This is a genomic window from Paenibacillus sp. 1SOY10 (assembly GCF_056836745.1).
The window spans coordinates 975,865-1,064,112 of sequence record NZ_JBXENK010000002.1 but is presented as its reverse complement, the minus strand read 5'-3'; the positions used below and the strand labels follow the sequence as shown (position 1 = coordinate 1,064,112).

82 protein-coding genes and 1 pseudogene are annotated in these 88,248 nt (G+C 48.3%); 25 read left to right on the top strand and 58 right to left on the bottom strand.

Annotated features, from left to right (window positions below):
* Positions 1–324: 324 nt before the first annotated feature.
* The 7 genes from AC1VOR_RS10855 to AC1VOR_RS10825 all read right to left on the bottom strand — a co-directional run bounded on the left by AC1VOR_RS10855 (position 325) and on the right by AC1VOR_RS10825 (position 7,988).
* Positions 325–1,746, bottom strand: a complete 1,422-nt coding sequence (locus AC1VOR_RS10855; RefSeq protein WP_482617637.1) for a putative amidoligase domain-containing protein — start codon at positions 1,744–1,746, stop codon at positions 325–327.
* A gap of 147 nt (positions 1,747–1,893) precedes the next feature.
* Positions 1,894–2,439 (bottom strand): outer spore coat protein CotE, encoded by a 546-nt coding sequence (gene cotE, locus AC1VOR_RS10850; RefSeq protein ID WP_018752871.1) that lies wholly within the window; start codon positions 2,437–2,439, stop codon positions 1,894–1,896.
* An 81-nt stretch (positions 2,440–2,520) separates the two neighbouring features.
* Positions 2,521–3,498 carry an aromatic acid exporter family protein gene (locus tag AC1VOR_RS10845; protein WP_482617636.1) on the bottom strand — a complete coding sequence of 326 codons (978 nt, stop codon included), beginning with the start codon at positions 3,496–3,498 and terminating at the stop codon, positions 2,521–2,523.
* A gap of 99 nt (positions 3,499–3,597) precedes the next feature.
* The gene (locus AC1VOR_RS10840) at positions 3,598–4,398 is read right to left on the bottom strand and encodes an ABC transporter permease (protein WP_482617634.1); all 801 of its coding nucleotides are present in this window, start codon (positions 4,396–4,398) and stop codon (positions 3,598–3,600) included.
* Between the two features lie 2 nt (positions 4,399–4,400).
* Positions 4,401–5,180, bottom strand: coding sequence for an ABC transporter ATP-binding protein (locus tag AC1VOR_RS10835; RefSeq protein WP_482617719.1), 780 nt, complete (start codon positions 5,178–5,180; stop codon positions 4,401–4,403).
* 56 nt (positions 5,181–5,236) lie between these two features.
* The gene (locus tag AC1VOR_RS10830) at positions 5,237–6,241 is read right to left on the bottom strand and encodes an ABC transporter substrate-binding protein (protein ID WP_482617633.1); all 1,005 of its coding nucleotides are present in this window, start codon (positions 6,239–6,241) and stop codon (positions 5,237–5,239) included.
* 229 nt (positions 6,242–6,470) lie between these two features.
* A complete protein-coding gene (locus AC1VOR_RS10825; RefSeq protein WP_482617631.1) occupies positions 6,471–7,988 on the bottom strand; it encodes a carboxypeptidase M32 in 1,518 nt (505 codons plus the stop codon).
* A 118-nt stretch (positions 7,989–8,106) separates the two neighbouring features.
* Here AC1VOR_RS10825 and AC1VOR_RS10820 point away from each other — a divergent pair, with 118 nt between their 5' ends.
* From AC1VOR_RS10820 to AC1VOR_RS10810, 3 genes are all read left to right on the top strand, one after another.
* Positions 8,107–8,682: a beta-class carbonic anhydrase gene (locus tag AC1VOR_RS10820; RefSeq protein WP_482617628.1), complete on the top strand. Its 576-nt coding sequence runs from the start codon at positions 8,107–8,109 to the stop codon at positions 8,680–8,682.
* 33 nt (positions 8,683–8,715) lie between these two features.
* Complete coding sequence (locus AC1VOR_RS10815; RefSeq protein WP_482617625.1) at positions 8,716–9,885, top strand: MalY/PatB family protein; 1,170 nt, start codon at positions 8,716–8,718, stop codon at positions 9,883–9,885.
* A gap of 95 nt (positions 9,886–9,980) precedes the next feature.
* A complete protein-coding gene (locus AC1VOR_RS10810) occupies positions 9,981–10,403 on the top strand; it encodes a hypothetical protein (RefSeq protein ID WP_059052920.1) in 423 nt (140 codons plus the stop codon).
* Positions 10,404–10,532: 129 nt separating this feature from the next.
* Here the strand turns inward: AC1VOR_RS10810 and AC1VOR_RS10805 are convergent, their stop codons facing one another.
* Positions 10,533–11,288, bottom strand: a complete 756-nt coding sequence (locus AC1VOR_RS10805) for a class I SAM-dependent methyltransferase (protein ID WP_482617624.1) — start codon at positions 11,286–11,288, stop codon at positions 10,533–10,535.
* Between the two features lie 41 nt (positions 11,289–11,329).
* Positions 11,330–12,019, bottom strand: a complete 690-nt coding sequence (locus tag AC1VOR_RS10800; RefSeq protein ID WP_482617623.1) for a glycosyltransferase — start codon at positions 12,017–12,019, stop codon at positions 11,330–11,332.
* Positions 12,020–12,226: 207 nt separating this feature from the next.
* Between AC1VOR_RS10800 and AC1VOR_RS10795 the strand changes: the two genes are divergently transcribed.
* Positions 12,227–12,937 (top strand): GT-D fold domain-containing glycosyltransferase, encoded by a 711-nt coding sequence (locus tag AC1VOR_RS10795; RefSeq protein WP_482617622.1) that lies wholly within the window; start codon positions 12,227–12,229, stop codon positions 12,935–12,937.
* Positions 12,938–13,027: 90 nt separating this feature from the next.
* Here the strand turns inward: AC1VOR_RS10795 and AC1VOR_RS10790 are convergent, their stop codons facing one another.
* The 15 genes from AC1VOR_RS10790 to AC1VOR_RS10720 all read right to left on the bottom strand — a co-directional run bounded on the left by AC1VOR_RS10790 (position 13,028) and on the right by AC1VOR_RS10720 (position 33,288).
* Complete coding sequence (locus tag AC1VOR_RS10790) at positions 13,028–14,296, bottom strand: MFS transporter (protein WP_482617621.1); 1,269 nt, start codon at positions 14,294–14,296, stop codon at positions 13,028–13,030.
* A gap of 76 nt (positions 14,297–14,372) precedes the next feature.
* On the bottom strand, positions 14,373–15,095 hold the full coding sequence (locus tag AC1VOR_RS10785) for a glycerophosphodiester phosphodiesterase (protein WP_482617620.1): 723 nt from the start codon (positions 15,093–15,095) through the stop codon (positions 14,373–14,375).
* Positions 15,096–15,312: 217 nt separating this feature from the next.
* Positions 15,313–19,122 (bottom strand): DUF5695 domain-containing protein, encoded by a 3,810-nt coding sequence (locus tag AC1VOR_RS10780; RefSeq protein WP_482617618.1) that lies wholly within the window; start codon positions 19,120–19,122, stop codon positions 15,313–15,315.
* Between the two features lie 156 nt (positions 19,123–19,278).
* Positions 19,279–21,117: a histidine kinase gene (locus tag AC1VOR_RS10775; RefSeq protein WP_482617617.1), complete on the bottom strand. Its 1,839-nt coding sequence runs from the start codon at positions 21,115–21,117 to the stop codon at positions 19,279–19,281.
* Between the two features lie 9 nt (positions 21,118–21,126).
* Complete coding sequence (locus AC1VOR_RS10770; protein WP_482617616.1) at positions 21,127–22,689, bottom strand: response regulator; 1,563 nt, start codon at positions 22,687–22,689, stop codon at positions 21,127–21,129.
* A gap of 68 nt (positions 22,690–22,757) precedes the next feature.
* Positions 22,758–23,591, bottom strand: a complete 834-nt coding sequence (locus tag AC1VOR_RS10765; protein WP_482617615.1) for a carbohydrate ABC transporter permease — start codon at positions 23,589–23,591, stop codon at positions 22,758–22,760.
* Positions 23,588–24,544, bottom strand: coding sequence for a carbohydrate ABC transporter permease (locus AC1VOR_RS10760; protein WP_482617614.1), 957 nt, complete (start codon positions 24,542–24,544; stop codon positions 23,588–23,590). The genes AC1VOR_RS10765 and AC1VOR_RS10760 overlap by 4 nt, the downstream gene beginning before the upstream one ends.
* Before the next feature lie 92 nt (positions 24,545–24,636).
* Positions 24,637–26,070, bottom strand: a complete 1,434-nt coding sequence (locus tag AC1VOR_RS10755) for an ABC transporter substrate-binding protein (RefSeq protein ID WP_482617613.1) — start codon at positions 26,068–26,070, stop codon at positions 24,637–24,639.
* 212 nt (positions 26,071–26,282) lie between these two features.
* Positions 26,283–26,501, bottom strand: a complete 219-nt coding sequence (locus AC1VOR_RS10750) for a hypothetical protein (protein ID WP_482617612.1) — start codon at positions 26,499–26,501, stop codon at positions 26,283–26,285.
* A 170-nt stretch (positions 26,502–26,671) separates the two neighbouring features.
* The gene (hxlB, locus tag AC1VOR_RS10745) at positions 26,672–27,220 is read right to left on the bottom strand and encodes a 6-phospho-3-hexuloisomerase (protein WP_482617611.1); all 549 of its coding nucleotides are present in this window, start codon (positions 27,218–27,220) and stop codon (positions 26,672–26,674) included.
* Between the two features lie 7 nt (positions 27,221–27,227).
* Positions 27,228–27,854, bottom strand: a complete 627-nt coding sequence (gene hxlA / locus AC1VOR_RS10740) for a 3-hexulose-6-phosphate synthase (protein WP_482617609.1) — start codon at positions 27,852–27,854, stop codon at positions 27,228–27,230.
* A gap of 76 nt (positions 27,855–27,930) precedes the next feature.
* The gene (locus tag AC1VOR_RS10735; RefSeq protein WP_482617608.1) at positions 27,931–28,938 is read right to left on the bottom strand and encodes a LacI family DNA-binding transcriptional regulator; all 1,008 of its coding nucleotides are present in this window, start codon (positions 28,936–28,938) and stop codon (positions 27,931–27,933) included.
* A gap of 317 nt (positions 28,939–29,255) precedes the next feature.
* A complete protein-coding gene (locus AC1VOR_RS10730; protein WP_482617606.1) occupies positions 29,256–30,896 on the bottom strand; it encodes a glycoside hydrolase family protein in 1,641 nt (546 codons plus the stop codon).
* 59 nt (positions 30,897–30,955) lie between these two features.
* Complete coding sequence (locus AC1VOR_RS10725; RefSeq protein ID WP_059052896.1) at positions 30,956–32,314, bottom strand: PTS transporter subunit EIIC; 1,359 nt, start codon at positions 32,312–32,314, stop codon at positions 30,956–30,958.
* A 14-nt stretch (positions 32,315–32,328) separates the two neighbouring features.
* Entirely contained in the window at positions 32,329–33,288 is a 960-nt protein-coding gene (locus AC1VOR_RS10720) for a sugar kinase (protein WP_482617604.1), read from the bottom strand.
* A gap of 314 nt (positions 33,289–33,602) precedes the next feature.
* Between AC1VOR_RS10720 and AC1VOR_RS10715 the strand changes: the two genes are divergently transcribed.
* From AC1VOR_RS10715 to AC1VOR_RS10705, 3 genes are all read left to right on the top strand, one after another.
* The gene (locus AC1VOR_RS10715; RefSeq protein WP_482617602.1) at positions 33,603–34,082 is read left to right on the top strand and encodes an RNA polymerase sigma factor; all 480 of its coding nucleotides are present in this window, start codon (positions 33,603–33,605) and stop codon (positions 34,080–34,082) included.
* On the top strand, positions 34,082–34,690 hold the full coding sequence (locus tag AC1VOR_RS10710; RefSeq protein WP_482617601.1) for a zf-HC2 domain-containing protein: 609 nt from the start codon (positions 34,082–34,084) through the stop codon (positions 34,688–34,690). The genes AC1VOR_RS10715 and AC1VOR_RS10710 overlap by 1 nt, the downstream gene beginning before the upstream one ends.
* Positions 34,691–34,977: 287 nt before the next feature.
* The gene (locus AC1VOR_RS10705; protein WP_482617599.1) at positions 34,978–36,018 is read left to right on the top strand and encodes a phosphotransferase; all 1,041 of its coding nucleotides are present in this window, start codon (positions 34,978–34,980) and stop codon (positions 36,016–36,018) included.
* A gap of 16 nt (positions 36,019–36,034) precedes the next feature.
* On the opposite strand, the gene AC1VOR_RS10700 is transcribed toward AC1VOR_RS10705, so the two are convergent.
* From AC1VOR_RS10700 to AC1VOR_RS10685, 4 genes are all read right to left on the bottom strand, one after another.
* Positions 36,035–36,607: a nitroreductase family protein gene (locus tag AC1VOR_RS10700; protein WP_482617597.1), complete on the bottom strand. Its 573-nt coding sequence runs from the start codon at positions 36,605–36,607 to the stop codon at positions 36,035–36,037.
* Positions 36,608–36,612: 5 nt separating this feature from the next.
* On the bottom strand, positions 36,613–37,644 hold the full coding sequence (locus AC1VOR_RS10695) for an ABC transporter substrate-binding protein (protein ID WP_482617595.1): 1,032 nt from the start codon (positions 37,642–37,644) through the stop codon (positions 36,613–36,615).
* Between the two features lie 103 nt (positions 37,645–37,747).
* Positions 37,748–38,860, bottom strand: coding sequence for a helix-turn-helix domain-containing protein (locus tag AC1VOR_RS10690; protein ID WP_482617593.1), 1,113 nt, complete (start codon positions 38,858–38,860; stop codon positions 37,748–37,750).
* A 231-nt stretch (positions 38,861–39,091) separates the two neighbouring features.
* The gene (locus AC1VOR_RS10685) at positions 39,092–40,018 is read right to left on the bottom strand and encodes a LysR family transcriptional regulator (RefSeq protein ID WP_482617591.1); all 927 of its coding nucleotides are present in this window, start codon (positions 40,016–40,018) and stop codon (positions 39,092–39,094) included.
* A 137-nt stretch (positions 40,019–40,155) separates the two neighbouring features.
* Here AC1VOR_RS10685 and AC1VOR_RS10680 point away from each other — a divergent pair, with 137 nt between their 5' ends.
* Entirely contained in the window at positions 40,156–41,607 is a 1,452-nt protein-coding gene (locus tag AC1VOR_RS10680; RefSeq protein WP_482617589.1) for a pyridoxal phosphate-dependent decarboxylase family protein, read from the top strand.
* A gap of 145 nt (positions 41,608–41,752) precedes the next feature.
* On the opposite strand, the gene AC1VOR_RS10675 is transcribed toward AC1VOR_RS10680, so the two are convergent.
* The 3 genes from AC1VOR_RS10675 to AC1VOR_RS10665 all read right to left on the bottom strand — a co-directional run bounded on the left by AC1VOR_RS10675 (position 41,753) and on the right by AC1VOR_RS10665 (position 45,371).
* On the bottom strand, positions 41,753–43,333 hold the full coding sequence (locus tag AC1VOR_RS10675; protein ID WP_482617588.1) for an ATP-binding cassette domain-containing protein: 1,581 nt from the start codon (positions 43,331–43,333) through the stop codon (positions 41,753–41,755).
* The gene (locus AC1VOR_RS10670; protein WP_482617717.1) at positions 43,326–44,957 is read right to left on the bottom strand and encodes an ATP-binding cassette domain-containing protein; all 1,632 of its coding nucleotides are present in this window, start codon (positions 44,955–44,957) and stop codon (positions 43,326–43,328) included. The genes AC1VOR_RS10675 and AC1VOR_RS10670 overlap by 8 nt, the downstream gene beginning before the upstream one ends.
* A 126-nt stretch (positions 44,958–45,083) precedes the next feature.
* Positions 45,084–45,371, bottom strand: a complete 288-nt coding sequence (locus tag AC1VOR_RS10665; protein ID WP_482617587.1) for a hypothetical protein — start codon at positions 45,369–45,371, stop codon at positions 45,084–45,086.
* A gap of 72 nt (positions 45,372–45,443) precedes the next feature.
* On the opposite strand from AC1VOR_RS10665, the gene AC1VOR_RS10660 reads away from it, so the two are divergent.
* From AC1VOR_RS10660 to AC1VOR_RS10625, 8 genes are all read left to right on the top strand, one after another.
* The gene (locus AC1VOR_RS10660; RefSeq protein WP_482617586.1) at positions 45,444–46,295 is read left to right on the top strand and encodes an ABC transporter ATP-binding protein; all 852 of its coding nucleotides are present in this window, start codon (positions 45,444–45,446) and stop codon (positions 46,293–46,295) included.
* Positions 46,292–47,263, top strand: coding sequence for an ABC transporter permease (locus tag AC1VOR_RS10655; protein ID WP_482617585.1), 972 nt, complete (start codon positions 46,292–46,294; stop codon positions 47,261–47,263). Before AC1VOR_RS10660 ends, AC1VOR_RS10655 begins: the two co-directional genes overlap by 4 nt.
* Before the next feature lie 18 nt (positions 47,264–47,281).
* Positions 47,282–48,253 carry an ABC transporter permease gene (locus tag AC1VOR_RS10650; RefSeq protein ID WP_482617583.1) on the top strand — a complete coding sequence of 324 codons (972 nt, stop codon included), beginning with the start codon at positions 47,282–47,284 and terminating at the stop codon, positions 48,251–48,253.
* Positions 48,254–48,289: 36 nt separating this feature from the next.
* Positions 48,290–48,913, top strand: coding sequence for a TetR/AcrR family transcriptional regulator (locus tag AC1VOR_RS10645; protein ID WP_482617715.1), 624 nt, complete (start codon positions 48,290–48,292; stop codon positions 48,911–48,913).
* A gap of 83 nt (positions 48,914–48,996) precedes the next feature.
* Positions 48,997–49,590 (top strand): TetR/AcrR family transcriptional regulator, encoded by a 594-nt coding sequence (locus tag AC1VOR_RS10640; protein WP_482617581.1) that lies wholly within the window; start codon positions 48,997–48,999, stop codon positions 49,588–49,590.
* The gene (locus AC1VOR_RS10635; protein WP_482617580.1) at positions 49,587–50,441 is read left to right on the top strand and encodes an ABC transporter ATP-binding protein; all 855 of its coding nucleotides are present in this window, start codon (positions 49,587–49,589) and stop codon (positions 50,439–50,441) included. Before AC1VOR_RS10640 ends, AC1VOR_RS10635 begins: the two co-directional genes overlap by 4 nt.
* A complete protein-coding gene (locus tag AC1VOR_RS10630) occupies positions 50,438–51,148 on the top strand; it encodes a fluoroquinolone export ABC transporter permease subunit (protein WP_482617579.1) in 711 nt (236 codons plus the stop codon). Before AC1VOR_RS10635 ends, AC1VOR_RS10630 begins: the two co-directional genes overlap by 4 nt.
* The gene (locus AC1VOR_RS10625) at positions 51,132–51,839 is read left to right on the top strand and encodes a hypothetical protein (protein WP_482617578.1); all 708 of its coding nucleotides are present in this window, start codon (positions 51,132–51,134) and stop codon (positions 51,837–51,839) included. Before AC1VOR_RS10630 ends, AC1VOR_RS10625 begins: the two co-directional genes overlap by 17 nt.
* Positions 51,840–51,990: 151 nt before the next feature.
* Here the strand turns inward: AC1VOR_RS10625 and AC1VOR_RS10620 are convergent, their stop codons facing one another.
* From AC1VOR_RS10620 to AC1VOR_RS10600, 5 genes are all read right to left on the bottom strand, one after another.
* On the bottom strand, positions 51,991–52,743 hold the full coding sequence (locus AC1VOR_RS10620) for an ABC transporter permease (RefSeq protein ID WP_482617577.1): 753 nt from the start codon (positions 52,741–52,743) through the stop codon (positions 51,991–51,993).
* Positions 52,737–53,441 (bottom strand): ABC transporter ATP-binding protein, encoded by a 705-nt coding sequence (locus tag AC1VOR_RS10615; protein ID WP_482617576.1) that lies wholly within the window; start codon positions 53,439–53,441, stop codon positions 52,737–52,739. The genes AC1VOR_RS10620 and AC1VOR_RS10615 overlap by 7 nt, the downstream gene beginning before the upstream one ends.
* A 52-nt stretch (positions 53,442–53,493) precedes the next feature.
* Positions 53,494–54,510 carry an ABC transporter substrate-binding protein gene (locus AC1VOR_RS10610; RefSeq protein ID WP_482617575.1) on the bottom strand — a complete coding sequence of 339 codons (1,017 nt, stop codon included), beginning with the start codon at positions 54,508–54,510 and terminating at the stop codon, positions 53,494–53,496.
* 277 nt (positions 54,511–54,787) lie between these two features.
* Positions 54,788–56,530, bottom strand: a complete 1,743-nt coding sequence (locus AC1VOR_RS10605) for an ABC transporter ATP-binding protein (protein WP_482617714.1) — start codon at positions 56,528–56,530, stop codon at positions 54,788–54,790.
* Positions 56,530–58,281 carry an ABC transporter ATP-binding protein gene (locus AC1VOR_RS10600; RefSeq protein WP_482617574.1) on the bottom strand — a complete coding sequence of 584 codons (1,752 nt, stop codon included), beginning with the start codon at positions 58,279–58,281 and terminating at the stop codon, positions 56,530–56,532. The genes AC1VOR_RS10605 and AC1VOR_RS10600 overlap by 1 nt, the downstream gene beginning before the upstream one ends.
* Before the next feature lie 138 nt (positions 58,282–58,419).
* On the opposite strand from AC1VOR_RS10600, the gene AC1VOR_RS10595 reads away from it, so the two are divergent.
* Positions 58,420–59,289: a LysR family transcriptional regulator gene (locus tag AC1VOR_RS10595; RefSeq protein ID WP_482617573.1), complete on the top strand. Its 870-nt coding sequence runs from the start codon at positions 58,420–58,422 to the stop codon at positions 59,287–59,289.
* A 121-nt stretch (positions 59,290–59,410) separates the two neighbouring features.
* Here the strand turns inward: AC1VOR_RS10595 and AC1VOR_RS10590 are convergent, their stop codons facing one another.
* The 3 genes and pseudogenes from AC1VOR_RS10590 to AC1VOR_RS10580 all read right to left on the bottom strand — a co-directional run bounded on the left by AC1VOR_RS10590 (position 59,411) and on the right by AC1VOR_RS10580 (position 61,036).
* A complete protein-coding gene (locus tag AC1VOR_RS10590; RefSeq protein WP_482617572.1) occupies positions 59,411–59,596 on the bottom strand; it encodes a hypothetical protein in 186 nt (61 codons plus the stop codon).
* Positions 59,597–59,688: 92 nt separating this feature from the next.
* Positions 59,689–60,246: pseudogene (locus tag AC1VOR_RS10585) on the bottom strand (DEAD/DEAH box helicase family protein).
* 130 nt (positions 60,247–60,376) lie between these two features.
* Entirely contained in the window at positions 60,377–61,036 is a 660-nt protein-coding gene (locus tag AC1VOR_RS10580; RefSeq protein ID WP_482617571.1) for a DUF2625 family protein, read from the bottom strand.
* A gap of 171 nt (positions 61,037–61,207) precedes the next feature.
* Here AC1VOR_RS10580 and AC1VOR_RS10575 point away from each other — a divergent pair, with 171 nt between their 5' ends.
* On the top strand, positions 61,208–61,771 hold the full coding sequence (locus AC1VOR_RS10575) for a tyrosine-type recombinase/integrase (RefSeq protein WP_482617570.1): 564 nt from the start codon (positions 61,208–61,210) through the stop codon (positions 61,769–61,771).
* A 91-nt stretch (positions 61,772–61,862) separates the two neighbouring features.
* On the opposite strand, the gene AC1VOR_RS10570 is transcribed toward AC1VOR_RS10575, so the two are convergent.
* Positions 61,863–62,546, bottom strand: a complete 684-nt coding sequence (locus AC1VOR_RS10570) for a universal stress protein (protein ID WP_482617569.1) — start codon at positions 62,544–62,546, stop codon at positions 61,863–61,865.
* Positions 62,547–62,669: 123 nt separating this feature from the next.
* Here AC1VOR_RS10570 and AC1VOR_RS10565 point away from each other — a divergent pair, with 123 nt between their 5' ends.
* The 7 genes from AC1VOR_RS10565 to mnhG are packed head-to-tail and all read left to right on the top strand — an operon-like array spanning position 62,670 to position 68,493.
* Entirely contained in the window at positions 62,670–65,081 is a 2,412-nt protein-coding gene (locus AC1VOR_RS10565; protein WP_482617568.1) for a Na+/H+ antiporter subunit A, read from the top strand.
* Complete coding sequence (locus AC1VOR_RS10560) at positions 65,068–65,490, top strand: Na(+)/H(+) antiporter subunit B (RefSeq protein ID WP_482617567.1); 423 nt, start codon at positions 65,068–65,070, stop codon at positions 65,488–65,490. The genes AC1VOR_RS10565 and AC1VOR_RS10560 overlap by 14 nt, the downstream gene beginning before the upstream one ends.
* A gap of 1 nt (position 65,491) precedes the next feature.
* Complete coding sequence (locus AC1VOR_RS10555; protein ID WP_482617566.1) at positions 65,492–65,830, top strand: Na(+)/H(+) antiporter subunit C; 339 nt, start codon at positions 65,492–65,494, stop codon at positions 65,828–65,830.
* A complete protein-coding gene (locus AC1VOR_RS10550; RefSeq protein ID WP_482617565.1) occupies positions 65,823–67,298 on the top strand; it encodes a Na+/H+ antiporter subunit D in 1,476 nt (491 codons plus the stop codon). Before AC1VOR_RS10555 ends, AC1VOR_RS10550 begins: the two co-directional genes overlap by 8 nt.
* A 13-nt stretch (positions 67,299–67,311) precedes the next feature.
* A complete protein-coding gene (locus tag AC1VOR_RS10545; protein WP_482617564.1) occupies positions 67,312–67,791 on the top strand; it encodes a Na+/H+ antiporter subunit E in 480 nt (159 codons plus the stop codon).
* A complete protein-coding gene (locus AC1VOR_RS10540) occupies positions 67,788–68,069 on the top strand; it encodes a Na(+)/H(+) antiporter subunit F1 (RefSeq protein ID WP_482617563.1) in 282 nt (93 codons plus the stop codon). Before AC1VOR_RS10545 ends, AC1VOR_RS10540 begins: the two co-directional genes overlap by 4 nt.
* A complete protein-coding gene (gene mnhG, locus AC1VOR_RS10535; protein ID WP_482617562.1) occupies positions 68,044–68,493 on the top strand; it encodes a monovalent cation/H(+) antiporter subunit G in 450 nt (149 codons plus the stop codon). Before AC1VOR_RS10540 ends, mnhG begins: the two co-directional genes overlap by 26 nt.
* Positions 68,494–68,625: 132 nt before the next feature.
* Here mnhG and AC1VOR_RS10530 read toward each other — a convergent pair whose 3' ends face one another.
* From AC1VOR_RS10530 to AC1VOR_RS10445, 18 genes are all read right to left on the bottom strand, one after another.
* Positions 68,626–69,156: a hypothetical protein gene (locus AC1VOR_RS10530; protein ID WP_482617561.1), complete on the bottom strand. Its 531-nt coding sequence runs from the start codon at positions 69,154–69,156 to the stop codon at positions 68,626–68,628.
* A 116-nt stretch (positions 69,157–69,272) separates the two neighbouring features.
* Positions 69,273–69,767, bottom strand: coding sequence for a DinB family protein (locus AC1VOR_RS10525; protein ID WP_482617560.1), 495 nt, complete (start codon positions 69,765–69,767; stop codon positions 69,273–69,275).
* A gap of 180 nt (positions 69,768–69,947) precedes the next feature.
* Positions 69,948–70,874 (bottom strand): carbohydrate ABC transporter permease, encoded by a 927-nt coding sequence (locus AC1VOR_RS10520; RefSeq protein WP_482617712.1) that lies wholly within the window; start codon positions 70,872–70,874, stop codon positions 69,948–69,950.
* Between the two features lie 153 nt (positions 70,875–71,027).
* A complete protein-coding gene (locus AC1VOR_RS10515) occupies positions 71,028–71,930 on the bottom strand; it encodes a carbohydrate ABC transporter permease (protein ID WP_482617559.1) in 903 nt (300 codons plus the stop codon).
* Positions 71,927–74,527 (bottom strand): DUF5696 domain-containing protein, encoded by a 2,601-nt coding sequence (locus AC1VOR_RS10510; protein ID WP_482617558.1) that lies wholly within the window; start codon positions 74,525–74,527, stop codon positions 71,927–71,929. The genes AC1VOR_RS10515 and AC1VOR_RS10510 overlap by 4 nt, the downstream gene beginning before the upstream one ends.
* A 15-nt stretch (positions 74,528–74,542) precedes the next feature.
* A complete protein-coding gene (locus tag AC1VOR_RS10505) occupies positions 74,543–75,163 on the bottom strand; it encodes a Yip1 family protein (RefSeq protein WP_482617557.1) in 621 nt (206 codons plus the stop codon).
* Complete coding sequence (locus AC1VOR_RS10500; RefSeq protein WP_482617556.1) at positions 75,160–76,620, bottom strand: gluconolactonase; 1,461 nt, start codon at positions 76,618–76,620, stop codon at positions 75,160–75,162. Before AC1VOR_RS10500 ends, AC1VOR_RS10505 begins: the two co-directional genes overlap by 4 nt.
* A gap of 14 nt (positions 76,621–76,634) precedes the next feature.
* The gene (locus tag AC1VOR_RS10495) at positions 76,635–77,513 is read right to left on the bottom strand and encodes a carbohydrate ABC transporter permease (protein WP_482617555.1); all 879 of its coding nucleotides are present in this window, start codon (positions 77,511–77,513) and stop codon (positions 76,635–76,637) included.
* A 1-nt stretch (position 77,514) separates the two neighbouring features.
* Positions 77,515–78,417 carry a carbohydrate ABC transporter permease gene (locus AC1VOR_RS10490; protein WP_482617710.1) on the bottom strand — a complete coding sequence of 301 codons (903 nt, stop codon included), beginning with the start codon at positions 78,415–78,417 and terminating at the stop codon, positions 77,515–77,517.
* A gap of 31 nt (positions 78,418–78,448) precedes the next feature.
* Positions 78,449–81,391 (bottom strand): extracellular solute-binding protein, encoded by a 2,943-nt coding sequence (locus tag AC1VOR_RS10485; RefSeq protein ID WP_482617554.1) that lies wholly within the window; start codon positions 81,389–81,391, stop codon positions 78,449–78,451.
* Positions 81,392–81,524: 133 nt separating this feature from the next.
* Positions 81,525–82,907 (bottom strand): ABC transporter substrate-binding protein, encoded by a 1,383-nt coding sequence (locus AC1VOR_RS10480; protein WP_482617553.1) that lies wholly within the window; start codon positions 82,905–82,907, stop codon positions 81,525–81,527.
* A gap of 180 nt (positions 82,908–83,087) precedes the next feature.
* Positions 83,088–84,104, bottom strand: coding sequence for a substrate-binding domain-containing protein (locus AC1VOR_RS10475; RefSeq protein ID WP_482617552.1), 1,017 nt, complete (start codon positions 84,102–84,104; stop codon positions 83,088–83,090).
* A gap of 98 nt (positions 84,105–84,202) precedes the next feature.
* Positions 84,203–84,739: a hypothetical protein gene (locus AC1VOR_RS10470; protein ID WP_482617551.1), complete on the bottom strand. Its 537-nt coding sequence runs from the start codon at positions 84,737–84,739 to the stop codon at positions 84,203–84,205.
* 39 nt (positions 84,740–84,778) lie between these two features.
* Positions 84,779–85,363 (bottom strand): TetR/AcrR family transcriptional regulator, encoded by a 585-nt coding sequence (locus tag AC1VOR_RS10465; protein WP_482617550.1) that lies wholly within the window; start codon positions 85,361–85,363, stop codon positions 84,779–84,781.
* 51 nt (positions 85,364–85,414) lie between these two features.
* Entirely contained in the window at positions 85,415–86,497 is a 1,083-nt protein-coding gene (locus AC1VOR_RS10460; protein ID WP_482617549.1) for an oxidoreductase, read from the bottom strand.
* Between the two features lie 417 nt (positions 86,498–86,914).
* Positions 86,915–87,208: a type II toxin-antitoxin system RelE/ParE family toxin gene (locus AC1VOR_RS10455; protein ID WP_482617548.1), complete on the bottom strand. Its 294-nt coding sequence runs from the start codon at positions 87,206–87,208 to the stop codon at positions 86,915–86,917.
* Positions 87,190–87,375: a hypothetical protein gene (locus AC1VOR_RS10450; protein WP_482617547.1), complete on the bottom strand. Its 186-nt coding sequence runs from the start codon at positions 87,373–87,375 to the stop codon at positions 87,190–87,192. The genes AC1VOR_RS10455 and AC1VOR_RS10450 overlap by 19 nt, the downstream gene beginning before the upstream one ends.
* 73 nt (positions 87,376–87,448) lie before the next feature.
* Positions 87,449–88,240: a hypothetical protein gene (locus AC1VOR_RS10445; RefSeq protein ID WP_482617546.1), complete on the bottom strand. Its 792-nt coding sequence runs from the start codon at positions 88,238–88,240 to the stop codon at positions 87,449–87,451.
* Between the last annotated feature and the right edge of the window lie 8 nt (positions 88,241–88,248).

Genomic DNA, 88,248 nt, shown 5'->3' with positions numbered 1-88,248 from the left:
TCCTCCTGCTAATTTGCGGAAATCGGCTGAATTCTGAGGTTTAGCTGGAAAATCTCCCTATAAATCCACACTTTTGGTCCATATTCGGTAATTCCGGCTGTATTATATGGATAATTTCCCTATAAACGCCATTAATCCACTTAATCATAAATTTTAGATGGAGGATTTCCCGTTAAATGGGAGATTAAATGAGCGATTTGCGATGAGCAATTCGCGCTTAACAATTCATGCTGATGGCCTCTCGCCCACTAAATTATCTCGACTAAGGCAAGGGGCCAAATGTTTCAGGCCCCTATTTATCTACTATCGATCATCTGCTATCAATTACCCAGGTAACTTCCATGCGCGCCGTATATCAGCAGACTCATCCCATGTGCGGCCGGAAAGGACCACCTTGAGGAAGGGAACAAGATAGCTTTCATAGGCAGCATATGAGGGAGCCGCCTGGATATCCGCGATGATACGCGGCAACGCCGCTTGGAGCGTACGGCGGTCGCCGCTATAGAAGGCTGCGAAGATCTCCTCCCGGTCCAGCGGCCTGGCCAGCAAGTGGCTAGAATTCTCGGCAATCAGGCAGGCCAAAGCCACCACGCCCTTGGTGATGCGCGGAGAAACGAGGAAGCTGGGCAAGGTTCGGTACTCAAACCCGCCGTATTCCTTGCGGCGAAAGTCGCCAAGGAAGCCGTATTTCGGACGGCGCCGCGCACTGCCTTCTCCCTCTAATAGGGAGAGAGGCAAGGCCAAATAGTTATCGAGCGTTCGCAATAGCTCCGCCGTCAACAACACGCCGCTGAAATGCAGATGCCCTCCCAGCGGGAACCCCTGCTGCGGCATGGCTCCCGCCTGCCAAATCAGCTCGCGGTTATCGATGGCCGCATGAGCCTGGTGGAAGGCTCGCAGCAAGTGAGTGACGACCTCTCGCGGCTCTTGCCCCGGACGGGGACGAAGCTCAGCAAGGGGGAATAAGCGTCGCCCCCTGTACCGCAAGACATCGCAGCCTGCTTCTCCATGAAATTGCAGATAACGCGAGGCCGGAATCACTTTACGTGTCGTATGATTAAATAACAAAAATTCGGGGTCCATCCCGATCATCCGCTCCTTGGACAATTCCAGCAGCCGCTCCTGCTCGGCAAGCTCATCACGCATCGCCAAAGCCACGCCATCGGCAATCACGGAGCTTCTTATCTCTGGAGATATAGACAACGGATCGATGGTAAATCGGCCCTCCTCGCCTGCCGAGATGATAACCTCTCCCATATCCAGGCCCAGTGCGTAGAGCGCCCGGATGGCCGTGCTTTCCAGGCGCTTTCCGAGCGGCGAATCAAAAGAAGGACCACTACCTGGCAGCGGCAAGGTCTGTCCTGTATTCCCCAACAAGCGAGCGTCCAGCACTCGAAGGTGAAATACCGTCACCGCATAACGCCGTGCGAAGGACGTTTCACCGCCGCTTTGAAGCGCAGAGCGGCCTTGCGATACTTGTAATCCGGCGGCTTGCAGCCGTTGACGCCAGGCCGCCGGGTCACGCAAACCCAAGCGACGACCAACTGTGATCTCCTCTACAGGTCCGTGGAAGTAAGCTTCCTTTGGTCCGTAATAAATCCAGCGGGGACCGGAGCCTTTAAGACCCTCGGCCTTGGGCAGCACCTGATAAGGACCCCCAAGACGGACGAGCGCCTGCAGCAAACGAGCATGGGAGGCTTCCGAGCTAAGCCTGATTTTGAATACCAGGCATTTTTCCCTAGCCATTACGCACCCCCTCCTTTCGCCCAATCGGGAAATGATTCCACAAAAAGAGGGCAGCCGCCCTCTTCGACGACGCCCTTGCTGCATATACTACACTGTAAGCGGCACAACCCGGTTCTTCTCCATTACGACTTCTGGCACAGACACGAATCACAGTTCATCGTCGAGGAGATCCGGGTCCAGGTCTTCGTAATCTCCAAGCTCCGAGCCAAAGTCGTAATCCTTGTCTTCGATGTCGCTTCCCGGCACAACAAGGACATTGAGCTTCGTCTCGGCCACAAGTTCTACCGAAAATTCGCGTTCCACCCGAATGGCAACGCGGCCGTCTCCCGACACGCTGGCTTCTACCGTACTCGGCTCTTGCGTAGCTTCGGCAGATACCTCCACCGTAGAAGTACGGTGTCTGGAATCCAGATAGTTCAGCGGCACATTCTCAACATAAGATACAGTTTCCTTGGCAACTTCGGTCTGCGAGTTCTTGTCGTACGAATACCAGATGTTAATATCGTAAGTACCAATAACTTCAATTCCGTCTCCCGCCGCAACCGCTTCATACTGGTGGTTAATAATCCAGGCCCCCAGAATGCTTGAAGGTTTGTGAGGTGGAGTCACGGTATGTGTTACGGTAGAGAACTTACGACCTTTTCCGCAGATCGCTTTCGTGATGATCTCTCTACTTTGATATTTCAATGACATGTTAGAACCTCCTCCATACATCATTCACTTAAAGTGTATGCAGGACATTCGTCTAGGGTGACAACTATTTTAAAAGCTATTTCAGTTCCCTTTCGCTTGCTGCTCCGCGATTCGCTGAATCGGGGTTTTATTTTTTTTCGAAATATCCAGAAATAGAGACAACTCGCGGCATAATTGGAGGATCGCCGAGCGAATCTCGAACTCCTCACGAGTGGACGGGAGCTCCATCATTTTAAAGTTCTGTTCCAGGTCGTCCAGCATTTGCTCTGTAATGCCTGTGTACTCCTCCTCATTCACGTCCACGCTAAGCCGATCGAACAACAAGGCGGCAATTTCACCTTGGGGCATTTGTTGATACACCTGGGCGATAAGCTCCAGCATCCCCTCGATACGTTCCAACTGTTGTTTGCGCATATAGAAGTACACCGTCCAGGCCTCGTTTGGAGCAATCATCTGATTCTCCAGCGCCCGCCCCGCCGTCGTTACTCCTTCCTGGACTAACCTTCCGGCCTTCGTCAGTTCCTTGCCGTCCCAGATATGCTTCGGGTCCCTCAGCGTCTCCGCTATCTCCTGAAAGATAATCGAGAACGAGCCATCCACCCTGCGGCGCAGGTCCAGGAGCTTGTCCTCCGTCTTGGGCATATAGAGGAAATTAACGACCATCGCCGAGCCGAGACCGATAATCAGTAGCTCCGTTTGCGTTAACAGGACATGCCACGATATCTCCTCGCCCCCGAACACGCGAAAAACCACGACCGAACTGGTTACAATGCCTTCCTTGAAGCCCGCCCGGGTAATGAGGGGAAAGGCAATCAGAATGTAGATGGCGAGCACCCAGATATGGAATCCCAGAACGTAAAAGATGCCGAAAGCCAGCAGCAGACCGAGCAGTGAAGCGAAAAACCGCGCCCCGATGGATTTCAGACTCCGCTTGCGTGTCACATCCACGCCCAAAATCGCCAGCAAGCCCGCCGAATTGGCTCCAGGCACATTGGCAAAATCGGCAATAAAAATCGCCATCAATGTGGCTATTGCTGTTTTGATGACTCGAAACCCCATAGAAACCACCTTTTCTCGCATCGGATGAACAATCATTATAGTATGGCAATATCCTACTTGATTTTGCACATTCCGACAATGCTAATCTAAAAAGGAGCGTCACCGCTCCTTGATTAGCTTGCGTTCAATATAGACAACCATCTGATACATGGCGGTGGCGACGACAGCGATAATGACCAGGCTTGACAGCACTAACGTAAAGTTGAACACCTGGAAGCCGTATACAATCAGATAGCCCAGCCCGATTTTCGCTACGAGGAATTCTCCAACAATGACGCCTACCCAGGCCATGCCTACATTCACCTTGAGGGTCGAGACTATGGCGGGAAAAGAAGCAGGAAGTATCGCCTTCATAAAGACGTCACGCCGGCTGCCGCCAAATGTTCGGATGACCTTGACGAGGTTGGAATCCACTTCATTAAAGCTATTAAACACAACAAGGGTGGTTACAATCACGGTAATAGACAACGTCGTAACTACAATAGCTGTAAACCCGGCACCAAATAATACGATGAAGATCGGTCCCAGTGCCACCTTGGGCATACTGTTGAATACAACCATATAAGGGTCCAGCACCTTGGATAAAAACGGTGACCACCAGATCAACACAGCCAGCAACGTGCCGAGCACGGTACCTAACAAGAAGCCTACCGCCGTTTCACCCACCGTCATGGCCAAATGTGGCCATAGCTCACCATTTAGCATATCCTTGATGATCTGCCCGCCCACTTTGGAGGGATAGCTGAAGATCAGGACATCGATCCATCTCATACGTCCGGCCAATTCCCACAACAGGATGAACGCTACTAGCAGCAGGGCCTGAACTCCGAACACCCAGCGGTTCATCCTCCGTTTTCGCTTGCGGTGCTCTATCCACTTCTCTTCCAGCCAAGCTTCCATGGCTACGCCCCCCCTCTTTCCGCACTCTCAAGATCCCCCCAGATTTCATGAAACAGCTCATTGAACCCTTCTGCTTCCCGGGCGTAGAACGGGGTTGCCTGCCGAATCGACTCAGGAATACGATACGTGCTGCGAATTCGGCCCGGATTGGGAGCCAGCACAATGACCCGGTCGCTGACCGCGATGGCTTCCGATAGATCATGAGTAACCAGTACGCCCGTCTTATGCCGCTGCTTAAGGGTTCCCCACACCAAATCCTCAAGTTGAAGCTTGGTTTGGTAGTCCAGTGCCGAGAAGGGCTCATCTAGCAGCAGTAATTCGGGATCGGTTGCAAGCGTCCGTACCAGCGCGACCCGCTGCCGCATGCCCCCCGAGAGCTGATGAGGATACAGATCTTCCGTATCCCCAAGTCCCATCTCGGCCAGTAATCCTCTGGCCTGCTCCCTGCTCTCCGGTGTCAGTCGTCCGGTCAGTTCAAGCCCCAGCACGGCATTATCTAGAATCGTGCGCCAAGGAAATAAATAATCCTGCTGGAGCATATAACCCACCATCGGAGACGGTCCGTTCACAGGTTGGCCATGCAATAGCATTTCGCCGCGCGACGGAGGAAGCAATCCGGCTATGACGGACAGTAGCGTCGTCTTCCCGCACCCGCTGGGGCCAACCAGGCTGATCATCTCGCCCGCGTGCACCGCCAGGTTCATCTCTTGCAGAGCAAGTACGGCTTCCCGGTCCGTGACGTAGACCAAATCCAAATGCTTTAATTCCACGACAGAAGGTATCAAATGCTCACGTCCCCTTTCCGTATCATTGATGAATGTACTGCGTGCCAAACCGCTTATTTTGCCGTTTCTACGGCCTTCTCCGCAAACGCATTGTTCACGAGCGTTCCAGCATCTACCCGTTCATTCAATTCCCCCGCTCCCTCCATCACGTCCAGCAGGTTGTTCCAGGCTTCTTCCTCCAAAGCAGGAGTCTTGGCATAAGTGCCCTGTTCCAAGTAACGCTGAATAGAACTAACCAGGATATCCATATCCGTATCTTTAAAATAAGGAGCAATCACCGCCGCGGTCTCCTCTGGAGTATGGGACTGTACCCAGCGTTGCGCCTTGTGAACGGCATTCGTGAAGCGTTGGACCGAGTCAGCGTGATCCTTAATATAGCTCTGGCGCGTCATGAACACCGTGTAGGGCAATTGCCCGCTCTCCGTGCCGAAGGAGGCAACTACATCCCCTTTACCCTCTCGCTCAATGATGGAGGCCTGAGGCTCAAACAACTGAACAAACTGCCCCGTGCCAGAGACAAATGCTGCCGTAATGTTGGCAAAGTCAATATTTTGAATCAGATTCAGATCCTGATGCGGATCAATTCCATGCTTGCGCAGAGTGAATTCCCCAGCCATTTGCGGCATGCCGCCCTTCCGCTGGCCCAGAAAGGTGCTTCCCTTCAACATCTCCCAATCAAAATCACTAATCGCTTCCCGTGACACCAAAAAAGTGCCATCTGTCTGCGTCAGTTGGGCAAAATTAATGACCGGGTCCTCGGAGCCCTGCTGGTACACATAAATCGAGGTTTCCGCACCAACCAGCGCCACATCGATAGCTCCTGACAACAGTGCCGTCATCGTTTTATCCCCACCTGCAGTGGTTTGCAGTTCAACATCAAGTCCCTCTTCGGCAAAAAAACCTTGAGCCAAAGCAACGTATTGGGGCGCATAGAATACCGAACGGGTCACTTCCCCGATTTTGATCTTGGTCGCTTGACCGTTATCTCCGCAGCCGCTCAAGGCAGCGGTCAGGAGCAAGACGAGGGCAAGCCATAACCCGGCATGGCCTTTGCTCATACCGTTCACCTCTCCTTCCAAATTAAGCCGTCTCCTAGCCAAGCCTTCGCCGGCACAGACCAGAACATACTAAATAATATGCACAGGCTAGGCAAAAGGTTAAGGCCGGACGTCTCCTCCTTGGACATAACAAAAAGCCGCTGCCGAAGCGGATTTCTCCATTTCAGCAGCGGCTTTGTCGTCAGACTGATCACCGGATCAATCAGAAACTTTAGATGGGTTAGATACTTTAGAATCCATAAATCGCTTTGAATTTCTCTTCCAGGTAATCAGCCAGATAATCCGGGTTCAACTCTTCACCGGTTACAGCGAGAATGATCTCCGAAGGCTTGCGGCTCTTCCCGTATTTATAAATTTTGTCCGTTAGCCATTCCTTGATGGGCAGGAAGTTACCTTCGGCAATAAATCCTTCGAATTGCGGCAACTCCTTACGCAAGGTGTGGGTAATCTGCGCGGCATACATATTCCCCAGCGCATAGGACGGGAAGTAACCGAATAATCCACCGGACCAGTGCACGTCCTGCAGCACACCAAGTCCATCATTTGGCGGAGTCAGACCGAGGTAGGATTTATATTTCTCATTCCATACCTTAGGTAGTTCACTCACGGCCAGCCCCTCGTTGAACAGCATCTTCTCAATTTCATAGCGAATAATAATATGCAGATTGTAGGTAAGCTCGTCGGCTTCAATACGAATCAACGAGTTCTCTACGCGATTAGATCCGCGATAGAACTGCTCTGCGTTCACATCCTTCAGTTCAGCCGGGAAATGCTGCTGCAAATCACCGAAGTACCGTTGCCAGAAAGGCAAGCTGCGCCCAACCACGTTCTCCCAGAAGCGGGATTGCGATTCATGAATCCCCATGGATGTCCCTTGGCCCAGCGGCGAGCCTGCCAGGTCCGCAGCAACGTTCTGCTCATACAGAGCATGACCGCCTTCATGCAAGGAGCTAAAGATGGCGCTGGTCACGTCATCCTGCTTGTAGTTAGTCGTAATGCGTACATCCCCGTGATTGATAGTCGTCTCAAAGGGATGAACCGTTTCGTCAATCCGACCAGCTTCAAAATCATAGCCGATCTGCTCCAGCAGGAACCGGCTGAATTTCTCCTGCTGTCCTTTGTCGAACAACTGATTCAGGAATGGAGCCTCCGGTTTGTTCTTGGCGGCAGTGACCGCCTCCACCAACGGAACCAAACGATCCCGCAATTGGCCGAAGACCTGATCGACCTTCTCTACCGTCAAGTCCGGTTCATACATGTGCAGCAGCGTATCGTAGCGGGTCGCTCGCGGTCCCCAGTAGTCGATAAACTCCTGTGTCTTGTCCACAATTTGCGTTAGGTAAGGCTCGAATCCGGCAAAATCACTATTTTCCTTAAAATCCTCCCACAGCGTCTCCGCATGAGCGGTTAATTCCGTATACTCCTGGAATTTCTGAGCCGGAATCTTGATGCTGCGATCATAATCCTCTTGAACCTCCAGAACCATGCGACGCTGAACATCATCCAATTCACCCAGAACCGTGGCATGATTGAGGTAGGAGAGGTATTCTCCCATCTCATCCGAGGTTTGCAGCTTGAAGGCTTCCGTCGACAATAAGCCGATGGTGGCTGCCCGAGTCTCCGCTCCTTTGCGCGGCGCTCCCGTACGTAAATCCCAGTTCATCAAGGCTACTGCTTCCTCATAAGCGCTAATCTTTTGTAGAAGTGTCCGAAAGAGCTCCCACTTCCTGGCCGTTTCCTGCTTCATGACATCTCCCACCTTTACGGGTTCAAATTATTTTATTGCTACTCTTGATGATACTTTTAACAATCCGTATAATCAAATTTTAAGATAGGAACTTAGCTAAACAAAGGAGGCAGGTCAGATGAACCAACTGCATTCGATTCTGGATTTCAACCGCAAATTCGTTGAAGGCAAGGAATACGAGAAGTATTTGACAGATAAATTCCCAGAGAAAAAAATAGCGATCGTGACCTGCATGGATACACGGCTCGTTGAGCTTTTGCCTAAAGCGATGGATCTTCGCAACGGCGATGTCAAGCTAATCAAGAACGCAGGAGCTATCATATCCCAGCCCTTCGGGAGTGTCATGCGGAGTCTCATCGTAGCCATATATGAGCTGCATGCTGAAGAAGTGTTCATCGTGGGGCACACAGGCTGTGGTATGGCTGCCCTGAATTCGGACCACGTCATCGACTCTATTCGGGAGCGGGGCATCAGCGATGATGTGCTGAATACGCTGGAGAATTCCGGAATCAAGCTTAAGAAATGGCTGCGAGGATTTGAGAATGAGAAGGAAGGCATCATTCAAACAGTTAATATTGTCAGAAGACACCCTCTCCTGCCAGCAGATATCCCCGTACACGGGATGCTGATCGATTCAGTGACAGGCGAATTAGAGTTAATTATTGATGGATACGAGCAAATGCCTGCGAACTAGCGCTTCGCTATAAGGAAGGGATGGAAGCATAAGATGAACTACCGTTTGGATGAAAGGATACCTCGGCGGGGAACCTGGTCCGAGAAGTGGGATACGGGACAGCAATTGTTCGGAGATCAAGACGTGTTGCCGCTTTGGGTAGCAGACATGGACTTTGCCTGTGCACCGGCCATTGTTGAAGCTGTTACCGAACGCGGCAAACAAGGAATTTACGGCTACACACTCCGTCCCCAGGAATATCTGGATGCCATCACAGGCTGGTTCTCCCGTCGTCATGACTGGGAGATCGACTCGGCCTGGCTAACGGATGCACCAGGGGTAGTCCCTGCGCTGAGCATCGCTGTACAGGCCTTAACTGAGCCAGGGGATGCCATCATTGTACAGCCTCCGGTGTACAACCCCTTCTATGACGTCATCCGCAGGAATGATCGGAAGGTTGCGGAGAATCCGCTCGTACTGGAGAGCGGGCAGTACCGCATGAACTACACCGAGCTTGAAGCCCTGATGCAGGACGGGGCCAAGTTGCTGCTGTTATGCAGCCCCCACAACCCCGGTGGGCGAGTATGGACCCGGGAAGAGCTGGAGCGGGTTGGTAGTCTCTGTACCCGGTACGGTGTCAAGGTAGTCGTCGATGAGATACATTGCGATCTGGTATTCCACGATTACCGCCATTTACCATTCGCCTCGCTATCCGAAGCTCATGCCCAAATGACGGTTACCTGCCTGGCCCCATCCAAGACCTTTAATATTCCGGGTCTGGCTACTGCGTTTACGGTCATTTCCAATCCTGAACTACGACGCAGGTTCAATGACCGGATGAAGGCTTTGGCCCTCGGTTCAGTCAATTACTTTGGCCCTGCAGCTACGATTGCCGCCTATAATCAAAGCGAGGACTGGCTTGAAGCGGTACTTGACTATGTGCAGGACAATCGCGACTATACGATCAAATATCTATCGACCCATCTACCTGAGGTACACCCCATGCTGTCCGAGGGAACGTACTTGCTCTGGGTGGACTATAGGAAGCTTGGTCTTAGCGGGACTGAACTGAAACAACTGATGTACCGCCAGGCCAAAGTCGCATTCACCGAAGGCTCTGTCTATGGAACGAACGGAGAAGGCTTCCTGAGAATCAATCTGGCCTGTCCCCGTTCCTTGTTAACAGAGGCTTTGGAACGGTTTGTAGCAGCGACGGGACGTTAGTCCCGCCTGCTCTATTAAAATATGCCGATTCATCCAAGAAACGTATAATCTGTGACATATGCTAGAGTATCCTGACAGTAAAGGAGGGATACTATATGCCTACTCTTATTGATGGTAGAACCTCGCAGAATGCCAGTACTGCCAACTCCATCGCTATCCCGATTCTTGTAATCAACACCCCGCAGCTCTTCGGCCAAATCGGGTTGATTACCCAAGGAGCGGTAGGAGTGCCGCGTGTTCAGTTAAAGGGAACGATTGCGCTTCAGCTCCCATTAGCTCTGGTTGCAATCACCATCACTGTGGTTAGGGGAACGCTGCCGACCGATCCGGTCGTATATAGCGCTTCTTCCACATTTAACCTTTCTGTACTGGCACCGCAGCTTCTCACATTCTCTGCCGACGATTTCAATCCTCCGTTGACTCCCCAGTTGACTTATACTGCCTTCGTATCGTCCAACCTTCTGGGCACGATTCGGGTCGGACCGGAGAACTTTGACGGCATTCTGATCTCCGACTAACATTTCGGTTCATTATCCCAAGCCAGGTCCTGAAGTATTCGCTTCAGGGCTTGGCTTATCTGCGAATAACATGAAATAAGCCACTCACTAGTGGCTTATTTCATGTTATTGCTAGCTGACAGGCAACACTTATCCGCCTTGGCTGGCCTCCGCCTTCTCCTTACGCAACGTCTTTAATTGCTCCGAAAGCTGATCCAGTGATTTCTTCCGTCGTTCCATCGCTTGCTGATGCTGCTGCTCCAGCAAAGCAAACTGCCGGCAGTCGAACTGCATCCAGGCCATTAAACTAGGCGCATCCGGTAGGACCCCCCGTTTGAGATGACTACGTTTGCGAGCCACACAGCACAAATATTTATGCTGTAGTTCTACCTTCTGTATCTCGAAATAGGGATTCAGACAAACCGCCAGATTCCCGGCATAAAACGTCTGCTTATGATCATAAAAAGGATGGTATCCGTAAGGCACCGTCACTACCAGCGTCCCATCGTCCACCAGCAGCCGGTGAGCATGCTCCAGCAGTGTCTCCGGCCGGGCAAAATGCTCCAGAATCTCTCCCAGAATAATAGAGTCAAAGCTACCCTTCCCCTTCCAATCCGTGATGTCCATCAGCTTGAATTGGGCCTTGGCTCGTACGGAGACGGATTCCTTGGCCAATTCTTGACGCGCATACTGGATGCTCTTCTCTTCGAGATCGATGCCGGTTACTCGTAATCCTTCTCGCGCCAGCAAGATGGCTGTAATCCCTTGACTACAGCCTACATCAAGCACCGTCTGGCCGGTAACCGAACGGCAAATCCAGTGTACCCGGGCCCGAGTCGATTCATGGGATTCCACCGAATTAACCAGCCCGTAATAACGCTCGCTCACCCGATCATGAATAGCCATCTATTAATCGCCTCCCCTCTTCCCCTCAGAATGTCCCGCCTTTAGATCATGAATTCCTTCAGCACCCGCTGAATCTCAGGCGGACTTAGCCGATCCCGCGGCGGAACCTTCTTCTTGGAGGTATTGGTGGCATGCACGACATTCACATAATTACGGGGAGTCAACAGCTCATGGGGCAAATCGACCACATTGCCGTGTGTACCTCTTCCTGGCAGCTTGACGCGATAGCCTGATAGATAGTCCGCCGTCTTATATAAGAAAACATAAAATTGCGGCGAACGGTGAAAGGTTGGTGCCATTTCGCCCGCAACACTATCCCATAGGTACCCGTTCTGATTGGTCAAAGCCATTGTGTCTGCTTTCGGCTTTACATCATACAATTGCTGTACATAAGTACGATGATACAGATCATCTGAGTCCAGACGGGCAATATATAGATCCTCGCTATCACCTGCAAAAGACGAAATTACATTTACACTTTCCTTATTGGTGCCGAACCAAATATTTTTGGGCAACGGGCTTTGACTAGCCAGAATGTCGGCAACGAATTTCTCTGTGCCAGGTGCAATTTTCAATATAGCCATAAAGTTCTGATTGGTTTGCGCCTTCAGGGAACGAAGTGTAAAGGTGCGAAAAATCTCCATCCGGTTCACCAGCCACTCCTTGGTCAACCGTTGCGGATCAAAACCGAAGGTATTGAAATTTGTCTCAATAATCACCTTTCTTGACATGAACTCTCCTCCTTCATCGTTGAAACCACCGGTGTTGTACTTTATGCTCAGGGTGGCCAAACCGACAGGACATATGCAGCAATTCCGGCAAAATATAGATTATTGTGCCAGAGTCCAGGCTTCAGTCAGGATAGCCGCACAATAATTTCAAAAGCTAGCTACATAGAGTAAAGAGATCCATACGTCATGTGAAGGGATGGAGTTTGCATGCAACAGGTATTTCTGGAAAGCAGAGATTTGCTAAAACGCATGTCCCAGGCTCTTTGGAAGAAAGAGCCTTTTTCTCTGGTACGCGTCGGGGATGGAGAGAACCTCGTATTGTCCCAGGATACGGTATGGCCGATAAGCAAGGTGCTGGAAGAACGCTGGGCCATTAAGGCCAGCAAAGGCCAGAAAGGCCTGTACCTGCCCAACATTCCCTTAAGGGATGCAGTTGCAGCCTCCATTCGGAATGCATCCGTGGTCGGTATTCTGCCGCATAACGATAACATGATCAAGGCCCCCGACTATCTGAAACGGCCGTTAACCGATCAGGTATTCCGTCACTTTGATCTAAACCCTCCGCTGATATGTCATGCCGGGGTAAATCGTGAGTTGGCAGAGATGCGTGAGTTCTGGAGGCTACTCAAGCAACGGCGCATTCTAATTGTCACTCGGGAGGCCGAACAACTGCACCAACGCCTTGAACAACCACCCTATTCCCTGCATATTGTCAAGTCCTTGCCTTTTGACCATTGGGGACAGTACCGGGAAACCATGGACTGGATAACTAGCCATGCGGCCAGCTTCGACATCGCCCTCTTCTCTTGCGGGGTGAATGCCGTGGTACTGGCTGAACGGACGATGGCCCTCACTGGAAAAATAGCACTGGACTTCGGCAAAGCAGCTAATATTGTCTTAAAGGGACGGGCCAATTGAGCAAGGTGGTTCATCTCCGGAAGATGGGGACATCTCGTTGGCTGCAAGTAAGAAGAAAGAAAGCGGCCCTCTAGGTAAGGACCGCTTCTTTCAAGTATGACCCGTTATTTGTTCAGGCGATGGCTTGCCTGCTTCCAACAACGCTTTGTTCCGCACCAGAATCAGGGATAGCAATAATATGAGCACCCCCGTGCCAAGCAGTAACCATTCAATCGGAAATACATCAGCAATCGGGCCGAAAATTAACATGCCCATCGGCATCATGGAAGTGGAAATCATGCTAAACACGCCAAAGATACGACCCATATAGTTCTCGTCCACCTTCTCTTGGATCATGACCATGGTGGGTGTGTTCAAGAGTGGCATCGCTATGCCGAAGATGGCCATGAACACCAGGTAAATCCAGAAGATGGGCACCGCTCCAAGCAGAAAGGTACATACTCCCATCAAGATAGTGGCTAAAGTCATAGTATGAACTTTATTTCTAAAACCGCCCCAAGCTGCAATCAATGCTCCGCCTATCATCATCCCGACAGAGAATGCAATCTCTATGGCCGTTAGTCGCCAGACATCGTCACCGAAGGTTCTGGTAACTTGCAGGGGGGTCAGGAACGATGCAGGGGCCATCAGGATGAAGAACACTGCCATGAAGGCAAAGAACGCCTTCAGGTAAGCTTGCTTCCCGATATAAGCCAATCCTTGCTTGAGATCATCAAAATATCCCGTGGTCGCATGCTCCGCTGCTTTGCGGTGAACGGGAATACGAAAGAACAGCAGCAATGTCAGAATGGCGAGGGCCGCAGTCACGACATCGATGAAGAAGATGGCCTCAATGGTGGCCACCGTTAACAACCCCGCGCTCACGATGGGCGACACGAACATAATGATAGCTTGCAGGCTTCCGTTGATCCCATTAATTCTTGTCAGTTTGTCTGCTGGTACAATCTGCGGCAGAATGGCTCCGACCGCCGGTGTCTGCACGCCTGCACCAAGTGCACGGACTGCTGCAATCACGAATAATAACCACGCTTCGTCATAGCCTGCCAGGAACAGGAGCGCTAATATGAGCGTGGAGAATGCAATCACGCCATCAGCCAGCATAATAAGTCGCTTGCGGTTGTAACGATCCGCCCACACCCCCGCTACTGGAGATAACAAGAATGTCGGGATGAAGCCGCAAATAATATAGAGGGTCATCATAACGCCGGACTTCGTGTTCAGCGTAATGTACCACATAATTGCGTACTGAACCAGAGAAGAGCCAAATAATGAAATGGTCTGACTGCTAAGAAAGAGAATGACATTTCGTTGCCACTGGTTCGGTGACGGCTTGGAAGTGGATTGTTCTGTGCGGCTCACCTTTGTCCCCCTTTATATGAAACAGTAATATGCCTAATTATAGAATAACCCGCTTCTGTCGCCAAATACTAAAATTTTATGCTGTCAGTTCAGCTCTTACGGAGAGGAACGTATCCAGTTCACGGGTAGTGATCGCATCCACTCCCATGGAAGCCAGCCGCCTCATCTCCTTAGCCTCGGATACCGTCCAGACATACACTACCAGCCCTTGGCTATGGGCCTCCTCTAGCATTTCCGGCCTGACAAGCTCATAAGGAACATTTAACCCGAAGCAACCTGTCGCCCGGCTATCCGCACAGGTATGGGCAACTGCCCTGGCATAACTAAGCGTGCGGAAGCGATCAGCGTCTATATTCAACAGCTTGTGAAGTTGAGGGGCAACTAGCTGGGCCTGTAATGCGGCAGAATAACCGCAACCACTCAGGAAGACCTGTTCGACCATCTCCAGACGATGAATTAGCGCTGCCAAGGGCTCCAGGCAGGTCATCGTCTTTAAATCCAGATTCATGGTGAGGCCGACCTCCCTGACACGGGACAGGAGCGTCTCCAGCAGTAGCGGCGGTGATATTGCTTCATCCTGTAACTCCTTCCAGCTCATGGCCAAGACGCTACCTTTACCACCACCATGCAAACTGACCTGGTCGTCGTGAGCCAGAACAAGCTGTCCATCACGCGTTACGCGAATATCATCTTCGTAAATATCAGCGCCCAATTCCATTGCGGCATCCAAAGAAATCAGGGAATGATCCGGATGCCCCATACAGCCGGTGTGAGCAGTCATTAAGGGGAATTTAAACATGTTTATCATTTACCTCACCTTCGGTCAGGAATATAACAAGAGCTTGAAGCTCAACTCCTTATGTTACGCAACATCAATCATCTGTATATCATGGAGATATTAAGCTTATGTAAAGAACAATGAAGTACAAATGGCGCTGCCCGGACATGCCCGGCAACGCCATTTGCTTAGCTTAAATCATCTCTTGCTTATTCTTCTCTTGCCCAAGCATCGAACCTCAGGAACCATAAACCTTCCAGCTTTGCAGTCCCGTCGAGGTTGTTTCCTTGGCTACGATCATCAGCCGCAAGCGATCCGTCGTCACAGGATTGAATGTGGTCGTGTTATATTGATCGGCCTGAGTTCCGTACCCTGAAGCTCCCGTCACATTTACCCAAGCTGACCCATCCCAATATTGAAGGGTATAGGCAGCGGGAAGATCAATTCCACCGTCGTCATCAAACCAATAGACATCCATCTGATCCACGGTGAAGGTCTGATTCCACTCATACTGGACCCATTGGGTGGTATTCGGGTTGTCCCAATTTCCGTAAACGGCATGTCCACGGTCGTTGGAGCTGGTCGGAGTATAGCCGTCATTGAGGCCGTCCAGACTCTCCCAAGGAGAGACATAAGAAGTGGAAGCCGTAGCAAGCGGGGCAATATCTTCCGTCTCCTCTTCGCCTCCACCCGAATCACTACTAGCCAGCGCAGCAATTTCCGTAGCAGTGAGTCCACGACCGTAAATCCGGAATTCATCAATGCTTCCGTTGAGATACGCATCCCCGCTGAATTGCGAGCGCCCAATCCAATTCTGCGTAGTCAGGCCCAAATTAGACGGACTTAGAGTCATGGACGTATTCCGAGCAACCTCGCTACCGTTGACGTACAAAATTCCCGTTGATCCGGATTTTGTGACCGCGACATGAGTCCATTCCCCGGTAGGAAGCGGGGTATTCACGCCAATCTGCTGCTCACTACCATTCCCGTTGTTCGTGATACCAAATCTTAGCCCGGCGGCTCCCCCGGCATCGGGAGTCAGGAACATATAACTGCTCGTTCCCGTACCAAAATCGAAAATCCGGGCCCATTCGGAATTGGCCCCCAGGTTCACCCAAGTTGCAATGGTAAAGTCGTTCAGGTTGCTAGTGACACTTGAAGGCAACGAGGCATACGCATTCGTGCCGTTCAAAGCCAGTGCATTGCCGGACTTCCCTGCCACCCAGCTAGTTCCACCGGACAGGGTAGCGTTGTACCCATTGCCTGAGGTATCGGTAGCCGTTGAACCCGAAGTCTCGTCCAGCGGATAGATGGCTACCACTTCTGGTGTCCCCGGTACTCCCGGGCCATCACCTGGCTGCAGCTTAATGTCGTAAGTTGCTGCCGTACCGATATTCAGGGAGACCACGGCAGGTGATCCACTGGTTGCCGTCACGTTGCCAACGACATTGTCGTTGATTAATACATCATAGGAATCCGCAGCAAGACCCGTGAATGTCACCTTCGTGGTATGAGCGGTCCCTGGCGTAGCATTCTTCAACGCGAATTGAACATAGTCCTTGGAGGTGGCAACCGTAGCCGTCGTATAAGTATCCCGCTCCAAGGCCATCCCGAATTTCTCCGTAATGAGATTCAGCTTCTGGAACACACCGTCCTTCGGAATCACCACGTAGTTGTTACCATTCTTGGTGACATCGGCTCCATAGCCGTAAAGGCCAAACAGCGGATCAACTGCTACATCGGCACTCAAGATTTTGATCGCGCCCCACAGGCCCAGATCCGCTTCGCCGGACATGCCGCGCCAGCCGTTAAACAGCGGGCCATCTCCGACACCAAGCGCCCCATGATTGCCCTTGGTCATCTGATAGGTCCAGGCTACTGCCCCGATATCTTCCGGGTCGGAGCTGATCTGCCCGGAGTTGATTGCACTCAGATTACCAATCTTCGAAGCATAAGTCAGACGTTGCTCCACTTCCGGATTGGTGGAATGATTGCGTACCCAATCGTCCATCGCGTAGCCCTGCAAGGCTACCGTGTACTGGAAGTTCCACCATGGTTCGCCCGTAATCGTCACCGGTACCGAATAGAAGTACCAGAGTGGCATATGACCGCGAGTCGCCCGAACCTTGGTGTTGATTTTGTTCATCATCGTCTGGTTATTGTTCATCTTCGCAAGCGTGTATACGGACTCTTCTCCCGTGTTGTCGTAGTTATATTCCGAGCCGTACGGATAAGTGGTGTTGCGGAAATTGTTATACTTGCGGGTCATTTTATTAATAACATCGTTGGCTTGGGTGTTGTACCCCTCCTCTTGCAATGCCTTGATAATCTCTGGCGTGCTAAGTTCACCCATTAGCCCGGTATTCCAGTTGTATGCGACCGGACCATCGTATAGCGCTTTGAAAATATTGTAGGCACGCAATAAATAAGTCGTACGCGGATGCTCATAGTTGATCAGATCCGGGTACATTTTCGCCAGCTTGTACATGCTGAAGTAGGTATTGTAAACGTGCGGGTATGCGTATCCACGATAAGTTGGCGTTGTGTTTGGCTCCGGCATGAGGAAATCGTGAATCAAATAATCATCATGATGACCGTTCATCAGGTTAGTCCAGATCGCCGTCTCCAGATAATCATCTACGGCTTGAATCTCGGACGCTACCGGTCTCTGAACATTCTTCTCGGCCAGGAACTGGCCATGGGTCAAGCCCCAATCATCGCCCCAACCCCAATAACCATTAAATACGTTACGCCGGGAGTTCGATTGCATCATCCAGTCATCAAACACCTTGTCCCGGATATCCCCTGGTACATTCCACTGTTGCTTCTGCACCATAAAGGTGGCATGGCGCTGCAAGGCATCGGCAATAGGCTCAATAGCGTAAAATTGCAGGACGGTCTTCTCGCCGCTACCATAGTTCACTGTAATATCGTTTTGACCGAGCCTGCTTAATTTTAATGAGTACAGTTGGTGTCCGCCAGGCGCGGTGCCAAGGGAAGTAATCGTAGTCTGCGAAGGATACTGAGCCACAACGGAGTTGATTGCCTTGGTCGTCCGCAAGCTGAACTTGGCCGTCTGGTCGGTAGGCACAATCATCCCCGGTACGACAGTAAAGTCGATCATGCCTTCGGAGTACAGCCGATCCTTCACAGCTTGCTCGTTAGCCGCTTTGAAAAATTTGAAGGCATACGTCTTGCTGGCCCCCGGTGCCAATACGAGGCTCGTATTCGGTAAATACCCCCGGTTCGTGCTTTTGATGACATTAGAGTGAATATAAAACACCGTCAGTCCTTCCGGCCAGCCGCCTTGATCGGCTGCCCATTTGCTGCCCGGATGCTCTTCAATCCGCCAGTTGTCCATATATTCAAACCCTGCCCCGGTCGTGCTATCCGGCACCATGAGCAGTGTATTGCCAATGCCGCTTGGACGTTGAACCGTAATATAGGAGTTGTTGTTAGCTACGTTGGAGTGGGTTACAACCCGCGACTCGTAAATCTGCTCATTGCCCCCCGCTGACCAATATTCATTGAAAGGCAGAGGCAGCCCGAAATCACCAATTTCCAGCGTCTGATTGCTGGTGTTGGTCAACGTAATCTCCCAGCGCAAGTGATTGCTCTGCAATGAATAAGACTGGTTCACCCGGAAGTTGCGAATTCCTTCTGAGTTGCTTGAATTCTGATACGTGATATTGACCGTATTTCCGGATTGGCTTTGCGTCCGCCCGTCAGCCGAGCGGTTGGTCCAGGCCGTGGTCCAGGCTCCGTTATTCAAGCGGTACTTGAACATCAGCTCCCCCACCCACTGGTGGTCAGACGTATTTTGCTGCGGTGCATTGGTAGTGTTCATCACGTAGTTGGTTGGAAAGCTGTCCCCGACAATCTGTAAGCTGGTGATTTCCCCGTGATTTCCCGTAGTAACCTGAAAATCTCCGTTGGACAATGTGTAGGCGGAAGCCGCCTTCGGTAATGCGATAACCAGCGTACTTGCGACAAATAAGCCGACTAGCCATTTTACAGGTCTTGACAACGTCCTTCCTTGCCCCATCATTCGCCGCGCCTCCTTCTTCGATTCAGGATTAGTCAGAACAGCCCTCTTCTCCGATCCGGATTTCTTATTTGTATGCTTGTCCTCACTCCGCTGCCTACCTGAAGAACACCACCTCCTTTCCAGTTAAAACCTGAGACTAAGAGTTTTATCAACCTCCTAAATCTGCCTTGGCAAACGCACAACAACCCGGGTACCTTGGCCTGGCGACGAATGAAGTTCTACACCGTAGGCATCTCCATACAGTAGCTTGATTCGGCTCCTGACATTAGACAACCCCACGCCAGCAGCTTCGGGATTCAGCACCGCTTCCAGGGTAGCTTCATCCATGCCTTGACCGTTGTCCTCGACCGTGAATTCCAATATCCCCGCCTCTTCACGGCCAGCAATAATCAGCTTGCCCCCTGCTTGGATGGCGCTAAATCCATGGATAATGGCATTCTCCACGAGCGGTTGAAGGAACATCTTTGGCACCTTGCTGTCCGTCGGAATGCCTTCCAGATCATATTCGGCTTCAAAGACGCCGCGATAGCGCTGCTCCATAATGTACAAATAGCTCCGCAGCCAGTTAAGATCATCGTTAAAGGCTACGAGTTCCTGCTTGTTTTTCACCGTGTATTGCAACATGGTGGACAAGCTGACGAGCATCTTACTCATGGCTTCTTCTCCCCGTTCCAGGGCCATCCAATTTATCACATTAAGTGTGTTGTAGAGAAAATGAGGATTCAGTTGCAGATTCAGTGCCATGATCTCCGCCTCCTTCTCCCGCAGCCGGGTCTCGTAGTTCTCCTTGATCAGTTCGCCAATCTTCTCGTTCATCAGATTGAATTTGTTGATCAGAATTCCAAATTCCAGATCATGCTGCTCGGGAATTTTGGTGGAGAAGACACCGCGTCCCGTCAACTGAATTGCCACTAGCAGCTTCTTGATCGGATTCGTCAGCCAGCCGGAGATCATGTATGCCACCGCGACCGACACGGCAATCAACACTGCGGCAATATAAAGACTGTAAATCGGCACCAGGGGAAGATCGCTGAGCAACCGATCATAAGGCACCGCCAGTATACTAATCCATCCGGTAATTTCCGAAGTGTCATAGCAAATCAGCATCTTCTCCCCATCCAGCTCCGATATCGCCGTGCCTCGCTTGAGCACCAACGCCTCGCCTAACCAATCGGCAGATGCCGCCGCCGTCAACCTGCGGGTATCCGGGTGAGCTACAATGCTTCCTTCCGGGGAGATTACGAACAGATAAGATCCCTTAATAGCCGTCTCGCTCCCCTTGGGTGAGCGGAAGAAACTTTCGTTGAAGTTAATCAGCAGCATCGGATATTCGGTGCGCGCTTGCCAGCTTCTTACTACACCATCCTGAACAATTGAGCTCTTGAGTAATTGGGCGGCAGAGAAAACGTAGCGGTATCTTGGGTCCATGTCCGTAAGTTCCTGCTGGTCGAATTGTTTGGCAAAATCATAGGTGGGAATCCAGATCAGCTTGCCATCAGCCATCCGTGTCTGGCGGTAAAGCTCCGATGTATGCAGCTTGTCCGGCTTGACAGACACAAAGGTGGGTCTGGAGGTCACCGACGCGGTCCCACCAAAGCTGTAATAGCTGGTAACAAGTTGAACACCCTCCACACTCGGCTCGGAGGCGTAATAGGTACTTAAAATCTCCGAGACCTTGCGGTCCATCTGCAACAGCTCTAGCAAATCTGTAGGGCGCGTTCGGTCGAAGAGATGGAACAGGTCCGGGTCAGCTAACAGGGACAGCGATTGATCCTTGACTCGACCCAGCACGATGTCTGTATATTGGGTATTCTTCTGGACAACCTCCTGCATACTGTCGCTGGCGTGCTTGAGAATGATGTCTGAGCTGGTTTTGTAGTAGGCATAGCTGATAAGCATAATGGGGAAGGCAATGAGGAAGACATAGTAGACAATCAATTTAGTTCTGAATTTGAGACGGTTAAACCGCCGAAATGCATGGATGAAGGGCATCATCAAGCGACTCTACCCCCGCTTCCGCTCTAGGAGGCGAATCGTCTTGCGGTATTCCTCCGGCGTCATTCCGACCTCACGTTTGAATACGCGGTTGAAATATTTGGCGTCCTGATACCCGGTGGCTTGGGCGATTTGGTAGACCCGCAGATCTTCGTGCTCCAGCATCGCCTTGGCTTTGGTCAAGCGGACTTGATTCAAATAAACCGTAAAGTTGATATGCAGCTTGTTCTTGAAATACTGGCTGAAATAGCCGGGGCTAAGTCCAAAGCGTTCTGCCGTAGATTCCAGGGAGATATCGTAAGCGTAATGCTCATCAATATAGGCCAGGCAGCGCTGGACAAGCTGGTGACGGCGATTGTCCTTCCACTCTCGAACCGCGTGAACGGCACGGCGGAGCACATCGTGGGCAGCGCTCGCAAGCGTCGATAAGACAGTCTCATGCTCCGTGAAGGCCTCAATCTCCCTCAGCCATTCATCGTGCTGGCTCCCCTCGCGAAGCAATTCATGATCCTCGATCGCCTTGGTGAGCAGCAGTCGACACTTATCCCGTACACGGCGGGGCAACGGATAAGGGCGAATACGCCATTCGCGAAATATGCTGGCAAGCGACTCCGCGGCCGCCACCTCATCTCCGTTGCGAATGGTCTCCTTCAACTGCGACTCCGCAGCGGTTGTCAGCACAGGAAGAGCCTCGCAGTCCAGTCCGCAGCAGGTAAAATAAAATACAATTTGATCCTCATGGTAAAATTGCTCCGCCATGGCCAGGCGTGCCTCGCTTACACTGAGGTAAGCTTCTTGCAGCAGAGAGTCATGACGATCCCCAATTCCCGCCACCAAGGACTCAAATGCTGGCTGCTGTGTCATTTCAGCGAATATTCGTCCAGCACTGGCTGCGTCTATCCCCGCGCCCAGCAGACAAATTAATTCTTCGTCCCCGTGTCCAAAGCTGAAGCAAAGACTATCTCCGCAACTCTGTAACCGGGCCTGGATTTGCTGCACTTCCTCACGACTGAAGGGCGTCTTCCTCCGAGCGCAGACCGCTGTACCCGCCCCGGTGAAGGGCAGGATTGCCTCCAATTCACTCAGTCGCTCCGGGCTAAGCGTCCCCTCAACCCACGCTTGCAGCAAGCGCTCGCTATAGGCGGGTTCCATTCGACTGATGCGGGCTGCCAGTTCTTGTTGCCGCTTCCGTTCTCCCCGCTCGCGCTCGCTAGTTTGTTCCGCCCTGTGGAACACCTCTTGCAGCTTGCCAACATCCACCGGCTTCAACAAGTAGCCAAACGCCCCAAAAGTAAGCGCTTTCTGAGCATATTCAAAAAAGTCATACCCGCTCAATACGACCACCTTCGACCGAACTAACGGGTCGAGCTTCTCCATAAGCTCCAGGCCATTCATCTGCGGCATCTGAATATCAGTGAAGATTAGATCAAAGCTCTGATTAGCACAAAGATGCAAGGCTTCCTCGCCGTTGCGTGCAGAACTGACGCGGTCATTTGGCCGCAGCTTACCCAGTAATCCGGTAAAGCCAAGCACATGGCCAGGTTCATCATCAACCAATAGGAAATGCAGCATATCCTCCCCTCCTTATACCTCATTATAATCAAATAATTGAACAAATTGGTATAAATAGGAGGTTATTCTTATCCCTTTACCCCGCTCATGGCAATGCCCTCCACGAAGAAACGTTGACCCACCAGAAATACGGCTAATGAAGGCAAAACAATAATGGAGGTTGCCGCCATCATCAGATGCCACTGGGCAGTGTATGTGCCCTGGAAGAGCGTAAGTCCCAGCATCAGCGTATAATTCTTCTCTGAGGAAATGAACACCATCGGGGCCAGATAATCATTCCAGTTCGCCAGAAAGGTCAACATGCCAACCACGATGAGTGCCTGCTTGCCAATAGGCATAATGATGTTCCAGTAGATGCGGAAGTGACCGGCTCCGTCCATCTTGGCCGCCTCATCCATCTCCCGCGGGATGGTCAGGAAGAACTGGCGTAGCAAGAAGATGTTGAATACCCCGCCGCCAAACCAGGCTGGAGCAATCAGCGGCACCAGCGTATCCGTCAGATGAAGCAGCTTCCACCCGAGGAAATGCGGGATCATCACTACGAAGAACGGCAGCATCAATCCCGTAAGGATGAAGCCGAAGATTTTATCCCGCCCGGGCCAGGAAATCCGTGAGAAGCTGTAAGCGCACACCGAACCGGACAAGATAACACCCGCCACGGACAACACAGTGACTACGGTACTGTTCCAGAAGTAAAGGCCAAATGGGCTGCTAGAAAGTGCTTCGGCAAAATTGTCGAACCGGAACGTGTTTGGAATGATGTCGGGCGGAATGGTGAACAACCCCTCCATACCGGTAAAAGCCGTGCGCAGCATCCAATAGAACGGGAAAACGAATATAAAACCGCCTAGCGACAAGATGGCATACAAGCAGATGCGCCCCACTGTTCTGCGTAAGATCATCGTTCACGCTCCCGCCCTTCATAATAAACCAGGGAATTAGAGAATCTGAAGAGTACGAAGGTGCACAGCAGAACAACCAGGAACAACAAGGATGCAACCGCGCTGGCCGTGCCAAACTTCGTGAACTGGAACCCTTCCTTGAACAAGTAATATACGATGAGATAGCTCGCATTATCCGGCCCTCCCTGCGTCATGACCGAAGGCTGGACAAAAGTCTGGAAGGCATTAACCAATCCTATGACCGTATTGAAGAATATAATCGGCGAGCACATCGGCAATGTAATATACCAAATCTTGTGCAGGGTATGTCCCCCGTCTACCTCTAAGGCTTCATACAGATGAGAAGGTATGTTTTGCAGACCAGCCAGGAAAATGACCATCGTGTTCCCTGTCAACCAAAGGCTGAACAGAATTAAGGTAGGAATGACAGTCGTATCCGAAGATAGCCAGGAGCTCTTGGGTAGATGCAGCAAGCCCAGCACATAATTGACGATGCCGAAATCCGGCTGGAGCATCCACAGCCAAATGACCGAGGATGCGGCCAGCGGAATAACCACCGGCAGGAAGAACAGACCGCGAAAGAAGGACTGGCCCTTGATTTTGCTATTGAGCAGCATCGCCAGAATGAAGGAGAAGGCAATACCCAGGGGAACGCTGACGAACACATAATATAGGGTACTAACAGTCGCATCATAGAACAAAGGCTCCCGCCCGCTGAACAGCCTAGCGAAGTTATCCGTGCCCACAAACTTGGGACTGCCCACCATACTGTATTCCGTAAAGCCAAGCGCGAAGGTAAACAAGAGTGGTCCCAGCACGAAAAGCAGGTAGCCCAGCAATACGGGAGAAGCAAACAACAGCCCATATTTCAGTTCGTTCCTTTTGCGCTTGCGTATACCCCGCCCCGGGTCAAACACGGCCTGACTTGAGACGGATGTTTCAGCCATTTTCATACGTAACTCCTTCTGCCAGGATGGGGATGCCCAAGAGGCGCTAAGCTTGATGGCTTAGTACACGCCCCTTGGACTTGAGCCCGCTTGTGCTGCTATTTGTCGTAGCGCCCCTGAACCTCCGGTTGAACCTTGGTCGCGACGGCCTTCATCGCTTCTTCAGCCGTTTGCTTGCCCAGCCACACCGGATCGAGAGCAGAGAAAGCCAATGAGCTTACCTTGCCGAAGTTCTTCACATAATACACCGGCGATGGAGTGCTGTTATTGAGCAGATTATCCAGAAAGGCGTCCTTGAAGCCGGCCGGATGAGAGGGATTATTCTCAGCCCACTGGGCCACTAATGCCGGGTCTGTGTACCAAGCCTTAAGCGTTGGCATCCAAAGTCCATCCCGGTACAGGTTCAACGCCCCGGACGGATCGGCCAGAAATTTGGTCAAGAGCCAGGTCTCCTCAGGATACTTTGTTGCCTTGAACATAGCGCTTACTCCACTGATTCCCATCGCCACACTCCGCTGCATCTTTGGCAATACGCCGATATCATAGTTCACCTTGGCAGCTCCCAGGTCGAGATTGATCCATTGTCCGTGCATACTCATGGCAACCAGACGTGATTGCAGCGCCACCGCTTGAGACGGGATTGACTTAGCTTGCACCGGGTTCGGTGCCACATGATGCACATTGATCAGATCGGCCAAGCGTTGGATGGCCTCCACAGCTTCCGGTTGATCCAGAGCGAACGTCGTACCGTCCTCGGATACGAGATCGCCGTTATTGTTGACGATGTGCGCCATCACCGGACCATACCAGCTCTCAAAGGAAACGCCAAACTGCTTGATATTATCCTCATCAAAATCAGGATCGGCCGCATTTTTCCCATTCTTATCAAGGGTTAGCTGCTTGGCGACCTCCACAAATTCCTCCCAGCTCCAAGCTTCTTCCGCCTTGGCCGGAGGCATCTCTACCTTAGCCTCGGTAAATAAATCCTTGTTGTAGAACAAGGCAAAGGTCTCTCCGGCAGTGCTAATCCCCCAGGTATAGTCCGGGTCATCGCCATTAAACCAGATATAATCGAGGAAGTCCTCCTTCTTCAGCTCCATGTCCTTGGCGAACATATCGTTGAAGTTAATGAATTTGCCTTCCCGTTGCCAGGCTTCGCCTAACTCACCATGGACATAACCGGCATCCGGTGTTTCATTGGCGGCTACCATGGCCGTAAGCTTGGCATCATAGTCGCTTTCGGGTATATGCACGGCATTGACGGTTATCCATGGATATTTCTCTGTGAATTTCTGCGTTGCTTCCTCCACGGCCTTCTTCTCCTGAGGACTCCCCCAGAATGTGTATTTCAGCGTTACAGGCTCCTTCTGTCCGCCTTCAATCGTATTTCCTTCTGTTCCCTTAGCAGAACTATCCGGCGAACCCCCCATCGAGTCCTGACCTGCATTTGTTCCACCACAGCTTGCCAGCATGACCACCATCACGAGCAGCAGTATGCTGAGCCATGGCGAACGTTGTGCCTTACGGTTCAAATTCATTCCTCCCTTCAACATAGGTCTCACGTCTGCCTGAAGGTTAAGTTGTTTTCATTATAATGTAAACGCTAACAATGGAAAATTATAGATTTTTCAGATAAGTGGACATTTTATAGGTCAGTTTTGATGAATTGGATATACATCATAGCCTAACTCATTTAGGGAACAAAAAAAGACGGGGAGTCTCCCGCCTTGAATTGTGTTCATTTCTAAACTTCCCACGCTTCGAGAATGGTGATGGTATCCAGAACAGGATTGTCTGGCCAAAGAATATATTGCTGCTCTACAAGTACGCGTAGGGCTCCAGTAATCTCTTCCCTGGGACGCCCAGTCTTTTGCTGCAGCTCGGGCATACGAGGCATACGTCCGTGTAGTGATGAAAAATTATAAAGAATACGCAGCAGTTTACGCTCCAGATCATCTAACATATGTATCACTCCAATAAGAACATTTGTTCTTATTATACAAAAACGTATGTTTCCCAATCAACAAGGAAAAATTTCCTTGTCTGAATCAACATGTTATTGCAGATATAGGGTTTGTAAAATTATAGAGCCGCCTTGCGCGGCTCTTCTTCATTTCTCCACCTTGAAATTATCTACTCCAGATTGCTGTGTCGTTGAAAGGCTTGCTCATGGTCGACCTGCTTCAGCTTGGAATAGATCAAGCAAATGGCATCAAACATAATGTGGATGCTCTGATCAAACAACGAGCCTAGTGGTTGAATAGATGGGGGTTCATTCTCGTTGCGATATTTCGTAGCCGCAGGCACGACCGCCAACAAAGACGCATGAGACGCCAAGGCTGAATCTGGATTGGTCGTCACCACAACCACCTGGCAGGAGGCTGCTTTCGCTTTTTCCGCGGTCCATATGACACTTTGCGTTTTCCCCGAGCCTGAGACAGCGATTAACACATCACCCGCTTCGATGGAAGGTGTAATGGTTTCGCCCACTACATAAGCATTAGCTCCCAGATGCATTAAGCGCATCGCAAAGGACTTGGCCATAAATCCCGAGCGGCCTTCCCCCGTAACGAATATCCGCTTACCGTTCTGCAAAATAGCTGCAATTTCGTCCAGGCACGATTTATCGAGCTTGCTTACCACGCTCTGAATTTCCTGTAAGATCAGTTCTGTTGTGTTCATCGTTGTATTAACCTCCTTGTAAACCTTCCTTAAATGCTTTTGCGGCACTATGCGGATCAGCAGCTTTGGTAATGGCCGAGCCAATAATGACTACCTCGGGCTGTTTAACAACAAGGCCCGGTAGAGAACCCATATCAATGCCCCCGGCGACCGCAATCTTAATTTCAGGACCGTAACTGGCTACTGCTAAATCATTTCTTTTGCCCGATACCTCCTGCTCGTCCTTGCTGACATGCTCGCAATAGTATACGTCTTGGTTGGCCAGTTGAAACAACCGTTGTTGCTGCTCAGGCGTGGTATTCAGTAAGTCGATCATTACCTGCTTGCCCAAGCTCTGAGCTGTCTGCAAACAAGTCTTCACCGTAGCCAGCGGGGATACGCCCATCACCGTGACTACATCAGCCCCGGCCGCAAAACAAAGCTCAAATTCATATTTGGCATTATCAATCGTTTTCATATCTGCCAGGATGGTCTTGTCAGGAAAACGTTCCTTCATTCTTCTCACGCTGTCCATCCCATATTCCTTGATAAGTGAAGTACCCACTTCTAGCCAATCTACGTGTTCCTCGGTCAATTCGGCTAATCGTATGGCTTCCTCTATGGTCAAGCGATCTAAAGCCAGTTGGATCATCATCGTTGTCGCCCCTTATCAACTAAATCGGTTTATTAAATGGGCGGGGATAGGCCCCTGATATGCCTTAAAGCAGCCCCTACTCTCTGGTTAATCTAGACGATTCCTTCACCACAAGCTCACAACTATACACCACATCCTGAACGGCCGTGTCTTCCTTCTTGATTAACTTGTACAGCATGTCCGACGCCTTCTTCCCCATCTCATAGGAAGGCTGCGCAATCATCGTAACCGGAGGGTCCACCAGATCAGCGAATGGAATATTGTCAAATACGGCTAAAGAGAAGTCCCGGCCGACCTTGAGCTTGCCTTCCTTGGCAAATTTCAGCACCTCCAAAAAGGCCAGGTCATTCCCGGCCAACAGGGCTGTCGGCGGCTCCGCCTCGGCAAAAAGCTGCTTCAACGCATTCCCCATCAGCGATACTTCTGCACTGATGATATACCTTGGATCAAGTAACTTACCATAAGCTTTAAGCGCGCTCTTATACCCCTCAATCCGGTCAATCCGAGTCGAAATGGTCAGCGGCTGTGTCACAACAGCAATCCGGTCATGCCCATAGTTAATCAAGTGCTCAATGATGGCATAGGTGGACTCGAAGTTGTTGACTTTCACAGCAGGAATATCAATCCCCTGTACCTTACGGTCCATAAATACGACGGGATAACCGCTCTTCAGCATATTTTCGTAAAGCTGTACATTTTGCCCGGTAGGAAAAATAATAAGGCCATCCACCTGCTTGGCACGCAGCATATCGATATACTTCTTCTCTTTCTCCGGATCGTTATCTGCATTGCAGAAGATCGTATGAATGTCATATTCGTTAAAATAGTCCTCAATGGCCCGGCTGACCTCCGTAGAAAAACGGTGCATAATATTCGCTATGATAATGCCGATCATGGACGTCCGCTTCTGCTTCAAGCTGCGAGCGATATAGTTAGGCTGGTAGCCAAGCTGATTCACAGCCTCTTCGATCTTCTTCTTGGTGTCGTCACTCATATATTCATACCGTTTATTCAAAAATTGGGACACGGTGCTTTTGGAAACTCCTGCTTCCTTCGCCACATCCGCCATCGTTACTCTTTCCATAAGCTCGACCTCTTTTTCTTAATCACTCCTTGATAATCGGTGTTCAAAAAGTCAGGTTTTCAGCACCAAGAAGCTTGGATAAAGCTAGGGGCTGAGTAGCGGAGCGTACGTAGTGGGTACGTGAGCAACGGAAGACCCGGCTGAATTCAAGATTCGACGCCGAATCTACTTTCTGACCCGCTTCGTGATCAAAAGCTGACTTGTTGAACTACCTCTTATTATTGTATCTTGTCTTGCGGCCCTTATCCAGTTCGTAAATCTAAACCCTCTAAACGCATACATCGTCTAGAGGGTATTTGGGGGTAATGTGATCTTTATCAGAACTTAGGAACATCACGTCCCTGGGTAAATCCAGGGCCGCCCGCCGCCATATAGCCGTTGCTATGCCCCTCTTCATCCGGTGAAATCCAGAAGGAATAGAGCGCTGCATTTTCTAAATAGAAACGAATTTTAATGATGTTGGTATCTAAGTCTTCTAACCGTTTATTGCTCCATTTCAACTCCATCTTCGTAGCATCCCCGGATACCGGGATACACTCCGACTTGCCAAAGCCCTCGATGACCTTGGAATTCTCGTCCAGCAGTTCGGCATAAATCCGGCCCGTCTCACAGGATGCATTGATGAACAGATGGTTCCCGGTAAAGCTTAGCTTGGTCGTCAGCACTTCGCCGCCCTTACCTTGATCGCTTAAGGAAGCAAATCCGTCCCGGCGTAATTTAGCCAACCCCAGGCTGCCTCCGGAATATTTGTGGGATCCGAATTTTGGCGATTCCCCTGAGAAGCAGGAATAGTAGAAGTAAATTTCATCTTCCACGACCAGGCACACACCATTGACAGCATGAGCATATCCATAGTCCCATGATCCCTTCTTCCGCGAAGAGGCAATAAAGTTGTCATAAGTAGGACGATGCCAATGGAAGCCATCCCGGCTATAGCCTAATTTAATGTCATTGATCTTAGGCAATCCCTGCTTGCCGCTGATGTTGTTGGGAGGTCCCATAAACACACTGAATACTCCCAGCATCAAGCTCTCATAAGGCGTGGCATCCAGATTGTACAATTGCGTGTAGTAGCCCATATCCGGGTCAGGCATATCATAGATATCGGTTCTGGACCAGAACTTGATATCCTCGGCCTTCCAATTCGTTCCGCCAAAGAAATCATCCGTTTCAAAATAACCCCTGGTCCGAATGCGGCTATCCAGCGAAGAGAAGGTCCGCAGGCTGAATACCCATTTCTTCGTAAATGGATTATAGAAGAACGTAGTATTATCGCCGCAAGGGCCAACATCGCCCACTTCCTGCCAATCGATACCGTTGGCTGATTTGTATAATACCGCTCGCTCCAGCGGCGGAACGGAACCGGGGATATCGTGGGAGTGCTTCGGCTTGTCGGGATAATAACGCACATCGAAGTCGTACTTGCGGTAGAAGATTAGCATCTTGTATTTCTCGTCAGGATGCTTGGCTTCATAGTCCAGCCATACGGCTGAACCGTCGCGCAAAGTGCCGAATTCGCGCGGGATAACCCGCTCCGAAGTTCTTTCCGGAAGCAGCTCTGTGAGCCGCTTCCAATGTATTCCGTCGTCGCTCTCCGCATAACCCACCGCATCAAACCAACCGGCGTGATACCACATCTTGAACTTCTTGTCTTCATCGTCGTAGAAGATGCCATCGTTGAAGGGACAAGCACAGGTGCAATTGCCTTCATTTAACTCAAGCGGTGTCGTTGGTTCGAAGATCGGAGCATCTCCAAGCTCAGGCTGATGGAATTCACGTACCAGATTGCTCTCTTCGATGAGGAAATCATCGACGAACAATTGTCGCCCTACCTCGATATTGATGATTTCCGGCCTATTATTGATATACGGAGCCGCAAGTGGCTGGTCCAAGGTCGTTTCCTTATACTCGGGAGGCCAGGTATCCGGTAATTTCAAGTTATTATATAGCCGTGTCATGCTTACCTTCCCTTCTGATGAAGTATCGTGTTGTCTGTCATGTTAATCACTCGTACCTGCTATTCCTTATGCTTGAAGAAGAGGTAGGTTAAGGTGAACGCGACACCCAGACCAATCAGGTTGGCAATGATGTACATCAGCATTTGTCCGTTCAAGTATAACAGGGCTCCCGGAATTACCGTGATGGCCATACCTGTACCTTGCAAGCCTACGATGGAGGAGAAGATCCCGGCAACACCGCCGCCCAAGAGACCGAATACGAACGGCTTCACCAACCGCAGGTTAATCCCAAAGATAGCCGGCTCGGTAATACCCAGGAAAGCAGGAATCGTGGAGGAGAAATACAGCGATCTCTTCTTCAGATCCTTTGTCTTGAAGGCAACCGCGAGGGCTGCGCCACCTTGTGCCGCAATCGCTCCGGATACCAGGGCGTTGAAGGCATTGGCGCCCGTCTTGGCCAGAAGCTCAATCTCCAGCGCTTTGAAGATATGATGGACCCCGGTGGTGACGATTAATTGGTCCAAGGCCCCAATGATAAATCCGCCGATTCCCAGTGGCCAGGTTAACATCGCCCGGAACCCATTCAGGATAATGGCTTCAATCCCGTGCATCAATGGACCCACGATCAGCAATCCGCAGAAAATACTGACGAGCAGCGTAGCAAATGGCGTAATGATAAGCGATAACGTATCAGGTACAATCTTTTTGAAACCCTTCTCTATTTTGGCCGCAAAGATAGCGATTACGAGCGCAGGAAGTACGGACCCCTGATATCCGGTAATCGGAATGGACAACCCGAGGAAGTTTAACAGAAGTGGTTCCACGGTACCGCTGGCCACCGCATTCGCATTAGGAAGCTGTGGTGCGACCAGCATGAGCCCAATGACGATCCCGAGTAATGGAGAACCGCCAAATTTCTTCATAACGGAGTAACCTACGAGGGCCGGCAGGAAGGCAAAAGCCGTATCCGTCAACACCTGCGTAAAGACCAGGAAGGTCGGGTTCAATTCAACGCCAAGGTTCGTGATCAGTCCACGCAGACCCATGAACAGCCCGGTCGCAACCAGCACAGGAATGATAGGAATGAAGACGTCGCCTAGCGTTCTGGATATTTTTTGGACCAGAGTCATATTCTTGTAGGCTTCGGCCTTATTATCATTCTGAATGGAGGTATCTCCGCCCACAAATGCATCATAGACTTTATTCACGAAGCCTGTCCCCAGGATAATTTGATATTGTCCTGCGGAGAAGAATTGCCCCTTCACGCCGTCAATTTCATCAATACTCTTCTCGTTAATCTTGGACTTATCCTTCAAAATCAATCTTAAGCGTGTTGCACAGTGTTCCACAGAAGTCACATTCTCTTTACCGCCAATATGCTCAAGAATCTGTTTGGCAACTTCTTGTTCTTTCGACATTTCATGGCCTCCCTCTAAATTTGCCTTATTGGTTGTGCTTGCATAAATTGTTGTAGCTGATCTCTCGTCGGATAGCCGTCATAATCCCCAGGAGACTGAACCGCCAGGGAACCGATAGCATTTCCTCGTTGCACGGCCTCTACAATCGAGCACTTCTCGATCAGGGCACTGACTACACCTACGGCAAACCCGTCCCCGGCACCTACCGTATCCACGGCGTGGTCAATCGGATAAGGATCAACATAGCCTTCCTCGCTGGCGTTCCGGTAATAGGCTCCCCCGGCACCAAGCTTGACGATCACTAGCTCGACACCCCGCTCCAGATAGAAAGCAGCGATGTCGCGAGCTTCCCCGTAACCCGTGAGAATTTGTCCCTCACTTATACCCGGAAGCACGTAATTCGATTCAACGGCAAATTCATTCACCACCTGAATCATCTCTTCTTCGGACTTCCATAATGCAGGACGCAAGTTGGGGTCAAAGGAAACGGATCGCCCGTCTTCCTTCATGCGTCGAAGAACGGTGCCTGCATAAGCCTTGGTGTGCTCCGATAAAGCCAGCGGAATGCCGGTCATATGCAGATGAGCCGCTCTCAGATAATGCTCTTCGGAGAAGTGTTCCGGTCCCATATAGCTTGCGGCAGAACCTTTCCGAAAATACTGAATTTCCGGATCTCCCTCCAGCACCTTGGATTTCAACTGAAAGCCTGTGGGATATTGCGAGTCGATCTGAACATGCTGCCTATCCACCCCTTCTTCTTGAAGACGTTGCAGAATCAGCTTGCCGAAGGAATCCTCCCCGACCCGGCTTACCCATCCGGACCTCAGTCCCAGTCTGGCCAAACCAATCGCAAAGTTCATTTCAGCACCGGCCAAGCCTAGCGTATAGTGGGTAATTTCATGGAATGGACCCGGTTCGTCCGCGGTAAACATCGCCATCGCTTCGCCAAAAGTAATGCCATCCAAGTTACTCAATTTATTTCTCGCCCTTCTTTGGATTTCTGCGGGTATGGATTCATTTTGGAAAATAAATCTCCCCTTCCACTTCAGAATTCCCATCCTGTTCAATTTCAAGCAAAATGGGTTGTTGATTGTTTCCCCCTTTTTAATAAATCGGTTTAGTAAATCGATTTATCTAGATTATAGATCATATGTAAGCGCTTTTCAATACCTAAAATAAAAAATCTCATCGAATGTCAAATTTGACGGATGACTCTCTGAATATTTTCTATTTCATTTGTAACGAAAGTTTAGTTTTATAGATATATAGTGTGAGAGGGGGTGAACGAATGGCGAAGGATTTGGAGGAAATCTATAAGAATCATGCTAACAGCGTCTATAGGTATTTACTCAGTTTGACCCATGATGCAGACGTGGCTGAGGAACTCACGGAGGAGACATTCTACCGGGCTGTTTATTCCATTAACACCTATGATGGCTCTTGCCAAATCCGAGTTTGGTTATGTCAAATTGCCAAGCATATTTGGTATCAGGAGCTTGCCAAGAAGACCAAGCAAACCCACCAAGAGCTTCACGACGATATTCCTTCGCCGTCCAGGTCCCCGGAGGAAGCCGTCCTCTTCCACGGTCACAAGATGGATTTGTACAAGGCTATTCATCATCTAAGTGAGCCAATGCGTGAGGTTGTACATATGCGGATATCCGGCGAATTTTCATTTGCCGAAATTGGTGAGATCTTGGGCAAAAGCGAAAATTGGGCACGAGTGAACTTCTACCGGGCCAAACAAAAACTTATGGAGGTGCTCTAATGCTTAAATGCCATATCGTTCAGGATTTATTGCCTAATTATATAGACGGCTTGGTGAGCAAAGAGACGGAGGCTGAAATTCGACAGCATTTGCAGGAATGCAAAGCCTGCCAGGCTATCTATACTCAAATGTCCACCCCAACAGATGTACCGTCCACTGTTGCAAACCGTCGCGAAATTGATTTTCTCAAGAAAATCCGGAGGAAAATAACGGGGAAATTACTTTTGGGCGTTGCCGGTCTGGTCCTGGTTCTTGCTGTAGTGGCTTATTTCATCGCAATAGGCTCTCCTGTAAGTCAGAATCATCTGGTCTACAAAACTCAGGTTACAGGAGACCTTTGGCAGCTTGATTTGGAGTTGACCAATAACCAGGCCTTGCTCGTACGGACTGAACCTATCTATGGGGAGGCTAACGAGAATGGCATTCGCCCTGTAATTGGTACTATTCTTAAGCCTTATCAGCTCATGCCCTCGCCCCTTCTGGAAGCTGAGAATAAGTCGTTTATGTACGGGACCCAATTGGACAGCTTCGAGCGGGAAGATTACAAGATTATTCTGCGGCTGGACGATGGTGATGTTACGTTTACAGGGGATAATTTCAATCAATAAAGGTGGGCTATTCGCGCCAGGGGACCCTGGTCGATGCTATAATCATTAATCATGATCTGTATAAGTTGAATTAAAGAAAAGGCAAAACAAGCGAGAAAAATGATTCTGGAGAAGCTCAAAGCTTTCTGCAAGAAAGCTGCATCGGAAGAATATGCTTGTTCGCCTTTGTGAATGGATTTCTACCTTATAAGAATTTATTGAATAAAAGAAATCCATGAGGGGCAGCGATCGTAAGAACATTTTCTGGTCCGCTTCTTTGCGTTAAATATAAGTTCAACTTATATAGTTTGTTCATAAGAAATGTTCCCAAGGAGTTGGACCCACCGATGACTACGCTCCACCCTGAATATGACTATATTCAAGCCATTCTTGAAGCCTACCCGCTTCCTCCTTGCCTTGGAATCGAGGAGCGCGACAGCGGCATGAACAATACGACTCGGTATGTGCTGCTTCCGGACGAGCAGGTTCGGGTGCTGCGCATCTATGAAAATCACCGCTCGACGGAAAGGCTCGCGGCCGAACACGAGCTCTTGCTGCTGCTCACGGAGCAGAAGCTGCCTTTCGCCGTACCTTGTCCGCTTCGCACTAGGCAAGGCGGCACCTGGACCATCGCTCCGGACGGCAAGCTCGCCGCGCTGTTCACCTACCTGTCCGGGGCGAAGCCCACACCGGACCAACACCATCTGGCTTACGCCTACGGTCTCGCCACGGGCCAGCTTACGCAGGCCATGGAGGGACTGCGGCTTAAAGCCGCGCCCGCCTATCCGCCCTATGACGAATTACTGGGCGGAGACACCATAGAGGCGGCGGAAAGCGCCCGCCGCCTCTATCATGCCGACCCCGACCTCGCTTCGCTCGCCGGGGAAGCGAACTTTTTGCTGGACATTCTGACCTCCTTGTCCAGCCGTGCCGAATCCATCCGCCGCCTTGCGCGGCAATGGATTCATGGCGACTTCTCCCACGCCAACGTGCTTATGGACGGTGGGAGCGTCAGTGCCGTGCTCGACTTCGAGTTCGCCACCCATGACCTGCGGGTGATGGAACTGGCCGTCTGTCTGGCCGAGCAGCTATCTGCACCTGGGGGCCTCTCCAGGTCCGTGGTGGTGGAGATGCTCGCCGGGTATCGTCAGGCGCGAGAGCTTACAGCCGACGAGTTGGCTTGTCTCCCCGAGCTGCTTCAGCTTCGCAAGCTTGACGTCTTCTTGCATTTTCTTAACCGTTATCAAGCAGGGTTGGACCCCGCTACCGTCCTGCGGGACCAAACGCGAAAATCCGCAGCCGTCTGCCGATTTATCAGCACGGAAGCGGATTGGATTCGCAGCGTTTAAGCAACCATTCAAGCTTCTATTCGGAGAACTCTGTCAGCAATTCCTCCACCGGAGTTCTCCGCTTAGGCTTGGGCGCTTTATCGAAATACCCTAGATGCAAAGTACCCACGATGCGCTCATGGGGCTTCACCCCAACCTGTTGATGGAAGGATGGGTCCCAGTTCCACTCATTGGTCTTCCAGACTACCCCCACCTGTCGCTCCCAAGCCAGCAATTGAATGTTTTGAATCAAAGCCGAAGCCGCTCCGAAGGCATCCTCCCAATACTTCTGCCGGGGATCAGCTTCTATGACCACCAGCAAGTGGGCCTGCATCAGTTCGCAGTATTGCCTGAACGCCCAGTCACTCCAGCGCTCTGCCAGCTCGGACGAATACGTTCCGATAACGGCTTGTGCAAAGCGTTTTCGAGCATTCCCGGTGAACAGGATGAACCGCCACGGCTCCTTCCACCCGTGAAATGGAGCCCATACAGCATCCCTCAATATGCCGTGAATAACCTCTTGCTCCAGCGGCTGGCCATTAAAATCCCGAACAGTTCTCCGCTCCCGGATGATGGAGGCCAATTTCATATCCTGCTCCCGATGAGCCATCCCGGTCATTTCCCCTCGTCAGCATTTGTCGGAGCCAGCATCTCTACCGCTTCCTTCATCGTCTCCCGGATCGTAACAATATCCGAGCCATAATACTTGTCCGTCTCTAGGAAATGCAGCTTCCCGTTCTTCACCGCATCAAGGCTGTTCCATAGCCCCGATTCCTTAATCTCTTCAAATGCCTGCAGGTCATCGCCTTCTCCACGCACAATGATGAACAGATGGTCCCCCGCATACTCCGGTAATTTCTCCATGGAAATTTGTACGGCCGAGCTATTGGGATTCTGCTCGATTTCAGCAGCCACCGCATCGGGTGCCGGAAGTTGTAAGCTGCTGCGCAGCATGTATCCGGCGAAATTCCGGTTCAGATAGATCCGCAGCCGCCCCTTCTCCACCCGGAAAATAGATACCGTTTCGTCGCCAATCGCAGCGGCCAAGCGCTCCCGCCCAGCTTCTGCCTCCTGCTCATACTCGGCAATCCAGGCTTTGGCTTCCTCACTCTTGCCAACCAGTTCAGCCAGCTTAACGAAGATGCCATGGATAGGATCCTGGTCGAAGCTCAAGTAATACACTGGGGCAATACGAGCAATTTGCTCCATCTGCTCTGGATAGATCTCCAGAAATACGGTGGGCGCAACAATCAGATCAGGATCAAGCTCCAAAATTTTCTCCGGGTTAGGCGGATCACCAATGCGGTCCACCCCTTCCATCTCGTCCAAGGTATAAATGACCTTAAATCCGTTATCTCCCGAAGCGATCGGCTTGATGCCCAGCGTTAGTAGCTCGGGAGCAAACTCTCCGGCAACAATTCGTTCAGGGCTTACAGGAACCTCTACTTCCCGATCCAAATCATCCACAACGGTGCGAGTCTTCTCATCCACAGGTGCTGGTTCTGTCGCGGCATTCTGCGGCTCATTGCCACTACCACTTGGCGTATTTGTTGCACCGCACGCTGTCGCCAGCAATGCCACTATTAGCAGTAGCAACAGCATAAATCCCGGTTTTCGTTGCAGGTGTAAGACATGATGTAAATTCATAGGACCCTCCCGTTTTCTGTATGATAATGATTATTAATATCAACTTATATTTTAATCATCTCACCAGATCGGCTCCATGGCGAATTGATGCGTGAAGGATGGATTATTCCGGCATATAAGCCCTGGATAATAACAAGCCTGCTGCTTCCTCCATCTGGTAACGAATAGATATAGGATCATAAGCCAGCCAACGGCTGACGTCCAACTCATACACCCGGCCCGATAGATAAGCTGGATGAGAACGCAAGGATGGCGTGGCCTGCAACTCCTTCCACCGTTGCCGCGCCCCCTCTTCCGGTTGTACTACCACGAACAGATCCTCGGCTTCGTAGAATCCAATCTCCTCCATACTAATAGCACTGGAATGAAAATGAACATTGCATAGCGTTTGCAGCAGAATTCGCTCGGGAGGAGCCATTTGCAAGGAGCGATAGAAAGGGTAGCCCATATTTTGCATGCCGTAAATTTGAAGCAGTGGCTCTCGGATACGAAGGATTGCCACACGACGTGATTGCCCGTCCTTGGCAAGCTGCATTTGCAGCACATGGCAGCGTTCCTCATATTCCTTAATCCAGTGTGCTGCCTGTACTTCTTTGCCAAGAGCGGCCGCAAGCTTGACAAGTTGCCCATAAATCGGGTCCTCCAGCACGTCCAAGAATACAACCGGGGCAACCTCTGCCAACTCTTGCTCATCATGGCGATTCATCGTGATGATGACATCTGGCTTCAACGCGGACAGTTGCTCCCTGTCCACATCCCGTTCCCCGGATAAGACCAAGGGCTCGACATCCTTCTTCCATGGCACATATTGACCGATGGCTTGCGCATCAGCCGCAACAGGCACCACACCAAGCGCCAGACAATGCCCATAACCGTCGAGTGCTACCACGCGAAGCTGGGGCGAAGCCATATAAGCTGAAGGAGCTACACCAACGACTTGCTTGAACCTGCGGCTGAAATGATACGGGTCCTCAAATCCTACGCTGCGGGCAACTTCCATAATGGACGAAGGCGACTTGGCGAGGAGGGATTTGGCCTTCTCCATCCGTAAGCGTGTGATATATTCCTTCGGGCTAATCCCCGTTTGCTTTTTGAACATCCGCGAGAAATGATCCGGGTTAATACCTGCAATGTCAGCCAACTCGGAGCGACTGATGGACTCGTTCAGATGATCCTCTATATACATCATGGCTTGTTGAATATGCCCGTTTCTCATGATTGCACCTACCGTCTCCACTTTATGAGAATCATTATCAATAGAATTATAGCATATTCAAACTGTGCAATTTTCAGCAATTTCAAAGGTTATGGCTATCTCGTTACATTGTTTATTTGTACTCAACAAAAAAACAAGCACCTCCGATCGAAAGTGCCTGCTCTTCTTGTGCTAATTATTCAACCTTATTCCTATGTGAGCGAGTATGTACCCTTCTCCTTTGGTATTCTTTTATAAGCGTGAGGAAGATTGTATTATGGCTGCAGTTACTTCTCTCATGAAAAACTCTCTGGCTATTTTTATAAAGATATCCATTTGTGGAGTAATCCATTTGTTTTTATGATATAGAAGTTGGCTCCACATTTGAATGGATTGAATATCTGTTTGAATTCTAGATAATCGCCCTTCATTAATTGCCCCCTGTACAGAGAAAAAAGGTAAGAATGAAACTCCCATTCCTTTCTCTAATAGATGAATAATAGTTTCCGTGTTTCCAATTTCCAATACAGGCTTGATATAGATATCTTGTTCAGACAATAGGCTTTCCAGTCCATAGCGATAACTCTCTCCTTTTTCGGTTAGCAAAAACGGTTGGTCTAATATAATTTGCAAGCCAATTTTTTTATCGCATGCTAAAGGATTTTTTCTTGAAGTAACGAAAACAATCTCTTCTTTTCGCTGCATGGCTCGTACCCATTCAGAACCATAAATTTTATGGTCTAACGTGAGGAAAAAGTCAATATCGTTACTCCTTATCATATCAATCAAGTCGCCTGACATACCTGTTTTTAAAATTACTTCAACTTTTGGGCAAGCACGATGAAACTGAAATAAAAGCTCTGGCAATATCGCAGTCGCAAGTGAATCGACACTTCCTATACGGAGGATTCCATCAGGAACATTCGTATCTGTGGCAAAGGATTTTGCCATATTAGTAACCTTCATAATTTCATTTGCATGAGAAATAAAGGCTTCACCTTTTTCTGTTAAAAACACTTTTTTTCCAATACGCTCAAAAAGCTTTGTACCTAACTCTTTTTCTAACTGTTGCATTTGGACGGTAACGGCAGACTGGGAATAGCCTAATTGTTCACCCGCTTTTGAAAAGTTCAGTGTTGCGGCAACTTTCAAAAAAGTAATTATATTTCTAAATTCCATACTATCACCTATTATTTATTTTCATATATATCATTAAATACATGAATTTTAAAAATACATAAACAGATGCTACTATAACCTATAAGCAAAATCAAGTTTTGAACTTGATACTTCCAAAAAAAGCGAGGAAAAACATTGTGGATATAAAAGAAGTTATAATAAACCCCCACACAGAACAAGTAGTGAACAATTTTATACAGAAGTTTTGGAAAGACAAGCAGAAGTTATCCGAAAACAGAGTTATCCACGAGATAGCTGACCGTCAAATTGAAAAAATACGAAAAATAGGGATTCCAACAGAAAGTCGTTCTGTGGAAGATGTCGTAAACGAACTGGTTGAAGATATTTATAAATACAGATATAACGTAAATCATCAGCGGTATCTTGGTTTCGTTCCGGGGCCTGCTTCTTCATTATCTTGGATTGGTGAGGTTATGACCTCTGCTTATAATCTTCATGCAGGAAGTTGGATGAGCTGCCCAGCAGCAACCTGTATTGAACAAGAATTGATTGGGTGGTTTTGCAAACAGGTGGGATATACCCAAACACCCGGTGGAATATTTGTATCAGGTGGTTCAATGGCTAATATGACAGCATTGACCGTCGCTCGTGATAAGATTTTGTCTGACGACACACAGCATTTAGGTGTCGCTTATGTTTCAGAGCAGACCCATAGCTCTGTTGCAAAGGGACTTCGTATTATCGGAGTTACTAACAATAGGATTCGCAAAATACCAACGGATTCGCATTTTCGGATGGATGTGGAGCAATTAAATAATGCGATTCAGACCGACATTACAACAGGGCTTATTCCTTTTGTTGTAATCGCCAGTGCCGGTACTACCAATACCGGAAGCATTGACCCATTAGAGAAAATTTCTGCTGTATGTCAAAAATATGGGCTTTGGATGCATGTAGATGGAGCATATGGTGCATCTGTACTCTTAACAAAAAAATACAAGCATTTGTTAAAGGGTATTGAGCTTTCGGACAGTCTCAGTTGGGACGCACATAAATGGTTGTTTCAGACCTACGGCTGTGGAATGACATTGGTTAAAAATCGCAAAGATTTAATAAATACTTTCTCTACTAACCCCGAATATCTAAAAGACCTTGAGGCAGAAAATGACCATCTGAATGCTTGGGATATGGGTATGGAGCTAACAAGACCCGCGCGAGGACTTAAACTCTGGCTCACTATGCAAGTTTTGGGTTGTGATACATTGAGTGATGCCATAGAACATGGTTTTACTATTGCAGAATGGGCAGGAAAGGAATTGCAAAAGGAAAAAGATATAGAAATAGTTTCGTACCCACAGCTTGCAATCTTAAACTTTCGCTATGCCCCAGATGGCATGACAGAGGTAAAAAAAGACGAGCTCAATCAACAGATTTCTAAAAAAATACTTGAAAACGGTTATGCCGGTATTTTTACTACACAGATAGAGGGAAAGAAAGTTTTACGGATTTGTTCAATTCATCCAGACACAACGAAGGAAGATATATGCAGTATAATAAATCTTTTAAATAGTTACTACAAAGAGATTTGCCGGAATTCTGAATGTAGTATTGAAGGTGGTATTTCATAAAACGAACTCAGTAATACATTTACAGCAAGACCAAAAAGGTACTATTAGACATTCTTCTCTCCTCTTTCATTTCCATTTGCGAAACTGAGAGAGGAGTCTTGATTATACTTTCAGTGTTATATATTAACATCTGCACCCGCCCCCATCATAACCGAATTACTTGATTCGCCAGTGCTGTAAGTTCATCCTCATGGGAGATAAAGACAACCGTCTTCCCCGGAGCAGTAATCATCTCTCGAACCAACTCCTTACCCTGCTGATCCAGATCATGATAGGGCTCATCCAGAAAAATCAGGTGGCTATTCTTTAATAACGCACGCGCCACGGAAATGCGTTGCTTCTCTCCTCCCGAACTGTTCTGTATCCCCATTCCCAAGGCTGACAAATGAGATAAGTTCGTTCTTTCCAATACCCTTTCAACTTCCTTGTCATTGGCGTCGGGGCGACCTAGCTTCACATTGTTATATACCGAGTCCTCAAATAAATATGGAGACTGCTCGGCATAAGCATACTGTGCAAAATAAGAAGGCAAATCGATTTGCGAAAGGTCTACATGATTTACGGTAAGCTTCCCGCTACAGGGCTTAAGCAGTCCAGCCATGATCTGGATCAGCGTAGATTTACCTCGGCCGTTGGGGCCGACAATCGCCACCTTGTCACCAGGTCTCACTTGAAAATCAATTGACGCTAATAACGGGTGGCCTTCCTCATATTGAAAGCATATATTATGACCTTGCAAGGCTAGAGGCTCCTCTTCTACTCGAATGAGGTTAGCACGCGCTTCTCCTTCGCTAATTTCACTTAATTTGGGAAGATAGACTTGCATCATATGATAGCTCTTAAGTGCTGCATCCAGATCAAGAAATAGGGTCTTCAGAGTATTTGACAGGCCAAAGACCGTCATAATATAGCCGGCTTCTATGTAACTCGCTGCCACAAGCCCCGCACCACACAGGATAATGATGGCACTCGTGAGCAGACCCGTTAACGAGTCAAGTTTCTCCAGCATATATTGCAGCCGCATATGATGTTGAAGCCGGGAAGTGTAATATTGCTGGAAGCGTTCAGCGAACAGTCTAAGAAACCCCGAGCCAAGCTGAAATACCTTGAGATAACCGGCCCCATGTATCATATCCAGTTCCAGATTGCGGCTACTCATCTCGTAATCCCTGGTCTTCATTTTATATTCAGCTTCTAGCCGCTTCTTCACCCGGTTAGCCAGCAACGGAATCGCCGCTACAATCAGACAGACCAGCGCATACCCCATATGAATCCATATCAGTTGCACGACTATGCCCGCCCCCACGATAGCCGATACCGGAATCTTCGTGAACACAGCTAATACCGCGAACCGAAATTCATTAGGATCTCGCTCCAACCGATATTGCATGTCCCCTTCCTTGAATTCCTTGATGCGCTCTGGCGGCAAATGAATGAACTGGTGCAGAATATAATGATCATGCTCCAGAGCATTGCGAAACAACAAAATATTCTTGATATATTGCAGAAGTGAAAGCAACAAAATACTCCCCAACAAAGCCATGATGAAGTAGGCGGCTGAACGGAAGGTCATCTCTTCTGGTCGATACAAGATCTGATTGGTAAAACTCCCGATAATCCGGTAGATCAAGATTGTCAGATAGCCTCCGACAACGCCCTGAATGATTCCAAGCAGAATCGTCCACCTGTGGTGCCGCAATGCTTGGGTGACTACTGAGTTACGCATGCTCCCCATTCCTTCTATACCAATTTATACAGCTTGGTTGCAGTTCAACGACTATGGTTGCTTGCTCGATAAATTCCTCTCCATGGCTAACTATCAGTAAGGTTTGATCCGTTCGCTTCAGCCACTGCTGTAATACACTTCTAGCTGAGGCATCCAAATAATTGTCCGGTTCATCCAGCAGAGTGAGGGAGGCTGGCTTCAGCAGCGCTGCGATGAGGTATACCTTCTTCCGCTCGCCGCCGGATAAATCACGGATGGGACGTTGCTCCAACAAAGCTTCGTTCAGACCAAGCCTTTCAGACCAGGCCAGCATGGCGGACCATCGGTCTGTTCCTTCCCGGAACATCATTTGGTATAGCTGCTTTGGCGTAATGGACAGCAGGCAATCCTCCTGAGGCAACCAGGAAATTTCTTGAAAATAAGCTTCCTCATCAATTCCGGACAATTCACTCCCCCTATACATAATGCTACCGCTATCATATAACCTACGACGAAGCAACACGCTCAGCAGCGTTGATTTTCCCGAGCCATTGGGGCCTTGAAGGAGAATTCGGGACTTATCTTCAATAGAAAGATTTACAATTACTTCTCTTCCCGGGCTACCTAGAGGAAGATGGGCGATGGACACCAGAGGTTGATCCACTTTGTGTGACACCAAGCTTAAGGCTGACTCTTCTTCAATCCAACCCATAAGTCCCTCCACCCGTGATCTAGCAGTCAGATATATGGCTCTTTCAGCGATATAATTGAAGATTTGCGCTGCTGCCCGATAAAATGAGGTACTTAAAGCCAAAACAGCCAGGCCCGCCTTCAAGTCGCCTGCCCCTCTCACCGTCAGGATAGCCACGAGGCCATAAGTGCCAAACTTGATAATGTGCTCCAAAGAAGCCGTCATCCCTTGCTCAACGCTAATGGTTCTCTCCGCTTTCTTCCCGATACGATGATATTCCGTATGTATATTTCTAAGCTTACTTAGAAACCAGGCATGGGCACCGTATATTTGCAGAACCTGAAATCCCCTGTAGCCCGCCAGCACATGGTTGGTCAGCCGTGCCTCAATCTCCCGAGCATCCAGATAATTTTGCCGCATATACCGTTTAATTAACACTGGAGGAATGACATGGAGCAAGGCGGCCAGAATTAATAACCCGCAAATCCATACATCCACGGTGGCAAAATAAACCGCATAAGCCGCAGCAGTCACCAGTGCAGCCAACCAAGCCGGTAGACTTTTTGTAAAATATTTCACAATTTCATTCACATCATGCTCCAGGCGCTCAATCACTTCTCCTTTATTAATCTCTGATGATAGCGATTTCATAGAACGACTCAGGAAACCGCTCAGGAGGGTTGCCTTCAACTGATGTTTGCCAACCTCTGTCCGAACCTGCATGGCGACACTGACTATATAGTCAATGACGTAATAACAGATAGCCATTCCCACAAGCAATAGACTTTGTCGTAATAATTGTTCAAATTCAGTATTCATTGCCGCCTGGATGATGTCCGCGAGCAAGAACGCCGACACCAACCCATAAGGTACACCCAGCAAAGACTTAGCCGTATTCCCGGCCGCTACCTTATAAAGCAAAGCATAATTATGTTCCTTCATCTTGATCTTCATCTTCCTCAAGCCATTGGCCTCATTTTTTCACAGATTCTTCTATTATAAATGGAATAGGAAAATAATGACACTCCCCCTCCTAAAGATTGGGTATACCTCGCAGCTTTCCAACTGGAAGAGACGAAGTTAAAAAATAGAAATACATCCTTGTAAAAAAACGAGCCCCAGCATATAAGCTGAGGCTCGTTTGCTAATTGAAACAACCCGAACTCTACCTATCTCCGCCACTTCATGAACCGGTAGTCCAGTATCCTCCGTCCCATAGATTTCCGTAAAGAACAGAACCGAGATCGCTATTCCCAGCGAGACACGAATCGTGCTGAGGATGACTGATAAGGCGCCGGTCAAGGTCACATGCCAGAACTTCTGGCCCCTCCCTGCCTTCCCCGTTATCGATAATTTCCGCCGCATCATATCAGCTCTTGACCGACTGGTCAAGAGCTGATATATTAGGATTTGACCAGTCGGTCAAAAGGGAGGTTCTTTATGATTAAAGTAAAGCATGTATACCACGACTATGAAGGACTAGGAAGCTATGCTGTAAGCGATATTTCCTTCTCTGTTAAAAAGGGGGAAATCTTTGGATTTTTAGGGCCTTCTGGAGCAGGCAAATCCACTGTACAGAATATTATGACAGGACTTATCCCCTTGCAGCGTGGCGAAGTCCTCTTTGATGATCTGTCCGTCAAAGATTTAAAAACCCATTTTTTCAATCAGATCGGTGTATCCTTTGAACAGCCCAATATTTATGCAAAACTAACAGGTTACGAGAACCTCAAATACTTCGCGGCACTTTTCTCAGTTCCCACACACGACCCGATGAAGATGCTCGACAGAGTAGGGTTAAGAGACTCAGCGCATAAAAAAGCAGTAGAATACTCCAAGGGCATGCGACAACGGCTCACCTTGGCAAGAGCATTAATTAACAAGCCGAAATATCTGTTTCTTGATGAACCCACAAGCGGGCTTGATCCATCTACGGCGGCAAGTATTCGAGAATTGATTCATGAACAACGGGAAGCCGGCGCGGCAGTATTCTTGACAACTCATAATATGGAATTGGCTGATTCGCTCTGTGATACTGTGGCTTTTTTATATAACGGTAGAGTTGCAGCTATGGATCCTCCCGAGGTACTCAAACAACAATTTGGCAAACGGATGGTAACTGTTGTATATAAGGAAGACGGAAATGAACTTATTAAGTCCTTTGATATGGATGTTGACCGTTCAGCACTTGCCCAATTCCTTCCACTCATTCATCCTATCAAAATTCACTCACAAGAGGCCACGCTTGAGGAAATATTCCTACATATTACCGGAAAGGATTTGAATGCATGAGCGCTATATTTGCGTTGAGTATTCAGGATTTCAAGCGTCTGGTAACAAATGCTCTGTTCTGGGTCATAACCCTAACCTTAATCCTCATTATCACAGTCATTAATGTAGTACTTCCCGCAGAAATTGTTAAAGAGGATTATCCCATCTTCTCATATCATACAAACTATGATGCTGCTGACATTACTACAGTAAGTAGTGAAGCCCAGTTACGTCAGATGGTCAAAAATCATGGAGCCATTGGGCTGTTAGGAAGTGCGGACGGCAGTATTACGGTTCTGAATCCCGGTTTGTCTGAGAAGACAGTTCAGGCCATTATGTCCATGCTTTACAATCCACTTGATTCTGCGGTGGAACTGGAAAGCATTAATAAAGTTAATGAAGTAATTCCTTTCAACCAACGTATGACACCCATTTTCATTTGCTTTGAGGCACTCATTATAGGGTTTATTTTAGGCGGAGCCTTGATGTTATCTGAGAAGGAAGAAGGTACTCTCCGGGCATTACGTATAGCACCCATGGGGGTTGATAAATATTTAATTTCAAAGGCGTTGCTCTTCTCAATTATTGCAGTGATATATGCCTTGCTGATGGCTTTTTTTTGCATTGGATTCCATTTTGCAGTATTCCCTTTTGCTTTACTCAGCTTTTTTGGCGCTTCCATATTCTCTTGGATAGGCCTTGCATTCACAACTCTGTTCAAGGACATGAGTAGTTGGTTCTTTTCTATGGCTCTCCTGCTATCAATGAATATGCTTCCGGTTATAGCTTATGCGGAGCCTTCTTTTTCACCCTTTTGGCTGAAAATCATCCCCTCTTATTCGCTGATTTATGCTTATGAAAATATTTTATTTGAGATGGGACGCAGCTTGCTGCCCACCGGATTCGTTGTAATTTGTTGGTGCATTGGAGCGTATCTAATCAGCCGACTCATGGTTGGAAGGTATTTTTTGTCAGAAGGGAAGCGATAACGCGTGAGAAGTATCATAATGGAAATGCTGCGAGAGTTCAAACTTATTTTCCGAAATGGAATCACCCTCTACCTAACGGTTTCTCCTGCAATACTTGCTTTGATGTTTATGTTTGTATTTGGAAGTGTACAACATTCCAATATTGCATTGGTAGTAGATCAAAGCTTACCCCGTGATATCATCACCCGCTTGGAGGCGGTGGCCGATATTGAATTTGTGGAGAATCTGGACCGTCTCAAGGAGCGAGTAGGGAGTGCCGACAGCGCCACCGGTGTTACTCTTGAAGAAGGAAATATTAAAGTCATTGTTGAAGGCAATGAGCCACAGGGGATTGCTGAGTCAAGACAACAACTTGTGAGCGCCGCTCTCTATGCAGAGCCTGGCCCCTATAAGGTCGAAGAAATAAAAGCACCTCCCTCCCTAGCCTATACCGTTTCATTGAATTGCATCTTTTTGTTGGCGCTGTTCCTTGGGGGCTCATCGCTCGGCTTAAGTGGTGTTGATGAACGGGAGAATGGTATCATTTACGCGATCCTGGTCAGTCCTATGACACTCACTGGTTATATTATATCGAAGATCCTCCCCTCCCTATTGCTCAGTGTCATCGGGGTGGCCGCCTGCGTATTGATTATAGGTCGAGCAGACGCACTGGGACAATTTATGTTGCTTGCGCTATGTAGTGTCTTTACTAATGGGGTAATTATATTTTTAATTATCGCTTTGGCAGGGAATCAAATTGCCGCAGTTGGTGTGCTGAAAATTATTATGCCTTTATTCCTGGTGGTTGGGATTTCTGCTATGTTCATTCCGGAAAAATGGCTCTTTCTGTATTATGCATTCCCTATGTATTGGCAGTATACGGCCATTGAAATGATTAGTTCTAAAGGGGAAACGCTATTCCCCCTCTTTATGATTATTGCAACAGGGTGTGCATGGTTTATCCCTGCAATGTTGATGTTTACAAGAAGAATAAAGATAAAGTTATCATGAAGCAGACAATAATGGGAGATGAATTAAGTGTTGAACATGAAAGAAAAAATGAAATGGCTACAAGAAGGCGTTGAGAATCCTCTAAATATAAATACATCGCTTTTTGAAGCTGCCCTTGATATCTTCTCCACACACTCCTTCCAAGAGGCATCTCTCAATGACATTATCAAAGCTGCAGGGATGCACAAAGGAAGCTTTTATTATCGTTTCTACGATAAAATGGATTTATATCTCTCCTTGTTTCAACGTGTTAGTGTTCATAAGCTGGAACTGTTCACGCAATATGATGATTTGAATAAGGAAGATGATTTCTTTGCTTCTATTAGAAACAAGGCAAGATTAGGAATGCGATTTGCGCAGGCAGAACCAAGATACAACGCCCTTTCTCGCCGATTTCACGCCGAAGAATCGAACTTTCGCGAAGTTGTAATGGATATTTTCGGTGGTGTTACTGATCACATTCTGCTACAGATGGTCAAGGATGCACAGGTCAAAGGACAGGTGCGAAGGGATGTCTCAATAGACCTGATGGCTGATGTTTTTGCGGTCTTGCTTGAACGAATTGATAAAGTCATTATGCCTGATATGCAGGAGATCGAAGTTTTGGAAAAGATAGACGAGCTGATAACTATATTACGGGACGGGACAGCAGCGAATTAGTCAATTGACTAATTCTATAGTGATGTGATAAGTTCTATATGACTAAAAAAATATAATTAGTCATATAGAACGGAGAGATGAAAATGCCTCGGTTTAGTGATAGTGAGAAAGAGGTTATTACGCAGAAGTTATTTTCCGAAGGAGAGCGTCTTTTTGTCACCTACGGCATAAAGAAGGTGTCCATTGACGAGTTGGTTCAAGCCACTGGCATTGCCAAGGGTTCTTTCTATACTTTTTATCCAAGCAAAGAGCGTTTATACTGGGACATTATCACCGGCCAACAAGCTAAAATGTGGATGGATATGGATGACTGGTTACAACACCATCAAAGCTTACCTCCGCGTGATTTAGTAAAGTTCGCATTTCTGTGGATGATTCAGCAATTTGATCGCTATCCCCTTATGCAAAGCATAGACAAAGATACGACGGATTACCTTTTTCGCAAGCTTCCCAAAGAACTGATTGAAGCACATACCGCCAACGATGGATACGCGCTTTTGAGATTACAGGAATACGGCATAAAATTTATTTGCGACATTTCCTTCGCTACTAAAATGATGCAAACCATTGCTCTCAGCTACTTTAGCTTACAACAAGAGGATAAAGAAATTCGAATGGCCATTATAGATACGATGCTTAGTGGTATTCTGAGAGAGATTGTGAGTGATGAGCCGTGATTATAGTTGAGAATATGTCTGCCAAATACCCCAATACTAAAGTAAATATTTTACATAATATCAGCTTTGAAGTAAAAACAGGGGAAATCATTGGCTTTCTCGGACCCTCCGGAGCGGGAAAAAGTACGCTACAAAAGGTATTGAGCGGTGTGTTGCGAACATATACCGGGACGGTTAAGGTGCTGGACATTGAAATGAGAAAACGCCCTAGCTCTTTTTATGAGCACATCGGTATGGATTTTGAGTTTCCGAACTTTTATGGCAAGTTTACAGCTCTTGAGAACCTCCACTATTTTGCCTCTTTGTACAGTAAACACGATATCTCCCCACTTCCATTGTTAGAAAGAGTAGGGTTACTTAGCGCTGGTGATAAAAAATTGTCCAGTTACTCAAAAGGAATGAAGATGCGTTTGGGCTTCGTTCGTTGTTTGCTTCATGATCCTGCTCTGTTGTTTCTTGATGAGCCTACCAGCGGGCTTGACCCTGCCAACGCAAGAGTCCTTAAAGATATGGTATTGGAGCAGAAAGCAGCGGGTAAAACCATCATTCTCACCACCCACAATATGCATGATGCCGCAGAGCTTTGTGATCGTGTTGCCTTCATTGTGGATGGATGTATTAAAACGATAGATAACCCTCTCGCGTTGCAAAAGGCAGACGGAAATACACTTGTTACATACTCTTACATTTCAGAGGGAAAAGAAATGGAAATCGTTGTGCCGTTAGTAAACTTATCTAGAGATAAGCAATTTATAAGCGCCTTGCACGATAGCAGAATTACAGGAATCCATTCCAAAGAGAAAACATTAGAGGATGTGTTCATTGAACTGACAGGCAGGTGCTTGCAGTGAGATTATTTCATGCGATGATTGGCGATATTCGTTACCAGATAAAATATGGCTTTTACTCCTTGTATGCCCTCATGACATGCGTATATCTGGTAATATTGGCGCTTATATCAAACGAATATAAAAATATTTCCGCCGCCATTATCCTCTTGACTGACCCAGCATTTCTTGGTTTTTTCTTCATCGGTGGCATTTGGTTGTTGGAAGAGGGAGAAGGTATTCACAAGTTCTATAGTATATCTCCACTTTCTCCATTGGAGTATAGCTTGTCCAAAGTGCTGTCATTATCACTTATATCCACTGCAACAGGTCTGTTCATTGTATTACTGGGTGTTACGCACCACGTTAATTACTTCTTATTGGCCATCGCAATGTTTGTAGGCACCGGCTTATTCACACTGGCTGGATTGTGGATTGCAACCTATGCCAAATCAGTTAACCATTATCTGCTTATTAGTTTATTTCCGGCACTAATCATGGTTGCTCCCATTGTGATGATCTCTTTTGACTTTAGTAATTTTTTATTAGATATACTGCCAACCAGTATCTTCTGGCACATCATTGAAGCCTCTGTGTATGGAGATGAGATAAGTGTCCTGTATATTCCCCTTCTTATGACATGGCTTGTATTAATTTTATTGTTGGTTAATCGACGTGTTACGAAAGCACTATATACAGGAATGGGAGGTAAAGATGATACAAACACTTAGGCTGTTTAGAATTGGATTTCGGCAAATAATGAATGATGGAATGATGTTACTACTTATAATTGCCCCTTTTTTGATTGGGTCCCTTGTCAAGTGGGGGATGCCCTTTATTAACATAATGTCTACTGCATATTTTGACTTTGCGGTTGAACCTTGGTATGGCTTGGTGGATGGATTGATGCTTACCTTAATTCCACTTATACTCTCGATGGTTAGTTCCTTTGTACTATTGGATGAGCGAGACGAAGGAATAGGCGCATATTATCAGATAACGCCCGTCCAAGGTTATTCCTATTTGCTGGCAAGAATAGGCTTGCCCATGGTATGGGCATTATCCTGGAATATTATAATAGGTTTACTTTTTCATATATCAAGCCTTGGCATTTTGGAGATACTTTTTACTGGGCTTATTGGAACTGGCGCGGGTATTGGATCAGCAATGATGGTAGTAGCCTTGGCAGACAACCGTGTTGAGGGATTAGCGATATCCAAGTTAATCGGAGTTAGCCTACTGGGGGTTGTGGCTGTATGGTTTGTCCCCTCCCCACTTCAATACTTAGCCGCTATTTTGCCCAGCTTCTGGATAGGGATCATCATACAAAAAAATGTAGATATCATTGCTGGAATAACTGGAATATTGGTATGTCTTTTGTGGATTTTTATATTTACCAGAAGATTCTTAAGAAAAATATAATCCTTCGCTGCCAACACATGGCTGGTTAGCCGCGCTTCAATCTCCCGGGCATCGAGATAATTTCGCTGCATATACCGTTTATCTTTGTAAAAAACGAGCCCCAGCATATAAGCTGAGGCTCTTTTGCTATTTAAAACAACCCGAACCCTATCTACCTCCGCCACTTCATGAACCGATAGTCCAGCAGATCGACCAGCAGAAATAACAGGAAGCCAACCAGGCTGAACAGCAGGATTCCGGCATACATCTGCGGGTAATCCAGCCTTAGCCAGGCATCCATGATGAAGAAGCCCATGCCATGCTCCGTTCCATAGATTTCCGTAAAGAACAGAACCGAAATCGCTGTTCCCAGTGAAACACGAATCGTGCTGAGGATGACTGATAAGGCGCCGGGCAAGGTAACGTGCCAGAACTTCTGACCCCGCCCTGCTCCGATACTGGTGAGCACATCATAGGTGCTCTCCGGGATGGCTTTGATGCCATCCCGAACAGAAATAATGATCTGGAACAACAGAATCAGCATAATCATGAGAATCTTGGATGTCTCACCAAGTCCGAAGAACAACATCACCACGGGGAGTAAGGCAATCTTTGGTACCGGATACGTCAAGTACACCACCGGGTCCAGTAGCTTGTTCCAAAATACGGAACGCCCCATCAGCAGCCCGACAAGCAAGCCGAGAATCAGTGCCAGCAGCACGCCCGCAAATACGCGCATCAAGCTGTAGCCAACATTCAGGACAAGCTCTCCTCCCCCAAGCTGGCCCATTGCCAGGTAGACCCCCAGCGGGCTGGGCAGCATGGGATGGTTCACCAATACATGCGCCACGTACCAGATGACATTCATCCCCACGAACACCAGCAACAATCTCAAGATATAGTTCAGTCTCCGCGAATTCACCATTTCTCCTGCATAACCTTTCTGACTTTCTTCATTTGGGCAAAAAAAGCATCACTAGACCGCTTCTCCGTAAGCTTCAATGCAAATACTTCCTTGTTGTCGATAATCTCCGCCGGATCATTCTTACTTGCAGGGAGGATAATGATCTTCTGCCCTAGCAAAATAGCCTCGTCCACATCATGCGTCACGAATAGCGCAGTAGCGGGATTGGCCTGCCAATGTCCCAGGAACAATTGTTGCAGCGTTTCTCTGGTTATGGCATCCAGCGCAGAGAATGGCTCGTCCAGCAATAACATGGATGGAGCAATGGCGAAGGCTCGCGCAATGGCCACCCGCTGCTGCTGACCACCGCTAAGAGACAGTGGATAACGCTCCGCCAGTTCCTCGATCCCCATCGCCGCTAGCCACTGGTCTATTTGCGCTTCCCGGACCTGCTTGTTTTGTTCCTTGGGATGTGCAATGCTCATGGCTACCCGAATATTGCCCTTCACGGTCTTCCAGGGCAGTAGTCCGTAATTCTGCGGAACCAGGCCCATCAGAACGTTCTGTTCCCGCAAAGAGCTTCCATTGAACAGCAGTTCGCCCCGGTATTCCGGCAATAGACCCGTGATGGCGCGGAGCAATGTGGATTTTCCGCTCCCGGAAGGGCCGAGAATCGTGTAAATGCCATGCTCCGGCAGGGAAAAACTGACCTTCCCCAACGCCAGTTCCCCGCTCCTGTATTCTACTTCAAGCTCCCTGACACAGAGTCCCCTATTTCTTGAACTGGACATCGGAGATCACATCTTCTGGGGTAATATCCTTGGTCAGCAGCCCCTGTTCACGGGCCCAGGCGAAAGCCGCTTCCACTTCCTTCACATCCACCTGGTTAGCCGGAATATAAGCTGGCACCTCAATTTGCTCCTTCAAGGTTGCCGGATATCCCACCTCTTCAATCACCAGATCAATGTAGTCCGCTTTGTCATGGGACTGCATATACGCTACTGCCTCATCATAAGCCACATACATGGCCCGGATGGCGTCCGCCTTGGCATCAATGGCGCTCTGCGGGAAAGCCAGCACGAACGGATTGATATTCGCTTGGTGCGTTGAGCTAAGCATACGTAACCCTGCGGCTTGGCCCATCGTAACAAATGGCTCCGGTAAAATGGCCGCGTCCGCTTTATTATTCTTAAGCAACTCCAACCGCGTAGGAATTTGCGGTACTTCCGTGATACGAATATCCTGCTCCGTCAGACCGGCCTGCTTCAACATCATGGCAACCGTATACTGCGTTGACGTGTTCTTGGACAGAATCACGGTCTTCCCTTTCAGATCTTTCACATCCTGAATCTCGCTGTTGCCGGTAAGCAGATCAAATTCTCCAAAGGTCGTGCTGGTAATTTTCACGTCCAGCCCCGCTTCATTATATATGGAGATCGCAACCAGATCCGCGCTAATTCCGTCTACCTTACCTGCTTGGAAAGCGACGTCCCGATCCTTCGCACTCTTAAAGGTCTCAATGTCCAGAAGAACTCCATGCTTCTGATCGAAGCCTTGCTCATGGGCAATGACGAATGGAATGGCATCTATGGATGGCAACAGTCCCAGCGTCAGCTCGGCCAATTCCTCCGGCCCATCATTCGCTGAATCAGCGGCAACTGCTGTGCCACTCCCTTCACCCGTATTCGTAGAATTTGCTGCCTTACTACCGCAAGCCACACCCACGATGCCGACGATCAGCACCAGTGCAAGTAGCATTATAGTTCTTCTAGTAGTCTCAAGCTTCATTGTTGTCCCATCTCCCTGTATGTTCTATCTATATAGGCATAGCCATGTGCCATACTGGCTTAAGTCTGTTCTACCGCCTTCGCTTGCAATTTTATTCACAATAGAGAGGACAAGTAGGCCATATACTCCAGGCAGCCTCAAATAACTTCATTTTACACCCATTGCTGTATTTTGTATATTTTCATTTTTAAATAATAGACCGAATACGGTCTCCGTACAAAATAAGGACCGTCCAGTCATCAGCTCTCACTGACTTTCCGAACAGTCCCTATTCCCTCTAGGCTTCTGCCTCGAACTGACTATTGTACAGCTCTGCGTAATATCCACGCTTCGCCAACAATTGCTCATGACTTCCGCTCTCCACCACATCTCCATCCTTCATATACAGAATGAGATCAGATTCGCGGATGGTTGAAAGTCTGTGGGCGATGACAAAGCTCGTTCTGCCCTCCATCATTCGTTTGAAGGCTTGCTGGATGCGAATCTCTGTTAACGTATCAATGCTGCTGGTTGCCTCATCCAGAATCAGCATCGGAGGATCTACCAGCATAACCCGCGCAATCGTCAATAACTGCTTCTGCCCTTGGGATAAGCTGTCCCCGGTACCGCTGAACTCCGTATCATACCCCTCGGGAAGTCTCTTGATGAACGCATGGGCATTGGCTGCTTTGGCGGCAGCAACCACCTCTTCGAGCGAAGCCTCCGGCTTGCCATAAGCAATATTCTCGCGAACTGTACCACTTTTGAGCCAGGTATCCTGTAAGACCATGCCAAAAGCGCCTCGCAGATGATCCCGGGTCATACTTTTAATATTAATGCCCCCGATCGTAATTTCACCGGCATCCACATCGTAGAAGCGCATAAGCAGATTGACGAGTGTGGTCTTGCCCGCTCCCGTCTTGCCCACGATAGCAACGCGTGTACCCGGAGTCACCGTCAAATTCAAATCAGAGATCAGCGGCCGATCGGATTGATAAGCGAACCGGACATGCTTGAATTCAATCGTAGATTGCCCGGGTGGCAATACGTCGGCGGTCTGCGGATCATTTGACTCGGAAGCCTCGTCGATTACCTTGAAGACCCGCTGTGCCGAGGCTGTAGCCGCCTGGAGCTGCGTCATCACCCCCGTAATCTCATTAAAGGGCTTCGCAAACAGATTGGCATAGATCAGGAAGCTGGATAAGCCCCCGACCGTTATTCGGGACAAAATCACCAGTATACCACCAAACATCGCGATGGCGGAGAAGGTAATATTGTTGACCAGACGGGTGGAAGGGTTAGATAACGAGCTAATAAATTGTGATTTCTCCCCCGTCTTTTGCAGACGTTCATTTTGTGCCTGAAATGCAGCGAAGCTACGATCCTCATACTGAAAAGCCTGAACGACCTTTTGGCCACCAATCATTTCCTCAACGTAGCCGTTCAGATTACCTACAATCTCCGCTTGATTACGGAATAATTGCTGAGAGCGCATGGTGATAAAACGGGCTACATAATAGGACGCCGGAGCTGATAGCAATACAACTACAGTGAGAAGCGGGCTGGTGTACAGCATTAGCACAATCGAGCCTACTATCGTAACAACCCCTGTCAGGAGGGTGGAGAACCCCTGAAGCAATCCGTCTGAGATGGCATCCATATCATTGACGAAGCGGCTGATGCTGTCCCCTTGCGGATGATTATCGTGATATTTGAGCGGTAGGGTGTTCAGCTTATCGAACATTTCCCGACGAAGATCGTTCACGGTCTCATAAGCAAGACGATTCGTCCAAATGGCAAGCAGCCAGCCAAACAGACTGCCCAGACCATAGACCAGAGCCAGCCAAGTCAGCAGCCGGAATACCGCGCTAAAATCAACAGTACCCTGCATCACCATATGATCAATAGTCCTACCAATGAGAAGCGGTCCCACCAAGCTGGCGCTTACGCTGATGAATGCACTGATCATCGTTCCTGCCAAATAAAGCTTATATTTTCCGGTATAATGAAATATTCTGGACCAGGTTTCTTTTGTAGTCATCATTTTGCCTCCTCCTCTGACAACTGGGAGCTGCAAATCTCACGGTAAGCCTCACATTGTTGCAGCAACTGCTCGTGGGTACCAATCCCGGCAATCGCCCCGTCTTCCATGACGATGATCCGATCGGCATATCGTACCGTGCTGACTCGCTGAGATACGAGTAGCAGGGTCATATGCTCCCCATAACTGCGGATCGAATGGCGAAGTGCTGCTTCTGTCACATAGTCAAGCGCGCTGGAGGAATCATCCAGAATCAAAATATCCGGACGAGCAATTACAGCTCTGGCAATGGTCAGCCTCTGCTTTTGACCGCCAGACAGATTCAAGCCTCCGCGAGCGACCTGGGTATCGTATCCCTCAGGCAGCTTGCTGATGAACTCAGCCGCTTGAGCTATCTTAGCTGCCTCTTGTATCTCTTCCGCGGAAGCCTGCTCCTTGCCCCAGCGAATGTTGCTAGCAATGGTACCGGTGAAGAGGATGGCCTTCTGCGATACAAGCGCGATTTTGTGGCGAAGCTCAGTCAATTCAAGACTGGACACGTCCTGTCCTTCAACACGAACCACACCTTGCTGTGGATCATAAAAGCGCGGGATCAGATGCACCAGCGTAGATTTACCGGAGCCAGTCCCCCCGATAATTCCGATGGTCTCACCTGGATAAATGGCAAAAGACAAGTCGCGAAGAGCCGGATCACCTGCCTCGCTATAACCAAAGGTCACTTGATCAAATTCAATAATCGCTACACCAGGCTTGCTGACGTTCCCTACACTTATGGATTTCGTCTGGGCTGGTTCAGGATTCGCTATGCCTGGCGTCGTATCCAGCACTTCATTAATCCGAGCTGCCGAAGAGGAAGCCTTCGTGAACAAAATGATCAGATTGGATACCACAATCAAAGCAAGCAAAATTTGAGTTACATAGTTAATGAAGGCAATAATCTCTCCAGAAGACAAAGTTCCGGCCTGAATATGAATGCTACCCACCCACAGAACAGCAATAATGGCTGAGTTGACGACCAACGTGGTGGTTGGACTAAGCAGGGCCGAGATACGGCCAACCCGAATTGCTGTAGCGGTAATATCATCGGCCGATTCCCGGAAACGCGCCTGTTCCTCTCTACGCTTGGCAAAGGCACGGATGACGCGGACGCCGCTCAAGTTCTCACTAAGTACCACGGCCAGTCGGTCCAGCTTCTTCTGATAAATACGATATAACGGGGCCGACTTCTTGATAATCAAATAGAGGACCACACCAAACACGGGTGTAGCTGCTATCAGCACCAGGGAAAGGCGCATATCCAGCAGCATGGACATAATAATGGCCCCAATGCAGATGAATGGTGCTCTGATGACCAGTCGAATGAGCATCGCTACCGCGGTTTGAAGCTGGTTAACATCATTGGTCGTCCGATTGACGAGAGAAGGTGTGCCAAAACGGTCCAATTCCGCATAGGACAGTGAAGAAATATGCTTAAACAGCTTGTTGCGTAAGGTGGTTCCGAAGCCTTGGGAGGCTCGGGCTGCATAGAATTGGCAGATTAGTGAGCAAGCATAGCCGAGTATAGACATCGCGAGCATCAGCCCGCCCATCTTGAGCACATATGTACTATCCTTGTTGCCAATCCCATAATTGACAATCAATGCAACGACCGTTGGCAGAAGCAGCTCCAATATAGCTTCAATCAATTTAAATAAGGGGCCAAGGATCGTTTCTTTTTTATAGGGTTTGAGAAATGTCGCTAGTCTGAACAAGGTTGCACCACCATCACTTATTTTAAAATTTCCCTCCAAACACCAACTTTGATTATGACACAAAGGCTGATATATTAATAATATTGGTTTCATATCTGTTGCATATGTTTTCAATATACCAAAAGCGAGGATTTATTTATGGATATCAAGCAGCTTCACTATTTCCTGGCCATTGCGGAAGAAGGGCAAATTACAGCAGCAGCCAAAAAATTGCAAATGGCGCAGCCCCCTTTAAGCCAGCAGTTAAAACAGCTTGAAGATGAACTTGGCGTCACCCTGGCGGAACGCGGCCCACGTAGCATCCATTTGACTAATGCAGGTGAAATTCTTCGTCGAAGAGCTCTGCAAATCATAGCCTTGGCAGATTCTACAGTGCGAGAAATTCAGGATCTCTCCCATGGTCTGATGGGAACGCTTCAGCTTGGCACCGTTTCTTCGTCGGGAGCAGCGCTGCTCACCGATAGGTTAACCGAGTTTCAGCAAACCTACACCGGTGTAAAATTCGAGATTCATGAGGGCAATACTTTCCATGTGATCGATTTACTCCGCAATGGGATCATTGAATTGGGCATCGTACGAACCCCATTTCAAACCAATGGGTTAAATTGCAAGTTTATCTCCTCCGAGCCAATGCTGGCAGTTATGACACCTAAGCACGACTGGAGTCCAGGTCAGTCCGGCTGTGAAGTGGAGGAACTCAAGGATCGTCCGCTGATCATTTATAGACGCTTCGAAAGTTTACTTCATGACACCTGTGAACGAGCTAATTTCGAACCTAAGCTGTTCTGTAAAAATGATGATGCCCGTACCACAGTACAATGGACCCAAGCCGGGTTCGGCATCGGTATCGTTCCTCAATCCGCCTTAAAGCTAACCAACTCCGAAGGCCTGATTGCCAAGACAATTAACAGTGAAGCACTCTGGACTCAAATCGCCGCCATTTGGCCCAAGGATCGCTATCTGTCCGCTCTAGCCGAGCGGTTCCTCGACAGCTTCGGGGAATCGTAAAACATAAACGGGCCAAAGCGCGCCTCCTGTTCACAGGTTGCAGCCGCCTTGGCCCATGGCTCGGGAATGAACGCGTTTCGGCTAATGCCTCTTCTAGGCGTCGTCCAAGTCACAATTACAGTTAGTCTATTTGTCCTTCCTTTAATACGAAAAAACCGTTTCTGGCAAAGGACAGGATTTTGCTGGCACTAATGCCCGTCTGCCTGGAAATATCAATAACCATCATATCGGGATGCACCTCAACAATGCTTCGTATTTTTTCATAAGCCTCTTCACAGCTCTGGCACATCTTCTTACTCGACTTCACACATAAATTCCCACAAAAATCACAAATCTGATAGTTCCCCATGCCAGCTCCTTGTCTGTCTCGTATCTTGTTGACTTCAATTGATTTATTTACTACAAATTAAACTTATCTTTTATGAGTTGAGCTACTTCGTCTGCACTAAGATCAGAATTATTAATTTTTATGTACAAGTCTTTTGTGATTTCTCCCGGGTTGGAATTCAATCTGTGCTGATCCAGTGTGGCTATTAAATTTTGTTTAGATTGTTCAACATTCCTTTTGGTTGGCTTTTGCTCCAGCCTGAATGCAGTATCGTTTCTCTGTAGCCTTGCTTCAAGATCCGCTTCTAATTCCACAAAATAAATTTCAGCCCCTTGGGCTTCAAAAACATGACAAGTTTGATTAACAAAATCCCAATCCTCTTGAAGGTCAAATGCCCATACGTAGGTAAAAATCAATCCATACTAGTCGCTTCTGGCGAATGATTCAAACAGCTCTTTCCGGAGAAGACTGGATAACCTCCAGGTTTCACTTTCAAATCCAAAGTAGGGGTAGAACAATTCAATTGACATATGATTATGAAATAATTTTAATTCTGTTATTTGAGATAATTCATAGCCTACTGTCATTTTCCCTACCGCTTGGGGTCCAAATATTAAGATGAATTTAATAGCTATCACTCCTTACCTTATATGTTGAGCTCAAATCCAAAACACCCCGAACTCGATAAGAAAAAATGCAAGGTATTGAAAGACCGGTATCGACTTCGTATAGCTAATCATTATCGTCATTAAAATGGCTTCAGCCTTCTCCTCGCTTCAAAACACCTCTAAACTCATGCTGCAAACCCCATATCTCCTTTAACTCAATTGCCTGTTTGTGTGTATTTTCGATATCCTTGCCTTCCTTGGTCCACAAGTAAGGAAATATAGAGATTCCTTGATTAGGGGCTAACTGCTTCACGTCTTCTTGCCAGTTGTGCCATCTAAATGTCTCATAATACAAGTTCAGGTCCCCATGGAACACCCAATTCATAAAATCGGTGTAGCCTTTCTCCGTGTCCTCCCACTCCAAGGTATCCGGTGCAAAGTAATAAATATTGTGGGAATGTGCATCAAATTGACCCGTATTCATAGCAAATAACCCGCCTACAGCATCATAAGCAATAACATAGCCTTCCTCCAGCAACGGAAGCTGCCGGTTATCCGTCAATGACCCGTACATGGCTGGATGGCCTGAACCAAGGATGTGCAGCCAGCCGGAATCTACTACAATGCCGCCACATCCCAAGGCTATGGCCCCCATTGTTGATCTATTGGTGATCTGCATACGAAGCAATGCCGCTTCACCATCACTTTTCGTATTTTCAAGAACCTTGACATCAACCTGCGCTTCATCAATCCATTCCTGAATTATGGGCCAAGCTGAATCTTCTATAATAAGCTCTTCAATCGGCTTCATCGAAATAACGCTCCTTGATCAAGATATTGCAAGTATATCATTAATCAATTATAAGAAAATCCCCCTCGAACAATATCTCAGCTTTTATCTAAAAAAATTAGAATTATCAATTGTGATGTTACTTAATGTATGTTAATGTATTGTTAAGTAACATATTGGGAGGGATTCTCTGTGCAATATGTAAATCCGATTCGAGATATTGAGACCATACAAGCGATGAAGCAGGTGCTGAGGAAGCAATCGCTCAGAGATGTGTTGCTGTTTGTACTGGGAATCAACACTGGGATTGGTCTTCTTGACATGTTGAACCTTACCGTGCAAGACGTCTGGGACGGTCAGAGCCCCAAGCCATTCCTTTACCTTAAGGATGCAAATACCGGGGAAGTGAAGGCGTATTACCTGAACAGTAAAATCCGTCAAATTCTTAATGAGTATCTATCTGGCTGCGACGCATGCCCGGAAGATTATCTATTTAAATCCAAGAAGGATCGTCGTCCGATTACCCGTCAGCAGGCATATCGTATTATTAACCACTCGGCAAGGGAGGTAGGAATTACAGAGAAGATTGGTACGCATACCCTTAGAAAGACCTTCGGTTATCATGCGTATCAGAAAGGGATCGCCATCTCAATCATCAAATCCATTTTGAATCACCACTCCACTTCGGAAACCTTGAAGTATTTAGGAATCGACAAGCAAGCAGACTTACCCATCAAAGTAGATGTGAATTTATAGCGATTCTGCCTTTTGCCCATAAAAAATACCCTCCGAATCAACCCTCGGAGAGTATTCAATAACAGTAGCCTATATTCACAGTTCCTAATTATTATTCATCGGTGTCTTCCAGACCCAACGCTGCATCTATATCTACGTTTTTCAGCTCAGTGACGATTCCATCGTCCACCAGAACCTGCAATGTTTCGGCATCCTTCATGAAGCGGAAGATTCCGTTATCGAAATCCGTATCGACTTCTTTGAAGAATATGCCTTCAAATTCCGTATCTTTCTCGTGATTGAAGCTTAGCTTATAATGATTGTCTTCCTTAATCAAGTAAGCACGTGTTCCGTTTCTGTACATCCCTTCTCCATCCCGAATATAACGGGAGACCGACACGATGTGCAGATCGACAAAAGGAATTTCGCGCACCAAGGAATTAATGATGGAGCCCTTCGTGATTTGTTCCCAACGGCTCTGCGCTGTCTGACCGAGAATAATTTGAGTAATGTTCTTCTCACGGGCGAGTTCAGCAATAATCTTAGTCACGGGACGGCTCTCATTATCTTTCATAATGAACTCTGCCGAGCTATGGGAATTCGCATATTCTTTCCATTTTTCGATATAAAAAATTTTCTCCGCATCCAATTCGTCGAACGGCTTAGAGTCGATCGTCAAAATGTAAAGCGGAGCCTTCAACATACTGGCGATTTTACAACCGCGTTTGATTAGCCTTTCACCATTGGGTCCATAATAAACGCAGACAAGAATACTTTCATTGAACAGATTATCCATTTTTTAACTCTTCACCTCAAGGTTAAATAGTAGAGCTTTATTTAAACTATGTAAGACTATAATTGATGTTACGGAAAGAGTCAACACGAAGACTATATTATTCGAAAGTAAGGAGGAGGACGCTTGGCTATATTCTATATTTTTATGTTTCTTCCGTTTTTCAGTGCCCTGCTAGTGCCTTTTCTGTACAAGTATTTGAATCGTCAGATACATACAGGTTGGTTCGTATTACTCGCCCCCCTATCCATCTTGATCTATTTACTTCAATATATACCTTCTATTGCAGCGGGTGAAACGTATAAATACACCTTATCGTGGATTCCGACCCTTGGCATTGATATTACTACTTATGTAGATGGATTAGGTTTATTGTTCGGGTTACTGATCTCTGGCGTGGGTGCCCTGGTTATTGTTTACTCTATCTTCTATATGTCTAAAGGCCGGGAAGCACTTCATCATTTCTATGTCTATTTGCTGCTATTTATGGGAGCGATGCTGGGTCTGGTATTCTCTGACCATCTGCTTGTGTTATATGGCTTCTGGGAGTTAACCAGTGTATCCTCCTTCTTATTAATTGCTTATTGGTACGAGCGCAAGAGCTCGCGTCAGGGCGCATTGAAGGCTATGCTGATTACCGTGATTGGTGGCTTCGGCATGCTTGCTGGCTTCATTATGCTTATCATGATGGGCGACACCTACAGCATACGGGAGATTATCGCTCAGGTAGATGTGATTCAGGGTCATGCTCTATTCATCCCTGCGATGTTGTGCATTCTCCTGGGAGCCTTCACCAAATCGGCGCAATTTCCGTTTGGTATCTGGCTGCCCGATGCGATGGAAGCCCCTACTCCAGTAAGTAGCTACCTGCATTCCGCGACCATGGTCAAGGCAGGCATCTACTTGGTAGCTCGTATGACACCGATCTTTGGCGGCAGTTCCGTATGGTTCTGGCTTGTCGCCGGTGTCGGAATTATTACGCTACTGTACGGCTCCTTGTCTGCCCTTCGTCAGACTGACCTTAAAGCGTTGCTGGCCTACTCCACGATCAGCCAACTAGGCTTGATTATGAGCTTGCTTGGTGTAGGCTCCCTGGCAGTGTATTTTGGTCCTGGCGAGCAAGGTACGGTTTTCACCGTGGCTACCTTTGCCGCCCTGTTCCATCTGTTTAACCACTCTACCTTCAAAGGCAGCTTGTTTATGGTCGTCGGTATTATTGACCATGAGACAGGTAAGCGGGATGTCCGATATCTGGGTGGCTTGATGCAGGTGATGCCGATTACGTTCACCATCGCCATGATCGGTGCCTTCTCCATGGCAGGACTACCGCCATTTAACGGCTTTCTGAGTAAGGAAATGTTCTTTGGTGCCGTGACAGAACTTGCCCATGTAAGTACCTTCGGTCTTGAGAGTATCGGTATTCTGTTCCCGATTATCGCCTGGGTGGCCAGCATATTTACCTTTGTGTACTGTATGATTTTCGTCTTCAAGACCTTTGGCGGCAAATATCATCCCGAGAAGCTGACGCGTAAAGTGCATGAGGCCTCCCTGGGCATGTTATTCGCCCCAATGGTCCTGGGCCTGCTCGTCGTGTTGATCTTCTTCTTCCCGAACGTGCTTGGCAAATATATTCTGGCTCCGGCGTTAACCTCGGTACTGCCAATGATGCCTGTCACCGCGTACGATTTGAAGATCAGTGCGTGGCATGGGTTCAACATGGAACTGCTAATGACCATTGGCGTCGTCGTGATTGGCTTCCTGCTGTTCAAGTCAGCCAGACGTTGGGTCCGGGTGATTCGTAATTATCCGCAAGAGTTAACCTTAACTCATCTGTACAATATAGCTTTACCTGCTATGGAGAAAGGTGCAGCTTCATTAACCAATCGTTACATGACAGGCTCACTAAGACATTATCTGAGCTACATTTTCTCCTTCTTCGTCATGTTATTGCTGGGCTCGCTTCTCTTGCTTTACGGAATTCAGTTCGACTTCTCCAACAATGCGAGCATCAGCCTGTTCGATGCTGGTCTCGTCCTGGTCATGATCATTGCGGCTCTAACCGTACTGTTCACGAACCATCGCGTTGTAGCCATTGTGGCGCTAGGAGCGGTTGGCTACATGGTATCCATGTTCTTCGTCATCTTCCGCGCTCCAGACCTGGCATTGACGCAAATGGTGGTCGAAACGGTGACTACCGTATTGTTCCTGCTCTGCTTCTATCATTTGCCGAAGCTCAAGAAGGACATCGAGCGCATTCCGTTCAAATTAACAAATCTTATCATCTCGTTATCCGTCGGGTTGACCGTAACGATACTGGCGCTTTCGGCCAATGGGCACAAATTGTTTGAACCAATTACCTCATTCTTCGAAAATGCCTTTGAACTGGCAGGGGCTAAAAATATCGTCAATGCCATATTGGTAGATTTCCGTGGCTTCGATACCATGCTGGAGATATCCGTTTTGACTATCGCTGGATTGGGTGTCTATGTCCTTATCCATCAGCGCTCCAAAAGGAGGGAACACGATGAAACCGAATAATGTCATCCTGCAAACGGTCACTCAAGTTGCTGTATTCATTATCTTTACCTTCTCCATCTATTTGTTCATGAACGGCCATCATAATCCGGGCGGCGGTTTCATTGGTGGACTTAGCACCGCAGCGGCCATCGTACTTCTCTATCTCTCCTTCGGCATTGAGAAGGTGCGGGAGAATATTCGTATCGACTACAAGAAGCTTGCCGCCGTTGGTGTCTTCCTTGCTGTAGGCACGGGGCTTGCAGGCGTGATCTTCGGTCAGCCGTTCCTGACCCAGACTTTCGGTCATGTGCAGTTACCGATCTTCGGAGACACCGAGCTCGCCTCAGCCCTGATCTTCGACACCGGCGTAGCCTTGGCCGTAATCGGTACTGCCGTCAATATTATTCTAAGCATATGTGAGGACCGCTAATATGGAGACTTTAATCATTCTGCTAGTCGGCGTGCTAATATCCATTGGCACCTACTTGATTCTATCCAGACGGCTGCTGCGCATCGTGCTTGGTTCATCCCTGATCAGCCATGCGGTGAATTTGCTGATTATGACCTCCGGTGGTCTGAAGACGGGGGCGGCTCCCCTGCTGAGCGAGAAAACGAAGCAATTCACCGATGCCATCCCGCAAGCCTTGATTCTCACGGCCATCGTCATCAACTTTGCCGTAACCGCGCTAGTATTAGTTCTGGGTTACCGTGCCTATCAGAGCTACGGAACCGATGACATGGAACAGTTAAGGGGAAATGAGTATGAATAACTTGTTAATTGCTCCGGTCGTTATCCCTTTGTTAACGGGAATGGCCCTCATCATTTTACAGAAGAACATCCGGCTCCAACGGGCACTTAGCCTGATCGCCTTGTGCGTTACCGCCTTTATCGCCATCATGCTGATCAATCGGATCAGCCATGGAGGGATTCAAACCTTGCAATTAGGCGGCTGGGAAGCACCATTTGGCATTAGCTTTGTGGGTGACATGTTCAGCGCTCTGCTGCTACTGGCTACCTCCATTGTCGCTATAGGCTGTGTGATTTTTGCCTTCTCTTCCACGGAACGACGGCAGGAAAAGCTCTATTTCTATCCTTTGTTTTTATTTCTGATTACAGGGGTTAACGGTTCATTTTTAACGGGTGACTTATTTAACTTATACGTATTTTTTGAAGTGTTTTTGGTTGCTTCCTACGTCATGATTACCTTAGGTGGTACCCAAAAGCAGCTTCGTGAGTCGCTCAAATATATCTTCACGAACATCATATCGTCTGCCTTCTTCCTCATGGGCGTAGCTTACTTGTATTCTATCACTGGCACGCTGAACCTGGCGCATCTCTCGATGCGGATTGCTGAGGTAGGGCAAGATGGACTGATTACTACCGTGGCACTATTGTTCCTGATTGTTTTTGCTCTTAAAGCCGGATTGCTGCTCTTCTTCTGGTTACCGGGCTCGTATAGCGTGCCGCCCACAGCCGTTTCTGCTATCTTTGCGGCCTTGCTGACCAAGGTTGGTATCTATGCCATCTTCCGGATGTTTACCTTGATCTTCTATCACGAACCACAAGTCACTCATCTTGTCATCGGCATACTGGCGGCTGCAACCATGATTCTGGGGGGACTGGGTGCGATTGGCTTCTGGGATTTGCGCAATATTCTCACCTACAATGTCATCATCAGCGTTGGATTCATCATGCTGGGCTTCGTCTCCATGACAACGAACGGCATGATGGGCTCCATCTATTATTTGCTCCATGACATGATCATAAAGGCACTTGTATTTCTCATAGGCGGAACCATCATTCATTTAACGGGAACTAGCCGATTGAAGGAGATTGGTGGCTTGATACGCTTGCAACCTTGGCTTGGCTGGATGTTCCTGATTGCTGCCTTATCCATGGTCGGTATCCCTCCACTCAGCGGCTTCCTCGGCAAAGTGTTCATTACCCGTGGTGCCTTTGAGTCCGGTTACTTCTGGCTTGGCGCCATCGGACTGGTAGCGAGCTTGTGCATCCTCTACTCCATGATCAAGCTGTTCATGAATGCCTTTTGGGGTGACACGATGCTGAATGAAGAAGAATTGAAGGGAAATGCCAAGGGCTTGCTGTTCCCCATTGCTTTCCTGACTTGTGCCAGTCTAGTCTTGGGAATCGGTGCCGAAGGGATTGCCGGTTACGTAACCCAAGCTGCCAATGAATTGCTAAATCCAAACCTGTACATTCAAGCCGTGTTCAAATAAAGGAGGGATAGCCATGCCCGTTCAGGTACTGCTTAACATCTTCATCGCTTGCTTGTGGATGTTCCTGCAAGATAACATCAGCGTATTGAATTTTATCAGCGGTTACTTTGTAGGTGTATTTATATTATTGTGTACACGTCGATTCTTTAAAGACCGCTTCTATGTATTCACGCTGGCCGCCATTGGCAAGCTGTTCATTATTTTCATTCATGAGTTGATCACCTCTTCCGTGATGGTCATGAAGCATGTGCTACGCCGCAAGATTGAAGTGACTCCGGGGATTTTCAAGGTCAGAACCGACTTGGAGGGAAGTCTGGAGGTTACCCTGCTCTCTCTGCTGATCTGCTTAACACCGGGCTCAGTGGTAATGGAGCTTACGCCTGATTCCAAGGTACTCTTCATTCATGGCCTGAACTTGCCCGAGTCCAAAGAATCCGTCATCAAGTCGATCTCCGTGTTCGAAAAAGCGATAAAGGATGTGACGAGAAAATGATCTTCCAGGCGATACTGCTCATCGCTTTAGGCATATTGATGCTCTCAATCCTTGCGAATATGTACCGAGTCGTGAAGGGACCTTCCGGGGCGGACCGTGTTCAAGCCCTGGATTCCATCGGCATCAATATGATTGCCAGCATTGCGGCCTATTCCGTACTTTTCCATACTCATGCCTTCTTTGATCTTATCTTGCTGATCGGAATTCTCTCGTTCATCGGAACGATTGCCTTTGCCCGGTTTATAGAGAGGGGTGTTGTCATTGAGCGGAAGCGGTGAAGCCGTAGGAGCCATCCTCATTCTGGTCGGGGCCATCTTCAGCTTGATTAGCGCCATCGGAGGCATACGTTTGCCCGACGTGTATACCAGGTCTCATGCTGCATCTAAAAGTTCTACGCTTGGCGTGCTGTGTGCGTTGGTAGGAACCCTGCTATTCTTCCTGATCTCCGACGGATATTTCAGCATTCGCCTCATCCTGGGCATCTTCTTCGTATTCCTGACTGCGCCGGTGGCTGCTCATGTTCTGTGCCGGTCAGCTTACCGCAATGACGTCCCATTAGTGGGAACGGCCGAGGATGAATTGAAGGACTATTACATGGAGAATGAGAACACGGACGAGGACAAAGAAGAAGTGACCGAAAATGAACTCCCTACCATCAAGTTGACCGACAACGAGACGCCGCTTCAGGTATCGGAGACTTAAGGGGCGACAATAAACAGTTAGGGTACAATAGAGAGCCTGCGGGAAATTGTTGATCATACTTTTAACCAAACAAAACGAGCCACGGTTCAGACCGAGGCTCGTTTTGCTATTTAGATTCAGTTGTAGATGATGCTATATCATGCCCACCGCTGAGAAAACAGTCAGCAGCACCGTGGCAATTAAACTCGCAATGGAGGCGAATATGCCAACCCCAAACCCTATACGGAACAAGAACGGTGTCTTCTTTCTAATGAAGTATCTCACCTCAGCAAGTGCGTTGGCATGGGGAATAGAAATCTTACTGTAGGGCTGATCTTCAATATCAAAGGTGAAATGACCGGTCGGCACGGAGAACGTATAGAGTAATCGGCGTACCACCCCTATCATTGTTACCGTATTGGTCCCTGCTATACTGTAATACATAGTCACCTTCTCCATCCTTGAGTTCACAAGCAATGGATTCTCCACCATAAGACGATTAATCCGAAGGCCCCTGGTCTCTCCCCACAGTCCGTAGTCCCCTTCTTCAAGATGTACCGTTTGCCCGGGTCGCAGTTGGTCTACAATAATCGGCGACGCGAAGGTCAATCTCCCCATCTTGACTGTAAAGATAATCAAACTTACGGTTAAAATAATACCTGTAATCAATATGAATAGCATCATGTCTGTACCCGCACCTCCTCATCTTAATTTAAACCAATCCTATCCAAGAAACAACGGTTCGGCTCCCAAGGGAAAAAATCTGATGGGAAGATGAAGTATGCAATGTTAGCCGCAAATTATAACTTGGTTGATGGAGTTACAGAGGGTTTGGCAAGATTCAGTTTAGGTGGGACATAGCCGAGTTGTCTGCCTATTTTCACTATTTGTCCTTGATGATGAAATTCGTGAGTGGTGGTGTGCGTAAACAACCATAATTCCGTTAGCTCTGCATTCTCACTCTTCCAGGGAGCTTGCGTATCAGGGTCCCAGGTGCCTTTAAACTCATCGAGAAATTCATAGACCAGAGCATCGATTTTCTTAAAGGCTTCGCGCATTTTCTGTACATTATCTAAGGCTCCAGGCTTCACTGGAGCAAGTGATTGACTCAACGCCCGACTTCCTAGCCATATCCGGTAGCAGTCGGCCACATGGGCATGCAAGCTGTGAATCGAAGCTCCTCCAAAGTTCTCCACTTCCTGCACGTAATCTGCGGGAGACATCGTTTCACAATAACGAAATAAGGATTCCCTTGTAGTTTGGATCATGCCATATTGGATTTTGAGTAGGTTCATCATCTAGTCTCCTTTAATATTCAAATTTACGCTTGCTTGCCTCTACATGACTATATTTAGTCTCTACGCCAATTCCGACATTAGGTATCTATAATAACTATTATATTTTATCAGGTCAAGGAATGAGCCACCCGCACTTCTTCCAAAAAAAAGTGAACGCAGGAAGCGTCCACCTCTTCATTACCCCACAATCCCGCTACGCTCCACGCTTTCCACGAAATAACGCTGCACGAACATATACAGGACAATTAACGGGATGATGACCAGCAAGATGCCGGTATCTACAATCATGGCGATGTAATTTGGATCGACCTTCACATTGGGATCATAGCCCCCGGGCTGCATCGACTGGATCACCGTATTGGCATTGGCGGCAATGGAAGCAATCATCGTGGGCATCAGATTCATCTGGCTCATATACAAGGAGGTATAGAACGAATCGTTATACTGCCAGACGAAGGAGAACAGCAGTACCGTCACTAGCGGCGGAATGGCATTGGGGAGCATAATGCGAAAGAAGGTCTTGAACCCGCCCGCCCCATCAATGAGAGCAGACTCTTCAATCTCCTTCGGCAAGCCTCTGAAGAATTGGCGGAAGATATAAATGAATAGTCCTGCCTTAAGCCCATTAGCCGTCATTGCGGAAATGGTCGTGGGCCAATACGTATTGATTAGGTTCACTCCATCCCTGCCTGTGATGAGATGAATGATCCCCAGAAAATCAAAATTGCGAAAATGCAGATACATCGGAACCATCAGCGTGTTAGCTGGAATCAGAATGGTGAGCACGGCCAGAGCAAACAATATGTTTTTCCCTGGAAAGTTAAATCTGGCGAACCCATACCCGGCCAAGGCACAAGACATCGTCGTTAATAGCATGGTGATGGTGACAAATATAAGCGTATTGCCGAGTGTAGGAAAATAATTCAATACCCTAAGCGCAATCTTGATATTATCCAACGTAAAATGCTGGGGTATCAAGAAGATGGTGGGATTATAAATATCCTGCTTATCCATGATTGCCACCGATATTTTGCGAATAATCGGGTACAGGATGACAAAACAAATCCCTAAAATGATTGCATACCTGAATATAGACCACAGCATGTGCTGGGCGTAGCTACGCCATCGATGTCCCTGATTGCCGGTGAAGGCCTGCTGCGTATTTACCGCCCATTTTCGCCATTGCATGTCTGCTTCCTCCCTTCAACGCTAGGAGCGAACCCTACTTCACTTACTAGGAGGCCGCCCCGCTTCGATTCAGTTATAATAGAAAACTCTGCGGGAAATCGTCATTCCTATGACAATCAGAATGAGACCAATCACCATGGTGTACAGCCAGGCCATCGCCGCACTGAGGCCAAAATCGAGCGATTGAAATGCCGTCGTATAAATGGTGCGTGTGATGGTACTGCCGGAGAAGGAGTCTATAATTGTATAAATTACATTCGTCAGAATTAAGGGACTTACCATCGGGAAGGTAATTTTCCAGAAGGTCTCATAAGCAGTAGCTCCCTCAATCTTGGCTACCTCATACATCGAACCGGGGATCGCTTGCAGTGCGGCCAGGAAAATGATAATCTGCACGCCGGAGCTACTAATAATGTCGTAGATACGTAAGATGGCTTCAATCAGATAACTAACAAAGCTCATCGGGACCCCTAGATCCAATAACATCATGGCGATGTAGTCACTACTGAAGCTGGAGGTGGCATTGCCCATCTCATTAATGGCATTGCTGTCCCCAATCAGGTTAATCAGGCCGGAGGCTTCTGCTGCCGTAATAGCCCCAGAAGCAAGAATCACCGGCAGGAAGAAGATGGCTCTGGCAGCCAGTCGCCCTCTGAATTTCTGATTCAGCAGCGTGGCAGTGAACAAGCTGAAGAACAGAATTAGCGGCACATTCACCACCACGTCTACAATGGATTCCGTCAGAATCCGGTTGAAGTTGGGGTTGATCATTAATGCATTTTTAAAGTTGCTCCAGCCAACCGCCGCAAGCTCGTATCCCCCTTCGACGATGGTCAATTTGTGGAAGCTGAAGCGAATCGACTGCAATAACGGCATGAGGAACAGGAAAATAAAGCCGATGAGCCAAGGGGCGATAAAGGCAACGCCCAGCAACGATCTTCTTCGGGTCAGTGTCCAATGGAATCTCTTCACCGGGCATCCCTCCTTACCGCGTAATCCTTCGCTCCCACTACATGGCCTTCCACCTCAACTGCATCATCGTTATAGTTGACAATGGTGTATATCCCGTTCTCATATCCGGTCTGATACACGCCCTCTTGAAGCATCTGATGATCTACCATCCGGACAGCTTGCAGAGGTCCCAGTACCTTATCTAGCTCCAGGTACATGTTAGAAGCCGCGTTCAGCCAATTCTGATAGTTAGTTGAGTACAAGTAGTCAAAGCTGGTGAACTTCACCTCCGACGAATCGGAATGAGTGAAGACAAAGTATGGAGCCGAGCCATATTCAATCGCTCTAAGCATGGCCCATTCCTCATCCTGATCCGCCTGCAAATTCATAGGCTCTCCGGTATAGCCGATATAACCATGCAGCACCATCTGATAGAATGGAACCTCTTCATCCAAAATATGAAAGCCGCTAGAGCTGTCCGGTGCGCCAACCACATAGCTGGCATAAGGCAACGCATAGCTATTGCCCCCTTCAACTAATACATGCTTAACTTGCTCGCTAATCTTAGCCACTTCCTCCTCCACAATTACCTGGGCTAATTGCCGATCTACCGGACGACTCACACGGTAATCCCCATGAAGCTCCTCTCCCAAATCTCTTAATCCAATCCCGTCTATACCCAGCTTCCCAAAGTCCTTCAGGAACGGATCGACGAAATAAGGAAGCTTGGCTGGAGATAGCAAGTAGTAGCGGCCATACAGCATTTCACTCATCCGGTTAAGGTCTCGGCGATATGGGGCTTGCTGGGCCACCTCGCGGGTAATATAGCGGGCCGCATCCTGCGCAGGCGAGAAGTCTAAAGTATCGTGATATACCTTCTGGAAGGCCGTATCCAGATATAAGCGGCCTCCTTGATCTTCCAGCCAGGAAGATAGTGCAACCAAATCCTGCTTACTCCCCACCGCTCCCTGAACCTTGGCCGAGGATGGCTTATGCTTAACCCCACCCTTGGACCAACCCACAAGGCGCAATTGCAGATTGGAGACGCCTGCTGCAGCCAGTTCCTCGCCTATTTGCTGCGCTTCTTCCACTGTCGTTAAGGCATTGATCGCTTCATAGGGAACTCCCAGGAAGGAGGTTTGCTTCGTAATAGCACCTATAACGTCGAGATGAAACGGCAACGGGTTACTGCCATTCTTGCCAGGCTGCCCGGTCTGCTCCACCCCGGTAAATGCTACGCCAGCCAACAAGCGCTGCTGATAGACTTTAGCCATACCTGCATAATTAGCCTCGTCCCCTTGCAGGAAATGATAGTCCACGGCTATACGCCCTTGATAGGCTTGATCGGCAGTCAAGCGCACCTCGCTAAGCTTTGTGCCTGACATCATGAACAAGCTATCCTCCGAACGGACCTGGAAGCTGGGATACACATGATTGAAGGCGTTCAATTTACCGCCGATATCGGCATTTACGCTGGCAATGGCATCCCCTTCCTCAATAACAGCCAGCCACGCAGCATTGGGAAGCTTTAAGCCATAGACAGGCATTCTCGCGCTTTGTGCCACCTGCAATCGATTTCGACTGCTCCACGTATGATCCCCTCCGTACAGTTCCTGAGAATACCGATCATCTGTCACCTTGCCATTGTTCAAGTAGATCAAGGCCCCTGAGCCGTCCGGAACGAACATATAGCCTTCGGCTTCCGCCCCGGCTGCCCCAAAATACTCCAGCAAATCAATCTGATGAAGGGGGTAATTTGGATGTTCGACGACCTGCGACATGGGGATACTGACCTCCAGCCCATTCTCGTTCAACTGGTATTCCAATGGAATCACAAAGGAAGGCTTCGAGGACTCCAGGCTATCCATGGCCCCGTTCTGTTCATTGTCTATCGCTAGCTGCGCTTCGTCATAACCCGCTTGCTCGAAGGCCGACAGCATTTTTTGCAATACCAGTTCCTTCGATACCTGATCATCCAGACGCTCCAGCAGGCCTGGTTGATCCTTCACCTTGTAGTATCGCAGCGCTACATATCTTGCTGTGGCTTCGTCCAGCTTACTTAGCACCGCTTCTTCCAACCGCTCGGCCGTAATATATTTAGGCATCAGTTCCAGCTTGTTAGAGCTGTCTCCCAGCGTATAAATTACCCGTAGCCCGTTTTCGATAGCTTCTGCGGTGAACTGCCCTCTCGCCACGCTATCGGAATAGCTGCGGAATTGGAGCAGGTTTGTCTGGTCATCCCTGAACTCAAGGCTGAACTGAGAAGCCAACGATTCCTGCTCATAGACGCTGGCCGTCTTATCCTCTGCCCGCCCCGCCGGATTGGAGTACCAGATTTGTCCGTTCTCATGATGCTTGACGGCAATTTCGGTGGTCTCCGGCTGATAATACAAGCCAAGGCTTCCTTGCAAAGCGACCAACTTCATCCCCTCTACACCACCCCCTTGATCCGGGAGATAGGTCAACTCCTTTCCCTCCTCATAAGGAGGGGTAGCAGCTCTATCCTCCTTCAGCTTGGGAGAGATTGGAGCACCTGAATACAAGAGCGTAACGGTTACCAGCACCACACATATAAGCACCATGCCCCAACCCCATATCGCAATCTTGTTCTTTTTCATCTCTCACTCCCCCTTCTACTTCCGGAAGATCAATTCCGTATAGATGTTCACGACGAAATCGATGATTTGCTGAAATAAGGAGAACAGGAGCATCCATAGGAAAATAATGATCACGACCATCACGAGAGTCAGCGCCATCATCACTAGCGTTTTGCTTACGGTGTACTGATGCACGGTCATCGTCCCTACGATCAACAACCCCAAGCTCCAGATCAATGCGATTGAATTTAGTAAATAGTAGAAGGCACTCTCTTCCTGGGTAAGAAAGTGGCTCAGCAAAGTCGTCGGATAATAAATCAGCACTATAGGAACGAAAGAATAGGCGGTTGCCATCATAATATCCTTGAATTTGCCTTCCCCTTCCGTCAGCGTGCACACCGCCCAATTGGAGACACACCATAGGAAGAAGGCGAACAGGCTTTGCATCAGGTCACTGAAGCTGTTCAATGTTCGGGGATCCATGCGATTCACCAGGAACCCGGCATATTGCTTCTGAACAATGACAGCCCCGATGACCAGCAACAGAATCAGAGCGGCGATACGCAGCTTGCCCTTTTGCTCATATTTCATATCCCAGAAGCCGTCGAAGGGATGCAGGATAACATGCAGGGGGAAGGTAAAATCCTCCTTCTTCATAGCTCCGACCTCCCTTGCCTTCTTTTCCTAGCCGCTTGGCGTATGATCCCGACAGCCCCCAACCCCAGCATAACTGTAAGCACCGTGCTGAAGGATTGCTGCATCAGGTCCTTGCGGTATCGCTTAAAGGCAACGGAATAATAATCGCGATCCATGCCTAGCTTGAAATATTTCATGGCCTCCTGGTTGTTCTTCTCCATTAGCATCGCCTTGCCAATCCCGATATAGGCAATGTCGTAATTGCTATTCAGCCGTAGCACCTCACGCCATACCCCAACGGCCTCGGCTTCCTCCCCTGCTGCATGCAGGGTCACGGCCTCGTTCACCTTTCTACCGAATTCAGTGGTCTGAAATATGGTCAGTTCTCCCGCTGTCCGATCCAGCAATATCAGCCGGTCATGCCACTCTTCAATGGCAACGAGCGACTTGAAGGTCCCCTTCTGATTGCCTTTACCACCAAAAATATAGAGCAGATTGCCTTCCCCGTCATAGGTGAACACCCGGCCGCGTAAGGAGTCAATTACACTGAACATGCCACCTTCGCGTACCGTGACGTCAACCATTTTGGAGGGGCCTACATCGCTTCCCGCACCTGCTAATCGGAAGTAATTCACGTCGCCTTGAATCTCGAAATAACCGTATCGCTTGAGCACATCATGTCCGGAAGGGCTAAGCCGCTTGATCGGCTCTTTAGAATCTGTATCAATGTTAGTGGCATACAAGAAGCCTTGGTGGTCGATATCCAGATTGGAAAATTCCGTGGGAACAAATAAAGCCATTTGTGCACGCTGCGCCTGGGTCGAGATCAGCTTCCAAATGTAATCAGCGGCACTGGGATTGACTTTGATCGTCCCGATATACCCGATAAATTCACCTTCTTCATTGAACTGGATCAGCCCCTCGTAAATTCCTCGCGCCACAACGTAGACCCGATCGGCCCGATCCACAGCCAGCTTGGTTGGGTGGAAGGTGAAATCAGCGGTAAATAGCTCGGATTTGGGGTCCTCAATCATACGCTGAAGCTCGCCTTCTTTAGTGAATATCACAATCCGGCGATTCTCTGTGTCAGCTACATATATCGTCCCGTCTTCAGTAACAAACATCCCTTCCGGTTTGTTAAAATGATCCTCTCCTCCTTCATGGGTAAAGGAAGAAATAACCCTGGCAAGCTCCCCTTGATTATTCAGAATCACAATCCGGTTATTGCCGCTATCCAGCACATAAATCTCTTGCTCCTGGCTGACAAACACATCGGTCGGTTCCTTGAACGCTCCCACGCCAAGGCTGTCCCCGGACCATACCCGTTCCGGCAAATAAGCTGCCGGTGACGGAACAGGCTCCTCCCAATAGTTATAGTTGTAGCTTTCATAAGGCGCGTAGGCCGAGACCGGAATGGCGGGCATAAGGAGCAGGAGGATGGTCATCATCACCAGAGCTTGCTTTGTTGTTCCCTTCATTTTCATCCTCCTTCCTACTCTTTGATTCCGGACGATGCCATCGTCTCAATAATTTGGCTTTGCGAGAAGATGAACACCGTAATCGGCACGCTCATTAATAGCAAAGCAACCGCCGCCCCTACACCCGCACGGGCAATACCGCCCAGGATAATCTGGTTCGCCGCATAGTTCAGTGATTTCAGTTCCTCGCTGTAAATAAACGAGCTATTATCTGCGCCCCATAACATCTGGAACAGCAGGATAATCAGAGTCATCCAGGCTGGCTTGACGTTCGGCATCACGATGGACCAGAAGATGCGATATTCGCTGGCCCCGTCCATCTTGGCGGCCTCCAGCAAGGCATCGGGAATCTGCTCCATAAATTGCTTCATCAGATATAGTCCCAGTGAATAGGCGAAGGCCGGGATAATGATCGCCCAATACGTATTCACGAGTCCCAGCCAGGACATCATCATATAATTAGGGATGGCGGTCACTGCTGGTGTGAACATCAAGGACAAGACCACGATCTGGAACATCACTCCCCGGCCCGGGAACTTGTGCTTGGCCAAGGGGTAAGCCGCAGCCGAAGCGAGCAGGACATGCCCGATCATGCCCATCCCCGTCATAAATACAGTATTGAAGATGTACCTGCTGAACGGAACCCAGGAATCACCAAGCAGTTGGAAGAGGTCCGCGAAGTTATCCATCGTCGGATTTCTGACAAACAACCGCGGTGGGAACAGAAAAATTTCATCCAGTGGCTTGAAGGCGTTGTTAATGGCATAGACCAGCGGGAGGGCCATGAACGCGCCAACGATACCAAGGAAGCTGAACATGGCAATATTACCGCCGAGAGAACGATTGATTCTTTTTTTACGTCTGGGCAGTCTTAGCTTCCAGCGAAGCTCCATCCTATTCCCCCACCTTCCGCAACAACTTCTGCACGAACAGGTTCGTACTCAGCATGAGAATGAACAAGACGGTCGCGATGGCTGAAGCGAAGCCCATCTCAAAGCGAATCGTGCCAAAGTCAATCAGGTGCGTAACGATGGTCTCCCCGGCATAGTTCACACTCGGGAACCCCGCCAGATTGATCGATACGTCGGATACGGCAAAGGCCGTTGTGAGCTGAATGACCGCGCCGAACATCAACTGCGGACGCATAGATGGTAGCGTAATGTACCAGAGCTCCTGCCAGCGGTTGCGGATGCCATCCACCGCCCCGGCCTCGAACAATGTCTTATCCACCGTTTGCAGGCCGGCAATGAAGGCCAGAAAGCCTGTACCCAAGCTTAGCCAGAGCTGCACAATGATGATAATAGGCATGATGTACGCTTCTGTCTTCAGCCAGAGGATCGGCTCCAAAATAATGCCAAGCCGCATCAGCAGCCCGTTAATAATCCCGTAGCGATCCCCGGAGAACATGATCTGCCAGATGAAGAAGATGTTCCCGGAGATCGAGGGCGCATAGAATACCAGCGTCATGAAGGCGCGCAGCTTCGGGGATAGCTCATTGATGAGCCAGGCGAAGATAAAGCAGGCGATATAGCTGACAGGGCCTGTAATGGTGGCTAGTAGCAGCGTGTTTTTCACAGCAATCAGGAAGATGTCATCCTCCAGGAACAAACGGCCATAATTTTGCCAGCCGATGAATTTCGGGAATTCCAGCATATTGAAATGGGTAAAGCTGATCAGGATCGACATGATGACCGGCAGTACCGTAAACATGAGGAACAAAATGGCGTAAGGGGCCATGAGAATGTAAGAATGCCGATGCATCATGAGCGCCCGCTTGAACCTCGAACGCCGATTCATTGGTCTTTTATGTGCCACAGATATCCCCCCATCATCGATCCCGGGAATCAGACAGCCCGAATTCTCGGCGCTTCAAGGCAATCTCATCCTGAATGTATTCCACATAATCCATGATCGCCTCCCGAGCAGGCGTCTCTTCATTAACGGCCCGGTAGAAGGCATTGACCAGATGCCGCCCCGTGAAGTAACCGCCCGGCACCTCAGGAATACCGCGTACAGCCTCCAGTTGCACCGATAGGCTCTGATAATCGCGGATGGGCCAAGGAAGCTGCTCCAGCGCTGCCTTATTCGCCGTCGGATAACGTGCCGCAGCCCCCATCAGGCCCTCCATCTCCCTGCCGAATCTCGTCTGAATCTCTTCACTTGTCCACCATTTCATGAATTCCCAGCCAGCCTCCGCATCCTGAATTCCCCGGAGCATAATTAGCCCTGTACCACTAGCTGGAGTATCCCGCCGCAGGACCCCATCCTCTCCTCTAGTACCGGGGATGGGCGCAAACTCCCAGAGACCATGAATTTCGGGGGCAAAGACCGACAATTGGTTATACATCGTATAATCAGCAATACCAATCGGCATCTCGCCCGTGCGGAAGCGGTTCGCGAAGTCAAATTCCTTATCGAGCTTGTAGTCCGTATAGAATTCGGTCCAGGTCTTGAATACTTCAATGCCTATCTTGGAATCCAGATCCGATTGCTCTCCTTGGTTCCGGTAGAATTGTCCGCCTTGCTGGAACAATAACGCTCCATAGATCGGGTTCGGCGGAATATTCTGACCAGCATATTGCGGCTGTAAGGTTAGGGGCAGACCGAACTGCATATGGCTTTTGCTTAAGACAGACAGCATCGTATAGACCTCATCCCAGGTCTTGGGCACCTCCAGATTAAGCTCTTCCAAAATGTCCATTCGATAGAACATCATGTTGAAAATCTGCTGCTCCGGCAAGCCATAGACACCCTCCCCATAGCCGTACGGAACCATGGCACTCTCCCTGAACCGCTGCTCCACTTCCGCAAAATCCGCGAACTCGGACAAGTCCTTCACCGCATTGCGCATTGCATAATTCACCGGAATATCGTTGGTGACGCCCATGGCGATATCCGGCCCTTGACCGGCCAGGGTGGCTTGGAGCAAGGTGTACATGGGGACGAGCTCCACATTCACCTGAATGCCCGACTCTGGCGTGAACAGTTCGTCGATCATCGCCTTCAGCGTCTGCGACTGATCGCGCCCCGAGCCCACCCAGACCGTGATTGAGCCGGCATCGCTGCTCTCGTCGCTGACGTCACCAATCCGGTTGTAATCAATGAAGAAGGAGGAGAAAAACGTTCCTAGCTCATGCCTCACCTTGGACAACCAGGAGCTTCCTGGCTCGGGAAAGGCTTGATCGGGAGATATCACATACAGCGCATCCAATTGCAGCGGCTGTTCGCGGGCGGTCAGCATCCAGGTGCCCAAGCCTCCGGCATTGGTCTTCAGCGAGTTAAGCTGCTGCGGAATTTTATCAGGCCGCTTGATCATTTCATTTAGTTGGTCGCGCATGGTAAGCAGCAACGCTTCCTGGCTCCCCGCATCGCCACTCATGCCCTTCAAGCGCTCCAGGACCGAGCTGAGGCGATTCCGCTCGTTGCGGAACTTCTCCAGCAGACCAGGAATTTTCTGCTCTAGCTGGTAATCCCGATAGGGGTCGGGGCTGGAACTGGTAATCATCAGAATTTGCCGATAGAGTGCATTAATCTCAAGTAGCCCCTGCTCCACCTCATTAATCAGAGGGGCCATACTCGCCAGATTTACTTCCATGGAAATCTCATGCTTGCCTTGCGTCAGATAGAATAAATAAGGTTCCTCCTTGTGCTTGCCGAGTACCTCCATGCGGTAAGCATTGCCGTATTTGAACTTGATCTCCTCGACCTCCTGGAAAGGCGTCACCCCATCAATGCTTAACTTCCTGGCTGAATAGGTACCACGCACGAAGCTTTGCTTGGTGTTCATGCCGATATGATAGAACCCACTCTCCGGCACGTCGACCTCCCAGGCGATCCATTGTCCCGGTAGCCGCCAATTGTTCCCGCCAATCGTATTGATCTTCACGACGGATGAGCTATAGGGCGACACAGCAGGGCTGGAACGATCTGTTAGCGGATATAAGGTGGGGGAAGATTTATACATCGCATCCTCAGCCTGAATTTCAAGAGTGATACCGCTTGTCGGCTGTACGCCTTGGGTTTGCCAAGCGCTCAGCACCTCTTGATAGGGACTTGGTTCAGCCTCCTGGTAGAATATCAGCTCCTTCAGCACCACAGGCTCTCGCCCAGCTACGAATGTAATCTCATGGCTTCCCGCCGATAGATACCATTGATAGGGCTCCGAATACTTGCCGTCTGTATCCTTAACCGTTAATGTCCGCCACATCGGCGTCTCCATTTGCTGTGGCCGGATATCATTCCCCTGATTATCCACTTTGACCTCTGCGTAGCGATTGCCCCATACCCGGGGGAACTTCAAGACATTCGCTTCAAAGAAAGGTAGCTTGCCATCAATTAGCAGCATACGCTGGATATCCGTGCTCTTCCCGGCCACCGGGTAATATTGCACGGCAAGATGGTACATTCCGGCTTCTGCCACCTCTATTTTCCAGGAAATTGAACCTGCTTCCTCCGTTAACACAGACCTTCCGTCCATTCCCTCGTAGTTATCTTCAATCACCGGGGTCATGCCTTCGGCTGCTATATAATCCGCTGCCTCGATCCGGATCTCTGTCCGGGGAGTGGATGCTTCTGCATAGCTTTGCAGATATTCGGAGTACAACACCCGGTCCTTGAATCGGCTTGATTGGGACAAGGGCAAAGTGCTGTCCAGTTCTTCACCACGACCTCCCGCCGCCTGTGCAGGCCTGTCTACTGTAGAAGATAGCGGAACTGCGACAAGCCATACCGCCAAGAATCCAATCGCCCATGCTCTGTAACTACTTACCATCAATGTCATCCCCCCGTCAGACCCAGCCTGAACTACCGGTAGCTCATAAATATTGAGCATAGTTACCCGCTACCTGTTAGGTGATAAGAACCCCACCTTCAACAAGGCGAGGTTCTTCGTTATACGACTGCGATTAGTTGCCTAGCGCATCCACGGCTGCCTGAGCCTGCTGCTTGTATTTGTCAACCGTGGAAGTCACCGAAGCATTCTTCACAATGATATCCTCCACCACGGTATACAGCGGGAAGTCGGGATATGCATCCTCCAGCACCGGCATGCCTTTGCCCGAAATATGCTGCACCAGCATATCGATGTCCTCTTGATGCTTGTAAATCCCCTCCAGCCAGGATTGGCTTGGGAAGTCCTCTAATGGGGGAATGTCAACCATTTCCTCATAAATTTTATAGACCATCGCCGGGTCCTTAACGCCCTTGGGGATAAATTGACCCTGGCCTGCGGTATCCGCGTAGACATACTGGTCGCTTCCCTTCGGTCCCGTCGGAATGGGAACAATACCGAAGTCGAACTGAATGTCTCCCACCATCCACTCCGCAGCGATAAACATGGCCACGTCGCCATCCTTGAAGGTATCGGTCTCCGTGTATTCCATACGGTTACCCGTCTTCACTTTTACCACTTTATCCACGTTGTACAGCTTATTGACGAACTCCAACGCCTCAATCATTTTCGGATCGCTAAGCGTCTCCTTCTTCGCGGCATCATCAACGCCCTTGGCTCCGTTCGAGGCAGCAAAGTGACGGGCAACATCCAGACCCCACCCAGAGAAGCCCCAATAATCGTTTTTCCCGTCGTTATTGGTGTCTTTAGTGGCTTGCTTGGCAATTTCGGCGAACTTCTCCCAGCTCCACTTGCTTTGACTATACAGTTCCTTGAGGTCCGGCAGACCCAGTTGTTTGAAAATCTCCCGATTATACATCAGCGAAGTCCCATAATTACCCGGCCGTCCAAAAGAATACTCCCCACCGGCCAATGGCGCATTCTTCTTCATGAGATTTTGCTCGTTATGGATATTGCTATCTGCATTGGTGAATTCATCAATGGTTAGCAGCTGCCCCTTCAAAATGGCCGGGAGTGCGGCCTTATTCTCCAGCATTACAATATCTGCAAACGGTTCACCCGCTAGCGTGGTTGTCGTGAACTTATCCAGGTAGTTCTCGAAGGGAACATTGACGAACTGGATGTCCACATTATATTTCTCCTCCACTGCGGCAATCTGCTCCAGCTCGGCTATACTGGAAGCGGAATCACCCAAGGGGGTCAAATCCCACCAGGCCGAGAGCCGAATGACACGTCCACCCAAATCAATAGCTTCCTCTTCGGGTTCCTCCTGGTTCTCCTGCGGCTGATTGCTGCCCGTATTCGTATTGGTTGTATTGGCAGGATCATTAGTAATCTGTGCATTATTACCACCAGAGCAACCGGTCACGACAACGAGCATCAAGATTAGCAAACTTACCATAAATGGAGTAACCGCTTTCATTTTGCCATTAAACATAGACACCCTCCCTATCTTCCCTAACATAGGCTAACGCAACCACTCTTCAACCAAACAAAACCCCTGAATAGATATAACAATGACCTAACTTGTTATTTAATTATGATATATGTGCCCGCCTATGGTTTTATGTCCGTGAACACAAAAAAGCAGGGCCGCAGCCCTGCTCCTATTCCGATGTTATCTCGTAGAATCTCTCATGACCAAATCCCCCATAAGTAGCGTCTTGCTAAAATACTCATTAGGGTGTCTAACCCGATGCAGCAACTGATCCACCGCCTTGGCCCCCATTGCCTCTTTGGGCACATGAATGGATGTAAGACCGGGGTGCAGCTTCTCGGCATGGTCGGTATTATCGAAGCCCGTTACTGCACAATCCTCTGGAATGCGCAGGCCTCGTTCCTTAAGCGCATCATACACTCTTAAGGCAACAAAATCATTCGCACACACGAAGATCTGAGGTAGCTCCTCCACCGGAATAGACAGCACTCCCGCTAATTCATCCAAGGTATCGGATTGCATCAGTTGCGGGTGTTGCGTATGTGCCAGGTCGTGCTCGCTTAAGCTATCTTGAAAGGCCCGCCAACGTTCCCCAAAGCTAAAAGAATAATCGGGCTTGCCGACAAACTGGAATTTCTCGTATCCCCGGCTAATCAGCCGGGTTATAAGCTGCTTCATCATAAAGTAATTATCCATGAAGATGCTGTCGCATTCCAGCGCCGTATCCATATGGTCAATCATGACCAGCGGCAACTTCATGCTCTGAACCTCCAGCAACACATGTGTAGACACGGTCCCTACAGAGATCACACCTAGAATCATATCAGGATTTAATAGCTTGGTTACACTGTCCCTGGATAATTGAGTTAAGGTTACGATCGTCAAGCCCTGTGCTTGTAGCCGTCCCGAGATTGCAGTGAAGATATCGCCCCAGAACTTATTCTCCACATTCTGAAATCGAATGTTAGGAAAGAGGATGAGCACCGTCTCGGCGTGCTTCCCTTCTGGACTGCGAAAGGTTTGGTTAGTTAACGTGTGCTGAGTCGCTTGGAAGAAGCCCAAATCTCCGGCTACCTTAATAATGTAATCCCGAGTCTGTTCACTGACCCCCGACTTGCCCGCAAGCGCTCGGGACACAGCAAACTTAGACACACCCGCCCTATCGGCGATCTGTTGCATCGTTACCTTGCTACGCACACTAACTCCCCCGTTACTCTTAATATAGAACCGGGTGCCTTAACCATTTTGCTTCCAGCATAACAAAATAGTAAACCAAACACCAACCTGGAAAAAAGCTAGAGGGAGTCTGTGGATCGCTGCAAGAACTGACGATAGTAATCCCGCAACACCTCATAAATCCTTCGTATCTCTTCTATCTCCTTGTCGAACCGAAGCTGAACCTCTTCCCTCTGCTGCCTCTCTACATCAAGATCAAATTCGCTGTCCTCCATATGATTAAGCAACTCGTAAAAATATTCACAAGGCTCCTTAACCTGCTCAGACTGATCAGCATATCTCCCCGTCTCCAGCAAGAAGCTGGCCCAGGAAATCTCTCTTCGCTCGTATTTCAAATACAAGCACGCGATATACTGATCGGCTAATCCAACAGGCTCCCCAGCACTCGACTGCTCCGAGCGTATAAAGCTTCGAACTGCCTCTATCGCCTTCCCTTGATACGTCACACTCGCCAGCTCAATCGCCCAATACGGCGGTGTATCGTAAGCCAAAATCACCTCATCACAAAACAGCCGGTAATGCTTGTACCATATGAGCTTGGTTTCGAGCATAATTAGCAGTTGGTAGGTGAAAGATGGAGTGAGTTGTAATTTCATGAGAAGGCTCCTTATTTACAAAGTGTAGATATCTTCATACTAAGTAGCAAGAATCGATTCAATACTATAATCAAGTATCATTTTGATTTTATCGCGGGAAGCACCTGTCTTTTCCAACACCCGAATCCCATGTTGCGTAGTCGCCAAACTTTGGGCTATCACTTTGGCTGGAAATCGCGACGTAATTTCAAAGTTTTCTTGACCACGACGGATGACTTCTTCCAGCAGCTTTTCCGAATCTTCAAACAATGCATCAATTTCAATCTTTGCTTCTGCATCGTCTTCCCCTAACTCCAAGGCCATATTGACGATAATGCAGCCTTTGGGACAGTCGTTCAGACCAGATTCAAGTAAATTAGCTCTCCATAATTCTAACGTTGTTATCGCTGACTTTTCTTGATTTAATAACTTTTGAATCGAGTTCATGGCTTGCATCCGATATAAACGAAGTGCCTTAATAAACACAGCATGCTTATCGCCATATGCTCCGTATATGCTTTGCTTTTTCAACTTGCTAACTTCCACCAAATCCGCCAAAGACGTGCCTTTATAACCCTTCAGCCAAAAAACCAGCATAAGTTGATTCAGCACTTTATCATAATCGAACTCTCTCGGTCTACTCATTTTAATCCCTTTCACTCCTAGATTAAAATCAGTGCTTACACGCTCGAATGGTTAAACATTCTCCTTGTAAAGTTCACTGTCTTTTATAGTAGGTAACGGACTTAGAACTTCACCTGTGAACTCGTCCATGGGCAATCCTTTTGCAACTTTAATTGGCCAATCATGATTCGCTAGAGCTGGTTTGCCCAGAGAAATAAGGTCTGCACCGATCTCCAGCGCCTTCTCCGCATCTACCGGCTGATCTAGCTGTCCATTGGCGATCACTGTTGTTTTTCCATACTTCTTCGCGAGCTCAACAAGTGTAGAACTGCTATTCTCAAAAGCAGGCAACAAACTATTATATTCCGTAATATGAATATAATCTACTTTTGCTTTACCCATAGCGCCAAAAATAATCTCAGCATCTTTTTCTCCATGAGCCCATTTGTGCGTATAATCGTTAATTTTGGATTGAGATAGTCGAATGCCCACAATCATACGATCACCGAGTTTGTCTTTGATAGCTTCAATTAACTCCGTAATGAACCGTGTTCGGTTTTCAGTGGAGCCGCCGTATTCATCTTGACGCTGGTTGGTATAATCCGTCAAAAATTCATCCAATAAGAACCCACTTGCGCCATGAAGCTCTATTCCATCAAATCCGGCCTGCTCCGCCCGCAATGCAGCCTGAACAAAACCATCAATCACTTCTTTAATTTCTTGAACGGAAAGCTCTTTCGGGGCCATATGGTTCTGATCTGCTCCCAAGGGTTGAATAGCTGAAGGAGCGACCGTTCCGGATAGGTACTGATTGCCTTGCGAAACCGCACCAGCATGCGCCACTTGTAAAATGATCTTGCTTCCTTTAGCATGTACAGCCTCCGTAGAAGCCTTCCAGGCTTGTACATGGTCTTCATTCGCAATGCCAGGCTGATTAAGGGTACCTTGACTATATTGTTCATCTGGATATGTTGCATCTGTAATAATTAGTCCGAAGCCACCCGCAGCGAAACTTTCATAATAACGAGCCATTCTGTCATTTGCGCTACCGTCATGGTCTGCCGACATTCTTGTCATAGGTGCAAGAACGACGCGATTTTTCAAAGACATATTTCCTAATTGATAAGTCGAAAGTAGTTTTTTTCCTGTTGTCATATGAGCCACTCCTCGAAATTGTATTTCTATATATTTTTAAAACACTTAAAAATACTGTGAATCGTACACATAATTTTTCACACACTTATAATTGACCGAACGGTCATTAATTATGCAAAAAAAAGAACATTGGTATCTTAGCTAACTTTCCCCTCCCCTAGAAAACCTAATATGATCTCTGTTGACTTATAGTAGCAATTATTGACCTAAAGGTCAATAATGTCTTTATCAAAATCAGCGTACTATGAAGGTAGAGATAACTATCCCCTTCTTTATGAAAAAAAGTATTAGAGCATCCTCTTGAGCGTTTGGGAATGGAGAAAGTCCTTCAGAACATATAAGCTTAAGTGAGTTATATGTTGGCTTGTCAAGGAATAAGTGCGTCGTGATTCCATGGAAGTATGCCTTTGGCTATAACTATTCCTTTGTAAAATTTCTTGCCCCATGTATTATGGTCTGTATAATTATTTGATCATCTATAACTTGATAGATCATTCTGTACCTATGTATAAAAATTTCCCGCAACTGAGGATTATCCATTTCAGGAACAATACGACCTCGGTGCGGGAACTCAGTAAGTGTTTTTGCCTTCTCCATAGCATCTTCATAGAATGCCATGGCATAATGTAAAGAATCTTCAGATATAAACTCAACAATATTCTGCAAATCCCTATATGCTGTAACCGTCCAGATTATTGTTTGTTTAACCATCGATCCATCCTCGCTTTAACTTCCTCATGCGACAGAACATGACCTTCATTAATGTCCTGCTGCCCCTTTTCCATTTTTGACCTAACATATAATGTATATTGAATATCTTCAAGTGAACAGTCATCGGGGAGTTTGTCAAGCATTTGTTTCACATCATCTTTTAACATGAATATCACCTCATGGATAGTATATCATACGGCTTTGAATTTAGTGAATTCTTGGTGCTTCTGGTTTGATGATTTAACCTGTATTCAGTTTTTTCACAAGAGACACCCAGTTAATTTGACATAGAGTTATAGCCGTAAGAAAACAGTTGTTTACAATATTTGAATAATTCAATTGATTTTGCTCGTAAAGTAGTCCAGTTACATTAATTAAGATGAAAATAATTATATAAATTAAGCTCATATGTGTCTTCAACAGATCCCAATTGAAGTCTTCTGCTCTTTTGGGTTGTCTCATCATTTTTGAGATAAAAAATTTATTTAGATAAACCCCAAAAATCTGGTACAAGACTAAAGCTAACGTTACTATTAGATAAATTGCTGCTCCAGGTTTATTATTAAAGTAAGGTATATTAAAAGTTATTAGTGCAATACAAATAACAAAAAAAAAGCCCGAGGTAAACATTGTTGTTACAGTTGAATATATCTCAAGAAAAAGAACGACTACTACAAAAATTATTATATCAATGAAAACTCCAAAGAACATACTTCTTACGTTTGAGTAAACTAGCGCAAGAACAACTAATATGACTAAAGTTAGAATTATTGTTGCCTTTATTAAATTATTTTGAAAATTAAAGATTAAAAACAAAAAAATAATCCCTGTAGCGAACAAGCCACCTAGGATACACCCGTTGACAAGGTTTGCCACACTTTCGTGAATTCCTATTCTAAAAATTAAACCTTCTTTATCATTTGTAAAAAAAAAGGCTAAAATTATAAATGTGATTCCTAAAGTTAATATTATGATTCTCCCTGAAGTTGTTAAATTGCCATTAAAGATAAAATTCTTCTTACTTTCTCTCATACGTTAAT

Bases quoted from the DNA above. Each gene is read 5' to 3' on its own strand.
- AC1VOR_RS10820 (WP_482617628.1), top strand. From the start codon at position 8,107: ATGAACCAACTGCATTCGATTCTGGATTTCAACCGCAAATTCGTTGAA.
- AC1VOR_RS10445 (WP_482617546.1), bottom strand. From the start codon at position 88,240: ATGAGAGAAAGTAAGAAGAATTTTATCTTTAATGGCAATTTAACAACT.
- AC1VOR_RS10775 (WP_482617617.1), bottom strand. From the start codon at position 21,117: ATGATGCCCTTCATCCATGCATTTCGGCGGTTTAACCGTCTCAAATTC.
- AC1VOR_RS10785 (WP_482617620.1), bottom strand. From the start codon at position 15,095: ATGTTTAAATTCCCCTTAATGACTGCTCACACCGGCTGTATGGGGCAT.
- AC1VOR_RS10815 (WP_482617625.1), top strand. From the start codon at position 8,716: ATGAACTACCGTTTGGATGAAAGGATACCTCGGCGGGGAACCTGGTCC.
- AC1VOR_RS10845 (WP_482617636.1), bottom strand. From the start codon at position 3,498: ATGGGGTTTCGAGTCATCAAAACAGCAATAGCCACATTGATGGCGATT.
- AC1VOR_RS10450 (WP_482617547.1), bottom strand. From the start codon at position 87,375: ATGTTAAAAGATGATGTGAAACAAATGCTTGACAAACTCCCCGATGAC.
- AC1VOR_RS10675 (WP_482617588.1), bottom strand. From the start codon at position 43,333: ATGCGTAACTCAGTAGTCACCCAAGCATTGCGGCACCACAGGTGGACG.
- hxlB (WP_482617611.1), bottom strand. From the start codon at position 27,220: ATGAACACAACAGAACTGATCTTACAGGAAATTCAGAGCGTGGTAAGC.
- AC1VOR_RS10605 (WP_482617714.1), bottom strand. From the start codon at position 56,530: ATGACTACAAAAGAAACCTGGTCCAGAATATTTCATTATACCGGAAAA.
- AC1VOR_RS10690 (WP_482617593.1), bottom strand. From the start codon at position 38,860: ATGAGAAACGGGCATATTCAACAAGCCATGATGTATATAGAGGATCAT.
- cotE (WP_018752871.1), bottom strand. From the start codon at position 2,439: ATGTCATTGAAATATCAAAGTAGAGAGATCATCACGAAAGCGATCTGC.
- AC1VOR_RS10805 (WP_482617624.1), bottom strand. From the start codon at position 11,288: ATGGCTATTCATGATCGGGTGAGCGAGCGTTATTACGGGCTGGTTAAT.
- AC1VOR_RS10810 (WP_059052920.1), top strand. From the start codon at position 9,981: ATGCCTACTCTTATTGATGGTAGAACCTCGCAGAATGCCAGTACTGCC.
- AC1VOR_RS10510 (WP_482617558.1), bottom strand. From the start codon at position 74,527: ATGAAAAAGAACAAGATTGCGATATGGGGTTGGGGCATGGTGCTTATA.
- AC1VOR_RS10595 (WP_482617573.1), top strand. From the start codon at position 58,420: ATGGATATCAAGCAGCTTCACTATTTCCTGGCCATTGCGGAAGAAGGG.
- AC1VOR_RS10525 (WP_482617560.1), bottom strand. From the start codon at position 69,767: ATGAACCTACTCAAAATCCAATATGGCATGATCCAAACTACAAGGGAA.
- AC1VOR_RS10700 (WP_482617597.1), bottom strand. From the start codon at position 36,607: ATGGCTCATCGGGAGCAGGATATGAAATTGGCCTCCATCATCCGGGAG.
- AC1VOR_RS10800 (WP_482617623.1), bottom strand. From the start codon at position 12,019: ATGTCAAGAAAGGTGATTATTGAGACAAATTTCAATACCTTCGGTTTT.
- AC1VOR_RS10770 (WP_482617616.1), bottom strand. From the start codon at position 22,689: ATGCTGCATTTCCTATTGGTTGATGATGAACCTGGCCATGTGCTTGGC.
- AC1VOR_RS10620 (WP_482617577.1), bottom strand. From the start codon at position 52,743: ATGGTGAATTCGCGGAGACTGAACTATATCTTGAGATTGTTGCTGGTG.
- AC1VOR_RS10470 (WP_482617551.1), bottom strand. From the start codon at position 84,739: ATGAAATTACAACTCACTCCATCTTTCACCTACCAACTGCTAATTATG.
- AC1VOR_RS10645 (WP_482617715.1), top strand. From the start codon at position 48,290: ATGAAAGAAAAAATGAAATGGCTACAAGAAGGCGTTGAGAATCCTCTA.
- AC1VOR_RS10695 (WP_482617595.1), bottom strand. From the start codon at position 37,644: ATGAATTTACATCATGTCTTACACCTGCAACGAAAACCGGGATTTATG.
- AC1VOR_RS10490 (WP_482617710.1), bottom strand. From the start codon at position 78,417: ATGAATCGGCGTTCGAGGTTCAAGCGGGCGCTCATGATGCATCGGCAT.
- AC1VOR_RS10750 (WP_482617612.1), bottom strand. From the start codon at position 26,501: ATGTTAGATGATCTGGAGCGTAAACTGCTGCGTATTCTTTATAATTTT.
- AC1VOR_RS10715 (WP_482617602.1), top strand. From the start codon at position 33,603: ATGGCGAAGGATTTGGAGGAAATCTATAAGAATCATGCTAACAGCGTC.
- AC1VOR_RS10730 (WP_482617606.1), bottom strand. From the start codon at position 30,896: ATGACACGGCTATATAATAACTTGAAATTACCGGATACCTGGCCTCCC.
- AC1VOR_RS10650 (WP_482617583.1), top strand. From the start codon at position 47,282: ATGGAAATGCTGCGAGAGTTCAAACTTATTTTCCGAAATGGAATCACC.
- AC1VOR_RS10760 (WP_482617614.1), bottom strand. From the start codon at position 24,544: ATGAAAATGGCTGAAACATCCGTCTCAAGTCAGGCCGTGTTTGACCCG.
- AC1VOR_RS10580 (WP_482617571.1), bottom strand. From the start codon at position 61,036: ATGAAGCCGATTGAAGAGCTTATTATAGAAGATTCAGCTTGGCCCATA.
- AC1VOR_RS10780 (WP_482617618.1), bottom strand. From the start codon at position 19,122: ATGATGGGGCAAGGAAGGACGTTGTCAAGACCTGTAAAATGGCTAGTC.
- AC1VOR_RS10610 (WP_482617575.1), bottom strand. From the start codon at position 54,510: ATGAAGCTTGAGACTACTAGAAGAACTATAATGCTACTTGCACTGGTG.
- AC1VOR_RS10725 (WP_059052896.1), bottom strand. From the start codon at position 32,314: ATGTCGAAAGAACAAGAAGTTGCCAAACAGATTCTTGAGCATATTGGC.
- AC1VOR_RS10685 (WP_482617591.1), bottom strand. From the start codon at position 40,018: ATGGAATTTAGAAATATAATTACTTTTTTGAAAGTTGCCGCAACACTG.
- AC1VOR_RS10460 (WP_482617549.1), bottom strand. From the start codon at position 86,497: ATGACAACAGGAAAAAAACTACTTTCGACTTATCAATTAGGAAATATG.
- AC1VOR_RS10710 (WP_482617601.1), top strand. From the start codon at position 34,082: ATGCTTAAATGCCATATCGTTCAGGATTTATTGCCTAATTATATAGAC.
- AC1VOR_RS10465 (WP_482617550.1), bottom strand. From the start codon at position 85,363: ATGAGTAGACCGAGAGAGTTCGATTATGATAAAGTGCTGAATCAACTT.
- AC1VOR_RS10660 (WP_482617586.1), top strand. From the start codon at position 45,444: ATGATTAAAGTAAAGCATGTATACCACGACTATGAAGGACTAGGAAGC.
- AC1VOR_RS10560 (WP_482617567.1), top strand. From the start codon at position 65,068: ATGAAACCGAATAATGTCATCCTGCAAACGGTCACTCAAGTTGCTGTA.
- AC1VOR_RS10765 (WP_482617615.1), bottom strand. From the start codon at position 23,591: ATGATCTTACGCAGAACAGTGGGGCGCATCTGCTTGTATGCCATCTTG.
- AC1VOR_RS10795 (WP_482617622.1), top strand. From the start codon at position 12,227: ATGCAACAGGTATTTCTGGAAAGCAGAGATTTGCTAAAACGCATGTCC.
- AC1VOR_RS10540 (WP_482617563.1), top strand. From the start codon at position 67,788: ATGATCTTCCAGGCGATACTGCTCATCGCTTTAGGCATATTGATGCTC.
- AC1VOR_RS10555 (WP_482617566.1), top strand. From the start codon at position 65,492: ATGGAGACTTTAATCATTCTGCTAGTCGGCGTGCTAATATCCATTGGC.
- AC1VOR_RS10495 (WP_482617555.1), bottom strand. From the start codon at position 77,513: ATGGAGCTTCGCTGGAAGCTAAGACTGCCCAGACGTAAAAAAAGAATC.
- AC1VOR_RS10840 (WP_482617634.1), bottom strand. From the start codon at position 4,398: ATGGAAGCTTGGCTGGAAGAGAAGTGGATAGAGCACCGCAAGCGAAAA.
- AC1VOR_RS10855 (WP_482617637.1), bottom strand. From the start codon at position 1,746: ATGGCTAGGGAAAAATGCCTGGTATTCAAAATCAGGCTTAGCTCGGAA.
- AC1VOR_RS10830 (WP_482617633.1), bottom strand. From the start codon at position 6,241: ATGAGCAAAGGCCATGCCGGGTTATGGCTTGCCCTCGTCTTGCTCCTG.
- AC1VOR_RS10480 (WP_482617553.1), bottom strand. From the start codon at position 82,907: ATGTTTAATGGCAAAATGAAAGCGGTTACTCCATTTATGGTAAGTTTG.
- AC1VOR_RS10625 (WP_482617578.1), top strand. From the start codon at position 51,132: ATGATACAAACACTTAGGCTGTTTAGAATTGGATTTCGGCAAATAATG.
- AC1VOR_RS10530 (WP_482617561.1), bottom strand. From the start codon at position 69,156: ATGATGCTATTCATATTGATTACAGGTATTATTTTAACCGTAAGTTTG.
- AC1VOR_RS10825 (WP_482617631.1), bottom strand. From the start codon at position 7,988: ATGAAGCAGGAAACGGCCAGGAAGTGGGAGCTCTTTCGGACACTTCTA.
- AC1VOR_RS10500 (WP_482617556.1), bottom strand. From the start codon at position 76,620: ATGAAGGGAACAACAAAGCAAGCTCTGGTGATGATGACCATCCTCCTG.
- AC1VOR_RS10640 (WP_482617581.1), top strand. From the start codon at position 48,997: ATGCCTCGGTTTAGTGATAGTGAGAAAGAGGTTATTACGCAGAAGTTA.
- AC1VOR_RS10455 (WP_482617548.1), bottom strand. From the start codon at position 87,208: ATGGTTAAACAAACAATAATCTGGACGGTTACAGCATATAGGGATTTG.
- AC1VOR_RS10670 (WP_482617717.1), bottom strand. From the start codon at position 44,957: ATGAAGATCAAGATGAAGGAACATAATTATGCTTTGCTTTATAAGGTA.
- AC1VOR_RS10520 (WP_482617712.1), bottom strand. From the start codon at position 70,874: ATGCTGTGGTCTATATTCAGGTATGCAATCATTTTAGGGATTTGTTTT.
- AC1VOR_RS10735 (WP_482617608.1), bottom strand. From the start codon at position 28,938: ATGGAAAGAGTAACGATGGCGGATGTGGCGAAGGAAGCAGGAGTTTCC.
- AC1VOR_RS10545 (WP_482617564.1), top strand. From the start codon at position 67,312: ATGCCCGTTCAGGTACTGCTTAACATCTTCATCGCTTGCTTGTGGATG.
- hxlA (WP_482617609.1), bottom strand. From the start codon at position 27,854: ATGATGATCCAACTGGCTTTAGATCGCTTGACCATAGAGGAAGCCATA.
- AC1VOR_RS10550 (WP_482617565.1), top strand. From the start codon at position 65,823: ATGAATAACTTGTTAATTGCTCCGGTCGTTATCCCTTTGTTAACGGGA.
- AC1VOR_RS10485 (WP_482617554.1), bottom strand. From the start codon at position 81,391: ATGGTAAGTAGTTACAGAGCATGGGCGATTGGATTCTTGGCGGTATGG.
- AC1VOR_RS10570 (WP_482617569.1), bottom strand. From the start codon at position 62,546: ATGGATAATCTGTTCAATGAAAGTATTCTTGTCTGCGTTTATTATGGA.
- AC1VOR_RS10655 (WP_482617585.1), top strand. From the start codon at position 46,292: ATGAGCGCTATATTTGCGTTGAGTATTCAGGATTTCAAGCGTCTGGTA.
- AC1VOR_RS10505 (WP_482617557.1), bottom strand. From the start codon at position 75,163: ATGAAGAAGGAGGATTTTACCTTCCCCCTGCATGTTATCCTGCATCCC.
- AC1VOR_RS10665 (WP_482617587.1), bottom strand. From the start codon at position 45,371: ATGATGCGGCGGAAATTATCGATAACGGGGAAGGCAGGGAGGGGCCAG.